Source organism: Lysobacter sp. K5869 (assembly GCF_018847975.1).
Classification (GTDB): domain Bacteria; phylum Pseudomonadota; class Gammaproteobacteria; order Xanthomonadales; family Xanthomonadaceae; genus Lysobacter.
Window position 1 is genome coordinate 2209815 of sequence record NZ_CP072597.1, and the last position, 115343, is coordinate 2325157.

Here is a 115343-nt window from a genome sequence, read left to right on the forward strand (position 1 = left end):
GGTGGATCTGAGCCGGGTGCGCAAGGTGGACGTCTTCGTTTCGCGCGGCGTCGTCGACCGTCTGGCTATATGGTTGGACGAGGATGCGACGCCGATGCTGATCGTCGGCATCGACCGGCCGGAGGCGTTCGCGTCCGAACTGCGCCGCCACGCGCCCCGCGCGCGCTACGAAACCGTAAAGGACTGGGCATGAGCGACTTCACCGCCACCGACCACCTGCACATGGCCCGCGCCCTGCGCCTGGCCGAGAAGGGCGCCTACACCACCAAGCCGAACCCGATGGTCGGTTGCGTGATCGCGCACGGCGACGAGGTCGTCGGCGAAGGCTGGCACGAACGCGCCGGCGAGCCGCACGCGGAAATCCACGCATTGCGCAGCGCCGGCGAACGCGCGCGCGGCGCCACCGCCTACGTGACGCTGGAGCCGTGCGCGCACACCGGCCGCACCGGGCCGTGCAGCGATGCGTTGATCGCAGCCGGCGTGGCGCGCGTGGTCGCGGCGATGCGCGACCCGTTCCCGCAGGTCGACGGCGCCGGTTTCGCCAAGCTGCAGGCCGCGGGCATCGCGGTCAGCAGCGGCTTGATGGAGGCGCAGGCGCGCGCGCTCAACCGCGGCTTTCTGTCGCGAGTGGAACGCGGACGGCCGTGGCTGCGGGTGAAATTGGCGGCGAGCCTGGACGGGCGCAGCGCCATGGCCAGCGGCGAGTCGAAGTGGATCAGCGGCGAAGCCTCGCGCCAGGACGTGCAATTGTGGCGCGCGCGCGCCGGCGCCATCGTCACCGGCGCCGGCACGGTGCTGGCCGACGATCCCTCGCTGACCGTGCGCCTGGGCGACGACACGCCGTTCGTGGCGCCGCTGCGCGTGGTGCTCGACCCGGGTCTGGCGACGGTCGCGCGCGGCCGCGTGCGCGAGGGCGACGCGCCCACGCTGTACCTGCACGCGCCCGACGCCAAACCGCCGCGCGGCCTCGACGCGCAGGTCGCGGCGGTGCCGGTGCGCGAGGGCCGCATCGACCTGGAAGCCGTGCTCAAGCTGCTGGCCGAGCGCGGCGTCAACGAAATCCAACTCGAAGCCGGCGCGACCTTGGCCGGCGCGTTCCTGACCCAGGGCTTGGTCGACGAAGTGCTGCTGTACGTGGCCCCGGTACTGCTCGGCGAAACCGCGCGGCCGCTGTTCGACGGCCTCGGCATCGAGGCGATGAGCCGCAAGTTCCAGCTCGATCTGATCGACGTGCGCCGGCTCGGCGACGACACGCGCGTGCTGCTGCGGCCCAGGGGCTGAGAAGCGAGCGCAGAGAAGTGAGGAGCGAGCGAAAGCGCGAGCGGCGAAGAAGGCGCACACTGCTCCTGCTTTCGCTCGCTCCTCACTCCTCTCCGCTCACTCCTGCCCCATGAGCCGCAACGAGTTCAAGGATCACTTCTCCGCCATCGCCGACAGCTACGCGACGGCGCGCCCCGAGTACCCCGACGCGTTGTTCGACGCGATCGCCGCGCACGTCCCCGCGCAAGCGCAGGTGTGGGAACCCGGCTGCGGCAGCGGGCAGGCCACGCGCGGGCTTGCCGCGCGCTGGGCGCGCGTGCACGCGAGCGACCCGAGCCCGCAACAGCTCGAACGCCACTGGGCGCATGCGGCCGCGCTGCGCGGCGAGGGCAACGTGCGCCTGAGCGTGGCGCCGGGCGAGCGCTGCGATCTCGACGACGGCAGCGTCGGTCTGGTCGCCGTGGCCCAGGCGCTGCATTGGTTCGAACGCGAGCGTTTCTTCGCCGAGTGCGAACGCGTGCTCGCGCCCGCCGGCGTGCTGGCAGCGTGGAGCTACGGCGATTTCCTGATTCCCGACGGCATGGACGCGGCGGTGTCCGCGTTCCGCGCCGACATCGACGGCTATTGGCAGCGCGAGAACGTCGAAGTGCGCGAGGGCTACGCCGGTTACGGCTGGCCGTTCGAGCCGCTGCCGGCGCCCGTGCTGTGGGTGAGCGCGCAGTGGGGATTGGCGCGATTCCTCGGCTATCTCAATTCCCTGTCGGCGAGCGAGCGCTGCAAGATCGCCACCGGCGAGGATCCGGTCTACGCCCACCGCGCCGCGCTGAGCCGCGCCTGGGGGCCGCCGGATGTCGAGCGCCAACTGCGCTGGCCGTTGGCGCTGCATTTGCGCCGCAAGCCCGGCTGAGCGGGGCCGGAGCGGGGCGTCGAGGCCTCGCGCCGTCGCTCCCGGGCCTTGCGACCCGAACGCGCCCGAACGCCGCGGCGCCACCGGCGGAACGCAGCATCCGGTCCCATCGGGCCGCCCGCGACAACCGGCCCGCGCGGCCCCGGGTGCTAAACTGCGCCCCGCCGGCTGCGGCCGGCACCACCAGTAACGTCTTCAGGGCGGGGCGAAATTCCCCACCGGCGGTAGGCGCCTTGCGCGCGAGCCCGCGAGCGCCCGGGCGGCCCGGTTTCCACAGGGAAACCCGCGCCGCGCGGGGTCAGCAGATCCGGTCCGATGCCGGAGCCGACGGTCACAGTCCGGATGAAAGAAGACGGCTGCGCGCGACCCCGTCCGCGAGGACGGGCGAGCTTGCTCCCGCGGCCCCGCGCCGCGCGTCGCGCGTCGTCCTCGAAGCCTTGAGGCGTTTTTCGCTCACCACTTGCGGGAAACGTTTCATGACCACTCTCCATCGCTCCACGCTCCATCACGGCACGCTCCATCGCGGCCGCGCATCGGCCCTCCGCCAGGAGGCGCGCTGATGTTCACCGGCATCATCGAAGGCGTCGGCCGCCTGCAGTCCGTCCAGTCCATCGGCGGCGACGTGCGCCTGCGCATCGCCACCGGCAGCCTGGATTTCTCCCAGCCCAAGCTCGGCGAAAGCATCGCGGTCAACGGCGTGTGCCTGACCGTGATCGAGTTCGGCGCGGATTGGTACGACGCCGACGCGTCCACCGAAACCCTCGCCCTGACCACGCTCGGCGCGCTGCAGGCCGGCGCCAAGGTCAACCTGGAACGCGCGATGCGGCCCAGCGACCGCCTCGGCGGGCATTTGGTCAGCGGCCACGTCGACGGCGTCGGCGCGGTCGAATCGGTGCGCGAAGACGCGCGCGCCCAGCGTTGGCGCTTCCGCGCGCCGGCGCCGCTGCTGCGCTACATCGCCAAGAAGGGCTCGATCTGCGTCGACGGCGTCAGCCTCACGGTCAACGAAGTCGACAGCGAAGGCTTCGAGGTCGCGCTGATTCCGCACACGGTCGCCAACACCGCGTTCTCCGACACCGCGGTCGGCGCGCCGGTGAACCTGGAAATCGATCTGGTCGCGCGTTACGTCGAGCGCTTGCTCGGCGAGCGTCCGGAGGCGTCCGCATGAGCTTCGCCACCGTCCCCGAACTGTTGGAAGAAATCCGCGCCGGCCGCATGGTCGTGATCGTCGACGACGAGGACCGCGAGAACGAAGGCGACTTGATCATGGCCGCCGAGCTGGTGCGTCCGGCCGACATCAACTTCATGGTCACCCACGCCCGCGGGCTGGTGTGCCTGTCGCTGATGCGCGAGCGCTGCCTGCAACTGGGCCTGGGCCCGATGGTGCGCGACAACACTTCGCCGCACCACACCAACTTCACCGTCAGCATCGAGGCGGCCGAAGGCGTCACCACCGGCATTTCCGCCTACGACCGCGCCCACACCGTGCGCACCGCGGTGCGGCCGGACGCCAAGCCGTCGGATCTGGCCCAGCCCGGCCACATCTTCCCGCTGATGTCGCAGCCCGGCGGCGTGCTCAGCCGCGCCGGCCACACCGAGGCGGCCAGCGACCTGGCGATGCTGGCGGGCCTGGAGCCGGCCGGCGTGCTGGTCGAGGTGCTCAACCCCGACGGCAGCATGGCGCGGCGCCCGGAGCTGGAGAAGTTCGCCGCCGAGCACGGGCTGAAGATCGGTTCGATCGAGGAGTTGATCCGCTACCGCCTCGCCACCGAGCACACGGTCGAACGCGTGGATTCGCGCCAGATCGAGACAGAGCACGGCCCGTTCCAGCTGCTGAGCTACCGCGACCGCCTGACCCGCGCCGTGCACTTCGCCCTGCAGCGCGGCGAACCCGACGCGCAGCAGCCGACCCTGGTGCGCGTGCACATGCAGAACCCGCTGGCCGACGCGCTGCACTGGCGCCGGCCGGACTTCGGCCCGGCGGTCGGCGACGTGCTCGCCGCGATCGCCCGCGAGGGCCGCGGCGCGCTGGTGCTGCTGTCCGACCACGCCGACCCCGACGCGCTGCTGGCGCGGGTGCGCGAGCAGCCCGGCGCGCACGAGGCGCACGCCGACGCCCACGAGGACGCCCCCGCCGCGCCGCCGCCGACCCGCGGCCACGCCCTGGCCGAATGGCGCCGCAACGGCGCCGGCGGCCAGATCCTGGCCGACCTGGGCCTGGGCAAGCTGCGCGTGCTGGGCACCCCGCGCAAGCAGATCGGCCTGGCCGGGTTCGGCCTGGAAGTGGTCGAGTACGTGGATATCGCCCGCCTCGGTTGAGGCCCGGGCGGGACGGGCGGCCGCGCGCGGCCCGTCCCCGCCCCCCAACCGGTAAACTAGCCCCCCCTTTCGTCCGTCCCAGCACAGCGACCCCCGCCATGCCCCATTACGAAGGCGACCTGCGCAGCCCGCCGGGCGCGCGCTACGCCATCATCGCCAGCCGCTGGAACCCGCGCATCACCGACACCCTGGTGGCCGGCGCGCGCAAGACTTTCGCCGACCACGGCGTCGCCGAGGACGCCATCGACGTGATCCGCGTCCCCGGCGCCTGGGAACTGCCGGTGCTCGCGCGCCGCCTCGCCGCCGGCGGCAAGCACGTCGCGGTCGTCGCGCTGGGCTGCGTCGTGCGCGGCGACACCCGCCATTACGAGCAAGTCGCCGACGGCTGTTCCGACGGCCTGATGCGCGTCTCGCTCGACTACGGCCTGCCCATCGCCAACGGCGTGCTCGCCGTGGAGCGCCACGAGGACGCGGAAAACCGCGCCGGCGGCAGCCACGGCAACAAGGGCGAAGAAGCGGCGCTGGCCGCCTTGGAAATGAGTCACCTGCTGGAGCAACTGCCATGAATCGCCGCCGTCCCGATGGCATCGACCCCGTCGCGCGTTCGCGCGCCCGCCGCCGCGCCCTGCAGGCGATCTACGCCTGGCAGATGACCGACGCCAAGGCCGACGAGATCATCGCCCAGTTCGCCCACGAACAGGCCCACGAAGTCGCCGACCTGGCCTATTTCGAAGATCTGGTGCGCGGCGTCGTCCGCCACCAGGAAGCCGATCTCGACCCCGCGCTGACTCCGTTCCTCGACCGCGAGATCGAGCAGGTCGACGCGATCGAACGCGCCGCGCTGCGCATCGCCGCCTACGAACTGCGCCACCGCCTCGACGTGCCGTACCGCGTGGTCATCAACGAGGCCATCGAGTCGGTCAAGCGCTTCGGCGCCGAGCACGGCCATACCTACGTCAACGGCGTGCTGGACCGCGCGGCCGCGCAGTGGCGGTCGGCCGAGGCGGCTGCGGCGGCCAAGAAGCGTTGAAGCGGAGTTGGCGGATAGGAGATAGGAGATAGGAGATAGGAGATAGGTGAAGCGGTGCGACGCGGTTTGCGCCGCGCGTCGAAGTCGAGCTTGGTTGGACCTCCCGCCCGCTTTTGCTTTCGCTAACTCCTAACTCCTAACCGCTAGCTCCCAGCGTTTCCCTATTCGCAGCCTCATGACCGCCGAATTCGACCTCATCGCCCACATCCGCGCGCGCGCCGCCGCGCTGGCGGACGAGCGCGGCGATGTCGCGCTCGGCATCGGCGACGACGCCGCCTTGCTGGCGCCGCCGCCGGGGCGGCAATTGGTGGTCGCTACCGACACGCTCAACCGCGGCGTGCATTTCGGCGAGGACGCGGTGGCCGCCGACATCGGCTGGAAGTCGCTGGCGGTGAATCTGTCCGACTTGGCCGCGATGGGCGCCGAGCCCGCGTGGTGCACCTTGTCGCTGTCGCTGCCCGAGGGCGAAGGCGCCGCGCGCGCGGCGTTCGTCGAGGGCTTCGCCGACGGGTTTCTGGAGTTGGCCGCGCGTCATCGCGTCGCCTTGGTCGGCGGCGACACCACGCGCGGGCCGTTGTCGGTGTGCGTGACCGTGCTCGGCTTCGTCGAGCCGGGTTGGGCGCTGCGCCGCGACGCGGCGCGCGTCGACGATGAGATTTGGGTGACCGGCACGCTCGGCGACGCCGGCGCCGCGCTCGCACTCGACGGCATCGACGGTTACCGCGAGTTCGCCGTGCGCCGCATCGACGGCGCCGACGCCGATCCCGCGGTCGCCAGCGCGCGCCTGCACGAACGCCTGCGCCGGCCGCAGCCGCGCGTGGCCGCCGGCCGCGCGCTGCGCGGATTGGCGCGCGCGGGCATCGACGTCTCCGACGGCTTGCTCGCCGACCTCGGGCATATCTGCGCGGCCTCCGGCGTCGGCGCGACGATCGACTCGGCCGCGTTGCCGGCCTCGCGCGCGCTGGCCGCCGCTTGCGCCGACGACGCCCGCCGCGCGCTGCAACTCGGCGGCGGCGACGACTACGAACTGTGCTTCACCGCGCCAGCGCGGCAGCGCGACCCCATCGCGCGTTCGCTCGCCGCGTCCGGCACGCCGGCCAAGGTGATCGGGCGGATCGACGCCGAGCCCGGCGTGCGCGTGCGTTTGGCCGACGGCTCGGCGTGGGCGCCGCCGCGGCGCGGGTATCAGCACTTCGGCTGAGGTCGGTCCGGGTCTGGATCGCGCCGGTCGGGTGCGGTCGCCGCGGTTGCCGACACGCGCTTCCTGTTTCTGCCGCGGCTAGCGGTCTTCGGTCGAGTCGAGCCGCGTTCGCAGCGGCCGTGCGGCTCGTCGCGCGAATCGTTTGGCGCGGCACCGCAGGTGATGAGCGCCGCTGAAGCCAGCACGCGCTTCCTGTTCTTGCCACGGTTCGCGATTTTCGGTCGTGTCCGGCCGCGTGGGCGGCGGTCGCGCGGCTCGTCGCGCGTATCGTTCGTCGCGCCTCCGTAAGCGGTGAGCGTCGCTGAAGTCCGCTGGCTCTTGTGCGGTTTCGGCTTCGCAGCTTCCTTTCGGATCGCCGCGGCCGGCCGATAGCCCGCGACCGCCGTGCCCCGGTCGCTATGCCGCGCCCGACTCGTTGCGCAGTCTGCCGAAACCGATTTCCGCTCGTCGCCCCTGCCATCAGTTGGGGGCGCGCGGCGAAAAAGTTCAGACCGTTTTCATCGCGCCGATGCAAGCCTGAACGCCTCTCTCCATGGACCGCCCGCATGCGCCGGATCGCGCCGACTTCTCCAGTATCGCGTCGGCGCGGCATCGCGCTGGCCGCGGCCGTCGCCACCGTCGCGCTGGCCTTGCCCGGTTGCGGCGCGGTGCGCACGATCGCGGGCATCAACACCGTGCACCTGGAGCAAGCGCGGATCGAGTCGATGCAGATCGATCTCGCCGACGGCGCGGCCAGCGTCTGTCCGCGCCAGCGCGTGCAGATGCACGCGGTGGTGGCCGCGCAACTGCCCAAGCAGCCCGCGCCGCTGCTCTACGAAACCTGGCGCGGCGCCAACGGCACGCGCCGCAACGGCATGCTCGACTTCCGCAATTTCGCGTTCTCCAGCCAGCAGGGCCGGTTCGACGAACTGGGTTGGTTCGAGCCGAATCCCGATGTGCTGGCGAGCCTCGACAGCGGCTTCGCGATCAGCGCCAGCCTCGTGCATCCGACCGCGCAGTTCGCGCGCACCGCGCATTACCCGGCCAGTTACGACTGCATCGACCGCATCGGCGCGGCCGCGGGCCCGGGCATCGATGGTCGCGACGGCGGTTACGGCGAACGCGGCCGCGACGGTTACGACGGCGCTCACGGCGGCCGCGGCGAATACGGACGCAACGGCGGCGACGGCGAACCCGGCGGCGACGGCTACGGCGGCATGCATGTGCGCGCTTACGCGACGTACGTCGCCACCGCGCGCTATCCGCGCCTGTTGGCGGTGAGGTTGGAAGGCGACGTCGAAGACTTCGTGCTCGCGCCGCCGGACCGCGCGTTCGTCGTGGTCGCGGCCGGCGGGCGCGGCGGCCAAGGCGGCGACGGAGGCAGCGGCGGCGCGGGCGGCGACGGCGGCGACGGCAACAAAGACAAGGATCGCCCGGGTTACGGCGGCGAGGGCGGGGACGGCGGCGACGGCGGTTACGGCGCGCCGGGCGGACGCGGCGGCGACGGCGGGCAGATCGAGTTGATCTACGACCGGCGCTTCCCCGAATTGGCCGGCTGGCTGCGAATGGACGCGTCCGGCGGATCGGGCGGCGACGGCGGCAGCGCGGGCGCCAGCGGCAGCGGCGGCGATGGCGGCGACGGCGGTTCGGGCTCGGGTCGCGACGGACGTTCGGGCAACTACGGCAGCAGCGGACCGACCGGCCTGCGCGGCCGCGACGGCTTCGCGCGCATGCAGGCCGGCGACGTGGCGGAGCGCTTCCGCGATTTGCCCGGAGTGCGCGCGCTGTAAGTCGTCGAGCTCATCGACTGCGGCGATGGGCGAGCGGCGCGATGGCGGAAGCGGCGGTGTCGGGCCGAACTGCGACGGATACTTGGCGATTGCGGTAGCCGCGAGCCGGGCGTCCGCGGCGGCTTCGCATCTTTGCGCGGAGCGAGGTGACGGAGCGGTGTCGCGATTTGCTTCGCGCGCGTGCGGTAGGCCGCCGCGCTGGTTGATTGCGCAGTGCGAGCGCGGCGATAGCGGTAGCGGCGGCTCGAGCGGTGGCGGGTGTTCGGCGATTACGGCCGCAGCGGCTCGCGTGGGCACGACCGCTTCGCGCGCATGCGCGCCGGAGCGATGACGCAGCGCGTTCGCGATCGATCCGGCGCGTGCGCGCCGCGACCCGCCGCGCTCATTCGTCGGGCAGCAGCTTGCCCGGATTCAAGATCCCGTCGGGATCGAACACCCGCTTGATCTGGCGCATCACCGCCAGCGTCTGCGCGCCGACCGCGTGCGGCATGAAATCGCGCTTGGCCAAGCCGATGCCGTGTTCGCCCGACAGCGTGCCGCCCAGCGCCAGCGCGAGCTCGAACACGCGGCCCATCGCGGTGTGGGCGCGCGCGCTTTGCGCGGCGTCGCCGGGGTCGTACAACAGATTGACGTGCAGGTTGCCGTTGCCGGCGTGGCCGAAGCAGACGATGGGCAGGTCGAACTCGCGCGCCAGCGCCTGCACGCCGTCGACCAGTTCGGGAATGCGCGAGACCGGCACCACCACGTCTTCGTTGATCTTGCCCGGCGCCAGCGTGCGCAGCGACGGCGACAGCGCCTTGCGCGCGGCCCAGAGTTTTTCCCGCGCCGCTTCGTCGGCGGCGTCGTCGAGCGAGAGCAAGCCCTCGCCCGCGGCGGCGCGTTTGAGCGCGTCGAGCGCGTGCGGCAGCGTGTGCGCGTCGCCGTCGGCTTCGATCATCAACAGCGCGCCGGCCTCGTGCGGCAGATCGGCGCCGCCGACGTCGCGGGCCAGACGCACGCATTGGCCGTCCATGAATTCCAGCATCGACGGCGTCACCGGCTGCGCCATCAGCCGCGCCACGGCTTGCGCGGCCGAGGACACGTCGCGGTACACCGCGCGCAGCGCGGCGCGCGCCAGAGCCGACGGGGTCAGTCGCAGGCTGGCTTCGACGATCAGCGCGAGCGTGCCTTCGCTGCCGACCAAGAGACGATGCAGGTCGTAGCCGGTCGAGCCTTTCGTGGTCGCGGTGCCGCACACGATCAGCTCGCCCGCGCCGGTGACCGCGGTCAGCGCCAGCACGTTGTCGCGGCTGGCGCCGTACTTCACCGCGCGCGGGCCGCCGGCGTTGCAGGCGAGGTTGCCGCCGACGCTGCTGTAGGCGGCGCTGGTCGGGTCCGGCGGCCAGAACAGGCCGTGCGGCTTGAGCGCGGTTTGCAGATCGCCGTTGAGCACGCCCGGTTCGACCACCGCGCAGCGGTCGCCGGGGCGGATTTCGACGATGCGGTTCATGCGCTCGAACGAGACCACCACGCCGCCGGCCACCGGCACCGAGGCGCCGGTGGTGTTGGTGCCGCGGCCGCGCGCGATCACCGGCACGCGCTCGCGCCGGCACGCGCGCACCAGCGCCTGCACCTGCTCGCGCGTACGCGGCAGCGCGACCGCGTCGGGCAGGGCGAGGCGGCGCGAGTTGTCGTAGGCGTAGGCCAAGCGCTCGCCGGGATCGGTCAGCCACGCGTCGCCGAGCAACTGCGCCAGCTCGGCTTGCAGCGCGGGCGGCAGCGGCGCGCCGGCGTTCACCGCGCGGGCTCCGTGGCCGGCGTGCGCATCAACTTGCGCAGCAGCGCGCCGACGAGGCCGAGCGACAGCGCCGGCAACACCACCCAGCGCGCTTCCGACCACAACACTTCCAGGCCGCGCGCGCTGAAGAAGCGCGCGCCGATCGGCGAGACTTCGATCGGCCGCCACGGCGCGAAGATGCGCGCGTCCGACCACGGCCAATACAGCGCCACGCCGAGGCCGCCGTCGGTGAATGCGTCGAGCAGCGGATGCGAGGCCGCGCACAGGAACAGCCACCACGCCGCGCGCCAACGCGGCGCGCGCAGCCACGGCGCGGCCAGCGCGCCGAGCGCGGCCAAGGCGGCGGCGAAGGCGAAGGAATGGCTGGCGCCGCGATGGCCGAAATCGTCGGCGTAGGCGATGCCGAGCTTGAACGCGACCACGTCCGCGTCCGGCAGCATCGCCGCGAGCGCGCCGGCGGCGAGCAGGCGCGGGGAAATGCGCTGGCGTCCCAGCGCCAGCCCCAGGGCCAGCGGGACTACGGCGTGGGTCATCACGGTCGGCATGCGGGCGGGTCCGGGGACGGCGGTGGAGTAAGGAGTCGGGTGGTTCAATCGTCGGCGCGGAACGCGTCGCGCAGCCAGCGCAAGCGCGGTTGCGCCGGATCGCCGTCGGCCTCGACTACATCGAAGCGGCAGGCGCGGTCGGCATACGCCTCATGCCGCTGCAAGAACGCCTGCGCGGCCAGCACCAGCTTGCGCCGCTTGCGCGCGTCCACCGAGACCGCGCCGCCGCCGTAGCGGTCGTCGCGGCGGTAGCGCACTTCCACGAACACCAGGGTGTCGCCGTCGAGCATCACCAGATCGAGTTCGCCGACGCGGAAGCCGGCGTTGCTGGCGAATCCGCGCAAGCCGGCTTCGGTCAAATGCGCTCGCGCCGCGGCTTCCACCGCGGCGCCGAGCGCGCGCTTGCCGGCGTCAGCGGCGCGAGGCATCCGCCAGCGGCACCGCGACGCCGCTGCTGAAGGTCGACCACGCCGGCGTGCGCAGCACGTTGCCGAAGCCGTCGATGCGCAGCACGCCGGTGGCGCCGGCCACATACGCGTCGGAGCGGCTGGCGAGGCGCTCCAGGTAGGCGCTGAGTTGCCACGCGTCGTAACCGAAGGCGAACAGGCGCGCGGCCGGGCCGCGCGCGGTCGGCAACTGCTGCGCGGTGCCCACCGCCGGCGGCAAGCCGCGGATGCCGCCGCTGATCCAGGATTCGGACGGGAAGGCGATGCCGTCGAGGACGCGGTCCTGCTCCGGCTTGCCGGTGCCCAGCAGCAGCTGCGAGGTCGCCGCGCGCGGCTTGTCGGCGAGGCCGGCCAGCGCCAGCTTCGGCACCAGGGTGCGGCCGCTGCTGCCCTTCACGGCGAGGAACACGGAATCGACGCCGCCTTCCTTGGTCACGAACGGAGTGAGGTCGGCGGTGCCTTCGCCGATGGTGTCGGTGACCACCGCGCCGCGGCCGCCCAGGCGTTCCTTGAGCGCGGCGACCGCACGGCGCTGGCTGTCGTCGTCGCCGGCGATCACCAGCACGCGCTTGGCCTTGCGTTCGACCAGATAGTCGGCGGCGGCGGTGCCTTCGTCCTCGGGCGTCAGCGAGAAGCTGACGTTGCCGCTGGGCGGAGTGGTGTTGCCGCGGTTGAGCGCGAGCACCGGCACCGGCAGCGCGCCCTTGCCGAACAGCGCGCCGACTTCGTCGCGGCCGAGCGGGCCGATCACGAAGTCGTTGCCCTCGGCGGCGGCCTTGTCGTAGGCCGACAGCGCGCCGGCGGGCGTGCCGGCGGTGTCGTAGAAATGGATGTCCGGGCGGCGCCGGGTTTCGCCGTAGTACGCGGCGAGCAGGCCGTCGCGCACCGAGGCGGCGGCGACCGCGGCCGGGCCGGTGCTGGGCAGCAGCACCGCCAGCTTCATCGGCGGGCGATAGCCGTCGGCTTCGGCCGGCGGGCGCTGGGCGGCGTGGAAGGCCCAGTCGGAGGTGCGGTCGAACGGGCGCGGCAGCGGCAGCCCGCGCTTGACCAGCGCGCGGCCGACGAAGTTGTAGAGCGGGTCGCCTTCGATCAGGCCGTTGGCTTCGCGGCTGAGGGTGGCGTCGTCGAGCTGGCCGAGCAGGCGCTCGATCTGGCGTTCGTTCTCCGCGCGCTCCTCGCCGGCCAGCGAGGCGTGGTTGCGGGCCAGATGCTGGGCCTGGGCGACGATGGGATTGGAGGCGGCGACGGTCGCGACCGGGCGGGTCTCGACGCTGGCGCAGCCGCCGAGCACGGCGGTGGCGGCCAAGGCGCAGAACATCCATGTAAAAGCGGGCCGGTTCTTGCTTCGATTCATCGGCTTGCGTGCGCCGCGGGCGGCGTTCCTGTGGGACCGGGTAGGATTCTACCCGGCCCAGGCGACGCGGACGCGAGCTTTCGCCCGGCCCGTTCAGTCAGATTCCTGCCCTTTTTCGAGTCAGCCTCGCCCTACGATGCAAACCCCCGGCACCCTGCACATCGTCGCCACCCCGATCGGCAACCTCGGCGACCTCACCCCGCGCGCGCTGGACACCCTGCGCACGGTCGCGGCGATCTGCGCCGAGGACACCCGCCACACCCGCCAGCTGCTGTCGCACTTCGGCCTGGAGCGGCCGCTGTTGGCGCTGCATCAGCACAACGAGGAGCAGCAGGCCGCGCAGCTGGTGGCGCGCTTGCAGGCCGGCGATTCGCTGGCGTTGGTCTCCGACGCGGGCACGCCCCTGGTGAGCGATCCGGGCTATCGGTTGGTCCGCGCCGCGCGCGCGGCCGGCATTAAGGTGTCTCCGGTGCCCGGCGCCTGCGCCGCCATCGCCGCGCTGAGCGTGGCCGGCGTGGCCTCCGACCGTTTCGCCTTCGAAGGCTTCCTGCCGGCCAAGACCAGCGCCCGCCGCGAACGCTTGACCAAGCTCGCGGCCGAGCCGCGCACCTTGTTGTTCTACGAATCGGCGCACCGGATCGAGGAAACCCTCGACGACATGGCCGCCGCGTTCGGCGGCGCGCGCGGCGCGGTGCTGGCGCGCGAGCTGACCAAATTGTTCGAGACCGTACTCGACGGCCCGCTGGAATCGCTGGCCGCGCAGGTCAAGGCCGATCCGAATCAGCGCAAGGGCGAGTTCGTGCTGATCGTGGAAGGCGCCGGCGAGGACGCCGACGCCAAGGTGATCGAGGGCAAGCGCTTGTACGCCAAGCTCAGCGAGCACCTGCCGCCGTCGACCGCGGCCAAGCTCGCCGCCGAGCTCAGCGGGGCGCCGCGCAAGGCGCTGTACGGCGGCGGCGAGTGAAGTAAACCGCGTCAGCGTTCGCGCAGCGCGCGCATCGCCGCTGCCAGCGGGCGCAACAACTCGGGCGCGGCCAGCGCCTGGAAGTTCCAGATGTCGTCGGACAGCAGCAGCGGCAGCCCGCGCACGCGCAAGACGGTTTCGCCGCCCTCCAGGCCCAAACTCTGTTCCAGCACGGGTATCGATTCGCGCGCGCCGCCGATCGCGGTCAGGCCGGGCCAGAAACCTTCGCGCAGATCGTTCTCGCTCCAGTCCGGCAGGTAATCGGCGAGGTCGTGCGCGTCGAGCAATCCGTGCCGGCGCAGCATGCCGCGCGGATACAAGGGGTACTGGTCTTCGGGATCGACGGGCTCGTTCATCGCGATAGCGCGGCGGCGGGTTGGCGTTCACTTTAACGCTGCGGCGGCCGCGCGCTCGTGCGACAATGCGCGCCGCAAAGTGGGCCAGACAGTCGCGTCGTCGGATCGCAAGATCCGGCGCCGAGGAAAGTCCGGGCTCCACAGGGCACGGTGCCAGGTAACGCCTGGGCGGCGCGAGCCGACGGAAAGTGCAACAGAGAGCAGACCGCCGAACGGTTCCTTCGGGAATGCGTGGTAAGGGTGAAACGGTGCGGTAAGAGCGCACCGCGAGTCCGGCAACGGACCGGCACGGCAAACCCCACCGGGAGCAAAACCAAATAGGGAGGTCATGACGCGGCCCGCGTCGCCTCCGGGTAGGTTGCTTGAGCGTAGCGGCGACGCTGCGCCTAGAGGAATGACTGTCCACGACAGAACCCGGCTTATCGGCCCGCTTTGCGCTTTTTTCGGTTCGCCAAAGAACCGCCGACGTTCGCGTTGCGGACTGCGGACACCGGTCGGTTGGCGTGCTTCGGGCTTCGGCCCGCGAGCCCCGAAGTTCGCTGCGCGAACTTCGGGGCTTGTTGTAGGTGGCTGCGGGCTCTCGTTTCTGCCGGGGGGCGCTTCCTTTACCAAGAGGGGTTCTCGCGGCCGACGCTGCCGCGATGGGCGGCTGCCGGGATGGAGCGAAAATCAAAATGGATTCCGGCGTTCGCCGGAATGACGGACTGGGGGATGCGTCGAACTCCCACCACCGTCATTCCGGCGAACGCCGGAATCCATTTTGATTTTGCCGGGCCTTAAACCCAGCGCCCATCCAGCGCAGCCGCTCGCGCGCGCACTCGCGGCCCTGTTTCGGCGAATTGCGCTCCGCAGGCGCCCGCGCGGAGTCTCACTGCCCCGCGCCGATCTGCTTCATAAACGCCTGGTTGTCCCAAAACAGCCACTCCTCGACCATCACCCCGTTTTCCCAGCGTCCGATCGTGGCCATGTCGAGCTTGAACGGCTTGTGGGTCGGCGCCAGCGTCTTGCCGTCGCCGAGCGGCATCGGCTGGGTGAAGGTGCCTTCCATCGTGCCGATCACCGCGGTGAGGTTGCCCTGCGCGACTTTCACCGGATGCACCTTGATCCGGGTGTCGGGCGCGAACACGAACTGCGGTTTGAGCTCGGCGATGTGCGCGTCCAGGCCGGTGGTGGTGTGGCCGTCGGGGTAGTGGACGAGGATGTTCGGGGCGTGGCTGCGGTGGAAGTGGTCCCACTGCTGATGGGTGTAGTGGACGAAGTCGAGTTCGTCGAAGGTCTGCAGGTTGCGGTCTTCCTGCGCCTGCTCGGCTTGCAGGCGCTTGAGCACGGTCGCGTCGGCGCGGGCGGCGGTCAGCGGGGGCGAGGACGGCGCCTGCTGGGCGCAGCCGGCGACCGCGGCGGCGAGCAGCAGGGCCAGGGGCGAGACGGCGCGGAACGGGGTCGGGGCGCGCATTGTGGATAACTCCGGGACAAGTCGTCGCCACGCTAGAGCGGGGCACGTCAATTGAATGTCGAATGCACCCTACGCCCCCGCATTGGACGCTGCGCGTCCGCGCCGATAGCCGCGGGCGATCATCCTTTGCATTCCGATGCTTAGCGGCGATTCGCGCAAATCGACGCGAAGCCGCGTGGGTGAAGAAAATGTGACGGCGCTCGCGTCAGGGTCACTTTGTGACGTTATGAGTCTCAAAACCTGAGACGAAACAACGCTTAGTGGATAAGTCTTGAATAAGACTCTCAAGTTCATCGCAAGCCATTGATGCGCCTAGCGAAATTCAGTCAGGAAAGTTGTTGACAACCCGTTGCGCCCTGCTAATGTGGGCATCCGAGGGAAAACCGGGGTTTTTGTGGTTTTCGGAGGCCAGTCGTCCCACCAGGGATGAATGAACGAGGCGACCCGTCCGGTAGAGACGGGAGCCGCACAAGGTGCGCAATGTTCCAAGGCGAAACCGCCATCACGATCGACGAGAAAGGCCGGCTGGCGGTTCCCACCGCCTACCGCGAACTCGTCGCGCGCGAATGCGACAACCGCCTGGTCATCACCTACAACCCGTTCGAGTCCGGTTCTCTCTATCTCTATCCGCTGTCGGTCTGGGAGCGCGTGCGCGAACAGGTCAACAAGCTGCCCAAGGCCAAGTCGGTCAACCGCACGATGCAGCTCAAGCTGGTCGGCGCCGCCGCGTTCGTCGAACTCGACGGCAACGGCCGCATCACCGTTCCGCCCAGCCACCGCGCCGCGGTCGGCATCGAGAAGAAGGCGGTGCTGTTGGGCATGGGCGACAAATTCGAACTTTGGAGCGAGCAGGCGCATCACGCGCAGATCCGTCAGACCATCAGCGACGACGATCTGAGCGACGAGCTGCTCGACCTGCAGCTATGACGGACGGTGGCATGGAACGCATTCACGCGCGGTCCGGCCACCTTCCCGTGATGTACCGGCAGGTGCTCGAAGGCCTGCGGGTGCACGGGAACGGAGCCTATCTGGACGGTACGTTCGGACGCGGCGGGCATGCCCGCGGCGTGCTCTCGCAATTGCAGGCCGGAGGACGCTTGCTGGTGATGGACAAGGACCCCGAAGCGATCGCCGTGGCCGAACGCGAGTTCGGCGCCGATCCGCGCGTGTCCATCTATCGCGGCAGCTTCGCCGAACTCGCGCACTGGGACGCCACCGCCGCCGGCCTCGACGGCGTGCTGCTCGACCTGGGCGTGTCCTCGCCGCAGCTGGACGTGGCCGAACGCGGTTTCAGCTTCGGCAAGGACGGCCCGCTGGACATGCGCATGGACCCCGACAGCGGCCAGAGCGCGGCGCAGTGGCTCAACAGCGCCGCCGAGAAGGACATCGCCGACGTGCTGTGGACTTACGGCGAAGAGCGCCAGAGCCGGCGCATCGCCCGCGCCATCCTGGCCCGCCGCGCCGCGCAGCCGCTGGCGCGCACCGCCGAGCTGGCCGAGCTGATCGCCCAGGCGGTGCCGCGCGGCGATCAGAAGATCCATCCGGCCACGCGCAGCTTCCAGGCGATCCGCATCTTCATCAACCGCGAACTGGCCGACCTGGAAACCGGGCTCGACGCCGCGATGGCGCGCCTGAAGCCCGGCGGCCGGCTGGCGGTGATCAGCTTCCATTCGCTGGAAGACCGCATCGTCAAGCAGTTCATCGTCCGCCACTCCAAGGCGCCGCCGACCAACCGCCGGATGCCGATCGAGATCGCGTTCACCCCGACCCTGCTCGCCCTCGGCGGCGCGCAGAAGGCCGACGACGACGAGCTCGCCGGTAACCCGCGCGCGCGCAGCGCAGTGCTGCGCGTGGCCGAGAAGCTGGAGGTGGCGGCATGATGCGGCTGCTGCTGATCCTGCTGATCGTCGCCAACGTGGTTTCGGCGCTGCTGGTGGTGTTCGCCCGTCACGAACACCGCCAGTTGTTCGTGCAGCTCAACAAGCTGCAGCGCGAGCGCGACGAGCTCAACATCGAATTCGGCCGGCTGCAGCTGGAGCAGGCGACCTGGGCGGAGAGCAACCGCATCGACCAGGTGGCGCGCGAGCGCATCGGGATGAAGTTCCCCGAGGGCGCCGAAACCGTGGTGATCAGGCCATGAGGACCGGGCCATGAGCGCGCGCAAGAACCGCAACGGCAACCACGGCCGCAGCGGCCCGCTGGAGCGCGTGCTCGGCGAGCGCGCCGGCCGCGGCGGGCTGGACCGTCTGGTCGAAAACCTCGGCGACGGCTTCGCCCGCCTGCGCGAGGAGCGCAGCCGCAACAACAAGCCGCGCGGCCGCAACCTGCAATTCAACCTGCGCAACCGGCTGATGCTGGTCGGCGGCGCGCTCGGCCTGTGCGCGGTGGCGCTGGTCGGCCGCGCGCTGGACCTGCAGGTCATCAGCAACGATTTCTATCGCCAGCAGGGCGATGCGCGCTCGCTGCGCGAAATCCCGATCCCGACCTCGCGCGGCATGATCACCGACCGCAACGGCGAGCCGCTGGCGGTGTCCACGCCGGTGGAATCGGTGTGGGCGAACCCGAAGGAACTGGCCAAGAACACCGAGCGACTGCCCGAGCTGGCCAAGGCGCTGGGCGTGGCCCAGGACGAACTCGCGCGCAAGCTGGCGCAGCGTTCGGGCAAGGAGTTCATGTACCTCAAGCGCCGGATCAACCCCGACGAGGCGCGCCGGATCCTGGCGCTGAAGGTGCCGGGCGTGTTCTCGCAGCGCGAGTTCCGCCGCTTCTACCCGCAGGGCGAAGCGATGGCGCACGTGCTGGGCTACACCAACATCGACGACCGCGGCCAGGAAGGCCTGGAGCTCGCGTTCGACCACGAACTGCGCGGCAAGCCGGGCAGCAAGCGGGTGATCCGCGACGGCGCCGGCAACATCGTCGAGAACGTCGATCTGGTGCGCAGCGCCGAGCCGGGCAAGGACATCACCCTGACCCTGGACCGCCGCATCCAGTACCTGACCTACCGCGAGCTGCGCCGCGCGCTCAACGACACCGGCGCGTCCAGCGCGTCGGCCGTGGTGCTGGACATCGAAACCGGCGAAGTGCTGGCGATGGCCAATCTGCCGACCTACAACCCGAACCTGCCGGGCGCGGGCAACCGCGACACGCACCGCAACCGCGCGGTCACCGACGTGGTCGAGCCGGGTTCGACGATGAAGCCGATCACGGTGGCCGCCGCGCTCAGCAAGGGCACGGTGACGCCGGCGACCCTGGTCAACACCACGCCGGGTTGGATGCCGAACGGGCGCTATCGCATCACCGACACCCACAACAACGGCGTGCTGACCGTCACCGGCGTCATCACCAAGAGCTCGAACGTGGGCGCGGCCAAGCTCGCGCTGCCGTTGCCTAACGATTACTACTACCAGTTCATCCACAACTTCGGTTACGGCAGCAAGCCGGGCAGCGGTTTTCCGGGCGAATCCTCGGGTCTGCTGGCGCCGCCGCAGCGTTGGAGCGGCACCACCAAGGCGACGATGTCCTACGGCTACGGCCTGTCGGCGACGCCGCTGCAGATCGCGATGGTCTATGCGGCGATGGCCAACGGCGGCCAGCTGATCGCGCCGACCTTCGTCAAGGGCCAACGCAACGAGGGCAAGCAGGTGCTCGAGCCGGTCGTGGCCGGCGAAATCATGCGCATGATGCAGACCGTGACCGAGCCGGGCGGCACCGCCAAGCAGGCGGCGATCCTGGGCTATCACGTCGCCGGCAAGACCGGCACCACGCGCAAGTTCAGCGCCACCGGCGGCTATTCCAAGAAGTACGTGTCGCTGTTCGCCGGCGTGGTGCCGGTGGAGAAGCCGCGCTTCTCGATGGTGGTGGTGGTCAGCGAACCCGATCCGACCAAGAAGGGCTACTACGGCGGTTCGGTGTCCGGCCCGGTGTTCCGCAACGTCATGGACGGCGCGCTGCGCCTGATGGACGTGGCGCCGGACGACATCGAAACCTGGCTGGCGGTGCAGGCCGCGGCCGAGGCCAAGCGGCAGAAGCAGAACGGCGGCAAGCCCGCCGGCCCGGTCGTGCCCGCGGCGACGCGCGCGGCCGCCGTCGCGCCCAAGCCCAAGCCCGCGGTCAGGCCCGACACCGCGCCGCTCGCCGCCGGCACCCCGGCCGCGGTGGCGCAAGCCTCCGCACACGGAGGCGCGCGATGACCCGCTCGATGCGGCTCGCCGATCTGTTGCCCGACGTCGCCGGTATCCCCGGCGATCTGCGCATCGATGGGTTGGTGATGGACAGCCGCGCGGTGCGTCCGGGCGACGCGTTCGTCGCCATCGCCGGCTTCGGCGCGCACGGGCTCAAGTTCGTCGATCAGGCGCGCGCGGCCGGCGCCGCGGCGATCCTGTTCGAACCGCCGGCGCCGGACGATCTGCCCGCGCCGGCCGACGCCATCGCCGTGCCCGGGCTGCGTTCGCGCCTGGGCGAGATGGGCGACGCCTTCCACGGCCGCGCCAGCGAGGCGATGAGCGTGGTCGGCGTCACCGGCACCAACGGCAAGACCTCGACCGTGCAGCTGATCGCGCAGGCCTGGCATTTGCTCGGCGTTTCCTGCGGCACCGTCGGCACGCTCGGCGCCGGCTTGTACGGCCAGGTGGTGCCGAACGGCTTCACCACGCCGCTGGTGCTGCCGCTGCACGAGTTGCTGGCCGGCATGCGCGACGCCGGCGCGACCGCGGTGGCGATGGAAGTGTCCTCGCACGCGCTCGACCAGGGCCGCGTCGCCGGCGTGCATTTCGACGTCGGCGTGTTCACCAATCTCACCCGCGACCATCTCGACTACCACGGCGACATGGCCAGCTACGGCGCGGCCAAGGCGCGGCTGTTCGCGTGGCCGGGGCTGAAGGCGGCGGCGATCAATCTCGACGACGAGTTCGGCCGCGAGCTGATCGCGCAACTGCCCAAGCGCGTGCGCGGCATCGGCTTGAGCTCGCGCGGACAGGCCGGCGCGACCCTGCGCGCGGACAAGCTGAGCTTCGACAGCCGCGGCATCGGTTTCGATCTGGTCGCCGGCGGCAAGTCGCATCCGGTGGCTTCGCGCCTGCTCGGCCGCTTCAACGTCGACAACCTGTTGGCGGTGGCCGGCGCGCTGTACGCGCTGGAGCAGGAACCGGCGACCATCGCGCGGATCCTGTCGCAGCTCGAACCCATCCACGGCCGCATGAATCGCCTCGGCGGCGACGGCCGCCTGCCGCTGGTGGTGATCGACTACGCCCACACGCCCGACGCGCTGGAACAAGCGCTGGCCTCGCTGCGCGCGCACGCGCAGGCGCGGCTGATCTGCGTGTTCGGCTGCGGCGGCGAGCGCGACCGCGGCAAGCGCCCGCAGATGGCGGCGATCGCCGAACACGGCGCCGATCTGGCCATCGTCACCGACGACAACCCGCGCGGCGAGGACGGCGACGTCATCGTCGCCGACATTTTGCAAGGCTTCCGCGATCCGCAGCGTGCGGTCGTGCTGCGCGACCGCCGCGAGGCGATCGGGCGCGCCATCGCCGAAGCCGGCCCCGACGACATCGTGCTGGTGGCCGGCAAGGGCCACGAGCCTTATCAGGAAATCCACGGCGTGCGGCATCCTTTCGACGACACCTTGATCGCGCGCGCCGCGCTGGAGGCTCGCGCATGAAGCGTTTGAGCCTCAGCGAAATCGCGCAGCTCACCGGCGGCCGTTTGCACGGCGCCGATGTCGCGATCGACGCCGTGTGCACCGACACCCGCGCGCTGCCGGCCGACGGCGCGGCGTTGTTCGTCGCGCTCAAGGGCGAGCGGTTCGACGGCCACGATCACGTCGCCGGGCTGGCCCGCACCGCGGTCGCCGCGGCATTGGTGTCGCGCGAAATCGACGCGCCCATCGCCCAGGTGATCGTCGCCGACACCCAGCAGGCGCTGGCCGATCTGGCTGCCGGCGTGCAGGCGCAGCGCGCCGGCAACGTCGTGGTCGCGATCACCGGCAGCAACGGCAAGACCAGCGTCAAGGCGCTGACCACGGCGATCCTGGAGCGCGCCGGCAAGACCTACGCGACCCCGGGCAACCGCAACAATGAGATCGGCCTGCCGCTGGCGGTGCTCGACGCGCCGGAAGACGCGCGCTACTCGATCTACGAGATGGGCGCCGGCAAGCCGGGCGACATCGCGTACCTGGTGCGCGTGGCCAAGCCCGACGTGTCGCTGGTCAACAACATCGCCCCGGCGCATCTGGAGCGCATGGGCAGCCTGCTCGGCATCGCCGACACCAAGGCGGCGATCTACGACGCGCTGGCGGCCGATGGCGCCGCGGCGATCAATGCCGACGATGCGTTCGCGCCGTATTTCGAGCAGCGCGCGGCGGGACGGCGGGTGATTCGTTTCGGCTTGGACGCCAGCGCCGAGGTCACCGCTTCGGACGTTCGCGTCGGCACGGAAGGTTCTACGTTCGCGCTGGTCACCCCACTGGGTCGCGCGGAGATCGCGCTGAAGATGGTCGGCCGCCACAACGTGCGCAACGCGCTCGCCGCCGCCTCGTTGGCGCTGGGCGCGGGCGTGTCGCTGCAGCACATCGCCGACGGCCTCAACGCCGCGCAGCCGGTCGACGGCCGTTTGATCACCCACCGCCTGCCCAACGGCGCGGTGCTGATCGACGACAGCTACAACGCCAACCCGGGTTCGACCGGCGCGGCGATCGACACGCTGGCCGAGATGGGCGGCGAGAACTGGCTAGTGCTCGGTGCGATGCGCGAGATCGGCAACGAGGAAGTCGCCATGCACGCCGAAATCGGCCGCCGCGCCAAGGCCGCCGGCCTGCGCCGGCTGTACGCGCTCGGCGAACTGCCGGCGGCCGCGGCCGCCGCGTTCGGCGAGGGCGCGCGCACCTTCGCCAGCCACGACGAACTGGCCGCGGCGCTGAGCGCGGAACTCGCCGCCGGCGTGCGGGTGTTGGTGAAAGGTTCGCACAGCAGTGCGATGGACAAGATCGTGACGGCGTTGTTGTCGGCACACCGGCCGGGGGAGGGCACGACGCATGTTGCTTGAATTGACTCGATGGCTCGAACAGCTGCAAAGCCTGTTCAACATCTTCGGATACCTGACCTTCCGCGGCATCCTCAGCGCGCTGACCTCGCTGGCGCTGTCGCTGTGGTGGGGCCCGGCGGTGATCCGCAAGCTCGGCCAGCTCAAGGGCGGCCAGCCGATCCGCAAGGACGGCCCGCAGTCGCACTTCTCCAAGGCCGGCACGCCGACCATGGGCGGCGCGCTGATCCTGTTCACGGTGATGGCCTCGGTGCTGCTTTGGGGCGATCTGCGCAATAAGTATGTGTGGATCGTCTTGCTGGTGATGCTGGCGTTCGGCGCGATCGGTTGGTACGACGACTGGATCAAGATCGTCCGCCGCGATCCCAACGGTTTGAAGTCGCGCTGGAAGTACCTGCTGCAGTCGATCTTCGGCCTCGCCGCCGGCCTGTACCTGTGGCTGTACGCCGACGTGCCGGCGGCGACGACCTTCTACGTGCCGCTGTTCAAGTCGGTGGCGTTGCCGTTGGCCGGGGTCAGCTTCGTCGCCCTGGCCTATCTGTGGATCGTCGGCTTCTCCAACGCGGTCAACCTCACCGACGGCCTCGACGGTCTGGCGATCATGCCGACCGTGCTGGTGGCTTGCGCGCTGGGCATCTTCGCTTACGCCTCCGGCCACGCCGAGTTCTCCAAGTACCTGCAGATCCCGGCGGTGCCGGGCGCCGGCGAGCTCATCATCATCTGCGCGGCCATCGCCGGCGCGGGCCTGGGCTTTTTGTGGTTCAACACCTACCCGGCGATGGTGTTCATGGGCGACATCGGCGCGCTGGCGCTGGGCGCGGTGCTCGGCACCATCGCCATCATCGTGCGCCAGGAACTGGTGCTGGTGATCATGGGCGGCATCTTCGTCATCGAAACCCTGTCGGTGATGATCCAGGTCGCCTCGTTCAAGCTGACCGGCAAGCGCGTGTTCCGCATGGCGCCGATCCATCACCACTTCGAACTCAAGGGCTGGCCGGAGCCGCGCGTGATCGTGCGCTTCTGGATCATCTCGGTGGTGTTGGTGCTGGTCGGTCTGGCCACCCTCAAGGTCCGCTGATGGAAAACACCGCGCGCCAGGCGACGAGACTCGAAGCGATCCACGGTCGTTACGACCCGTGGCTGCTCGCCGCGTCCGCGGCGCTGGCGTGCGTGGGCGTGATCATGGTCGGCTCGGCCTCGCTGGGCGTGGCCAACACCCATGCGGTGGACCCGTTCTATTTCCTCACTCGCCACCTGATGTTCCTGGCGATCGGTCTGGCCTTGGGCATCTGGCTGATGCGCACCGAGCTCAAGACCATCGAACAGCACAACCAGTGGCTGCTGCTGGTGTGCGTGGTGCTGCTGGTGGCGGTGTTCGTTCCGGGCATCGGCCGTCAGGTCAACGGCGCGCGGCGCTGGATCAATCTCGGCGTGATCGGCTTCCAGGCGGTGGAAGCGGTCAAGCTGCTCTACATCATCTGGCTGGCGAGCTACCTCAAGCGCTTCAGCGAGGACATCTCGGCCACCTGGGGCGCGATGCTCAAGCCGATCGGCGTGGCCATCGTGCTGGTCGGCCTGTTGCTGATGCAGCCGGACTTCGGTTCGTCCTCGCTGCTGCTGGCGATCACCGCCGGCATGCTGGTGCTGGGCGGCGTCAACATGCCGCGCATGTTCGGCCCGGTGTTGATCGGCCTGCCGGTGCTGGCGGTGATCGCCATCGCCGAGCCCTACCGAGTGATCCGCCTGACCTCCTTCATGAACCCGTGGAGCGACCCGTTCGGCACCGGTTACCAGCTCACCAACGCCTTGATGGCGGTCGGCCGCGGCGAGTGGACCGGCGTCGGCCTCGGCGCGTCGGTGCAGAAGCTGCAGTACCTGCCCGAAGCGCACACCGACTTCATCATGGCGGTGATCGCCGAGGAATTCGGCTTCGTCGGCGTGATCGGCGTGGTCGGCCTGTACGCCTTGCTGGCCGGCCGCGCGCTGTGGGTCGGCTTGAAGTGCGTGGAGATGCGCCGCCATTTCTCCGGCTACATCGCCTTCGGCATCGCGCTGTGGATGAGCTTGCAGAGCTTCGTCTCCATCGGCGTGAACCTGGGCCTGCTGCCGACCAAGGGCCTGACCTTGCCGATGATTTCCTACGGCGGCTCCAGCGTGCTGATGAGCTGCGCCGCGCTCGGCGTGCTGCTGCGCGTGTCCTACGAACTCGACCGCGCCCAGCGTCAGGTCGCGCGCCTGCGCGGCGAAGCCGCCGGCGGCGCGCCGGCGACCGCGAGCCCGGCGCCGGCCGCGGCCGCCGCGGGCGCTGCGCGCGGCACCAGCCGCCTGCGCGACCGGGTCGAGCCCGCGCTCGGGAGGACCGCATGAGCGAGCCGCGCAAGAACTCCAGCGAGCGGCCCGTGCTGATCCTCGCCGGCGGCACCGGCGGGCATATCTTCCCGGGGCTGGCCGTCGCCAAGGCGCTGCGCGCGAAGGGCGTGCCGGTCGCTTGGCTCGGCGCCGACGGCGGCATGGAAACCCGGTTGGTGCCGCAGCACGGCATCGACATCGACACGCTCGCGATCAGCGGCGTGCGCGGCAAGGGGCTCGCCACGCTGCTGCGCGCGCCGCTGCGCATCGCCGCCTCGGTGCGCGCGGCCGGCCGCGTGCTGCGCCAGCGCCAGCCGCGCGCGGTGGTGAGCTTCGGCGGTTACGCCGCCGGCCCCGGCGGCCTCGCCGCGCGGCTGGCCGGGCTGCCGCTGATCGTGCACGAACAAAACCGCGCGCCGGGCATGACCAACCGCGTGCTGTCGCGTCTGGCGCGGCGCGTGCTGACCGGTTTCCCCGACACGTTCGGCCCGAACGACGACGTGGTCGGCAACCCGGTGCGCGCGGAAATCGCCGCGATCGCGCCGCCGGCGCAGCGCTTCGCCGACCGCAGCGGCCCACTCAAGCTGCTGGTGCTGGGCGGCAGCCAGGGCGCGCGCGCCTTGAACCGCGCGGTGCCCGAAGCCGTCGCCGGCCTGCGCGGCCGGGTGCCGTGCGAAGTGCGCCACCAGTGCGGCGAGAAATTGCTGGCCGATGCGCAGGAGGCTTATGCGAAGGCCGGCGTCGCCGCGTCGCTGGAGCCTTTCATCGCCGACATGGCGGCCGCATACGCGTGGGCCGACCTCGTGGTCTGCCGCGCTGGCGCGCTGACCTTGGCCGAACTGTGCGCGGCCGGCGTCGGCAGCGTGCTGGTGCCGTTCCCGCAAGCCGTGGACGACCACCAGACCAAGAACGCGCGTTACCTGGTCGACCGCGGCGCGGCGCAGTTGCTGCCGCAGGCCGGCGACGACCTCGGCGCGCGCCTGTCGGCGACCATCGAAATCCTGGCCGAACGCGGCGTGCTGCTGCAGATGGCCGAAGCCGCGCGCGAGATCGCCAAGCCCGATGCGGCCGAACGCGTCGCCGATGCGGTGCTGGAGGTGGCGCGATGAGTATTCGAGCGGGGAACGGGGAACAGGGAACAGGGAATGGGCAGTCGCCCGTTCGCTGGGCCGTTCGCCGGTTCGTTCCAAACATCACTACAAGATCGACGCGTTTGCCTCCATTCCCTAATCCCTATTCCCCATTCCCGGATTCAACGCCATGAGCACCGCCCTCCGCCGCCGCCTGCAGCACACCGGCGATCTGGCCAAGGCGTTCCCGCGCGTGCACTTCGTCGGCATCGGCGGCACCGGCATGAGCGGCATCGCCGAAGTCATGTGCACGCTGGGCTATCAGGTCTCCGGTTCGGACATGGCCGACAACGCCGTGACCCGTCGCCTCGCCGCGATGGGCGCGACCGTGCACCGCGGCCACGCCGCCGCGAACGTGCTCGGCGCCGACTGCGTGGTGGTGTCCAGCGCGATCAAGCGCGACAACCCCGAACTGATGGAAGCGCGCGCCCAGCGCATTCCGGTGGTGCCGCGCGCGGAAATGCTGGCCGAGCTGATGCGCTTCCGCCGCGGCATCGCCGTGGCCGGAACCCACGGCAAGACCACGACGACCTCGCTGACCGCCAGCGTGCTGGCCGAAGGCGGCATCGACCCGACCTTCGTGATCGGCGGCAAGCTGCTCGCCGCCGGCGCCAACGCCGGCCTCGGCGGCGGCCAGTGGCTGGTGGCCGAGGCCGACGAGAGCGACGGCAGCTTCCTGCGCCTGAACCCGCAGATCGCCATCGTCACCAACATCGACGCCGATCACCTGGAGAACTACGGCGGCGACTTCGCCAAGGTCCAGGCCGCGTTCGAGGAGTTCCTGCACCGGCTGCCGTTCTACGGCCTGGCGGTGCTGTGCATCGACGACGCCAATGTCGCCAAGCTGGCCGCGGACACCCCGCGCCACGTGATGACCTACGGTTTCAGCGAAGAGGCCGACGTGCGCGCCGAGGACGTCAGCCAGCACGGCGGCGCGATGCGCTTCACCCTGTGCCTGCCCGACGCCACCCGCACCGCGGTGACCTTGGCGCTACCGGGCCGCCACAACGTGCTCAACGCGCTGGCCGCCGCGTCGGTGGCGTGGCAGCTCGGCGTGCAGCCCGAGGCGATCGCGCGCGCGCTGGAGAAGTTCGCCGGGATCGGCCGCCGCTTCAACCTGCTGGCGCAGATCAAGACCGAGAAGGGCGCGACCGTGCAGTTGGTCGACGACTACGGCCATCACCCGAAGGAACTGGAAGCGGTGTTCGCCGCCGCCCGCGGCGGTTGGCCGGACAAGCGTCTGGTGGTCGCGTTCCAGCCGCACCGCTACAGCCGCACCCGCGACCTGTTCGACGACTTCGCCGCGGTGCTGTCGTCGGTGGACGCGCTGGTGCTGACCGAGGTCTATCCGGCCGGCGAAGCGCCGATCGCCGGCGCCGACGCCAAGTCGCTGGCGCGCGCGATCCGCGCGCGCGGCCGCATCGACCCGGTCGTGGTCGGCGCCGCCGGCGATCTGGCCAGCGTGCTGCCCGACGTACTGAACGACGGCGATCTGCTGTTGCTGATGGGCGCCGGCGACATCGGCGCCGCGGCCCAGCAACTCGCCAGCAACGGTTTCCAAGGAGAGTCGAAGTGAGTGTCGTGAAGTTCGCCCCGCTGCGCGTCACCGATCCGGCCGTGTTCGGCCGCGTGGCCGTGCTCATGGGCGGCACCAGCGCCGAGCGCGAGGTGTCGCTGGATTCCGGCCGCGGCGTGCTCGACGCGCTGCGCTCGCGCGGCGTGGACGCGTTCGGCGTCGACGGCATTCCGGCGTTGATCGAACACATCCGCGTCGGCGGCGTCGACCGCGTGTTCAACATCCTGCACGGCAACAAGGGCGGCGGCGAAGACGGCGTGCTGCAGGGCGTGCTCGAAGCGCTCGGCGTTCCCTACACCGGCTCGGACGTGCTCGGTTCGGCGCTGGCGATGGACAAGATCCGCACCAAGCAGGTGTGGATCGGCTCCGGCCTGCCGACCCCGCGCTTCAAGCGCATCGCCAAGGGCGACGACGTGCACGCCGCGGCGCAGGAAATCGGCTTGCCGGTCATCATCAAGCCCTCGTGCGAAGGCTCCAGCGTCGGCGTGTCGCGGGTGCTGAAGGACGCCGACATCGACGAAGCCGTGGATCTGGCCGCGCGCTATCCCGGCGAGATGCTGATGGAGCAGATGATCGTCGGCGACGAACTCACCGTCGCGGTGCTGATCGACGGCGAGGGCTACACCGCGCTGCCGTCGATCCGGATCGTGCCCAAGGGCGAGTGGTACGACTATCATGCCAAGTACATCGCCGAGGACACGCAGTACCTGTGTCCGGGCCTGGACGGCGCCGCCGAAGACGAAATCCGCCGCCTGGCGATGCAGGCCTTCGTCGCCGCCGGCTGCAAGGGCTGGGGCCGCGTCGATTTCATGCGCGACCGCAGCGGTAAGTTCTATCTGATCGAAGTGAACACCGCGCCGGGCATGACCAGCCACTCGCTGGTGCCCAAGGCCGCGCGCCAGATCGGCATCGAGTACGACGAGCTGTGCTGGCGCGTGCTGGAAGCCACCGTGATCGCGGGAGGTGGCGCGGCGTGAACGCTCTGCTGCGGCTGGTCGGGTGGGTGCTGGCGCTGGCTCTGGTGGCGCTGCCGGTCGTGGCCGTGTTGAACGGCTGGATCGGCGCGAACCAGTGGCCGCTCAAGCGCCTGCGCGTGACCGGCGAGTTCGAGCGGGTGGACGCGACGGCGCTGCGCAAGACCTTGCTGCCGTTCGCCCAGCGCGGCTTCTTCGCGGTCGACCTGCCCAAGGCGCAGGACGCGGTGTCGAAGCTGCCGTGGGTCGAGCGCGCCGAGGTGCGCAAGCGCTGGCCGGACGTGCTGGAAGTGACGGTGATCGAGCACAAGCCGTTCGCGCGCTGGGGCCAGGACCGCTTGCTGTCGGAACAGGGCCGCCTGTTCCCGATCGGCCAGCACTTGCAGGTGCCCGACAAGCTGCCGCAGTTCGGCGGACCCGACGCCCGGGTCGCCGACGTGGTGGCGCTGTACAACGAATCGCGCGAACTGTTCGCCCCGGTCGGGCTGGAAGTGCGCGATCTGGAAGTCGATCAGCGCGGCAGTTGGACGATGGGCCTGAGCAACGGCGCGCGCATCGTCATCGGCCGCACCGAGCAGCGTTCGCGCCTGAGCCGCTTCGTGCACATGCTGCCGCAGCTCACCGCGCAGAAGGCGCAGGTGCTCGAACGCGCCGATCTTCGCTACACCAATGGTTTTTCGCTGACGTGGGCGCCGGCGCAACAGGCGCCGGCGGCCGCACCGAAGCAGCAAGGACAGTCATGAACCGCAAAGGCGACAAGTCGCTCATCGTTGGCCTCGACATCGGCACCTCCAAGGTGGTGGCGCTGGTGGGCGAGTATTCGCCTGGAAATCCGATCGAGGTGATCGGCATCGGTTCGCACGAATCGCGCGGGCTTAAGCGCGGCGTGGTCGTGGACATCGAATCCACCGTGCAGTCGATCCAGCGCGCGATCGAGGAAGCCGAGCTGATGGCCGGCTGCGAGATCCGCTCGGTCTACGCCTCGATCTCCGGCAACCACATCCAGTGCCGCAACTCACAGGGCATCGCCCCGATCCGCGACGGCGAGGTCACCTACGGCGATCTCGACCGAGTGCTGGAAGCGGCCAAGGCGGTGGCGATCCCGGCCGACCAGAAGATCCTGCACGCGATCCCGCGCGACTACGTGCTCGACGATTCGCAAGAAGGCATCCGCAACCCGGTCGGCATGACCGGCGTGCGCCTGGAGGTGCACGCGCACCTGGTGGTGTGCGCGCAATCGGCCGCGGCCAACATCAGCAAGTGCGTGCAGCGCTGCGGTTTGCAGGTGGACGACCTGATCCTGGGCGTGCTGGCTTCCAGCAACGCGGTGCTGACCAACGACGAGCGCGAGCTCGGCGTGATCCTGGTCGACATCGGCGCCGGCACCACCGACATCTCGGTGTTCGTGCAGGGCGCGATCGCCCACAGCGCGAGCCTGCCGATCGCCGGCGACAAGGTCACCGAAGACATCGCCCACATGCTGCGCACGCCGACTCCGGAGGCCGAGCAGATCAAGGTCCGCTACGCCTGCGCCTTGGCGCAGATGGCGACCGCCGAGGAATCGATCCAGGTGCCCAGCGTCGGCGACCGTCCGCCGCGGCGCATGCCGCGCCACTCGCTGGCGCAGGCGGTGCAGGCGCGCTACGAGGAAATCTTCGAAATGATCCAGGCCGAACTGCGCCGCTCGGGTTTCGAGCACCACGTGCGTGCCGGCATGGTCCTGACCGGCGGCGCCGCGAAGATGGAAGGCGTGGTCGAGCTGGCCGAGGAAATGCTGCAGATGCCGGTGCGCGTGGGCATTCCCCAGCACGTCACCGGCTTGGGCGAAGTGGTCGGCAATCCGGTCCACGCCACCGGCGTGGGCCTGCTGCTGATGGGCAGCCAGATCGAGAACCCGCGCCGCCCGGTGATTTCGACCGGGCGCGCCGGGAGTTTCCTGAGCAAGTTGAAGAATTGGTATCGCGGGGAGTTTTGATGGAGCAGGGAATGAAAAACGGGAATCAAGGGAACAGGGAATGGCGGGGTGCGCCGCGGTCGGGCGCCATCGCTCCCCCTCTCTTCTCCCGCCGGCTCGATGCCCCGGGCCGCGAGGCGACTCGCCATTCCCTGTTCCCCTGATTCCCGCTTTTTGTTCCCGCTCCACCAAGCCGCACAGACGGCGCACCACCGCAGCAAGGTTCCCCCAACCATAACTAGCTGTACATAAAACACGAGGACGAGGACATGGCACATTTCGAATTGGTTGAAAAAATGGCCCCGAACGCGGTCATCAAGGTCGTCGGCGTGGGCGGCGGCGGCGGCAACGCCGTGGCGCACATGGTCAGCGGCAACGTCGACGGCGTGGAATTCATCACCGCCAACACCGACGCGCAGGCGATCAAGAACTGCGGCGCCAAACTGCAGCTGCAGCTCGGCAGCAACGTCACCAAGGGCCTGGGCGCGGGCGCGAATCCGGAGGTCGGCCGTCAGGCCGCGCTGGAAGACCGCGAGCGCATCATGGACGCGCTGACCGGCGCGGACATGGTGTTCATCACCGCCGGCATGGGCGGCGGCACCGGCACCGGCGCCGCGCCGGTGGTGGCGCAGCTGGCCAAGGAGATGGGCATCCTGACCGTCGCCGTGGTCACCAAGCCGTTCCCGTTCGAGGGCCGCCGCCGCATGCAGGTGGCGCTCAAGGGCATCGAGGAACTGAGCCACCACTGCGATTCGTTGATCACCATCCCCAACGAGAAGCTGATCACCGTGCTCGGCCGCAACGCGACCATGATCCAGGCGTTCCGCGCCGCCAACGACGTGCTGCTCGGCGCCGTGCAGGGCATCGCCGATCTGATCGTGCGTCCGGGCCTGATCAACGTCGACTTCGCCGACGTGCGCACGGTGATGAGCGAGATGGGTCTGGCGATGATGGGCACCGGCGCCGCGCGCGGCGACGACCGCGCTCAGGCCGCGGCCGAATCGGCGATCCAGAACCCGCTGCTCGACGACGTCAATCTGGCCGGCGCCAACGGCATCCTGGTCAACATCACCGCCGGCCCGGACTTCACCATGGCCGAGTTCGACGAGGTCGGCCGCACCATCGAGAACTTCGCTTCCGAAGACGCGACCGTGGTCATCGGCACCGTGCTCGACCCGGACATGCAGGACGAGGTCAAGGTCACCGTGGTCGCCACCGGCCTCAACCGCGTCGTCGCCAAGCAGTCGGTGCGCGGCCAGGGCCACGGCTTCGAGCGCGAAGCGCAGCGCGCGCCGATCCAGTTGGTGCGCAACGCCACCACCGGTCAGCCCGAGTTCTCGGCGATGGACGACGTCGGCCACGCGCCGATGCCGAGCTTCGGCGGCAACCTGCGCGGCAGCAGCGCCCGCCAGGAGCCGACCGGCCCGGCGGTGGCGGATTTCGGCAGCGACAACAGCTACCTGGACATCCCGGCGTTCCTGCGCCGCCAGGCGGACTGACGGCCGCGTGGGCAGGGCGCGCGGCGCGAACCCGGAACGGACGGCTGTAAACCGTCCGCGCCGCGGATCGTTGCCGGTGTTCGTCGCCCGCGTCGGCTAGCGGTATCCCCAGGGCCGGACTCGTCCCCGGCCCCCAGGGCATCTTGCCCCGGCGCTCAAGCGTCGGGGCCTTTGGGCCGGTCGGCCCGGAACGCGGGCCGACCGGTCAGTTTGAAGCGCGCTGTTGACAACGGCGGGACAGTGTGTCCTTTTCGTTCAGGTTCAGGCATCCGCGTGCTAACCTTGCGCGGTTTGGTAATGGCCCCACCTAGCTGTTTCGCCCTCGCGCGCCCCGGCGGCCGCGGGCCGGCCACAAGAATTCCAACGTTTCGCGGATAGTCCCCACGCCCATGTCGCGCCAGCGCACCCTCAAGACCGTCATCCGCGCCACCGGCGTGGGTCTGCACAGCGGCGAAAAGGTCTTCCTGACCTTGCGCCCGGCGCCGGTCGATACCGGCATCGTGTTCCGCCGCACCGATCTGGATCCGGTGGTGGAGATGCCCGCGCGCGCCGATCTGGTCACCGAAACCACCCTGTGCACCGGCCTGACCTACGGCGTCGGCAAGGTCATGACGGTCGAGCATCTGCTTTCGGCGATGGCCGGGCTGGGCATCGACAATTGCTATGTCGAGCTGTCCGCGCCGGAAGTGCCGATCATGGACGGCTCGGCCGGTCCGTTCGTGTTCCTGCTGCAGTCCGCCGGCATCGCCGAGCAGGACGCGCCCAAGCGCTTCATCCGCATCAAGCACCCGGTGGAAGTGCGCGACGGCGACAAGGTCGCGCGGTTCGAGCCGTTCGACGGCTTCCGCCTGGGCTTCACCGTGGTGTTCGACCATCCGGCGATCCCGGCCTCGCAGTCGCGCGCGCAGGTCGAGTTCTCGACCGAGAACTACATCCGCGAAGTCAGCCGCGCCCGCACCTTCGGCTTCATGCGCGACCTGGAGTACATGCGCGAACGCAACCTCGGCCTGGGCGGCTCGATGGACAACGCGATCGTGCTCGACGAATTCCGCGTGCTCAACGACGACGGCCTGCGCTACGCCGACGAGTTCGTGCGCCACAAGATCCTCGACGCGGTCGGCGATCTCTACCTCGCCGGCCACGCCATCATCGGCGCTTACGAGGGCTACAAGTCCGGCCACGCGCTCAACAACAAGCTGGTGCGCGCCCTGCTGGCCGAGCGCTCGTCCTGGGAGCTGGTCAGCTTCGACGAGACCGACGCCGGCCCGGTCGCCTACAGCAGCGAAACCGCGCTGGCCTGAGCCGGCGCCGCCGCGGCAGCGCCTTGCTGCATTGCGGGACTTCGCGCCCGCCGCGCGCTTTCTTGCCGCGTTCCAAGCTGAACGCGCGTCTCTGCCGGCCCGTGATGCCGGCCCAGAAAAGTCAGGAACGTTAACCAGGTCACACTCGTGAATGCCACGTGACGGGTTAACGATTTTCTAACGGAACTTTTCCGGAATGCTTCCGTTCGTTTAACAAACCCCCGGGGTTGGGCCAGTAGGATGCCCCGACCCGGCTCTCGGCCCCTTCCGGTACGCCCCCCGCGCGAACCGTCCGAGCGTCAGCTGGCGTCGCCGCGATCCTTGGACTCATCGGGATCGCGCAGCGAGTCCAGCGCGGCCTGCAACGCTTTCTGCGTCGCGGCCGACAAGGGTTTGGCCTGTCGCACCGGTGCTGCCGCCGGCTGCGGAATCGTCGTCTTGACGACGAGTTCGGCCGCTTTCAGTCCGACGGACCGGGCTGCGTCGAGCATTTCAGGAGCGGCGAGCCGTAATTTGGCGCGCCACACCGGAGCATCGACGACGTATACGAGCCTGCCGCGTTCGAAGTTGGCCAGCCGCGCGTGCGCGGCGAGCGAAGGCGGCAGGCAGGGGCGTAACCGACGGTCCAGATCTTCGAGCCACAACGCTCGCTTGATCGGGTTGCCAGCGGTGTCCTCCATCAACGCGTCCAGAGCGATGCGTGGAGTGGAAGGGCGGCGCGAGGGCGGCCTTTTGGGCTTGGAATCAGACATCGGACTCATGACCTATCAATCCATCGTAGAGCACACGCGCGAACGGCTGGGGCATTTCTTCCAGCAGTGCGGCCACCTCGGCGCCCGCCGACCCGCGCTGGCGATCGCGCTGCTGCTGGGCACCGGCGTTTGCGTCGGCGCCGGCGCCGGCATCGCCGACAACCGCATGCTACGCGCCGAACTGTCGCAACAGCACCAACAGATCGCCGCCACCCGCCGCGACGCGCAGCGCGAGATCAACGCCCTGGCCGCGCGCATGGGCGAGCTGCAGGCCGAGGCCAACCGCCTCAACGCCCTGGGCGAGCGCCTGACCCGCATCGGCCAGCTCCAGGACGGCGAATTCGACTTCAACAAGCCGGTCGGCGTCGGCGGCGCCGGTCCGGTGCGCGATATGTCCAAGCCCGAGCTCGACAGCGGCATGGACCAGCTCAAGCAGCAGTTCAAGGCCTCCGGCGAGCAGCTGACGGTGCTGGAATCGCTGCTGTTCAACCGCCAGATCGACATGAACGCGGTGCCCTCGCGCGCCCCGATCGCCAACAGCTACATCACCTCCGGCTTCGGCGGCCGCGCCGACCCGTTCAACGGCGGCGCCGCGTTCCACAAGGGCATCGACTTCGAAGCCGACGTCGGCGACCCGGTGCTGGCCGTGGCCGACGGCGTGGTCAGCTATTCGGGCGTGCGCTCGGGCTACGGCAACGTCGTCGAGATCGACCACGGCAACGGCTACGTGACCCGCTACGCGCACAACTCGCGCCTGCTGATGAAGGTCGGCGAGCTGGTCCGCGCCGGCCAGGAAGTGGCCAAGGCCGGTTCCAGCGGCCGCTCCACCGGCGCCCACGTGCACTTCGAGGTGTGGGAGAACGGCCGGGTGGTCAATCCGGTGAAGTTCCTCAATCAGCAGTCGCCTTTGCGCGGCTGACCGGGGCGCGAACTGTGGAATTGGGCAAAGTCCCACATTCCCCCGTCGCATTTCCCCCTTGATACCGTTCAGGTCGCCCCCCACGCTAGAATGCGTGTGGCCAAAGACCAGGCTCGATCCGATCGGGGGCGCATGGCGCCCCCGATTGCGTTTCCGGACCCCGTAAAAGGGGACCGCGAGCGAGATCGGGCGGTCCTCTGGATTCCTGGGGAACTTGCCGGCGGCAACGCGTTCTTAACACGTCCCGCCCGCGCAACCCCGTTCGCTTTACACGGACCCGTCATGCTCAACAGCTTGCTTACCCGCGTTTTCGGCAGCCGCAACGATCGCCTGCTGCGCCAACTGCAACGATCCGTCGCCAAGATCAATGCGTTCGAGGCGGAACTGGAGAAACTCTCCGACGCCCAACTGCAGGCCAAGACGCCGGAGTTCCAGAAGCGCATCGCCGACGGCGAATCGCTCGACAAGCTGCTGCCGGAAGCGTTCGCGGTCTGCCGCGAAGCGTCCAAGCGCGTGCTGGGCATGCGTCATTACGACGTGCAGATGATCGGCGGCATGGTTCTGCATCTGGGCAAGATCGCCGAGATGCGCACCGGCGAAGGCAAGACCCTGGTCGGCACGCTGCCGGTGTACCTCAACGCCCTGGAAGGCAAGGGCACCCACGTGGTCACCGTCAACGACTACTTGGCCCGCCGCGACTCGGCCTGGATGGGCAAGCTCTACAACTGGCTCGGCCTGAGCGTGGGCGTGGTGTATCCGGGCATGAACCATGCCGATAAGCACGCCGCCTACGCCGCCGACATCACCTACGGCACCAACAACGAATTCGGCTTCGACTACCTGCGCGACAACATGGCGCTGTCGAAGGACGACCGTTTCCAGCGTGGCCTGCACTACGCCATCGTCGACGAAGTCGACTCGATCCTGATCGACGAAGCGCGCACCCCGCTGATCATTTCCGGCCCGGCCGACGAGTCGCCGGAGCTGTACATCAAGGTCAACCGCATCGTTCCCGCGCTGAGCCGCCAAGAGAAGGAAGACGGCGACGGCGATTACTGGGTCGACGAGAAGGGCAAGCAGGTGCACCTGTCCGAAGCCGGCCAGGAACACGCCGAAGAACTGCTGCGCAAGGCCGGCATCATCGGCGACGAAGAATCGCTGTACGCCGGCCAGAACATCTCGGTCGTGCACCATCTCAACGCGGCGCTGCGCGCGCACGCGATCTACCAGCGCGACGTCGATTACATCGTGCGCGACGGCGAAGTGGTGATCGTCGACGAATTCACCGGCCGCACCCTGCCGGGCCGCCGCTGGTCCGACGGCCTGCATCAGGCGGTGGAAGCGAAGGAAGGCGTGCCGGTCCAGCGCGAGAACCAGACGCTGGCGAGCATCACCTTCCAGAACCTGTTCCGTATGTACAAGAAGCTGGCCGGCATGACCGGTACGGCGGACACCGAGGCTTACGAGTTCCAGAGCATCTACGGCCTGGAAGTGATCGTGATCCCGACCAACCGTCCGGCCCAGCGCAAGGATCATTCCGACCAGGTCTTCCTCAACCGCAACGGCAAGTACCGCGCGGTGCTGGCCGAGATCCAGGCCGCGCACGAACGCGGCCAGCCGGTGCTGGTCGGCACCACCTCGATCGAAGTGTCGGAAATGCTGAGCCAGCAGCTCAAGTCCGCCGGCGTGCACCACGAAGTGCTCAACGCCAAGCAGCACGAGCGCGAGGCCAACATCATCGCCCAGGCCGGCCGTCCGGGCGCGATCACCATCGCGACCAACATGGCCGGCCGCGGCACCGACATCGTGCTCGGCGGTTCGCTGGAAGCCGAGCTCCACGATCTGGCCGCGCAGAACAACGACGAGCCGGTCGACGAGGTCACCCACAAGCGCCTGAAGGGCGAGTGGCAGCAGCGCCACGACGCGGTCAAGGCGTCCGGCGGCCTGCACATCATCGGCACCGAGCGCCACGAATCGCGCCGCATCGACAACCAGCTGCGCGGCCGCGCCGGCCGTCAGGGCGACCCGGGTTCCTCGCGCTTCTATCTGTCGCTCGAAGACAATCTGATGCGCATCTTCGCCGCCGACTGGGTGCAGAAGGTGATGGCGCGCATGGGCCTGAAGGAAGACGACATCATCGAAAGCCCGCTGGTGACCAAGCAGATCGCCAACGCGCAGCGCAAGGTGGAAGCGCACAACTTCGACATCCGCAAGAACCTGCTCGACTTCGACGACGTCAACAACGATCAGCGCAAGGTGATCTACGGCCAGCGCGACGAGTTGCTGGAAGCCGAGAGCGTGCAGGAGAACGTCGACGGCATCCGCGGCGACGTGGTCGCCGAGATGGTGCAGCGCCACGTGCCGGCCGATTCGGTCGACGACCAATGGGATCTGCCGGGCCTGCAGGCCACGCTGGCCTCGGAATTCGGCGTGCAGGTGCCGCTGGTGGACACCGCGGCCAAGGCCGAGGAGCTCGACGCCGAGGCGGTCGCGCGTCAGGTGCACGAGGCGGTGGACGGGCATTTCTCCGCGCGCGAGCAGCAGCTCGGCGCGGAAACCATGCGCATGCTGGAAAAGCACATCATGCTCAACGTGCTCGACCAGAACTGGAAGGAGCATCTGGCGCGCATGGATTACCTGCGCCAGGGCATCCACCTGCGCGGCTACGCGCAGAAGCAGCCTAAGCAGGAATACAAGAAGGAAGCCTTCGAGCTGTTCTCGGAGATGCTGGACAAGGTCAAGCGCGAGGTGGTGACGATCCTGGCGCGCGTGCGCATCCAGAGCGAAGAGGAAATCGCCGCGCTGGAGCAGCAGGAACGCGCCCAGGCCGAGGCCCAGCTGGGCCAGATGCAGTTCCAGCACGCCAGCGCCGGCGGTTACGGCGCCGACGAGGAAGCCGAGCAGGCGCAACTGGCGGACGACGCGTTCGCCAATGTCGGCCGCAACGATCCTTGCCCCTGCGGCAGCGGCAAGAAGTACAAGCATTGCCATGGGCAGTTGGGCTGAGCAACCCGGCGGCCGCAGCGCGGGCGAGGGGCGTCGCGACGCCGCCGCGCCCGCCGCCGCGGCGGCCGAGGCGTCCGCCGACGCGGAGGTGCCGCGACCACGTTCGCGCGTGGTCGAGGTGGTCGCCGGCGTCATCCGCGACGCCCGCGGCCGGGTCCTGCTGACCCGCCGCACCGAGGGCCGCGATCTGGCCGGCCTCTGGGAATTCCCGGGCGGCAAGCGCGAGCCGGGCGAGACGCCCGAGGCGGCGTTGAGCCGCGAGCTGCACGAAGAGCTCGGCATCGACAGCGAGATCGGCGCCGAGCTGATCCGGGTGCCGCAGATCTATCCCGATAAGCGTCTGGTGCTGGACGTGCGCGAGGTGCGCGCGTGGCGCGGCAGCGCGCGCGGGCGCGAGGGGCAGGCGCTGGTCTGGGTGCCGCCGCACAAGCTCGCCAGCTACGCGATGCCGCCGGCCGACCGGCCGGTGGTGGCGGCGCTGGAGCAGCCCGACCGCTATCTGGTGACACCGGAACCCGGCGACGACGACGAAATCTGGTTGGCGGGGCTCGCGGCCGCGTTGGCCGCGGGCATCAAGCGCGTGCAGCTGCGCGCGCCGGCCCTGAGCGCGGCCGATCCCGCGCGTTGGCAGCGTCTCGCCGCGGCGGCGGCCAAGCGCTGCCGCGCGGCCAAGGCCGAACTGCTGATCAATGCCGACCTCGCCCTGGCGCGCGAGCTGGGCGTGGGCGCGCACCTGCGCGCGGCGCAGCTGCGTGGGCTGAGCGAGCGCCCGCTGCCGGCGGAGCTGCCGCTGGCGGCATCCTGCCACGACGCCAGCGAGCTGCAGGCGGCGCAGGCCGTCGGCTGCGACTTCGCCGTGGTTGGTTCGATCAAGCCGACCCCGAGCCACCCTAGCGCGCTGGGCATCGGCTGGGAGGCGTTCGCGGCGCTGCGCGAATCGGTGTCGCTGCCGATCTACGCCATCGGCGGGCTCGGCGCGGAAGATCTGGTCGATGCGCGCCGGCACGGGGCGCAGGGCGTGGCGGCGATCCGGAGTTTGTGGCCGGCGTGAGGGGGTAGGGCGGCGGGGTTCGGGCCGCGAGGATTCGGAAGGCGTCGGGCCCGAGGGCTCTCCCGTGGCGGTTGGGGAGAGGTGTCGGGCCCGATGCTTTTGGGATGCGTGCCGCGGATCGCGAAGGTCGCTAAGGATTCCGAGTCTGCCGGTGTGCCCCTGTAGGAGCGGCGTGAGCCGCGACCGCGCCATCGCGACTGCCGCGAAAGTTGGAAATCGTAGTGAAGCCGCCGACGAAGCGACTTAAGCCGTTGCGCGTTGGATAGCGACGCGAGCCGAGGCGGGTTGCGTCGTGGTTGCGATGGCGCGGTCGCGGCTTGCGCCGCTCCTACAGTCGGAAACGAAACCGCGCGGCGGTGGCGTGCTTGGCGCTCGCGGACAGCGATGGAGCGATACGCGGGCCGAACCCGCGCGGCCTCAGTTCGCCGCCTCGGCCATCGCGCGATACCGCCGATCCAGCGCTTCCACCTGCGCCTGCAGCGCTTCCAGCGGCCCGTCGTTGACCACGATGTCGTCGGCCACCGCCAGACGCGCCTCGCGCGTGGCTTGCGCGGCGATCATGCGCGCGGCCAGTTCGGCGTCGATGCGGTCGCGCTGCATCACCCGCGCTTGCTGCACGGCGGCGGGCACGTCGACCACCAGCACGCGGTCGAGCCAGGGGTAGGCGTCGCGGCCGCCTTCGGCCAGCAGCGGGATCGCGGCGATGGCGTAGTCGCCCGGCGCCTGCGCGCACTGCGCTTGCAGCATCGCCCGCACCCGCGGGTGGACGATGGCTTCCAGCCGCTTGCGCGCGGCCTCGTCGTTGAACACCAGACGCCGCATCGCGGCGCGGTCCAGGCCGCCCTCGGCGTCGAGCACCTGCGGGCCGAACGTCGCGGCGACTTCGGCCAATCCTGCGCTGCCGGCCGCGACTGCGGCGCGGGCGGCCAGATCGGCGTCGGCGACGACGACGCCCAGCGCTTCGAAGCGCCGGGTGACCTCGCTCTTGCCCGAGGCCACGCCGCCGGTGACGCCGACGCAGAAGCGGGCCATCGGATCAGCCCAGTCCGGAGAAGGACAGGTAGACCTGCAGCAGGCTTTCGCCCCAGAAGAACACGATCCAGCCGGCGATGGCGAGATACGGTCCGAACGGAATCGGGATGCCCATGTCGCGGCCCTTGACCGCCAGCCAGATCGAACCGATCACCGCGCCGACCAAAGAGGACATCAGGATGACCGGCAGCACGCCCTTGAGCCCGACCCAGGCGCCGATCGCGGCGAGCAGCTTGAAGTCGCCGCCGCCCATGCCGTCGCGCGGGTCTTTGACCCGTTTGACCACGACTTGGTACTGCTTGTAGATCCAGTTGACCAGCCACAGGCTGCCGAAGCCGGCGATCGCGCCGAGCACAGCCGGTTTGACCGGGAAATACAGGTTGTCGCTGGCGGCGATGATGCCGAGCCACATCAGCGGCAAGGTCAGGCTGTCGGGCAGGTACTGCGTGCGCAGGTCGATGCCCGACAGGATGATCAGGAAGCTGGTGAGCACCATCGCGCCGAAGCCCTGCCAGCCGAAACCGAAGCGGGCCACGCAGGCCAGCATCAGCAGCATGGTCAGCGCCTCGACCGCCGGGTACTGCATCGAGATCGGGGTCTTGCAGTAGCGGCAGCGCCCGCGCAGCGCGAGATAGCTGAACAGCGGAATGTTCTCGAACCACGCCAGCTGATGCTTGCAATGCGGGCAGTGCGAACGTTCGACCACGATGCCCGGCGGCGGCGGGTCGTACACCTCGGGCAGTTCCAGGACTTCGCGCGCGTCCTTCTTCCACTGCCAGTCCAATCGCTTGGGCAGGCGCAGGATGACGACGTTGTAGAAACTGCCGAGCAGCAGCCCGAAACCGGCCGCGAGCGGATACCCGAGGCCGGGGTTCTGATCTAGGAATGCCATGCGGTGAGGATATCGCCGATCAGATCGTCGCTGCCAGCTTGAAGATCGGCAGATACATCGCCACCACCATGCCGCCGACGATGACGCCGAGGATGATCATGATCAGCGGTTCCAGCAGGCTCGACAGCGCGTCGACCGCGTTGTTGACCTCCTGCTCGTAGAACTCGGCGACCTTGACCAGCATGGTGTCGAGCGCGCCGGCTTCTTCGCCGATCGCGGTCATCTGCACCACCATGTGCGGGAACAGGTTGACCTGCTTCATCGCCATGTTGACCTGATAACCCACCGAGACGTCGTCGCGGATGCGGTAGACCGCCTTCTCGTAGACCACGTTGCCGGTGGCGCCGGCGACGGTGTCGAGCGCTTCCACCAGCGGCACGCCGGCGCGGAAGGTCACCGCCAGGGTGCGGGCGAAGCGGGCAATCGCGGCGTTGTGCAGGATCTGGCCGACGACCGGGATCTTGAGCATCGCGCGGTCGAGGAAGTGGGCGAAGCCCGGCGAGCGGTTCTTGGCCATGATGAAGGCCACCGCCGCGCCGATGGTCAGCAGCAAGATCGCCCACCACCACTGGATCATGAAGTCGCTCATGCCGATCACCATCAAGGTGAAGGCCGGCAAGTCGGCGCCGAAGCTCTTGAAGGTCTGCTGGAACTGCGGCACCACGAAGATCAGCAGGATCGCGCTGACCAGGATCGCCACCGCGACCACGGTGGCCGGGTAGAACAAGGCCTTCTTGATCTTGCCCTTGAGGGTTTCGATGTTTTCTTTGTAGGTCGCGACCGTGTCGAGCACGGTTTCCAGCACACCGGCCGATTCGCCGGCCTTGACCAGATTGCGGTAGAGCTCGTCGAACTGCACCGGGTGCTTGCTCATCGCCTCGTACAGCGACAGACCGCTTTCCAGGTCCGCGCGGATCGCGTTGAGCAGCTTCTTCATGCGCGGGTTCTTGTGGCCCTCGCCGATGATCTCCAGCGAGGTCACGATCGGCACGCCCGACTTCATCATCGTGGCGATCTGGCGGCTGAAGATGGCGATGTCGCCCGGGGTGATGCGCTGGCCGGAAGCGCCGAACAGCGGCTTGCCCTTGGGCTTGACCACGTTGGGCGTGATGCCCTGGCGGCGCAGTTCGGCGCGCAGCAGGTTGGCGTTCTTGGCCGCCTGCTCGCCCTTCATCGTGATGCCGCGCTTGTCGGTGCCCTGCCAGACGAACATTTCCAGGGGATTTTCGCGGCGAACCGGGGGGGCGGTCTTGGTGGCGGCGCGAGTGGCGGATCGGGTCGCGGACATGGCTTAGTCCTTGGTTACGCGGTTGATTTCGGCCAGGCTGGTGACGCCGTTGAGCACCTTGACCAGCGCCGAGCGGCGCAGGTCGCGCACGCCCGACTTCGTGGCGGCGGCGGCGATCTGCATCGCATTGCCGCCTTCGAGCACGATCGCCTGGATTTCTTCGGTCATCGGCATGACCTGGTAGATGCCGGTACGGCCCTTATACCCCTCGGTGCAGTCGGGGCAGCCGACCGGTTCGTAGAGGGTGATGCCGGCGGCGACTTCTTCGTGGGTGAAACCTTCGGCCAGCAGCGCGTGTTCGGGCAGATGAACCTCGCGCTTGCAGTCGTGCAGGCGCCGCGCCAGACGCTGGGCGATCACCAAGGTCACCGAGGAGGTGATGTTGTACGGCGCCACGCCCATGTTCATCAGGCGCGCGATGGTCTGCGGAGCGTCGTTGGTGTGCAGCGTGGACAGCACCATGTGGCCGGTCTGCGCGGCCTTGATGGCGATTTCGGCGGTCTCGAGGTCGCGGATTTCGCCGACCATGATCACGTCCGGATCTTGGCGCAGGAAGCTGCGCAGCGCGGCGGCGAAGGTCATGCCGCGTTTGACGTTCATCTGCACCTGGTTGATGCCTGGCACGCGGATTTCGACCGGGTCCTCGACCGTGGAGATGTTGCGCTGGTCGTCGTTGAGGATGTTGAGCGCGGTGTACAGCGACACCGTCTTGCCCGAGCCGGTCGGGCCGGTGACCAGCACCATGCCGTAGGGCTTGACCACCGCGTTGACGAACAGATCGCGCTGATCGTCCTCGTAGCCGAGCTTCTCGATGCCCAGCCGCGCGGCCGAGCCGTCGAGGATACGCAGCACGATCTTCTCGCCGAACAGGGTCGGCAAGGTGCTCATGCGGAAGTCGATCTGCTTGCTCTTGGACAGGTTGAGCTTGATGCGGCCGTCCTGCGGCACGCGCTTCTCGGCGATGTCCAGCTGCGCCATGACCTTCAGGCGCGCGGCGATGCGCGAGTGCAGCTTGTTCGGCACCTTGGCGACCTGCTTGAGCAGGCCGTCGATGCGCAGGCGCACCCGGTATTCGGTTTCGTAGGGCTCGAAGTGGATGTCCGAGGCGCCGCGGCGGATCGCGTCGACCAGCACCTTGTTGACGAACTTCACCACCGGGGTGTCGTCGCCCTTGGCGTCGATGCCCGAGTCGCCGCCGGCGCCCAGGCCCTCGTCGTCCTTGCCGACTTCCAGGGTGTCCAGGCCCTCGCCGTCGCCGACCGTGTCGCCGAGGGCGTCGTTGGTGTCCATCCAGCGGTCGAGGGTCGACTTGATCAGGTCCTCGTCGACCAGGATCGCCTCGATCACGAGGTTGGTCTGGAACTTGATCTCGTCCAGCGCGCGGCTGTTGGTCGGGTCGGCCAGACCGATGAAAAGCTTGTTGCCGCGCTTAAACAACGGCAGGGCGTTGTGCTTGCGGACCAGCTCCTCGCTGATCAGGCGCGAGGCCGACTGGCCCGGGTCCATCGCGCTGGCGTCGAACAGCGGCACGCCGAACTCGATCGAGTTGGCGGCGGCCAGCTGGGCCGAGGTCGCCAGCCGATTCTCAGCAAGGTATGAGGCCAGCGGCTTGCGCTCGGCGCTGGCCGCGGCCATGGCTTCGCGGGCTTTGACCTCGTCCAGGGCGCCGTCCATGACCAAACGCCGGGCGATGCCGGTGATTCCCACCAGATTGGCAGTAGCGGTGGACATCTCAGCCCTCAGTTTTCCCCACCCTGACTTTACCGCAATCTCAGGTCGTAGCGAGCGGAACGGCGTCGCTATTCTGCGGTCGGCCGGTGTCAGGTCCAACCGGGACAAGGTATCCTCCGCCACGGGGAGGTGGCATGTCTATTTCTATTGTTTTGCCGGCCAAAAACGAGTCGGAGGGGTTGCGCCGTACCTTGCCGGCGCTGCGCGCGGCGTTGCCGGACGCGGAGATCATCGTGGTGAACGACGGCTCGACCGACGACACCGCCCAGGTCGCCTCCAGCCTCGGCGCCAAGGTCCTGAGCTCGCCCTATTCGATGGGCAACGGCGCGGCGATCAAGCGCGGCGCCCGCGCCGCCCGCGGCGAGGTGATCGTGTTCATGGACGCCGACGGTCAGCACGACCCGGCCCAGATAGCGCGTTTGCTGGAGCCGATGGAGCGCGGTTACGACATGGTCGTCGGCGCGCGGAGCGCCAGTGGGCAAGCCAGCGTCGGGCGCGGAGCGGCCAATGCCCTCTACAACCGCTTGGCCAGCTGGATGACTGGGCACAAAGTCCTCGATCTTACGTCTGGATTTCGTGCGGTGCGAGCGGCCAAGTTCCGCGAGTTCCTTTATCTATTGCCGAACGGCTTCAGTTATCCGACCACCAGTACGATGGCTTTCTTCCGCAGCGCCTATCCGGTGACCTATGTCCCGGTCGAGGTCGCTCGAAGAGTGGGTACTCAGAGCCATATCCGTCCGCTTCGGGACGGGGTCCGGTTTTTGCTGATCATCTTCAAGATCGCGACCCTTTATTCGCCGCTGAAGTTGTTCGTGCCGACTTCGATGCTGTTCCTTTTGTTGGGTTTGGGGCATTACGCGTGGACCTTCTATGCCCACGGCAGGTTCACCAATATGAGCGCGCTGATGCTGAGCGCGGCGGTCATCGTCTTCCTGATCGGCCTGATATCGGAGCAGATCACCGCGCTTACTTATAAGCACAGCGACTGACGCCATGGCGCGCGGGGTCGTATTCGTCGTCGGTACTCGAGCGCAGCTGATCAAGGTCGCTCCTGTGATCGTGGCCTGCGAAAGCAGGGCGGCCCGAGTCCGTCTGCTCATGACGGGGCAGCACAAGGAGACGATGCAGGATTTGATCCAGGAGTTCGGCATCCGTACGGTTCCCGAGGATGCGGTGGAACTCCAGGAGCGCGCGACAGTCATGTCGCTGCTGCGCTGGCTGCCTGCCGCTTGGCTAGGGGTGAAACGCAAACTGAGCGGCTATTCGGCCGAGGGCGGCGATTGGATCGTGGTCGTGCACGGGGATACTTTGTCGACGCTGATCGGAGCCGCTGCGGCGCGAGTCACGGGTTTGCCTTGCGCGCATGTGGAGAGCGGACTCACTTCGGGGAAGCTTCTGGATCCGTTTCCCGAAGAAATTTCCCGTCGTCTGGTGTTCCGATTCGCGGATTTGGCGCTATGCCCCGATGAGGCATCGTTGGAGTTCATGCGGCGCAGGCATGGGGCGCGCGCCGTTGGTACGGGTGGGAATACCATTGTCGATGCCGTGAAGATCGTGAGTCCTCGGGTCGGACCGGACCTAGAGCGCAAGTACCTGGTCGCTTCGCTGCATCGGTTTCAGAATATTTATCAACAAGCCCGATTGAGCGAGCTTGTCGATTTGCTGGTGCGCCTCTCGGACTGCTACGAGGTGCATTTCGTTTTGCACCCGGCGACCCGCAAGCGCTTGGAGGACTCCGCTCTGCGCGCGAAACTGGAGGCCGCGCCCGGCATTCGCCTCTCGCCGAGGCTGGGATACGGCGCATTCTTGCGATTGGTCGCGGGCGCTTCCTGCGTGCTGACCGATGGCGGTTCGAATCAAGAAGAGTTGGCGGTTCTGGGAGTGCCGACCTTGATCATGCGCGCGCATACCGAGCGCTCCGATGGTCTCGGGCAGAACGCTTGCATGGAGGGCGCGGCGCCCGGCGGTGTCTTCGAGTTCATTCGCTCCGGGGCGTATCAGCAGCTAAGGCAGGCGCCCGCCGTCGACCAGGGGCGAAGTCCTTCGGCTGTTATCGCCGAGCAGCTTTTGGCATAGGCTGCGATAGGGCAGGTCGAAGCGGCGCGTGCCGCGCGCGTCGACATCCGAATAGGGAACCTATCTGAACTCAACCGTCGCCATGAAGAACGGCTTTCTGCGCAGTTTGTTGATCGTCCTGTTCTGGTTGGGATTGGGGCTGTGCGTCTATGCGTTGGCCAAGTACTGGCACGAGGCGCGTCAATTGCTCGCGGGAATCGGCTGGGGCGGCGGAGCGGTTTCCGCGGTGCTGCTGGGCGGTGCGTGGTGGTTGGCGGTCGAAAGCTGGCGCCTAAGCGTCCGCGCATACTCCGATCGCTTCATCGGTAGGGGCGAAGCGGCGCGACACTTGGCGCTGCTTTTGCTGGGGAAATACATCCCCGGTGGAATTTGGGGGTTTGCCGCGCGATTGGCCGACTCGTCTTCTGGACGTGCCGTGCCTGGCATGGTCGCTGCGGGGCTGTTCGAGCAGTGGGCGGGGTTCGCATCCGTCTGCATAGTCTCCGGCGCACTCTGGGGCGCGGCGAAATTCGGTTGGCCGATTTTGATCTGTTCCCTCGCCGCGCCTTTGCTTGTTTTGCTGGGCTGGCGATGCGGTCGTTTTGTTCTGTCCGCCTTGGCGGACAGGATGCCCGCGCGATGGAAAGCCCCGATCGGATATGTCTTGGTCGAGCCTGCATCGGGCCTGGCGCGGGCGAGCGGTTTCGTCGCGCTGCAGCAAGTCGTGCAAATGACGGCGATCGCATGCCTGGCATCGGCCGCCTACGAATTGCCGCTGTCCGCGGCGGCGGGTTTGGCCGCCTGTTACGGGCTCGGAATCGCAGTCGGCCTGGTTGCCGTCTTCGCTCCAGGCGGAATGCTCGTGCGCGAAGCGACCTTCGTGGCGTTGAGCTCACCGTGGGTCGGCTATTCGGATGCGATCGCTTTCGCCGCGGTGATGCGGCTGGTGTTCACTTGCTTCGATCTGCTGGCTGGAGGTCTGGCCGCGGGTTTAGGAGGCGTGTCGAAAATACGAGCCAAGGCGTAATGAGCGAGGCGACGCGTCGCTAGGCCGCTGTCAGATTATCAGCGGCCAGCCGGATCCGGCATGCCGGCGATTTGAGCGCGGAGCGAGGCGACCTCTTCCTGCCCGATCGTCTCGTATCCCTTCAGCCGTTTGGCGACCTGATCGAGCGCCCTCGTCGCTTCTTCCTTTCGGCCGTTGTGGATATAGATGCGGGCCAACAGCCCTCCCACAGCGGGGTCGGCTCCCGGATTCCATGCCTTTTCGGCTTGCGTCTGCGCTTGTTCCCATTGCTCGGCGCGGATATGCGCGGTCGCCGCCATCGTCCGCAACATCCATTTCGCCTTGGACGTTTCGGCCTGAGAGGGGGCGCTGTCCAGCACGCGCTCGGCTGCCTGGGCGATGCGGCTCTCGGTCAGCAGGCCGCCGCATCGCTTGGTTTCGATCACATCCAAAAGCTGGCGGAACGACAATGCGTCGGACAGTTGAATGGGCGGCTGAAAGTTGGAAACGCCCCGGTCGAGTTCGTTGGCTTTGGCTCCTCCGGCGGACCAGCAGTCGATGATCTCGGTGCTGACATACCCCTGGAGACGATGACTCTGTTCGGGAAGCCTTGTTACCCGCTGCGTAAGAATGCGCGCTTGATCGAGCTTTCCGGTGTTCAGCAATTGCCCGGCCTTCATGATGTTGGCGCGCGCGGAATCGGGTCGATTGACCAAGGCTTGGTCGATCATTCCCTCCTCGGTCCTCCACACCCGCACTTGGCTCCAGGTGACGAAAGCAAAGGCCAGTGCAGCCACGGCGGGTGCGAGTGCGACCAGTTTCTTCATACGCGGAGCGCGCGCGAAGCCGTCGGCGGGGAGCAATTCGGCGATGCCGACGACCGCCAACAGCAATCCGATGCTCGGGAGGTAATTGCGATGCTCGAAGTACAGCTCGAGCGGCAGAATGCCGGACTCGACCGAGTGCGCGACCAGGAAGAAGAACCAGCCCGCAAACAGGGTCGGAGCGCGGCGGCGCAGCAGCGCCGCAGCCACGCTCATGCCGATGAGAGCCAGTAGGGCGAATAGCGTGGAAGCGGGAGAAAGCAGTCCGTGCGAGGTTTGGAAGTCGTCTACGAACAGCCCCATTTGTCCGCCGCGTGGCCATAAGATCAGGCCGATGTATTCCATCAGCGCACGCGGCTGACTGAGCAGGCGTTCGGTCAGGGTGAAGCCGCGGGCCTCGTAGCCGTTGAAGAACTGATCCGGGTATCTCAGCGCCAGGGCGATGGCAGCCAGGGCCGGGACCGCGAGAAACAGCGCATAAAACCCTTTGACGATGGAGGGGCGAGGACTGCGGAAGTAGGCGATCTCGATCACCAGGCACAGGGCCGGTACCACGATGCCGTTTTCCTTGCTGAACGCTGCGAGCGCCAGCAGGAGAGGGAAGCCGACAAACAGCCGAATCGCCGCGGGACGCGATTGACCTGCTTCGAGTTTGGCCCGTCCGGAGAGGTAAGCCCAGACCGCGGCGAGGGCGAACAGCGTACTGAGCTGAGCCATGCGCTGCACGGCGTAGAGAACCGTGCTGACGTTGATGGGGTGCAGCAGCCAGAGGCACGCCACGATCGCGCCTATGGTGTTGGCGTGAGAGCGCAGGCGCTCATCGAGCGCGAGAATTCGGCGCACCACCTGCCAAGCGAGCGCGCCGCAAACCAGATGGATCAACAGGTTGCCGAATTTGAACGGGAACGGATGCATGCCGCCGGTCGCCGCGCTAAGCCAAAAGCTGGCCATGGAAACGGGGCGACCCAAGGGACCGGATTGGTTGCCGAAGATGATTTCCGCCGCGCTCGCTTGGCCGTCGATCCAGCGCTTCAGTGGATCGAGGTTGTACGCATCGTCGAAAATGAAGGGGCCCTTCAAACCCGACCAATAAAGCACGAGCGTGGCGAGTGCCGCGATGTAGAAGAGGATGCGCGTTTGGCTGGCGGACATGGGCGACCGTAAGTTCATTGCAGCGGAATTCGAGTTGCTTGCCAAAAAAAGAACCCCGGCGAGCCGGGGTTCTTATAGCATCCATATGCGGGTGTCGGGATCACTTCCTGCATTCGGCGGGAAGTTGCGACTTCGGCACGCCGTTGAGCTCCTTGCACTCCCACTCCACTCGGCCGCTTCCTTCGCCGGGAGTGAGTTCGATCTTCGCGGCTTTTCCGCCCGTGTTGCGGGTGGTCAGCGTCAGCACGCCCTTGTCGCCAACATCGATGGAGGCGCAGTACTTGCTCGCAACGAATTTGTATCCGGTGCTGCTGGGCGTGATGAGGGCCAGTTGGCCGATGTCCTGCGCCGATTCGCTGACCGCGATCTTGGCGCCGGCGGCGGCATACAGGCACTCCGCGTTTTTGGTTCGGATCGAGTAGTCCTGATAGGCCGGCAGCGCGATGGCTATCAGCAAGCCGAGGATCGCGATCACGATCATCAGTTCGATCAGGGTGAAGCCTGATTGATGTTTCATAGGGATACCCCCGGAAGCGCCAGTGCGATGAACCTTGGAACGGTCGGATCGTCAGGGGGGTGATCCGTTACTGCAAAAAAAGGCGTGGTGGGGCTTCTCCGCCGCCCTTTAGCAGAAACCCCGGCGAACCGGGGTTTCTGGTGTAGCTCACGCTGTCGGGCAGCGTATTAGCCGCGGCACTCGGCCGGCAGCTGCGACTTCTTGGAACCGTTGGTTTCCTTGCAGGTCCAGTCGATGCGACCGGCGCTGAAAGCCGGGGTCAGATCGAACTTCGCCATCTTGTCGGCGCCAGTGGCCTGGGCTTCGGTCTGGATCACGCCGTTGGCGGCGATCTTGACGTCCTTGCAGTAGTCGCTGGCCTTGAACTCATAGCCGGTGATCGACTGGGAGGTGATGGCGGCGAGCGAGCCACGGTCCTGAGCGGTTTCGGACACGGCCAGCTTGGCGGCGGCGGCGACGTTCAGGCACTCGGCGTTCTTGGTGCGGACGGTGTAGTCCTGGTAGGCCGGCAGAGCGATGGCGATCAGGATGCCGAGGATCGCGATGACGATCATCAGTTCGATCAGGGTAAAGCCTTGCTGCTTCTTCATGGTGTATCCCCTAGGAGTGTTGGTTGCTTCACGTGCCAGCGAGCGTCGGCTTTCGATCCATCGAAGGTGCCTGGCGAGCTGTCCGTGCACGTAAGGACTACGCACAACCCGTGCCAAGTAGTGGCGCATATGGCACTGGCCAGGAAACTGCTAGGGCAGTCACGCATCGAGGCTGGGTAAGGGTGAGTGAGGTGACGTTTTGGGTCAGTCCGGGGGAGGTTCTGGTGACCAAAAACGTCAGATTGGAAGATGCCCCCTCGAAAATGTGATGTTCACCGAAAATTCTCCGGGGGCAGCTTTTGCGACGAGCCTCGCGAAGGCGCTTGTCGGGAATTGGCGGCTGAATGGGGTGGGAGAGTGGCGCCTGCGAGAGCTGGCCTGGGAAGGGCCGTTGTGCGTCGGTGTGGACGCAAACGCTTGGCCTGGAAATAGGGGGGCGGCGGCGTCGGTGTTCACCGAGCGGCCTGGTCCGATCCGGTCGTGAAGGCGTTGCAGGCCCTTGAATGCCGTATCGGGGCGATGCCGCCACTGCCGGGCGGACCGCTCTATCGAATAATGAGAGGCCGGATGCGTCCTGCGTGCCCAGTGCGGCACGTCATGCGGTCTTGCGAGAGAACGGCGAACTGCGTGCGTTGCGTGTCGCTGCGTTCCTCATGTCGCTATCGGTGCCGCTCAGCCGCGTCGTGGCGGCTCGAACAGGTTTGCGGTGAATCTTTGTTCTCGTGCCGTATCGAGTCCCAGGTTTCCATTGCTCGATCGACTCTTTCGCCGGAAACACAAAGCGCCGGCTCTCGCGAGCCGGCGCTTTGTGTTTCCGGCGCCGATACCTGGGGCATCGGCACCGATCGATAGAGAACGACTTGAGCGAGTCGCCGAGAATTAGCCCCTGCACTCGGCCGGCAGCTGCGACTTCTTGGCGCCGCCGGTGTCGGTGCACTTCCAATCGATGCGGCCTGCGCTGAAGGTCGGCTCGAGCTTGAACTTGGCCTCCGTGGTAGCGCCGGTCTTCTGAGCCTCGGTGGTGATGACGCCATCCTTGATGATCGCGACATTCTTGCAGTACTTGCTGGGCGCGAACTGATAGCCGGTGACGGACTGGGTGGTGATGGCGGCCAGCGAGCCACGGTCCTGAGCCGTTTCGGACACGGCCAGCTTGGCGGCCGCCGCGATGTTCAAGCACTCGGCGTTCTTGGTGCGGACGGTGTAGTCCTGATACGCCGGCAACGCGATGGCGATCAGGATGCCGAGAATCGCGATGACGATCATCAGTTCGATCAGGGTGAAGCCTTGCTGCTTGTTCATGGTGTTTCCCCTAAGTGGTGTCGGAGGTTGCGGGTGCCGGCAGCGCAATGACCGCGGGAATTCGGCGGCCATGCGAAGCGCTGGTCCAACACGGGCTACGCAGGCCTCGTGCCAATTCGAAGGGGCATGGAGTAAGTGAGCAAAGAGTGCTGCTGTGGATGCGCATTCGATGCGTCTGTTGCCGGTGCAAGGAGTTGCCGCGACTTCTGCGAGAACGTCGACGTGCACTAGAATGAATTCATGGCACTAAATGTGCGGTTACAAATCCGTATTCAAGACACGGATTCTCTGTCGGCTGGGTAGCGCGATTCGCGCTGCGACGATCTCGATCCTCCTCCTCGCGCAGTGGTTGCCGGCGATCCGCGATGTGGTCGAAACGGATATCCGTAAGCGCGAGCGCTCGAAGCGGGTACGACCGTGCGGCGTCTGCCCACCGCTGTCGATCAGGCAGTGAGAGCGTCGAGTCGATCCGCGGACGGTATCGACCGCCGGGGCGCAACGCCGGCAACGACTCGTTACTGCGGACCGGGGCCGGCGATGTCGGCACGCTTGCCCCAGCGCCAAGTCCACCGCCACGGCAAACAAAAACGCCGGCCCTCGCGGACCGGCGTTTCTTCGTACTAATAAGACCGCCAGCGCCGCGCGCATCGCGCGGCCGGCCGCCGCCTCAATCGATCCCGAGCTTCTTGAGCTTGTACCGCAACGCCCGGAACGTAATCCCCAGCGCCGCCGCGGTGCGGGTCTTGTTGTAGCGGTTTTCCTGCAGCGCCTGCTGGATCGCGGCGCGTTCGATCTCTTCGATATACGAAGGCAGGGCGCTGGTGGCGGTGTCGCGCGGGCTGATCGTGCGCGGGTCGACGGCGCCGGGTGGGGCCGGCGGTTGGCCCGGGGCTGCCGCCGCGGGCGCGACGCCGGCCGGGGCGGTCTGGGTGGCCAGACGCGGCAGGCGCAGGTCGCTGGCGCTCAGGGTCTCGCCTTCGGCCAGGGCCAGCGCGCGTTCGAGGATGTTCTCGAGTTCGCGCACGTTGCCGGGGAAGGTGTAGGCGCGCAGCGCGTCCAGGGCGTCGTCGCCCAGGCGCGGCACGACCCGGCCCTGAGTGCCGGCGAGGCGGTGCAGGATCTTGGCGGCGAGGCCGGGCAGGTCGTCCAGGCGTTCGCGCAGCGGCGGCACGCGCAGTTCGATGACGTTGATGCGGTAGTACAAGTCCTGGCGGAAGCGGCCTTCGGCGACCAGCGCGGCCAGATCCTTGTGCGTGGCCGAGAGGATGCGCACGTCGACCGTGACTTCGGCCTGGGCGCCGACCGGGCGGATCGACTTCTCCTGGATCGCGCGCAGCAGCTTGACCTGCATCGCCAGCGGCAGCTCGGCCACTTCGTCGAGGAACAAGGTGCCGCCGTCGGCGGCCTGGAACAGGCCGGGCTTGTCGGCGTGGGCGCCGGTGAAGCTGCCTTTCTTATGGCCGAAGAACTCGCTCTCCATCAGCTCGGCCGGGATCGCGCCGCAGTTGACCGGCACGAACGGCCCGTCGGCGCGGCCGCCCTCGGAGTGGATGGTGCGGGCGACCAGTTCCTTGCCCACGCCGGATTCGCCGGCGATGTAGACCGGCGCCTGGCTGCGCGCGACCTTGCCGATGGTCTGGCGCAGCTTGATCATCGCCGGCGATTCGCCGTACAGGCGCGAGCCGACCGCCTCGCTGGCGTTGCGGCGGGTCTCGTGCAGCTCCAGCGCGTGGCGGACCAGATCGCGCAGCACCGACAAGTCCACGGGCTTGGCGACGAAGTCGAACGCGCCGGCCTTGAGCGCCTCGACCGCGGCTTCGACGTTGCCGAAGGCGGTGATCATCGCCACCGGGGTGTTCGGATACTTCAAGCTGATTTCAGCGACCAGATCCATGCCCGAGCCATCGGGCAGGCGCATGTCGGTCAGGCACAAATCGTAACGATTGCGCAGCAGCTGACTGCGAGCCTCATTGAGGCCCGACGCGGTATCGCAACGCAGGCCCATGCGGCCCAACGTCATGACGAGCAACTCGCGGATATCGCGTTCGTCGTCGACTACCAATGCACTACGGGTTTCAGCCATTGCGCCCTCCACCGCCCACGATAACTTAACGAACCTGTCGCGGCCAAGACGCCAGTGGCACGTTTTCTGCTTGCCGTGCGCACAGTCACATTGCCGGTCAGGCCGGCGAAAGCGCGCTCGCGCCGGCCAGACGGATGCGGAAGCAACCGCCGCCGCCGGGCACGGCGACGTAATCGAGCGAGGCCTGATTGGCGCGGCACAGCTCGCGCGCGATGTACAGGCCCAGGCCGGTGCCGTGCGCGGAGGTGGTGAAGAACGGCCGGAACAGGCGTTCGGCGACCGATTCGGGAATGCCCGGGCCGCGGTCGAGCACGTCGATCGCCGGCAAGCCGACTTCGTCGAAGTACACGTGCACGGTCACCCGCGCCGGCTCGCCGGGCTGGCGGCCGTAGGTCAGCGCGTTGTGCACCAGCACGGTCAGCGCCTGATGCAGCTGGCGCGGATCGACCAGCGCCGGCGCCTGCGCGTGCGCGCCGGTGGCGCGCAAGGTGTCTAGTTCGATCGGGTGGCTGGCGCGGTATTCGTCGACGAACTGGCGCACGAAGCCCATCAGCTCGACGTGCTCGGGCTTGGCCGGCTCGCGCCGGGCCATGCCGAGCACGTTCTCGACGATGCCGTTCATGCGCGTGCCCTGCTGGCGGATGATCTCCAGCAGGCGGCGGTCGGAGACGGCGATGTCGCGCGACTCCTCCAGCAGCTGCACGGCGTAGTTGATCGCCGCCAGCGGGTTGCGGATCTCGTGGGCGAGGCTGGCGGAGAAGCGGCCCAGCGCAGCCAGGGTGATGGATTCGGCGCGGCGCGAGACCAGCGAGGTGTCGTCGAGGAAGATCAGGGTCTGGTCGCTGCCGGCGAGCAGGCGGGTGAAGCGCGGCACCACTTCCGGCAGATCCGGCGCCAGCCGCAGCGGGCTTTCGTCCGGGCGGCCCTCGACCCGCCAGCGGCCGAGCCGGCGCGACAGCTCGGGCGAGGCGATCGCCAGCACGCGGTGGCCGTGGTGGCCGCCGGTGTGCTCGCCGCTGTCGCCGAGCAGCAGCATCGCCGCCTCGTTGGCCAGCCGCAGCCGGCCTTCGCCGTCGACCAGCAGCACGCCGGTGCGCATGCGGCGGATGATGAGTTCGTTGATCTCGGCGTAGTTGGCCGCCTCGGCGCCGCGGCGTTCGGCCAGTTCCTGGCTCTCGCGCATCTGCCGGCCGAGGGTGTTGGTCAGCAGCGCGATCGACAGGTAGCCCAGGGCGAACATCACCGGCTCGGCGACGGTGCGGCCGAGCGCCTCGTTGCCCAGTTCGGTCCACAGCCATTCGCCGATCAGGCCCAGGCAGGCCACGATCGCCGCGCCGATGCCGAAGCGCGTGGGCAGCAGCAGCGCGGCTGCGCCGACGTTGAACATCAGCATCAAGGCGATGCCGGTGCCGGCGCCGGGCAGGGCATGGATGGAGAGCAGGCCGAAGAACAGGTCGCAGGCGATGCCGGCGAAGACGTGGCCGCGCAGGTCGCCGCGGCGGCCGAACACGAACAGCAGGCCGGCGATGAACAGGTAGGACAGCGACAGCGAGCGCGCGAACAGGTCGTGGCGCGGCGGGCCGATCAGGTTGTCGACCGGGCCGAACAGGAACAGCACCAGCAGGGCCGCTTCCAGCAGCCGGTACAGGGTGAAGAAATACAGTTCGCGGCGCAGCGCGGAGTCGGCATCGGCCGGAGTGACGGGGGCGAGACCTGACGGCAAGCGGGTTTCCCTGCGCGGGCGGAGTATCGATCAGTATAGGGCGGCTGGCCGGCGCGAGCGGATCGCCCCGCTGTGCCAGGGTGTGACAGCAAGGGTGCCGGCGGGCATGGGTCTTGCGCAGGGCGCGTGCCGACCTTGCCGCATTTGGCCGCAGGCCCGCGGCGGGGTCCGTCCGGGCGCCCGCGGGCGCGGGGGCCGGCCCGGCCGCGGGGCTCCGCCGGTCGGCCCGCCGGCCGCAAGGTTTTGCTCGCCCCGCCGCGATCGGCGACAATGCGGCCCCCTCGCGCCCGCACCGGCCTCCGGCCGCGCGTCCGCGCGGGACGTCTTTCACTCCCCTCGGTGACGCATGAATTTCCACGAATATCAGGCAAAGCAGCTGTTTGCCGACTACGGCATCGCAGTGCCGGCCGGGCGCGTTGCGCGCACTCCCGAAGAGGCCGTCGCGGCCGCCAAGGCCATTCCGGGCGACCTGTGGGTGGTCAAGGCCCAGATCCACGCGGGCGGCCGCGGCAAGGCCGGCGGCGTCAAGCTGGCGAAGAACTTCGACGAAGTGAAGCAGTACGCCCAGGCCATGCTGGGCACCAAGATGGAGACCTACCAGTCGGCCGGCGTCGCCCTGCCGATCGACACGGTGCTGATCTCCGAAGGCACCGACATCGCCAAGGAACTGTACTTGTCGGTGCTGGTCGACCGCTCGACCAAGTCGGTCACCTTCATCGCCTCCGCCGAAGGCGGCGTGGAAATCGAAAAGGTCGCCGAGGAAACCCCGGAAGCGATCAAGACCATCCACGTCAACTACGTGCAGGGCCTGCAGGCCTACCAGTGCCGCGAGCTCGCCTTCGACCTGGGCCTCAACGCCAAGCAGGCCGGCCAGCTGACCAAGATCATGCTGGGCCTGTACAAGCTGTTCAACGAGAAGGACCTGGCGCTGGTCGAACTGAACCCGCTGGCGATCCTCACCAACGGCGACCTCGCCGTGCTCGACGGCAAGGTCAACAGCGACGACAACGCGACCTTCCGCCACAAGGATCTCGCCGACATGCGCGATATCCGCCAGGAAGACGAGACCGAGGTCAAGGCCAGCCAGCACGACCTCAACTACGTCACCATGGACGGCAACATCGGCTGCATGGTCAACGGCGCCGGTCTGGCCATGGCGACGATGGACGTCATCCAGCTGGAAGGCGGCTCGCCGGCCAACTTCCTCGACGTTGGCGGCGGCGCCACCAAGGAGCGCGTGACCGAGGCGTTCAAGCTCATCCTGAGCTCGGACAAGGTCAAGGCCATCTTCGTCAACATCTTCGGCGGCATCGTCCGCTGCGACATGATCGCCGAGGGCATCATCGCCGCGGTCAAGGAAGTCGACGTCAAGGTTCCCGTCATCGTCCGCCTCGAAGGCACGAACGTGGAAGCCGGCAAGGAACTGCTGAAGAATTCGGGTCTGGCCATTACCCCGGCCGACAACATCAACGATGGCGCGAAGAAGGCGGTTGCCGCCGTCGCTGGCAAGTAAGGGGCCGATGACATGTCCGTTTTGATCAACAAGAACACCAAGGTGATCGTGCAGGGCTTCACCGGCTCGCAGGGCACCTTCCACGCCGAGCAGATGCTCGAGTACGGCACCAAGGTCGTCGGCGGCGTGACCCCGGGCAAGGGCGGCACTCAGCACCTGGGCCTGCCGGTCTTCAACACCGTGCGCGACGCCGTCGAAGAGACCGGCGCCGACGCCTCGGTCATCTACGTGCCGCCGCCGTTCGCGGCCGACGCGATCCTGGAAGCGGCCGACGCCGGCATCAAGGTCATCGTGTGCATCACCGAAGGCATCCCGGTGCTGGACATGTTGCGGGTCAAGAACACCCTCAACGGCTACGACGACGTGGTCCTGGTCGGTCCGAACTGCCCCGGCGTGATCACCCCGGGCGAGTGCAAGATCGGCATCATGCCGGGCCACATCCACAAGCCGGGCAAGATCGGCATCGTCTCGCGCTCGGGCACGCTGACCTATGAAGCGGTCAAGCAGACCACCGACGTGGGCCTGGGCCAGTCGACCTGCATCGGCATCGGCGGCGACCCGATCAACGGCACCAACTTCATCGACGCGCTGAAGTGGTTCCAGGACGACCCGCAGACCGAAGGCATCATCATGGTCGGCGAAATCGGCGGTTCGGCCGAGGAAGAAGCGGCCGAGTTCATCGCCCAGTACGTGACCAAGCCGGTGGTCGGCTTCATCGCCGGCGCCTCGGCGCCGAAGGGCAAGCGCATGGGCCACGCCGGCGCGATCGCCTCGGGCGGTTCGGGCACGGCCGAAGGCAAGTTCGCGGCGATGGAAAAGGCCGGCGTCACCACGGTCAAGTCGCCGGGCGACTTGGGCGCGGCGATCGCTAAGCGTTTGGCCAAGTAAGCGGCACCGGGCCGTAGGTTTGGGCCCGAAGTTACGAAAAAGCCGCCTTCGGGCGGCTTTTTCGTTGTGTGTCACAGAGGTGCTACAGTGGCGTCCGGCCCACCCTGCGGAGACGCCGTGTCGACCACCACCATCCGCCTCAGCGACGAACTCAAATCGCGCATCGCCGACGCCGCCGAACGTGCCGGCACCACGCCGCACGGCTTCATCCTCGGCGCGCTCGAGGAAAAAGTCGGCGAGGCCGAGCGCCGCGCGCAATTCCTGGACGAGGCGCAGGCGCGCTGGCGCAGCTTCGTCGCCGACGGGCAGGTCTTGGCGTGGGGCGAGATGCGCGACTACCTCGGCCGCCGCGCGCGCGGCGAAGCCGCGCAAGCGCCGGCGAAGAAGCCCTTCGGGCGCGAGCCGTGACCCGAATCGTCCTGGCGCCGGCCGTGGCCGAGGACTTCGCCCGCATTCTCGATCATCTCGACCGCCACGATGCGGCAGGGCGCGAGCAGCGCATCGACGGCATCCTGCACGCGGTGGACGTGCTGGCCGATAATCCGCTGATCGGCCGGCCGGCCGAAGCGCAGCTGCGCGAGTTGGTCGTCGGCCGCGACGCCAGCGGTTATGTGGCGCTGTACCGCTACCTCAGCGAGTTCGATACTGTCCTGATCCTGGCGATCCGGGCCCAGCGCGAAGCAGGTTATGCGCCGCCCTGAGCGTAGCGAGTTTCCGATCCGGCGCGGACCACGCGGTTCGCGCCGGCTTTCCATTTTCCCCTTGTGAACGTCGAGTCCCGCATGTCCGCTCCGCTGCGCATCGCCCTTGCCCAGTTCGATTTCCCCGTGGGCGCCGTAACCCAAAACGCCGAGCGCATGTGCGCGCTGATCGCGCAAGCGCGCGACGAATACGGCGCCGACGTGGTGCTGTTCCCGGAACTGGCGATCAGCGGCTACCCGCCCGAAGACTTGCTGCTGCGCCCGGGCTTCCTCGCCGATTGCGAGGCCGCGCTGGAACGCGTGGCGGCGGCCGCGCACGGCATCGTCGCCGTGGTCGGTTGGCCGCAGGCGGCCGGGGCGGTCGTCTACAACGCCGCCAGCGTGTTGCGCGGCGGGCGGGTCGAGGCGACTTACCGCAAGCGCGAGCTGCCCAATTACGCGGTGTTCGACGAGCGCCGTTACTTCGATGTCGATCCCGACGGCGAAGCGGTGGTGTTCGAGGTCAAGGGCGTGCAGGTCGGCGTGGTGATCTGCGAAGACCTGTGGTTCGCCGAGCCGCTGGCGGCGACGGCGCAGGCCGGCGCGAGTCTCGTGCTGGTACCCAACGCCTCGCCGTTCGAGCGCGACAAGCACGCGCAGCGCGACGCGCTGCTGGACTTGCGCGCGCGCGAGACCGGCGTGGCGCTGGCCTATCTCAACGTGGTCGGCGGCCAGGACGCGCTGGTGTTCGACGGCGCCTCGGTGTTGGCCGACGGCGACGGTCAGGTGCACGCGGCTGCGGCGGCGTTCGAGGATCACTGGTTGGTCGCCGATTACGACGACGCGAGCCGCCGCTTCGCGCCGGTGTCGTGGCCGGTCGAACACGAGGAAAGCCGCGACGCGCTGGCGTGGCGGGCGGTGGTGCGCGGCACCCGCGACTACTGCCGCAAGAACGGTTTCGACAAGGTCTGGCTGGGCCTGTCGGGCGGCATCGATTCCTCGGTGGTCATGGCCATCGCGGTCGATGCGCTGGGGCCGGAGAACGTCGTCGCGGTGCGCATGCCTTCTCGCTACACCGCCGACCTGTCCAACGACTTGGCCGCCGAGCAGTGCGCGAGCCAGGGCGTGCGTCTGCTGGCGCTGCCGATCGAAAAGCCGTTCCAGGGCTTTCTCGACACCTTGGCCGAGGCGTTCGACGGCAAGCCGGTCGACGTGACCGAAGAGAATTTGCAATCGCGCACCCGCGGCGCGCTGATGATGGCGATGAGCAACAAGTTCGGCGGCCTGCTGCTGACCACCGGCAACAAGAGCGAGTACGCGGTCGGCTACGCCACCATCTACGGCGACATGTGCGGCGGCTACGCGCCGATCAAGGATCTGTACAAGACCGAGGTGTTCGCGCTGGCGCGCTGGCGCAACGCGGTGGCCGGTTCGCCGGTGATTCCGTGGGCGGTGATCGACCGCCCGCCGTCGGCGGAACTGCGCGAGAACCAGAAGGACCAGGATTCGTTGCCGCCGTACGACGTGCTCGACGCGATCTTGCTGCGCTACGTCGATCAGGAGCAGTCGCGCGACGAAATCGTGCGCGCCGGCTTCGATCCGGCCACGGTCGACCGCGTGCTCAAGCTGGTGCGGATCAGCGAGTGGAAGCGGCATCAGGCCGCGCCGGGGCCGAAGGTCTCGCGGCGCGCGTTCGGGCGCGAGCGGCGCTATCCGATCACCAACCGTTATTCCGGCTGAGGCCGATGCCGGGGCTCGGCCTGTAGGAGCGGCGTAAGCCGCGACCGCGACATCGCCGCTACGGCGCAACCCAGAGCGAGCGGCATCGTCGCAGCCGCGCCGGGCGTTCGCGTGCAGGAGCGGCGTAAGCCGCGATCCAACCGAAGCGATAAATCCCACGCCACACCCCGAAGCCCGGCCGCCGCTACGCCGCGCACGCTCCCGGTTGCGCCGCTCCTACAAGCGGGCTTCGGCTGCTCTGTCGCAAGCGATATACGCTGCCGGGCGTTGCGAAGCCCGGTCGCCGCCGCACCGCGCACGTTCCCGGTTGCGCCGTAGTTGCGGTGTCGCGGTCGCGGCTCGCGCCGCTCCTACAGGTAGCTTCGGACGCGTCGCGGCGAAAGCGGGGTGGCTTTCTTGGGCAGCGTTGCGGCCACGACGCAGCCGGCGAGTTCGGACGCACCGCCGCAAACGAAAAACGCCGCCCTGGGGCGGCGTTTTTCGTGCGGCGAGGGCAGGGAGCTTACTGCCCCTTGCCCGCCTGTTCGGCGCGCTTGGCTTCGAGCTTGTCGCGGTTGTCCACCGCCGACTTCTCGCCCGCGAACGGGTTGAGCTTGCGCAGGTTGCTCGGGTAGTCCGGCCATTCGCCGGTCAGCGCCGGGTGGTTCGGGTCGTTCTGCTGCAGCACGCGCTTGGCGTCGGCGGCCAGGTTCTGGTTGTCCAGGCCTTCGTAGGAACGCAACAGCACGGCGATGGCGTCGTACTGGTAGCGGCTCTGCGGGTAGGTTTCCAACAGGAACTTGGCGCGGTCGGCCGCGGCGACGTAGGCGGTGCGGCGCAGGTAGTACAGCGACACGTCGAGCTCGTGGCGGGCGAAGGTGTCGCGCAGCACGATCATGCGCTTGCGCGCGTCCTCGGCGTAGCGGCTGTTCGGGTAGCGCTCGACCACGATCTGGAAGTCGTTGTAGGCCTGCATCGGCGTGGCCAGATCGCGGCGGCTCACGTCCAGGCGCCAGACCTTCTGCAGGAACACCGTGTCGCGGCTGGAGTTGACCAGACCGCGCAGGTAATACAGATAGGCGATGTTGCGGTGGGTCGGGTAGGTGCGGATGAAGCGGTCGATGCTGCTGACCGCGTCGTCGTGCTTGCCGGACTTGTACTGGGCGTAAGCCGTTTCGATCAGCGCCTGCTCGGTGTACGGGCCGTACGGGTACTGGGCGACGAGGCGGCGGAAGCTGACCTCGGCCGAGGCCCAGTTGCCGTTGGTCATCGACTTGTGGGCTTTCTGATAGATCGCCTCGACCGGCTGGCCTTCGTCGCTGTCCTTGTTCTTCTTGAACATCTTGCCGACCCGCGTGCAGCCGGTGCCGGCTACGGCCACGATCAGCAGCAGGGACACCAGGCGCAGGACGGCGCGGGACGGGGTGGAACGATCGGTCATGGCAGGCATCGACAGGCGCCGGAGGCACGAAGAGCCGATAATAGCAGTCCGCGGGTCCGAGCCCTTAACCGGACCCGTCTTCCCTCATCAGTGCCGACGCCGCAATGACCGACTCCCGCCAGACCCTGACCGCGACCGTCCCCGACGCCGCCGCCGGCCGCCGTTTCGACGCCGTCCTGGCCGAACTGTTCCCCGATTACTCGCGCTCGCGGCTGGCCGCCTGGATCAAATCCGGCGACGCCCGCCTGAACGGCCGCGAGGCGCGCCCGCGCGACCCGGTCCAGGGCGGCGAATCCGTCGAATTGAACGTGGTCCTGGATACCCAGACCCACGCCGTGGCCGAGGACATCGCCCTGGACGTGCTGTACGAGGACGCCGAGGTGATCGTGCTCGACAAGCCCGCCGGGCTGGTCGTCCACCCCGGCGCCGGCAACCCGGCCGGCACCCTGGTCAACGCCCTGCTGCACCGCGACCCGTCGCTGGCCGCGCTGCCGCGCGCCGGCATCGTCCATCGCCTGGACAAGGACACCTCCGGGGTCATGGTGGTGGCGCGGACCCTGCCGGCGCACACCTCGCTGGTCGATCAGCTGTCCGCGCGCGAAGTCCACCGCCAGTACCTGGCCGTGGTGGTCGGCGCGCTGGTCTCCGGCGGCACCGCCAACGCCGCGATCGACCGCCACCCGCGCGACCGCCTGCGCATGGCCGTGCGCGAGGACGGCCGCGACGCGGTCACCCACTACCGCCTGCGCGAGCGCTTCCGCGCCCACACCTTGCTGGAATGCCGCCTGGAAACCGGGCGCACCCACCAGATCCGCGTGCACATGCAGCACCTCAAGCACCCCATCGTCGGCGACCCGCTGTACGGCGGCCCGCTCAAGCTGCCCAAGGGCGCGAGCGATTCGCTGGTGGAGACCCTGCGCGGCTTCAAGCGTCAGGCGCTGCACGCCGAGACGTTGGAATTCGTCCATCCGGTCAGCGGCGAACCGGTGCGCTGCACCGCGCCGGTGCCGGCCGACATGCTGCAGCTGATCGCCGAACTGCGCGAGGATTCGCGCGCCGCGGCCGAGGCCGGGCGATGAGCGAGGGCGCTGCGGCCCCCTGGATCGAAGCCGACTGGCCGGCGCCGCCGGGCGTGCGCGGCTTCACCACGGTGCGTCGCGGCCTGGGCGTGTCGCAGGCGCCGTTCGACTCGCTCAACCTGGGCACGCTCTACGGCGAGCAGCGCGACGAACCGGCCGCGGTGCTGCGCAACCGCGAACTGCTCGCGCAGGCCGCCGCGCTGCCGTCGCCGCCGCGTTGGCTGCATCAGGTGCACGGCGTCGGCGTGGTCCGCTTCGACGGCGACGCGCCGGCCGGCGAACCGGAGGGCGACGCCGCGGTGACTTCCACCCCGGGCACGGTGCTGGCGATCCTCACCGCCGACTGCCTGCCGGTGCTGTTCGCGGCCGAAGACGGCGGCGAAATCGGCGGCGCCCACGCCGGCTGGCGCGGGCTCGCCGACGGCATGCTCGAAGCCACGGTCGCGGCGATGCGCAGCGAACCCGCGCGCCTGCGCGCCTGGCTCGGCCCGGCCGCGGGGCCGCAGCGCTACGAAATCGGCGCCGAGGTGCGCGAGGCCTTCCTTGCCGTCGACGCCGCCGCCGAAACCGCGTTCGTCGCGACCAAGCCCGGCCATTGGCGGGTCGATCTCTACGCTCTGGCGCGGCAGCGTCTGGCGCGCGCCGGAGTGCGCGCCGATCATATCCACGGCGGCGGGCTGTGCACGATTTCGGAGCCCGACCGTTTCTATTCCCACCGCCGCGACCGCCGCACCGGACGCATGGCGACTCTCATCTGGATGCAACGATGACGCACTCGGTCCAACGGACGGCCCTGTTCCTTTCGCTCTGCCTCGCCGCGGCTTGCGGCGCCGTTTCCTTCGACGCGCGCGCCGGCGACGGCTGCGGCGAACGCAGCTACGACCTGCTGCTCGCCGCCTATCCCGGCGCGCAGAGCGAAACCGGCGACGACGGCGAATTCCTGCGCACCGCCGGCTCGCCGCAGCGCTGGATCAAGCTCGACGACGTGGCCTGCAAGGTCTGGCCGGCGTCGCCGGACAAGACCTTGTTGGCGGTGCGCCTGCGCCACGATCAGGCCAGCGGCGAGGTCGATGTCGCCGATCTGGAAGTGCTGGTCGCCGATTCGGCCAAGCCGCGCATCCTGCAGCGCTACCGCGAGAACGACGCGCTGACCTCCGACGCGGTGCGGATTTCCTCGGTGACTCTGGACACCGCGCGCTATCGCCTGGACGACAAGACCACCGCGTTCGGCGTGCGCGTGACCTACAGCGGTTCCTCGCGGGTCAATCCTTACGAAAGCACGGTGCTGGCGCTCTACGTCGGCGACGGCGCGAAGCTGCGGCCGGTGCTGAGCAATCTGGAGGTCGCGCTCGACCGCGGCGAATGGGACGGCAATTGCGCGGGCGAGTTCGAGACCGTGCAGCGCACCGTCGCCATCGACGCCAAGCGCGATCATGGATTTGCCGGCCTGCTGGTCAACTCGGTGTCGCAGGCGCGCCGCAATTCGTCGCGCAACGACGACTGCGAAGACATCTCCGCGCCCAAGCGAAAGAGCAGCGACCGTCTGCCCTTCGACGGCCAGCGCTACGTCGTGCCGTCCGCGCTGCGTGCGCTGTAAATGAGCGCGAGCGCAGTGAAAAGTTCGCGCGACGCCGAGCGCCTGGGCGCCCGCGAAGGCTTGTACCCGCGCGCGCTCGGCGTGCGCTTCGTGTTCCTGCCGCGCACGCTGCGGCAGGTGCACGGCCGCGCCGGCCGTCAGCGTTATGTCGGCGAAGGGCAGGTCGAGCGCGGCCATGGGCTGATCGCCGGCTTGATGGCGCGGGTGGCGCGGTTGCCCAAGGCGCACAACGGGCCGATCGAAGTCGAGATCGACGCCGGCCCGCGCGGCGAAACCTGGACCCGCCGCTTCGGCAAATCGACGATGCGTTCGCGCCTGATCGAGCGCGACGGGCTGGTGCTGGAGCGGTTGTGGCCGATGCGTTTCGCCTTCGTCCTGGATCTGGACGGCGAGATCGCCGACGCCGCGGCCTCGGGCACGTTGCCGTTGGACAACGGCGCCTCGGTGACCGTGTCCTCGCCGGTGATGCCGCTCGCGACGCCAATGCACGGGCCGGACGATCCGGGCCTGTCGTGGCGTTTGGTGCGGGTGCGCCTGCTCGGCGTGCCGCTGCCGGCGAGTTGGTTCTCGGGGATGCGCGCGCGCGAGTTCGAGCGCGACGGGCGGTATCACTTCGAGGTCGGCGCGCAGTTGCCGGTGGTGGGGTTGTTGGTGCGGTATCGCGGGTGGTTGGAAGTGGCGGAGTAGGTCGGCGTTTCGCGGTTTTGCTGTTCCGTCTCCGCCGTTGTCGCGTTTCGACGTTTGAGCCGTCGCGCTTCCTTCGTTCACCCTCCTGACACGGTCGTTCGCGATCTCCTCATCGTCATTCGCCGCCCGCGCGCTCATTCGTCGTCCCACGCCGTCATTCGTTGCCCCAACACCGTCATTCCGGCGAAAGCCGGAATCCATTTTGCCGTTGCTTCCATTGGCCGCTTCGCGCGAGCGTAGGAGCAAGATCAAAATGGATTCCGGCTTTCGCCGGAATGACGGCGTTGAGGGGCCGCGATGTCGGCTAGGGGGCGATTGCGTGGCCTGGGGTGGTGGTGGCGAATTTCGCAGCTTCGGTTGGCGGCGGCGGAGCATCGTCGTCGCGGTCGGCATGAGCCGATAACGCATCCGCCGCCCGGCCGGCCCCGAAATCGCCCCAACGCCGCCGATTGGCGGCACACTCGCGCTTGCGAACGGATCGCCGACTCGCCCGGCATGGAAGCGTCCCTCCCGCGTTTCGAGTACCGTCCATGAGCTTTGAACATCCAGTGTGGGAAGCGCCGCGTCGCGCAGTTTGGGGCGCGCCGCGTCCTGCCGTTTGGGGAACGCCGCGTCTTGGTTTCTCGGCGGCGGGTGCCGTCGTGGTTGGGTTGGCGGACGGGGGACGCGGACGGTGAACACCGAATTGAAGAAACTGCAGCGCTCGTGGTTCGTCCCCGGCGACCTCAACGGCTTCTTCGGCCTCGTCGTCGACAACCTCTCGATCCTCGGCTTCATCGCCGCCGCGCTGATCGGCATCTTCGGTTTCCCGGCCGAAGTCATCTACACCCGCATGTTTCCCGGCACCGCGTTCGGCGTGCTGGTCGGCAATCTGATCTACACCTGGATGGCGCGCCGCCTGGCCGCGCGCAGCGGCCGCGACGATGTCACCGCGATGCCGCTCGGCCTGGACGCGCCGACCAGCATCGGCATGGCCTTGCTGGTGCTCGGCCCGGCCTTCGTCGGCTTCAAGCAAGGCGGCATGGACGAAATGGCCGCCGCCGACGCCACCTGGAAGCTCGGCATGGCCGCGCTGATCGTGATGGGCGCGCTGAAGTTCGCGCTGTCGTTCATCGGCGACGCGGTCAGCCGCCTGATTCCGCGCGCCGGCCTGCTTGGCTCGATCGCCGGCACCGCGCTGGTGCTGATGGGCTTCTTGCCGCTGATCGAAACCTTGCGTTCGCCGCTGGTCGGGTTCATGACGCTCGGGTTGTTGCTGTACGTGCTGGTCGCGAAGGGCAAGTTGCCGGTGAAGTTGCCGGGCGTGTTCGTCGCGTTCGTGTTTGGGACGGTGTTGTTCTACGGCTTCGGGGCGGTTGGGTTGGGAGCTCCGGGCTTCGGTTGGCCAGAGCCGCAGCCTCTGCGCCCCGTGTTGCCGCTGCCCACGCTCGGCTTCATCGAAGGCCTGCCGTACACGCTGCCGTACCTGCAGCTGCTGCTGCCGTTCGGCTTGCTGATGGTGGTCGGCGGCATCAACGTCAGCGAAAGCGCGCGCGCGGCCGGCGACGATTACCGCACCCGCGACATCCTGCTGGCCGAGGCGTTCTCGACCTTGGTCGCCGGCTTCGTCGGCGGCGTCGCCCAGACCACGCCCTACATCGGCCAGCCCGCGTACAAGCACATGGGCGCGCGCAGCGGCTACACCTTGTTGACCGGCTTGTTCATCGGCCTGGGCGGCATGCTCGGCCTCGTCTCGGGCTTGGTGCAGTGGCTGCCGCTGGCGGTGCTGGCGCCGATCATCGTCTACGTCGCGCTCGACATCACCACACAGGCGTTCCAGGCCACCCCGGCCAAGCACGCCACCGCGATGGTGTTCGGCTTCCTGCCGCCGGTGGCGTACATGCTCTCGATCAAGACCGGCAATCCGAGCTGGATCGACCCGGCCCGCCACGCCGAACTGACCGGCCTGCTCGACGGCCACGGCCTGCCCGAACTGGCGGTGATCGTGACCCTGGGCAACGGCTTCATCATGACCTCGATGATCTGGACCTCGGCGGTGGCCTCGATGGTCGACGGCCGCCTGCGCCGCGCCGCGGCCTTCCTGCTCGGCGGCGCGGGGCTGGCGCTGTTCGGCATCATCCATTCGGTCGACCCGCGCGGCGGCGTGTACCTGCCGTGGGCGCTGGAAGGGCTGCAGAAGACCATAGCCTGGCAGTTCATCGGCGCCTATATCGGGCTGGCGGTCTTGCTGATCCTGCTGTCGCTGCAGCGCGATCCGGTCGAACCGCCGGCGCCGGCTTGAGAGCCCGCGCCCGCGGCCCCAGATCGATAAGCCCACCCACCGGCCCACGCCATGTCCCTGCAGAACGAACTCAACGCCGTGCCCGGCGTGACCGCGCAACCCGAAGCCGCGACCCGCGACTTCGTGTTCAACCACACCATGCTGCGGATCAAGGATCCGCAGGCCTCGCTGGATTTCTACACCCGCGTGCTCGGCTTCACCTTGGTGCGCAAGCGCGATTTCGCGGAGGCGCAATTCAGCCTGTACTTCCTGGTGCTGGTGAACGACCCGGCGCAGATTCCGGCCGAGGAGCCGGCGCGCGGCGAATGGCTGCTGAGCCAGCGCGGCGTGCTCGAACTCACCCACAACCACGGCACCGAGAACGACGCGGATTTCGCCTACCACCACGGCAACAGCGACCCGCGCGGCTTCGGCCACATCTGCGTGTCGGTGCCGGACGTGGAAGCGGCCTGCGCGCGCTTCGAGCAGCTCGGCGTGGCGTTCCAGAAGCGGCTGACCGACGGGCGGATGAAGGACATCGCCTTCATCAAGGACCCGGATGGCTATTGGGTCGAAATCCTGCAGCCGACGTCGCGGGTGTAAGCCATCCAGACGCGACGGCCCGCCACCGTCGCGCCGCTATTCCCCGATCCCCCGGGCCGCATCCGCGACCCGGGGGATCGTCTTTTTGGAGCCCGCGAACGCATCCGCCGCGCCACCGCCGAACTCGCCGCGAAAACCCCGCCCCCCATTCCCCATTCCCGCTTCTCTATCCCCGCTTCCCTATTCCCCGCTTCCCACTCCCGCGTCTCCTCCAACCTTGAAACCCCCGCCAAAGCCCGCATTAACAGGTCATTCGCGGCCCGCGCGCGACACTCGCGTCCCAGCCGCCACCTATCTTTCGGAGAACCCTCCATGCGGATGGACAAGCTGACCTCGCGCTTCCAGCAGGCTTTGCAGGACGCGCAATCGCTGGCGGTCGGACGCGACCACAGCGTGATCGAACCCGCGCACCTGCTGACCGCCTTGCTCGACCAGAGCGGCGGCAGCACGCGCCCCTTGCTGGCCCAGTCCGGCGTCAACGTGCCGCTGCTGCGCGAACGCCTGGGCGAGGCGCTGGAAAAGCTGCCCAAGGTCAGCGGGCAGGCCGGCAATGTGTCGATCGGCAACGATCTGGCGCGCCTGCTCAACGTCACCGACAAACTGGCGCAGCAGCGCAACGACGCCTTCATCGCCAGCGAACTGTTCCTGCTCGCCGCGCTCGACGACGGCGGCGACGCCGGCCGCACGCTCAAGGCCGCGGGCGCGACCAAGGCCAAGCTCGAGACGGCCATCGACAAACTGCGCGGAGGCGAGAGCGTGCAATCGGAAAACGCCGAAGACCAGCGGCAAGCGCTGGAAAAATACTGCATCGACCTGACCGCGCGCGCCGAGAACGGCAAGCTCGATCCGGTGGTCGGCCGCGACGAAGAGATCCGCCGCACCATCCAGGTGCTGCAGCGCCGGACCAAGAACAACCCGGTGCTGATCGGCGAACCCGGCGTGGGCAAGACCGCGATCGTCGAAGGCTTGGCCCAGCGCATCGTCAACAACGAGGTGCCCGAAGGCCTGCGCGGCAAGCGCGTGCTCTCGCTCGACATGGGCGCGCTGATCGCCGGCGCCAAGTTCCGCGGCGAGTTCGAGGAGCGCTTGAAGGCCGTGCTGAACGATCTGTCGAAGAACGAAGGTCAGGTGATCTTGTTCATCGACGAACTGCACACCATGGTCGGCGCCGGCAAGGCCGAGGGCGCGATGGACGCGGGCAACATGCTCAAGCCGGCGCTCGCGCGCGGCGAGCTGCACTGCATCGGCGCGACCACGCTCGACGAATACCGCAAGTACGTGGAGAAGGACGCCGCGCTGGAGCGCCGCTTCCAGAAAGTGTTCGTCGGCGAGCCGACGGTCGAGGACACCATCGCGATCCTGCGCGGGCTCAAGGAGCGCTACGCCGTGCACCACGGCGTGGAGATCACTGACCCGGCCATCGTCGCCGCGGCCACGCTCTCGCACCGCTACATCGCCGACCGCCAATTGCCCGACAAGGCCATCGATCTGATGGACGAGGCGGCGTCGCGCATCCGCATGGAGATCGATTCCAAGCCGGAAGAGCTCGACCGCAAGGAGCGCCGGCTGATCCAGCTCAAGATCCAGCGCGAGGCGCTGAAGAAGGAGAAGGACGCCGAATCCAAGCAGCGCCTGGCCGATCTTGAAGCCGAGATCGCCGTCCTGGAGCGCGAGTTCAACGACCTGGAAGAGGTGTGGAAGGCCGAGAAGGCGACCTTGCAGGGCGCGACCAAGATCAAGGAGCAGATCGAGCAGGCCAAGCTCGATCTGGAAGCCGCGCAGCGCACGCAAGACTTCGGCCGCATGAGCGAAATCCAGTACGGCAAGCTGCCGGAGCTGGAAAAGCAGCTCAAGGCCGCGCAGGAAGCCGAAACCCAGGGCTTCAAGCTGCTGCAGGACAAGGTCACCGCCGAGGAGATCGCCGAGGTCGTCGCGCGTTGGACCGGCATCCCGGTGGCGAAGATGCTCGAAGGCGAGCGCGACAAGCTGCTGAAGATGGAGCAGGTGCTGCACGCGCGCGTGGTCGGCCAGGACGAGGCGGTGCGCGTGGTGTCCGACGCGGTGCGGCGTTCGCGCGCGGGCCTGTCCGATCCCAACCGTCCCAGCGGCTCGTTCCTGTTCCTCGGCCCGACCGGCGTGGGCAAGACCGAGCTGTGCAAGGCGCTGGCCGAGTTCCTGTTCGATTCGTCCGACGCGATGGTGCGCATCGACATGAGCGAGTTCATGGAGAAGCACGCGGTCAGCCGTCTGGTCGGCGCGCCTCCGGGCTATGTCGGCTATGAAGAGGGCGGTTATCTCACCGAGGCGGTGCGTCGCCGTCCTTACAGCGTGATCCTGCTCGACGAAGTCGAGAAGGCGCACCCGGACGTGTTCAACATCCTGCTGCAGGTGCTCGACGACGGCCGCCTCACCGACGGCCAGGGCCGCACCGTGGACTTCCGCAACACGGTGATCGTGATGACCTCGAACCTGGGTTCGCAGTTGATCCAGGAGTTCAGCCACGACGCCTCGCCGGACGCCTACACGCAGATGAAGACCGCGGTGATGGGCGTGGTGCAGACCCACTTCCGCCCGGAGTTCATCAACCGGCTCGACGACATCGTGGTGTTCCACCCGCTGGAGAAGAGCCAGATCCGCGAGATCGCCAAGATCCAGCTGCACGGTTTGGAGAAGCGTCTGCTCGAGCGCGGCCTGAAGCTGTCGCTGAGCGATTCGGCGCTGACCTTGATCGGCAACGTCGGCTTCGACCCGGTGTACGGCGCGCGGCCGCTCAAGCGCGCGGTGCAGCAGCAGATCGAGAATCCGCTGGCGCAGAAGATCCTCGGCGGCGAGTTCGTCAACGGCGATACGATCCAGGTCGAGGCCGAGGGTGGGCATTTGGTGTTCCGCAAGGTGTAAGCCGCGGCGGATTCCAGGCAAGCGAAAACGGCCCGCGATGCGGGCCGTTTTTGTGTGCGGGGGTAGGGTGGGGCGCGGTGGTTGCGGTGTCGCGGTCGCGAAAGGCTTCGGATCGCCCCTGGGCTACCTGTAGGAGCGGCGCAAGCCGCGACCGCGAACCACAAACCCCGGCGTCACTCTCCGCCAGCCACCGCCACCGCCACCTCCGGCGCCTTACGCGGCACGATCCCGAGCGCCTGTTCGATCTCGCCCGGATCGAACCGCAGCCCGCCCTTGAACACCGCATCGACCTTGCGGATGTCGCGCATGTCTTTGGTCGGATCGCCGTCGATCAAGACCAGGTCGGCGTACTTGCCCGGCGCGATGTAGCCGCGGTCCTTGTCCACGCCGAGCACCTGCGCCGGCGTCAGCGTCGCCAGCCGCAGCACTTCGGCGTTGGGGATGCCGGCGCGCGCGTAGGTTTCCAGTTCGGCGTGCAGCATGTAGCCGGACATCGCGTCGGTGCCCGGCAGGAGGGTGATGCCGGCGTCGTGCAACGACTTGAGCAGTTTGAGCATGCTCGGGAACGCCTGTCGGTAGGCCGCTTCCTGTCCGTGCGGCGGCTTCAGCGCGCCCCAGCTGAGGTTGCGCCGCGCCTGCGGCGGCAGCCGCTCGGCCACGCCGCGCAGGCCGGGCGGCGTCTTGTCGGCGGGGTCGCCGCCGAACAGATCCTCGGCCAGCGCCATGGTCGGATCGAGCACGGTGCGGTGACGCTTGAGGTAATCGATGAACTCGCGCACCTTCGGCGCCTCGGGCGGGTACTCGTGCGCGTGCTCGGCGACCGCGGTCAGCCGCTGCATGCTTTGGGTGTCCTTCACTTGCGGGTACATGAAGTTGAGTTCGACGTAGAGCAGGTGCTGCAACTCGTCGGCGCCGTCGTCGATGAACTGCCGCGCCGACATCGACGCCGGCACGTGGCCGCTGTAGCGCAGGCCGCGGGCGTGGGCGCGGTCGGCGATGACCGGCACCAGTTCGGGTTTGAGCGAGGAGTAGCTCTTGATCTGCATGTAGCCGCGGTCGGCGTAGAAATCCACCGCCTTGACCGCTTCGTCCGGCGTGGACACCAGCATCTTGGTTGGGCCGGCGTAGGGGCCGGGGCCGTCGATGAAGCCGGCCATCAGCACGCGCGGGCCGATCTCGCTGCCGGCGTCGAAGCGTTTGACGCGCTCCAGGAAGGTGTCGAAGTTGTTGGCGATGTCGCGCGCGCTGGTGACGCCGGCGGCGATGTCGAGCGCGCCGTCCTCGGTGGCGCTGTAGTGCTTGTGCACGTCCCACAGGCCGGGCATGAGGAAGCGGCCGCGCGCGTCGAGGGTTTGCGCGGTCGCCGGCGCGCGCATCTGCGCGTCGGGCGCGACGCGCACGATGCGTTCGTTCTCGATCAGCACGCTGGTGCCGGCGCTGACGCTGAGGTCGCGCGGATCGAACAGGCGCGCGTTGCGGATCAGCAGCGGGCCTCGCGGCGCGTGGGTGAGGCGCTTGGCGAAGTCGGCGCCCCATTGCGCGGCGGCGGTTTCCTGCAGCTCGGTCAGTTTCGGCGCGGCGTCCTCGAATTCGCGGTCGACGACGGAGAACCAGCCGGAGGCGAAGATCGTCGCCGCGGTTTCGCCGTCCTCGCGCAGCCAGACCATGCGCGGGGTGAAGTCCAGGCCTTCGATGCGGTACAGCCGCAGCGCGACCGGGCCGCGCTTGCCGGCGATCGGATACTCGCCGACCGCGGCGATGCTGGCCTCGCCGGCAGGCAGCAAGGCGAGCTTGTGTTGAGGCGCCTTGAGCAAGGCGCGCGCGAGCGCGCCGGTGGCCTCCGGCGCGGCCTGCAGCGGCAGGAAGAACGCGGGCGCGGCGAGCTCGCGTTCGCCGCGTTCGGCCGGGTTCTTCCACTGCGCCTTGGCGCCGTCGACGCGGTAGCTCTCCTCGAAGGGATTGAGCAGGTAGTCGTTGCCGCTGCCGCTGTATTCGCGCAGGGTGCCGTCGTCGTTGGCGCGCCAGCGGGTGGTGCTGCGGTCGCCGCGGCCGCGGTCGGTGTAGTGGTAATCGACTTGCACCGAGCCGTCGGCGGCGGTGGCGACTTTCTGTTCGCCGGCCGCACGGCCTTGCATGAACACGGCGTAGTCGCGGGTGCCGGGCGCGGCCTGGGCGGCGAGCGCGGCGGAGAGAGCGAGGGACAGCGACAGCAAGGCGATCGGGCGCATCGAAGGGCTCCGGGGTGGCGTGCTGACAGCGAGGGACGCGGTGGCGCTGGCGAGGTATAGCCGATCCTGGCGGCGCGGGAATGTGCCGCTAGTGGGAACTGTCATGCCGTCGATCCGCGAATCGCGCGGCGCGGATGCGAAAAGGCCCGGGACGATGCCCGGGCCTTCGCGCGCAGCGGGTTCAAACCGCGAAACGCATCACCATTTGTAGCCGACCTTCAAATACGCGAACGCGCCGTTGAAGCCGAACGGCGACGCGGTGTTGTACGGCAGGTAGTTGCGCGTGCCGCGCACCAGCTTGGATTCGTCGGGATACTCGTTGAGCACGTTGTCGCCGCCGACGGTGAAGTCCCACTGGTTCAGGCGATAGGTCGCGGCCAGATCCAGCGTCCACTTCGCGCTGAAGGTCTGGTCCTGGCGCGGATCGGTCGCATGCAGCTCGGTGAACTGGCCGTAGCGGGTGGCGGTGGCGTTGAAGTTCCAGTTGCCGGTCTTCCAGTCGCCGCTGAGGAAGAACTTGTCGCGCGGCGCGCCCTTGGTGATGCGGCCGATCTCGGTGCGGCCGATGCGCACCGCGGCCGGGTCGATCGCCGCCAGCCGCGGCGGGTTCGGCGCGATGTTCTCGATCTCGGTCTTGGAGTAGTTGTAGCCGGCGGTGGTGCTGAGCTTGCCGCTGCCGACGTCCCAGGCGTAGGTGGCGATCACGTCCACGCCCTGGGTCTTGGTATCGACCGCGTTGGTGAAGTAGCGGCCGCCGCCGATGCCCGGATAGCCGTTGGCCTGCAGGTAGTTGCGCACCGCGGTGCTGGTCAGGTTCTCCGACAGCAGAATGCGGTCGTCGACCTTGATGTGGTACGCGTCGACGGTGATGTACAAACCGTCGGCGGGCTGCAGCACCAGGCCGAGGCTGTAGTTGGTCGATTCCTCGGCCTTCAGCGGCTCCGAGCCCAGCGCCACCGCGGCCGGGTTGTCGACGCGGAAGGTGCCGATCTCATAAGGCACGCCGCTGATGAAGTTGGTGGCGATGGACTGGAAGTACTGCTGCTGCAGCGACGGCGCGCGGAAGCCGGTGGAGGCGGTGGCGCGCAGCGCGACCTTGTCGGTGAAGGCGTAGCGCGCCGACAGCTTGCCCGAGGTGGTGTCGCCGAAATCGCTGTAGCTCTCGTAGCGCGCGGCGAGGCCGGCGGAGAACTTCTCGGTCAGGTCGCCTTCCACGTCGAGGTAGAGCGAGTAGCTGTGGCGGTCGAACTCGCCGGCGTCGCTGGCGCGGAAGCCGGAGAACACCTGCGCGCCGGGAATGATCTGGCCGTTCGACGCGGGCACGCCGCCGTTGGCGTAGGACAGCGGCTCGCCGGCGCGCTGGCTGAATTCCTCGCCGCGCCACTCCGCGCCCCAGGCGAAAGTGATCGGGTACTTCCAGCCGAAATCCACCGGGCGGGTGAAGTCGAGATTCAACACGTGCTGGGTGACTTCCAGCGCGCCGGCGTAGAACTTGCGCGGCGAGCTCGGGCCGAGGCTGCGGTTGAGGGTGTTCTCGATGTCGAAGGTCAGGCCGTTGTGGCCGTAGTTGTAGCTCAGGTCGATCTGGGTGCCGCCGGCGGTTTCGCCGCGCAGGCCGAACACCGCGGCACGGTCCTTGCTGACGTTGTGGATCTGCGGCAGGAAACCGTTCGGATAGATCGACGGGATGTTGCGCGGGTCGGCGGCGAAGCGGAAATAGCCGTTGGACAGCACGTCGCGTTCGCTGTAGCTGCCGAAGGAATAGAAGGTCAGGTAATCGGCCGGCTTGTACTGGCCGTTGTAGGAGAACGCGCCCTGGTCGATTTCCGGATCGCCGTAGCGCTGTTCGACCACGCCCTGGTAAGGACGCGCGCGGTTGGTCTGGTCCTGATGCCCGCCTTGCGCGGCCAGCCGCAGCCAGCCGCGTTCGCCTTCCAGGCCGAGATCGCCGGAGAGCTGGTATTGCTCGCCATCGCCGGCGCTGTACTGGCCGTAGCGCGCGGCCACCGAGCCGCCTTTGCCGGCGCCCTTGAGCACGATGTTGACCACGCCGGCGATGGCGTCGGAGCCGTACTGCGCCGAGGCGCCGTCGCGCAGCACTTCCACGCGTTCGATCGCGGCGATGGGAATGGCGTTGAGATCGACCGGCGAAGAGCCGCGGCCCTGGCTGCCGTTGAGGTTGATCAGCGCGGTGGTGTGGCGGCGCTTGCCGTTGACCAGCACCAGCACCTGATCGGGAGCGAGGCCGCGCAGCTGCGCGGGGCGGACCGCGTCGGTGCCGTCGGTGATCGCCGGGCGCGGGAAGTTGAGCGAAGGCAGGGCGCGCGCCAGCGCGGTGGCGAGTTCGACCGTGCCGGTGGCTTCCAGGGTTTCGGGCGTGATGATGTCGATCGGCGCGGTGGATTCGGCGACGGTGCGGTCGCTGACGCGGGTGCCGGTGACGATGACTTGATCGAGGGTCTTGGCGTCGGCTTGCGGCGCGGGCTGCTGGGCCAGCGCGGCGGGCGCGGCCAGGGCGATCAGCAGACCGAGGGCGAGGGGATGGCGGGTGCGGAGGCGGTGCGTGCGGCTGGCGTGCATGAAGACTCCTGCAAGGGGACTGACAGCGATGTCATTCGGGTTTAACACGGTCATAACAACCGGGTCAATGAAGCGGCCAGAAACCGGCTAACGCAAGTAATCAAAAGGTGGTAGCCGCCTCGTTTTCGGCCCTGGGGCGGGAGGCGGGAGAGCGGCGAGGGGGAGGGCGGGCGAAAAAATCCGCCGGACCCGCGACGCTGCACGGGCCGGCGGCCGGAAAATGGGGGTATCGCCCGCAAAGGGCCGACAGGCAGACGGCCCGGACGCGAGCATGGCGGGGCGTGACGCCGGGCTGGAATCAGACGAGTCTGAAATCGCATCGCAGGGCGCGCGATCCGTGCGCTGCGTCGGCTCATCAGGCTCCCGGCCGCGCCGCGCGCTGGCGTCGGCGCGGCCAGCGGCTGCTAAGATGCCCGCGCTCAAGGTGATCGCCGGCACAGTCCGGCGATTGAAACGGGAATCCGGTCGCGCCGCTGGCCAGTTCGTCCAGAACGGTCCGCGCGCTCAAGCCGGAGCTGCCCCCGCAACGGTAGGCGAGTAGACGCACCGCAACGGCCACTGTGCTCAGGCATGGGAAGGCGCGGTACGGGAACCCCGGACAAGGACGCTCCACCGGTTCCGCTCGCAAGCCCGGAGACCGGCCCGGAGCGCGAACCGACCGGCGGTGGGCCTGGTTGCGGACGATCGCGCCCGCGCGCATTGCTCCGAGCCGTTTCTCCGCCGGTCCCGACCCTTGTCGGCCGCGCGGGTGAGGCGCGGCCCGGAGACCCGTACGCAATGCCGCACTTCGCTTCCCTCCCGCTTTCCCCGCGCCCGCTCGTTTCGCGCTCGCTCGCGTCGGCCTTGTCCGTCGCCTTGCTCGGCGCCGCCGCCGGCGCGCAGGCCGCGCCCGCGGTCGATCTCGATCAAGTGGTGGTGACCGCCACCCGCACCGCGCAGACCCAGGACGCGACCCTGGCCGCGATCACCGTGATCGACCGCGCCGACATCGAACGCCTGCAGCCGGCGTCGCTGCCGGACTTGCTGCGCGGCACCCCGGGCGCGTCGTTGGCCAACAACGGCGGGCCGGGCAAGAGCACCTCGCTGTTCCTGCGCGGCACCGAGTCCGACCACACCCTGGTGCTGGTGGACGGCATCAAGCTCGGCTCGGCCACCAGCGGCGGCGCGTCGCTGCAGGACATTCCGGTCGACCAGATCGAACGCGTGGAGATCGTGCGCGGCCCGTTCTCCAGCCTCTACGGTTCCGAAGCCATCGGCGGCGTGATCCAGATCTTCACCCGCCGCCCGCAAGGCCCGTTCGTGCCGAGCTTCAGCGTCGGCATCGGCAGCCACCAGACGCATCGCGCCTCCGCGGGCGTCGCCGGCAAGGGCGAGCGCGGCTGGTACTCGATCAACGCCGCGCACGAAGACACCGACGGCATCAACGCCTGCCGCGGCAAGCCCAATCCGCGCGGCGCCGGCTGCTTCACCCACTCGCCCGATCGCGACGGTTATCGCAACACCTCGCTGACGATGCAGGGCGGCTACCGCTTCAACGAGCAGTGGGACGGCGAGGCGCGCGCGTTCCGCGCCGAGGGCTACAACGAGTACGACGGCAGCCAGAACAATCAGGCCGACATCGTCCAGCAAGTGATCGGCGCCAAGCTGCGCTATCGCCCGAGCGAGCGCCTCGCGCTGAGCCTCAACGCCGGCGAAAGCCGGGATCAGAGCGAACAGTACAAGGACGGCAAATACTCCAGCACCTTCGACACGCGCCGCCAGCTCGGTTCCTTGCAGGGCGACCTCGGCCTCGGCGGCGGCTTGCTGACCCTGGGCTTCGACTGGCAGCGCGACGAAGTGGACAGCAGCACCGCGTACCAGCGCGATTCGCGCGTGCTGCGCGGCGCGTTCGGTCAGTACCAGCGCGAGTTCGGCGCGCACGCGCTGCAAGCCAGCGTGCGCCGCGACGACGACAGCCAGTTCGGCGGCAAGACCACCGGCAGCGTGTTGTGGGGCTGGAATCTCAGCGACGCGCTGCGCCTGACCGCGAGCTACGGCACCGCGTTCAAGGCGCCGACTTTCAACGAGCTGTATTACCCGGGCTACGGCAATCCCGACGTGGGACCGGAGACCTCGCGCAGCTTCGAGCTGGGCTTGCGCGGCACCTTCGGCGAAGGCGGCCGGCAGGTGTGGTCGCTCAACGCGTACCAGACCCGGATCGACGATCTGATCGCCTACGACGCCTCCATCGGCCTGCCCAACAACGTCGACCGCGCGCGCATCCGCGGCCTGGAAGCGACGCTGGACACGCGCCTGCTCGGCTGGGACCTGCGCGCCAGCGCGACCTGGCTGGATCCGCGCAACGACAGCCGCGGCGCTTATCGCGACAACATCCTGCCGCGGCGCGCGCGCCAGAGCGCGCGCATCGACCTGGACCGCCGCTTCGCGCTCGGCGGCGACGACGCGCTGTCGTTCGGCGCCAGCGTCTACGCCGCCAACGACCGCTACGACGATCTGGCCAACGCCCGCCGCCTCGGCGGTTACGCGCTGACCGATCTGCGCATCGGTTATGCGCTGAATACGGATTGGAATTTGCAGTTGTCGGCCAACAACGTGTTCGACCGGCGTTACGAAACCGCGGCCTTCTACAATCAGCCCGGCCGCACCTATCTGTTGAGCCTGCGTTACCGTCCCAATCGCTGACCCGCCCGCGCCGGCCGCGCGAGCGCGCGGCCGGCCCCGAACGAGAGACCGACGATGAAGCCCACGACCCACCCGCATTCCCAGGCCCCGGTCGAACTCAAGCCGCTGATCGAGGGACCCGCGCAGCTGGCGATCCTCGCGGCGCTGTCGATCCTGATGGCGATCACCCGCTTTCACACCATCGGCGCGGCGCTGCATCTGCAAGACGCGTCGATGGCGGTGTTCTTCCTCGGCGGCTTGTATCTGCAGCGGCATCGCTTGTTCGCGGGCTTGCTCGCGGCGGCGGTGGCGATCGACTACATCGCCATCACCGGGCGCGGCCTGAACTTCTTCGACCACTACTGCGTGACGCCGTCGTACGCGTTCTTGCTGCTGGCCTACGCGGTGCTGTGGTACCTGGGCCGGGCCTGGGCGCCGTCGATGTCGGCCAAGCCGCGCGCGCTGGCCGGCGCGCTGGCGGTCGGGTTGGTCGCGGCGGCGGCCTCGTTCCTGATTTCCAACGGCGCGTTCTATTGGTTCGGCGGCCGCTACGCCGATCCGAACTTCGCCGAATACCTCGACCGCGTGTGGCGCTGGGGCCCGCTGTTCGTCGGCACCACGATGGCCTACATCGGCACGGCGCTGCTGGCGCACGCGCTGATCGCGCGCTTGGTCCGCCCGCGCGGCGCGGCGTCGCATTCGCACGGCTGATCCGAACCGTTACCAGGAGTCCGTCATGACCTTATTGCTTCCGCCGAGCGAGGCCGCGCTGCCGCTGCGCTCGCGCAACGTCCAGATCGCCGTCGCCCTGGCCTTGGCCGCGTTGATGGTGTGCACGCGCGGCCAGCACTTCGCCACCGTCGACGCGCTGCCGAGCGCCTCGTGGGCGGTGTTCTTCCTGGTCGGCGCGCTGCTGCGGCCGGCATGGCTGTTTCCGGCGTTCTTCGTGCTGTCCTCGCTGCTGGATCTGGCCAGCCTCGCGCTCGGCCGGGTCACCGATTGGTGCTTGTCGCCGGCGTACTGGGCGCTGGCCATCGCCTACGCCGCGCTGTGGTGGGGCGGGCGCTTCTATGCGCGCATGCACCGCGACCGCATCGGCACCGTGCCGACGCTGGCGCTGACGCTGCTGGCGACCTCGGTGGTGGCGTATCTGATTTCCAAGGGCGGCTTCTACTTCCTGTCCGGCCGCTATCCCGACGCGAGCTGGGCCGGCTTCCTCGACCGCATCCCACAGTACTACCCGCGCACGCTCGGCACCCTGGCCGGCTACGTCGGCGCGGGCTTCGCGGTCTACGCGGCGTTGCGCGCATTCGAGTCGCGCCAGCGCGCGGGCGCGCCGGCATGAGCGAGGACGCGACCGACCGCGCCGGCTACGCCGCGCTCAGCGAGGAAAAGCACCGCGAGCGCATGCAGCGCAAGAAAGAGCTGATCGACCGCAAGATCGCCCGCGCCACCATCGAGCGCGGCGTGCTGGTGGTCAACACCGGCAACGGCAAGGGCAAGAGCTCCTCGGGCTTCGGCATGCTCGCCCGTTCGCTCGGCCACGGCTTCCAGTGCGGCGTGGTGCAGTTCATCAAGGGCAGTTTCTCCACCGGCGAGGAAGCGTTCTTCCGCCGCTTCGAGGAACTCGACTACCACGTGATGGGCGAGGGCTTCACCTGGGAAACCCAGGACAAGCAGCGCGACATCGCCGCCGCGCAGGCGGCGTGGGCGGTGGCCGCGCGCATGCTCGGCGACGAGGCCTACGACTTCGTGCTGCTGGACGAACTCAACATCGCCCTGGCGCACCGCTACATCGCGGTCGAGGACGTGATCGCCGCGGTCGCCGCGCGGCCGCCGCGCCAGCACGTGGTCATCACCGGACGCGGCGCGCCGGATGCGCTGGTCGAGGTCGCCGACACGGTCACCGATATGCGCGTGGTCAAGCATGCGTTCAAGGCGGGGATCAAGGCGCAGAAGGGGATCGAGCTTTGATGCAGGGAGCGGGAAACGCGGAACAGGGGAGGGCGGATGCGCGCGCAGTCGGCGCTTCCGGTAAGCCCGATTCTTCGCTTTCCGTCGCCCGTTGCCCGGCGCTGCTGGTTTCCGCGCCGGCCTCGAATCAAGGCAAAACCAGCGTCACCGCGGCGTTGGCGCGTTGGCATTCGCGCCAAGGGCGGCGGGTGCGGGTGTTCAAGACCGGGCCGGATTTTCTCGACCCGATGGTGCTCGAACGCGCCAGCGGCGCTACGGCCCAGCAGTTGGATCTGTGGATGTGCGACGAGGACGACGTGCGCGCGCGCTTGCACGCGGCCGCGTCCGAGGCCGATCTGATTTTGATCGAAGGCGTGATGGGCTTGTTCGACGGCTCGCCGTCGAGCGCCGATCTGGCCCAGCGCATCGGCGTGCCGGTGCTGGCGGTGATCGACGGTTCGGCGATGGCGCAGACCTTCGGCGCGCTCGCCACCGGTCTGGCGCGCTATCGCGACGGGTTGCGGGTGTACGGCGTGGCGGCCAACCGGATCGGCAGCGCGTACCACGCGCAGTTGCTGCGCGAGAGTCTGCCGGCGGATCTGCGCTGGCTCGGCGCGTTGCCGCGCGATCCGGCGCTGGCGCTGCCGGAGCGGCATCTGGGCTTGGTCGTTGCGGCCGAGTTGAGCGACATCGACCAGCGCCTGGACGCGTTGGCCGATGCCTGGGCCGCGCATGCCGACGCCGAACTGCCGCCGCCGGTCGAATTCGTCGCCGCGCAATCGCCGGCGGTGCCGCCTGCGCTACGCGGATCGCGCATCGCGGTGGCGCGCGATGCGGCGTTCTGTTTCCTGTATCCGGCCAACCTCGACGTGCTGCGCGCGGCCGGCGCCGAGCTGTCGTTCTTCTCGCCGGTCGCCGGCGACGCGTTGCCCGATTGCGATGCGGTCTGGTTGCCGGGCGGCTATCCCGAACTGCATCTCGACGCCTTGGCCGCGAACGCCGCTCTGCGCGATGGCCTGCGTGCGCATGTCGACGCCGGCAAACCGTTGCTGGCCGAATGCGGCGGCTTGCTGTACTGCCTGGACGAGTTGGCCGACCGCGACGGCCGCGCCGCGCCGATGGCCGGCCTGCTGCGTGGACGCGCGAAAATCGGCGCGCGGTTGGCCGCGCTCGGCCTGCAATCGGTGGCCTTGCCCGAAGGCGAGTTGCGCGGACACACCTTCCACTACGCCCAAGCCGAGATCGCCGACGGCGCCATCGCGATGTCGGTCAACCCCAACGGCGGCCCGAGCCGCGAAGCGCTGTACCGCCGCGGCCGCATGAGCGCGAGCTTCGTGCATTTCTATTTTCCGTCGAACCCGGACGCGGCCGTGCGGCTGTTCCTGGCATGAGCGCGCAAGCGCTGGCGTGGACGATGCTCGGCGGCGTGTTGCTCGACGCCGCGCTGGGCGAGCCGCGCAGCGTGCGTCATCCTTTGGTCGCGTTCGGCCGCTGGGCGCGCGCCTTGGAAACCGCGCTGCACGCCGACCGCCGCGCGCGCGGACTGGCCGCGTGGGCCTTGGCGGTGCTGCCGCTGAGTGCGGCCGCGGGCGGACTGCATTTCGCGCTGTGGCGGTGGTCGCCGTGGGCGGGCGGCGCGTTCGCGGCGCTGGCGCTGTACTTCGCCATCGGCCTGCGCAGCTTGCGCGAACATGCCGCGCCCGTCGCCGACGCCTTGCAGGCCGATAAGCTGGAAGACGCGCGCGCCGCAGTCGGCCGCATCGTCAGCCGCGACACGCACGCGCTCGACCGCGAGCGCGTCGCCGCGGCGGCGACCGAATCGGTGCTGGAGAACGGCAGCGACGCGGTGTTCGCCGCCTTGTTCTGGTTCGCCGCGCTCGGCCCGGCCGGCGCGGTGTTGTACCGGCTCAGCAATACGCTCGATGCGATGTGGGGCTACCGCACCGAACGCTACGAGCGTTTCGGCTGGGCCGCCGCGCGCATCGACGACGCGCTCAACTGGATTCCCGCGCGGCTGACCGCGCTGACCTACGCCGCGCTCGGCGACGCCCCGCGCGCGCTGCGCTGCTGGCGCGCGCAAGCGCCGACCTGGGACAGCCCCAACGCCGGGCCGGTGATGGCCGCGGGCGCCGGCGCGCTCGGCGTGCGCTTGGGCGGCGCCGCGCCGTATCACGGCGTGTGGGAGGCGCGGCCGTTGCTGGGCGAAGGCGCCGCGCCCGACGCCGGATCGATCCGCCGCGCGCTGGCTTTGGTCGAGCGCGGCACTTGGGTGTGGCTGATCGTCGCGGCCGTGGCCGCGGCGCTGGGGTGGTGGCATGCGCAAACCTGATCTCTCGCGAACGAAACCGAGCGCGGCCTCGGACGGAGGCGCGCATGCTTGAGCACGGCGGCCGTTTGCTGCGCGCGGCGCGGCGTTACGGCATTCCCGCGTCGGATTGGCTCGACCTGTCCACCGGCATCAATCCGGAGACTTGGCCGGTGCCGGACATCCCCGCGCGCGCATGGCACCGCTTGCCCGAGGACGACGACGGCTTGGCCGAAATCGCCGCCGATTACTACGCCGCGCCGCGCGTCTTGCCGGTCGCCGGTTCGCAGGCCGCGATCCAGGCGCTGCCCGAGTTGCGCTCGCGCTCGCGCGTGGGCGTGCTCGCGCCCGGCTACGCGGAGCACGCGCACGCGTGGCGCCGCGCGGGGCACGCGGTCGAAACGCTAAGCGCGGACGAACTGCTGGCGCAACGCGCGCGTTTCGACGTCGTCGTGCTCATCCATCCCAACAACCCGGGCGGCGACCGCTTCGAGCGCGAGGCTTTGCTGGCCTTGCACGAAGAACTGCAGGCGCGCGGCGGCTGGCTGCTGATCGACGAAGCCTTCATGGACGCCACGCCCGAACGCAGCCTGTGCGGCGAAACCGGGCGCGAGGGCTTGATCGTGCTGCGTTCGGCCGGCAAGTTCTTCGGCCTTGCCGGCGCGCGCGCCGGCTTCGTCTGCGCCGCGCCCGACCTGCTGGCGGCGTTGCGCGACCGGCTCGGCCCGTGGACCTTGACCGGCCCCGCGCGCCACGTCCTGCGCCACGCGCTGGCCGACCGCGATTGGCAGCGACGCATGCGCGCACAGTTGCTGGCGCAGGGCGAACGTCTGGCCGCGCTGCTGAGCGTGCACGGCCTCGCACCCACCGGCGGCAGCGCGTTCTTCCAGTGGCGCCGCGATCCGCGCGCCGCGCAGTGGCACGAAGCGTTGGCGCGGCGCGCAATCCTTACCCGTTTGTTCGACGAGCCGGCCAGCTTGCGTTTCGGTTTGCCCGGCGATGAAGACGAATGGCGGCGCCTGGACCTCGCGCTGGCCGGGATCGCGCTCAATGAAAGCTCGGAGACGCAGCGGTGAGTGCGCGCGTCCTCATGGTGCAAGGCTGCACCTCCGACGCCGGCAAGAGCGCCCTGGTCGCCGCGCTGTGCCGCTGGCTGCATCGCCGCGGCGTCGCGGTGGCGCCGTTCAAGCCGCAGAACATGGCGCTGAACTCGGCGGTGACCGCCGATGGCGGCGAGATCGGCCGCGCCCAGGCGGTGCAGGCGCAGGCCGCCGGGCTGGCGCCGCACACCGACTTCAACCCGATCCTGCTCAAGCCCAACAGCGACACCGGCGCGCAGGTGATCGTGCACGGCCGCGCCGTCGCCCATCTCGACGCGCGCGCCTATCACGACTACAAGCGCACCGCGATGCAGGCCGTGCTGGCCTCGCACGCGCGCCTGTGCGAGCGCTACGCCGCGGTGGTGGTGGAGGGCGCCGGCAGTCCGGCCGAGATCAATCTGCGCGACCGCGACATCGCCAACATGGGCTACGCCGAAGCGGTCGATTGCCCGGTGATCCTGATCGCCGACATCGACCGCGGCGGCGTGTTCGCGCATCTGGTCGGCACCTTGGCGCTGTTGTCGGACAGCGAACGCGCGCGCGTCGCCGGTTTCGTCGTCAACCGGTTCCGCGGCGACATCGGCTTGCTGCAATCCGGACTCGATTGGCTGGAACGCGAAACCGGCAAGCCGGTGCTCGGCGTGCTGCCGTACCTGCACGGCCTGCATCTGGAAGCCGAGGATGCGCTGCCGCGCGAGGGCGGCGCCAAGGCCGGCGCGCGCCTGCGCGTGGCGGTGCCGGCGCTGCCGCGGATCAGCAACCACACCGATTTCGACGCGCTGCGCGCGCATCCGCAGGTCGAGTGCCGCTTCGTGGGTCCCGGCGAAGCGCCGCCGCCGTGCGATCTGATCGTGCTGCCGGGGTCCAAGTCCACCCGCGCCGATCTGGCCTGGCTGCGGCGCAACGGTTGGGCCGAGGCCGTCGCCCGGCATCTGCGTTACGGCGGCCGGGTGATCGGCATTTGCGGCGGCATGCAGATGCTCGGGCGCGCGGTGCACGATCCGCACGCCATCGAAGGCGACGCCGGTTCCAGCGAAGGCTTGGGCTGGCTCGATCTCGACACCACCCTGCAGCCGCACAAATTGTTGCGCAACGCGCGCGGCCGCCTGGGCTTCGCCGACGCGGCGGTGGAGGGTTACGAAATCCATTGCGGCGTCAGCACCGGCGCGGCGTTGGAACGGCCGGCATTGCTCCTGCAAGGCGAGCGTCCGGACGGCGAACGCGGCGACGGCGCGCTGTCGGCCGACGGCCAAGTGCTCGGCACCTATCTGCACGGCCTGTTCGATCATCCGCAAGCGCTGGCCGCTCTGCTGCGCTGGGCCGGTCTGGACGACGCCGAGCCGCTGGATCTGCGCGCGCTGCGCGAACAGTCCATCGACCGTCTCGCCGACGCGGTCGAGCAACACTTGGACAACGACGCCCTGGCCGCGCTGTTCGGCCTACCGCAAACGCACCTGCCGCAAGCAGGAGAGGAAAGCGCATGCGCACCTTGATTCTCGGCGGCGCGCGCTCGGGCAAGAGCGCGCTGGCCGAACGCTTGGCCGACGCGCATTCCGACGTCGTCTATGTCGCCACCGCGCAGCCGCTCGACGGCGAAATGGATGCGCGCATCGCCCATCACCGCGCGCGCCGCCCGGCGCGCTGGGGCTGTGTGGAAGAGCCCGTCGCCCTGGCCGCGGTCTTGCGCGCGCACGACGCGCCGGATCGCTGTTTGTTGGTGGATTGCCTGACCTTGTGGCTCAGCAATCTGTTGAGCGATCCGGACCAAGCGGCGTTCGAACGCGAGCGCGCCGCCTTGTTGTCGGCCTTGCCTGAACTGCGCGGCTCGGTGCTGTTGGTCAGCAACGAAGTCGGCCTCGGCATCGTGCCGATGGGCGAACTCACTCGCCGTTTCGTCGACGAAGCCGGGCGCCTGCATCAGGCGCTGGGCGAGGTCTGCGAGCGGGTGGCGTTCGTGGCGGCGGGCCTGCCGCTGTGGTTGAAAGGCTCCCCGCCGTAAGGGGCACCGATGTGGAGATCGAACACGTGAACGACGAAAGCCAATGGTGGTTGCGCGGCTGCCCGCGCGCCGACGAAACCGTCGCCGCGCAGGCGCGCGCGCGTCAGGCGCAGCTGACCAAGCCGCCGGGCTCGCTCGGCCGGCTCGAAGACGCGGCGGTGCGGCTGGCGGCCTTGCAAGGCAGCGCGCAGCCGTCGCTGCGGCGGGTGTGGATCAGCGTGTTCGCCGCCGATCACGGCGTCGCCGCCGAGGGCGTGTCGGCGTTTCCGCAGGCGGTCACCGGCGAGATGGTGCGCAACTTCGCCGGCGGCGGCGCGGCCATCGCCGTGCTCGCGCGCAGCCTGGATGCGAGCCTGAACGTGGTCAACCTCGGCACGGTCAACGATCCCGGCCCGATCGCCGGCGTGCATCGCGCGGTCATCGCCGCGTCCACGGCCAATTTCTGCGAAACCGCGGCGATGAGCGAGGCGCAGTTGCACGCCGCGCTGGCCGCCGGCGCCGCCAGCGTGCGCGCCGCGCGCGATGCCGGCGCGCAGTTGTTCATCGGCGGCGAGATGGGCATCGCCAACACCACCGCGGCCGCCGCGCTGGCCTGCGCGCTGTTGCGGCGCGCGCCGGCCGATCTGGCGGGCGCCGGCACCGGCCTCGACGCGGCCGGCATCGCCCACAAAATCGCCGTGGTCGAGCGCGCGCTGGCGCTGCACGCGTCGGCCGACAGCGATTGGGAGCGGTTGCGCCGGCTCGGCGGTTTCGAGATCGCGGCCTTGGCCGGCGCCTACATCGCCAGCGCGCAAAGCGGCATCGCGGTGTTGGTCGACGGCTTCATCTGCACGGTGGCGGCGCTCGCGGCGCAGCGGCTCAATCCCGGCTGCGGCGAATGGCTGCTGTACGCGCACCGCTCGCACGAGCGCGGCCACGCCGCCGTGCTCGAAGCCCTCGACGCGCAGCCGCTGCTGGATCTGGGCCTGCGCCTGGGCGAGGCCAGCGGCGCCGCGGTCGCGGTGCCGCTGCTGCGGCTGGCCTGCGATCTGCACAACGGCATGGCGACGTTCGCCCAGGCCGGGGTGTCGGGCGCGAACGGTACCGGTGCGGATGGTGGCGGCGCGTGAGCGCACGCGCGTTCGCTTTCGCCGGCACCGACCTGTGGGCTATTCCCTTGGCGCGGTCCGCGCGGGCATCATCGCGGTTCGCCACCGACCGCGTACAAGGACCGACGCCGCGATGAGTTCGATTTCCCCGCATCCTGGCCCCGTGCATCTGGATCTGCTGCGCCACGGCGACACCGGGCACCGCAGCTATCGCGGCCAGCTCGACGACAGCCTGCTGGAACTGGGCTGGCGGCAGATGCGCGACGCGGTGCTGGGGCGCGAATGGGACGCCATCGTCAGCTCGCCGTTGCAGCGTTGCGCCGCGTTCGCGCAGGAACTGGCGCACGCGCGCGGCCTGCCGTGGGCGCTGGAGCCGCGCTTGCGCGAATACCATTTCGGCGACTGGCAAGGCCGTCCGGTCGACGTCATCGCCGCGCAAGAAGGCGAGGCGCTGGCGCGGTTCTGGGCCGACCCGGTCGCGCATCCGCCGCCGGGCGCCGAACGCTTCGACGAATTCGCCGCGCGCCTGACCGCGGCGATGAACGAGATCGCCCACCGCCACGCCGGCCGCCGGGTGCTGGTGGTGACCCACGGCGGCGCGATCCGCCTGCTGCGCTGCATCGCCGCCGGCCGCCGCTACACCGACCTGCTCAACATCGACGTCGCCCACGCCTCGCTGCACAGCCTGAGCTGGCCGCCGAAGGCCGCGCGCGAAGGCGCGCACGCGCGCGCGCAGGCCGATCCGGTCGACGGTTGATGCGCGCCGCGCTGGCCGCGATCGGTTTCCTCACCCGGATTCCGGTGCCGGCGCGGGTGTTCGCCGACGCCGACGCGCAGCGTCGCGCGCTGGTGTGGTATCCGCTCGCGGGCGCCTTGATCGGCGCGTTGCTGTGCGCGTTGGCGTGGGCGCTGCAGACGCGTGCGCCGATGATGTCGGCGGCGCTGTTGTTGGTCGCGTGGACCGCGCTGACCGGCGCGTTGCATCTGGACGGCTTGGCCGACATGGCCGACGCCTGGGTCGGCGGCATGCGCGCGGATGCGCGGCAAAGCCGCGAGCGCACCTTGGAGATCATGAAAGATCCGCGCAGCGGCCCGTTGGCCGTGGTCGCGGTGATGCTGGTGTTGCTGTCGAAGTTCGCCGCGTTGGCGAGCTTGCCCGCGCCGGCCTGGGCCGCGCTGCTGCTGGCGCCATTGCTGGCGCGCGCGGCGCTGACTTTGGCCTTCCTCACCACGCCCTATGTGCGCGGCGGCGGTCTCGGCCAAGCCTTGGTCGCGGCGCCGCGCGCGGCCTGCATCGCTGCGTTGGCGGTCAGCGCCGCGGCCTGCGCATTGGCCGGATGGCGCGGCGGACTGGCGTTGGCGGTGGCGGCGCTGGTGTTCGCGCTGTGGCGGCGGGCGTGTCTGCGCCGGCTGCAGGGGATGACCGGCGACACCTGCGGCGCCTTGACCGAACTGACCGAAGCGGCGGTGCTGGCGGCGTTGGCGCTGTCGTACTGACCCGCGGCGACCGGCGAAAGCGCAAGATAGGAACCGCCGCGCGCCGCTCCGGCTGCGATCCTGGCGGCCAATCCAACGCACGCGAGGAGCAAGACCATGCCCCCCGTCAAGCTATCGCCCGCCGTGGCGACCGCCGGCGAAGCGTCCGGTTTCGATGCCGCCGCCGCCGAGCCGTCGGCGGTCGAATCGCCCGCGATCGAGGCCCGCGCCGACGACGCGCCCGCCCGCGCGGCGCCCGTCGTCGATTCGCTCGCGGCCGCGATCTCCGCCGCCGACGCGCCCATCGTCGCTCCCGCGCCCGATTCGGGCCGCACCGTCGCCGCGCCCGCGCGCGGCGCGCTCAAGCCCGGCACCCGCGACGCCCACCTGCGCCGGATCCAGCGCGCGGTGGCGTTGATCGAGCAGGCCATCGCCCGCGGCGAAGAGCCGCCGGAACTGAGCCGGCTGGCCGAGGCGGCGGCGTTCTCGCCGTTCCATTTCCACCGCGTGTATCGCGCGATGACCGGCGAAACCACCGGCCAGACCGTGGCGCGGCTGCGCTTGCTGCAAGGCTTGCGCTTGCTCGCCGACGACGGACGCAGCGTCACCGACGCCGCGCTCGCGGTCGGCTACCAGACCCCGCAAGCGTTCACCCGCGCGTTGCGCCAAGGCGTCGGCGGCACCCCGAGCGAATTGCGCGCCGAGCCCGAGCGGCTGTGGCGCGAGATCGACCGCCTCGCGCAACCGCCCGAACCGCAGGACGGTTTCGCCGCGCCGCTGCGGGTGGAAGTGGTCAGCGTCGAACCGTTCCAGGTCGCGGCCTTGCGCGTGACCGGCGCGTATCCCGAGCAGAACCAAGGCTATGGGCGGTTGTTCGGCTGGGCGGCGCAGAACGGCCTGCTCGATTCGCTGCGCGGCCTGTACGGCGTGCCGCTGCACGATCGTCGCGATGTGCCGCCGCACGCCTGCGCCTTCGACTGCATGCTGGCGCTCGGCGCGCCCTTCGCCGACGACGCGGGCGAGGGCATCCGCCTGCAAGTGTTGGGCGGCGGACGCTACGCGCGCGTCCGCCTGATCGGCGCCTTCGACGGCCTCGAAGCGCTGACCGACGCCCTGCTCGCGCGCTGGCTGCCCGACAGCGGCGAATCGCTGCGCGATGCGCCGCTGTTCCACGAGTACCTGGACGACCCGGACGAGACGCCGGAAGCGGTGCTGCGCACCGATGTGTATTTGCCGCTGGCGTGAGCCGCGGCGCCTGTTTTGAGCGGAGCGGCGCAGGTCGCGGCCGCGTCGCCGCGACGGCCGGCGCAACCGGACCAAAACCGTGAGAACGGCCCGCGCGGGACGAGCCGCGCGGGTATCTGTGATATTGCGGTCGCGGCTCACGCCGCTCCTACAGGAAGCCGACGCGGCCGCGATTGCCCCTTGTAGGAGCGGCGCAAGCCGCGACCGCGCCAATGCGAACGCCGGCGCAACTACACGAAGGTTGTGAGAGTCGCCCGCGCGGGATCAGCGGCGCGGGCTTATGCGGCGTCGCAGTCGCGGCTCGCGCCGCTCCTACAGGAAGCCGACGCGGCCGCGATTGCCCCTTGTAGGAGCGGCGCAAGCCGCGACCGCGCCAATACGAACGCCGGCGCAATCAACACAAAATCGTGAGGGTCGCCCGCGCGGGATCAGCGGCGCGGGCTTATGCGGCGTCGCAGTCGCGGCTCGCGCCGCTCCTACAGGAAGCCGACGCGGTGGCGATTGCCCCCTGTAGGAGCGGCGCAAGCCGCGACCGCGCCAATGCGAACGCCGGCGCAATCAACACAAAATCGTGAGGGTCGCCCGCGCGGGATCAACGACGCGGGCTTGTTTGGTGTCGCAGTCGCGGCTCGCGCAGCGCCTACAGGGAGCGAACCGATCAGGCGCCGGCGGCTTCCAGGCGCGCTTCGAGCTCCGCCACCTTCGCCTCCAACGCCGCGATGCGCTCGGTCAGCGCCGATTGCGCCGCCGGGCTCGCCAGCGCCGGATCGGCGCCGGAGGAGGACGCGGTCCACTCGGGTTCGCCGCACAGCAGGTGGCCGTAACGGTCTTCGCGCTGCCCGGATTGGCGGCCGAGCAGCTTCACCAGCGGCGGTTGATGCTGGGCCAGGCGCTCCAGCGCGTACTGCACGTCGCCGGCCGACTCGAACTTGGCCATGCGCTCGCTGCGGGTCAGCAGTTCGTTGGCGGTCTGCGGGCCGCGCAGCATCAGCAGGGCCAGCAGCACGGTCTGCGGGCGGGTCGCGTCGAGCGCGGTGCCGGCGCGGTGGCCGTAGCGCTCGGCGCGCGGGGAATGGTGCGACTTGACCCAGCCGCGCGGTTCCAACTGGCGCAGCGCGTGCGCCACGTCGCCCTGTTCCAGATTGGTCACCGGGTCGCGCGAGGTCTTCTGATTGCAGGCCACCACGATCGCGTTGAGGGTCAGCGGGTACACGTCGGGCGTGGTCGCTTCCTTCTCGATCAGCACCGCGACCACGCGCGCTTCGATCGGGGTCAGTTGCGGCTCGGCGCCGGCGGCGGCTGCGCTGGAATCGGTGGCGGACGGATCGATATCGCTCATGGCTGCGGTCGGCGAACGGCGTGGGAGGGAGGGCGGGCGCCGGGGCGGAACCCCGGCGCCGGCCGTCACGGATATCGCGGTCCGCGGCGGCCGGCGGACATCATGCGCGGACCGGCGCGCTCACACCAGCGCCGTCGACGGCGGCAGGTGGCGTTCGCCGCGGTACACCGGCGCGGCCATGACCATCTCCGCCAGGCTGTGCGCCAACTCGCGCTCGGCCATCACCGCGCCGTCGGCGCCGTGCTCGATCAGGTGCTTGACCTCGTTGTCGCTGTGCGCGCGCGCGACGATGCTCAGGCCCGGATTGATCTCGCGCAGCTTGGCGATGATCTCGCCGGCCTCCAGCGCCTGCGGGATCGCCAGCATCGCCGTGGTCGCGCGCTCGGGCACCGCTTCGCGCAGCACCCGCTCGTGGACCGCGTTGCCCAGGATCGCCGGCAAACCGGCCGCGCGCGCCTTGGCGATCAGGCTTTCCTCGCCGTCGATGACCACCATCGGCACCTTGTGCTCGCCGAGCAGGCGGGCCAGCTCGCTGCCGACGCGGCCGTAGCCGATCAGGATCACGTGGTTGTCGATGTCGGCCGGCACCGGCGGCGCGTCTTCGCCGCGGGCTTCCTGCGCCGCGGCGGCTTCGCGCGCGTTCTTGCGGTCCAGCCACGCGAACAGCAGCGGGTTGACCACGATCGACAGCAGCGCGCCGGCCAGGATCAGGTCGTGGCCTTCCTTCGGCAGGATCTCCAGGTCCATGCCGAGGCCGGCGAGGATGAAGGAGAACTCGCCGATCTGGGCGAGGCTGGCGGAGATCATCAGCGCGGTCGAGTTCGGCTTGCCGAACGCGCGCACCAGGGCGTAGGCCGCGACCGACTTGCCGATCACGATGATCGCGAAAACCGCCAGCACTTCCAGCGGTTCCTTGAGCAGGATCTGCGGGTCGAACAGCATGCCGACGGAGACGAAGAACAGCACCGCGAACGCCTCGCGCAGCGGCAGGGTCTCGTTGGCGGCCTGATGGCTGAACTCGGATTCGTTGAGCATCATGCCGGCGAAGAACGCGCCCAGCGCGAACGACACGCCGAACAGTTCGGCCGAACCGAACGCCACGCCCAGCGCGATGGCCAGCACGCACAGGGTGAACAATTCGCGCGAGCCGGTGCCGGCGACGCGTTCGAGGATCCACGGGATCACCCGGCGGCCGACGATCAGCATGAAGGCGATGAAGGCGCCGACCTTGGCCAGGGTGACGAACAACTGGCTCCAGATCTGGCTGGCGTCGCCGGCTTCGCCCTTGAGCAGGCCGGCCAGCGCGGGCAGCAGCACCAGCGCCAGCACCATCGCCAGATCCTCGACGATCAGCCAGCCGACCGCGATGCGACCTTTCGCCGTTTCCACCAAGCGCCGTTCTTCCAGCGCGCGCAACAGCACCACGGTACTGGCCACCGACAGCGCCAGACCGAACACCAGGCCGGCGCCGTGCGACCAGCCCAGGTAATACGCCATGCCCCAGCCCAAGGCCGTGGCGACCGCGATCTGCAATATCGCGCCCGGTAATGCGATGGCTTTGACTTCGAGCAGGTCGCCCAGCGAGAAGTGCAGGCCGACGCCGAACATCAGCAAGATGACGCCGATTTCCGCGAGCTGCGGCGCGAGCGTTTGGTCGCCGACGAAGCCGGGCGTGAAAGGTCCGGCGATGACGCCGGCGATGAGGTAGCCCACCAGCGGCGACAGCCGCAGGCGTTGAGCGATCATTCCGAAAATGAAGGCCAGGACGAAGCCGGCTACCAGGATCGCGATCAGGGACGTGTGGTGCATCGGCTCTCCTGTGGTCTGGTCCTTGGAAGAATGTGTGCTGAACCGTTCAGATGCAAGTCTTTCTCGTTCGGTTCATGCTCGCAAACGATTGTTTCTGCGAGTTTTTTCGCCGCGACGTCGACGCTTTCGCGCGCGCCGGACGCACCCGTCCCGGCCCGCGCGGCAAGGCCTGCAGCCGAGAGGGGACAGCGGGTTTTATGCCAGCGCGCCGGTCGCTCCGGCGTGATGCGCGGGGATGAACCGGGATTCATCCGCGCGCCATCGGGACGGCGGCGTTCGCTGGATTTGCGCGGGATCGCGGCGGGAGGGCCGGGATTGCGGAGGCGGGAAGGTCTGCGTCCGCGGATCGGCCGGGGGCTAGGACCGCGGGATCGGCGGGTGGTTCCCGGTGGCGCGTCGTGGATATCGCGCGATTGGGATCGGTGGCGCGGGCGATGGGTGTATCGCGGTCGCGGCTCACGCCGCTCCTACAAGGTCTGCGGCGGGTTTCGTATCCGGCTGTAGGAGCGGCGCGCGCCGCGACCGCGAAACTGAAAATGCGACGAAACCTGCGTGCTGCCCGCGCAAACGAAAAAGCCGCGCTCGAACGAACGCGGCTGAGGGTAGTGCCCAGACGACTTTATCGTTAGCCGCCGGAACGGTGCGGCTTACGAGTGTCGTCTTGGACCCAAAACAAACCGAAGTCCTTGCGCCGGACCTTCGCCATCCGGCCGTCAGCGTGGTGGAACACCAAGCCTTCGATCTCGTGCGCCTGCAGATACGCGCGCAAGCCCTCGAACGAACGATCCGCCAGCGCCACCGTTTCGCGGCCGTGGCGCCAAAGTTCGTGTCGTTCCAGTCCGTACGGATTTTTCGCCAGCGCGGGGCCGACCAATTCGTAGGTCGCCGCCTCTTGCAACGGCTCTTCCGCCTGCGCCAGCGCTTCGACGTGCCAGCGGTCCTCGGGCTTGTCCTGAGATACCGGAACCCAGCCCGGCCAGTGATAAGTCACCGGATCGGGCTCGGCTTCGCAAGGCTCGAAGCCCTCGGGCGGAGTCTTGAACAAACCTTCGTGCAGCGGCCCCAGGTCGCGGCCGCGGTCGCGGTCGATCTCGCGCTGGGCGGGTTTGTCGAGCTTGCGGTCGTAACGCTTCCACAGGCGGCCGTCGCGCCACAGGCAGGCCGAACCGTCGAACTTCACGGTTGCCGTGCCCTCGCCGCGCGCCACCCATTCCGAGCCGGGACGGACCTGCGCGACCGCCGTGCCCTGGGCGTAGTTCACGAGGAACACGGTAGGGACTTTTTTCATACGACACCTCATCTGGTTGATTGACGATTTTCGAGTCCCGTCCATCACCAGTTCGCCGCGGCCGAAGCCGGGCGAGCGCGCAGAATATAGCAGCCGGTTCGTGGGTAAAGCGCGGCCCGACGAACGGCGCGTTCGATTCGGATGTGCGACGCGCAGCGTTGGGCAAGGACTGAGCGAGGAGACGCCCAGGAAAGAGAAAAGAGGAACGAGCCGCCCTCGACTCGTTCCTCGTTCCTCATCTCTCGTTCCTCAAAGGCCGCGGCGCCTGCACTAAATCGACGCCCTCACCACTTGTACCCGACCTTCGCATACGCGAACGCGCCGTTGAACCCGAACGGCGCGTAGCTGCTGTACGGCAACTGCCCGCTCTCGCTGTTGGCGTAGATCGCTTCGTCCGGGTACTCGTTGAGCACGTTGTCGCCGCCGACGGTGAATTCCCAGCCGTCCACCGCGTAAGTCGCGGCCAGATCCAGCGTCCACTTCGCCGAGAAGGTTTGATCGCGGATGCCGCTGGGGTCGTCGTTGAAGGTGTGGAATTCGCCGTAACGCGTGGCGGTGGCGTCGAAGCGCCAGCCGTCGCGCTTCCAGCTGCCGCCGACGAAGAACTTGTCGCGCGGCGCGCCCTGGGTGATGCGGCCTTGTTCGACCCGGCCGATGCGTTGCAGGTTGAGGCCGCCGGCGGTCAGCTCCGGCGGGTTCGGCGCGATCCGCTCCAGCGTGGTCTTGTTGCGGTTGTAGCCGGCGGTGAGGTCGAGCGCGCCGCCCGCCAGTTCGAATGTGTAGCTGCCGACGATGTCGAGGCCGCGGGTGCGGGTGTCGACCGCGTTGGTGAAATAACGGCCGCCGTTGATGCCCGGATAGCCGCGCGCGGCGAGGAAGTTCGCCACCGCCGGGCCGCGCAGGTTTTCCGAGAGGATGATGCGGTCGTCGATGTCGATCTGGTACGCGTCGACGGTGACGTACAAGCCTTCGACCGGCTGCAGCACCAAGCCCAGGCCGATGTTGGTCGATTCCTCGGCCTTCAGCGGTTCGGCGCCGAGCGCGACCGCGGCCGGATCGTCCACGGCGAAGGTGCGGACCTGGAACGGATTGGGATCGCCGAGCACAATCACCGTCTGCGTGGATTGATAGAACTGCTGCTGCAGCGACGGCGCGCGGAAGCCGGTCGAGACCGTGCCGCGCAGCGCCACCTTGTCGTTGAAGGCGTAGCGCGCCGACAGCTTGCCCGACGTGGTTTCGCCGAAATCGCTGTAGCTCTCGTAACGTGCGGCCGCGCCGAGCGAGAGCTGGTCGGTCACGTCGGTTTCCAAGTCGGCGTAGAACGAATAGCTGTGGCGGTCGCGATGGCTGGCGTCGGACGGCGTGAAGCCCGGGAACACCTGCGCGCCCGGCGCGCCGGGTTCGGGGCCGGCGATGTAGGACGCCGGTTCGCCCGCGCTCTGGTTGAACTTCTCGCCGCGCCATTCCGCGCCGAAGGCCACCGTCAGCGGGTACTTCAGCCAACCCACGTCGAAGGCCTTGTTGAAATCGGCGTTGAGCACGTTCTGGGTGGTTTCCAGCGAGCCGATGTAGAAGCTGCGCGGCGAGGAGACACCGAGGGTGCGGTTGAGGCTGTGGCGCACGTCGAAGTCGAGCTGGTTCTGGCCGTAGTTGTAGCTCAGGTCGAGGTTCCAGCCGCCGGCGGTCTTGCCGCGCAGGCCGGCGACGAAGGCGCGGTCCTTGCTGACGTTGTCGATCTGCGGCAGGAAGCCGTCGGGGTAGACCGAGAGAATATTGTTGGGGTTGCCCGGCGCGCGGTAATAGCCGTTGGAAATCGCGCGGCGGCGGCTGGCGGTGCCGAAGGAATAGAACTCCACGCCCTCGGCCGCCTGATACTGCGCGTTGTAGGCGAACGCGGCCTGATCGATTTCCGGGTCGCCGTAGCGGTGCACGACGCGGCCCTTCGGATTGCTGGTCGGCGTGACCGGGCCGAGGTAGGGGCGGGCGCGGTTGGTGTTGTCGCTGTGGCCGCCCTGCGCGGCCAGATGCACGCTGCCGTCCTCGCCGAGCTTGAAGCCGGCGTCGCCGGAGAGCTGGTACTGCTCGCCGTCGCCGGCGCTGTACTGGCCGTAGCGCGCGGCGACCGAGCCGCCTTCGCCCGCGCCCTTGAGCACGATGTTGACCACGCCGGCGATGGCGTCGGAGCCGTACTGCGCCGAGGCGCCGTCGCGCAGCACTTCCACCCGCTCGATCGCGGCGATGGGGATCGCGTTGAGATCGACCGGCGAGGAACCGCGGCCGATGCTGTCGTTGAGGTTGATCAGCGCGGTGGTATGGCGGCGCTTGCCGTTGACCAGCACCAGCACTTGGTCGGGGGCGAGGCCGCGCAACTGCGCCGGGCGCACCGCGTCGGTGGCGTCGGTGATCGCCGGGCGCGGGAAGTTCAGCGAGGGCAGGGCGCGGGCCAGCGCGGTCGCCAGTTCGACGGTGCCGGTGGCCTCCAGCGTCTGCGGGGTGATGATGTCGATGGGCGCGGTGGACTCGGCCACGGTGCGGTCGGAGACGCGCGTGCCGGTGACGATCAGGGTGTCGAGGTTGGTCGGATTGGCGCGTTCGGCCTCGGCCGGCGCGTCGGCGGCGAGCGCGGCGGAGGCGGCCTCGGCCGCCGGGGCGGAGATGGCGGCGAGGGCGAGTAAAACGGCGTTGCTGAGCAAGGACAGACGGCGGTGCATGGAGACTCCGGGCGGTGCGAACGGGGAACGTCGGGCCGAGCGAACCCGTGCGGCCGGCCCGCTGGGGCGCTTTGCCGCGAAAGGCGATCTCGTTGACGCGTGGGGGCGGTCTGAGGCCGGTGTCCGGATTATTCGATGCCGGCCCGGCGCGCGGCCGAACCGATCCTCATGAGCAAATGCCGATCAGTCATGCGACCATATCGGCATGATTTCTTTCCGTGATTTCGCCATGCGGCGCGGCGAACGCCTGCTGCTGTCCAACGTAGACCTGACCCTGCACACCGGCTGGCGGGTCGGCGTGATCGGCCGCAACGGCACCGGCAAGTCCTCGCTGTTCGCGGCGATCCAGGGCGAAGTCGAGGCCGACCGCGGCGACATCGACGTGCCCAACCGGGTGCGCATCGCCAGCGTGGCCCAGGAAACTCCGGCCTTGTCGGACCCGGCGCTGGACTTCGTCCTGTCCGGCGACGCCAACGTCTACAAGGTCATCGTCGCCGAACGCGAGGCGGTCGAGCGCGAGGACTGGGAGGCGGTCGCCGAGGCCCATCATCAGCTCGAAGAGCTCGGCGGCTACGACGCCACCGCGCGCGCCGGCAAGCTGCTGCATGGCCTGGGCTTCAGCGCCGACACCCACGAACGCGCGGTCAAGGAATTCTCCGGCGGCTGGCGCGTGCGCCTGAATCTGGCGCGCGCCCTGATGACGCCGTCGGACCTGCTGCTGCTCGACGAGCCGACCAACCACTTGGACCTCGACGCGGTGCTGTGGCTGGAGCAATGGCTGCTCAAGTACCCGGGCACCTTGCTGCTGATCTCGCACGACCGCGAGTTCCTCGACGAAGTCACCACCCACACCCTGCATCTGCACGACGGCAAGGCCAAGCTCTACACCGGCGACTACACCGCCTTCGAGCGCCAGCGCGCCGAGCACCTGCGCCTGCAGCAGATCACCCACGAAAAGCAGATGGCCGAGCGCGCCCATCTGCAGAGCTTCATCGACCGCTTCAGCGCCAGCGCGGCCAAGGCCAAGCAGGCGCAGTCGCGGGTCAAGCGCTTGGCCAAGATGGTCGGCACCGAAGCGGTGCGGGTCGAACGCGCGATGCGGATCGAGTTCCCGGCGCCGGCCAAGTTGCCGCACGCGTTGTTGCGCGTGGTGCATGCCGATTGCGGTTACGGCGAGCACGTGGTGCTGGACGATGTCAGCTTCATCCTCGAAGCCGGCGACCGCATCGCCTTGCTCGGCCCCAACGGCGCCGGCAAATCGACCCTGGTCAAATCGCTGGTCGGTGAGCTGGAGCTGCTGAGCGGCGAACGCGGCGGCCACCCGGATCTGCGCATCGGCTACTTCGCCCAGCACACGGTCGAGTCGCTGCATGCCGGCGTGAGCCCGATCGACCATCTGGCCGAAATCGCTCCGGGCGTGCCGACCCAGCAATTGCGCGATTTTCTCGGCAAGTGGAATTTCCCCGGCGACCGCGCGTTCGAATCGGTCGACGGCTTCTCCGGCGGCGAACGCGCGCGTCTGGCCCTGGCGATGATCGCCTGGCGCAAGCCGAACGTGCTGCTGCTCGACGAACCGACCAACCACTTGGACCTGGACGTGCGCGAGGCGTTGGCCGAAGCGCTGTCGGACTTCCCCGGCGCGATCGTGCTGGTCTCGCACGACCGTCACCTGATCGGTCTGGTCTGCGAAACCTTCGTGCGCGTGGCCGACGGCGTCGCCCAGGCGTTCGACGGCGACCTCGACGCTTACGCGGTGTGGCTGCGCACCCGCGACAACAGCAACGACGGCAAGGGCGCGGCGGCGGTCAAGGTCGCCGCGGCGGCCAACACGGCGGCCGCGGCCAAGCCGGCGCCGGCGGGCAAGGGCGGACGCAAGATCAATCCGGTCAAGCTGGCCGAGGCCGAGAAGCGGGTCGCCGAGCTGGAATCCAAGCTGCACACGCTGGACATGGACCTGGCCGATCCGACCCGCTACGCCGGCGGCGGCGACAACGCCGCCGAACTGGCCAAGCAGCGCGAGCAAGTCGCGGGCGAGCTGGAAAAGGCCGAGGCCGCCTGGATGGCGCTGTACGACGGCGCCTGACGCCCGCGCGCGGCGCCGTTCGGCGCCGCTCGCTTTCCCTGCGACGCACCATCCGCCGACCCGCGCGGGATCGCCGCGGGTCGGTCGATGCGTGGCCTAGTGGGCCGCGCATCGTTCGGATAGATTGCCCGGCGGAGACGCTCCGGCCGCGACAAGGTTGTCGCGGCCAGGACGGCGGTTCGCGCTGCGGTCGCCGTCCGGGACGACGGTCTTCTCGGTGAAGAGGACAAGGACATGCAAGCAGGGAAGAATCTCGCGGCGGCGTTGGCCGTGGCGGTCGCCGGCGTGGCGATGGCGGCCGCGGTGTCGGATCGGATCGCGGACGCGGCGCCTTACGCGTCTTGGCAAGCGCAATCCGCGGCCGCCCCGGCGGCGACCGAGGTCGGCGGCGCGCCGGCAACGCCGGCCGACGCGCCGGTCCCGTTTTCGTTGACGCTGCACGGCGAAATCGCCGGCCTCGCCGCCGGCGCCACGGCGACCGCGACGGTCTTCGTCGGCGGACGCAGCTATCCGGCGACGGTGCAGGGCGATGCCTACAGCGCGACCGTCGAAGCTTTGAACGGCGACGAGATCGTGGTGGTGGAAGTCGCCTCGACCCGCGCGCGTTACCGTTCTTTCGTCGGTAGCGCGGCGCGGCTGGCGGCCGCGGCCGGCGGCGACGCCGATGTGAGCTTGAGCGAACGCGCGTCGCTGCGGGTGTCGCCGTTCAGCAGCGCGCTGGCGTTCCTGGTGCGCACCGCTTTGGGCGGACGCGATGCGGCGTCCGACGCCGAATTCGAGAACGCGACCCGTTCGGTCGTCGGCTACAACCTCGCCAACAACGCTTTCATGCTCGACGGGTGGACCCGAGGCACGTTCGCGCTACCGCAGGGCTATCAGGACGGGCAGCAGATACTCGAAGCGCCTGCGGCGGTCTACAACCAGCAGGTAGGCCAGATCAACGTCGCGCCGGCGATGGCGTACCTGTACGACAACGCCGACAACGCGCCGCTGACCGAGCTGGCGCAGTTGCCCGAAACCTTGGCCATGCTCGGTCCGATACCGGTCAACGAGGATTCGGTCGCGGTTTCCGACCTGCAACTGCTGTATCGGCAGAGCGACGGCGCGAGCTACGCCTTGTTCGAGGAAGAGCCGCTTGCCGAGCATCCGCGCTACAACGCGGCGCTGACGGCGCAGGGCGAGGTGGCGCTGGCGCCGATCGGCAATGCCGGAGCGCGCAACGCGCTGCGCGCGCTGCCGTTCGCGCCGACCGTGCAGTCGCCGATCCAGCGCAGCGTGCGCGGGCATACCTTGCGGCGGGTGGCCGTGGGCGATGTCTACAGCCTGTGGATGTCGCGCACTGTCTGGTTCGACAGTCATCACTCCGCCGCCGGCGACTGGGAACAGGAGTACCCCAGTTACTCGCTGTGGTCGGCGTTCGACCTCAATGCGGTATCGGCGGCGAACAACTGGGCGCCGCTGCTGGACGGAACGATCGAAGCGGCGTTGTACTTCTTGCCCGCGCCATGCAGCAGTCCGCGGCGCGCGGCGGCGTACTTGCCCGCGTTCGGCAAGTGCGAGCATCGCGCGTACTGGTTTATCCGGCCCCACGGCGGGTTGGTCTACAACCCGGCTACGTACAACGACTACATGCAGTCCGTCCAGGGCAGCGGCTCAGCCGACTTCAGTCATGAAATCGTTGGCGGCAGGCTGCGGATCATGCCGACGCCGGCGGCCGGCGAGCCTTACGTCAGCACCACGTTCTGGCGTTACGAAGAGGGCGAGCCGCTGCGGCGTCCGGTGCTGTACCTGTCCAGCAGCAGCGGGGGGTACATGGTCGGCGCGAGTATGGCGCTGGCGCCGCAGCCCGGCTTCGCGCCCGGCGAAATGATGGGTTCCTGGCGCGGTCCGACCTCGCAGGGACGCTTCGCCCAATATCCCGCGCCGTACTCGACCTTCGAGATCCGGCGGTTGGCCAATGGGTATCAGCGCGACGTCAGCATCTACTTCACCGGCAGCGAGACCTTTACTCAGGGCGAATGGTGGAGCGGTAGCCTGGGCGTGGCCGACTATCAGTATCTGATGCGCTATCCAGGCGCGACGACGACGCGGCCCGCCAGTCACTGCCGCGAAGCGTTCTTCGGCGGCGCCAGCGAGTGCGCGCCGAGCCGGGTGCGCCACTTCCGCCCGTTGCAACGGGTCGGCTCGCGCCTGTACGGGCTGGTCGATTTCTACTCGAACACGGCGCTGAAGCCGCAGGGTTATACCGGGACCTACGACACCCGCTACATGGACTCGCGCGCGGACTACATCGAGTGCGTCGCCGGCGCGTGCTTGCCGCCGACGCCTTGATCGTTGGTAGCCGCTGAGGCCCGGCCCCGCTCGCGCAGGGGGCCGGGCCGCGCCCGGGGCGGCGTTTGTCGCCGCCTAGACATCGCCTCGCTTATCGTCCCGCCCTGTTTTCGCACCAGGGGGCCGCATGAGCCGCGAACTGATCTATCTGCTGCTGATCTTCGGCCTGCTGGTCGTCCCGCGCGCGCTGCAGCGCTACAAGATTCCCGCGCCGCTGACCTGTCTGCTGTTCGGCATCGTGGCGATGCTGGCCTGGGGCGACAAGTCGCACGACACCGTGGTGGCGATGCTGGCCACGCTCGGCATTTCCTCGCTGTTCCTGTTCGCCGGGCTGGAAGTGGAGCTCAGCGCGCTGCGCAAGGGGCTGTGGCCGTTGGTCGCGCATTTGCTGATCCGCACCGCGACTTTGGTCGGCGTCGGCTGGCTGGCATGGCGCTACGCCGGCATGGGTTGGCAGGCCGCGGGTTTGCTGGCGCTGGCGCTGCTGACGCCGTCCACCGGCTTCATCCTCGACAGTCTGGCGCGGCTGGGCTTGGACGAGGAAGAACGTTTCTGGGTCACCAGCAAGGCCATCGCCGGCGAATTGCTGGCGCTGGTGGCGCTGTTCGTGGTCTTGCAAGCCAGCGACCCGGTGCGCATGGCGCTGTCCTCGGGCGCGTTGATCGCGATGCTGGTCGGTTTGCCGCTGGTGTTCGTCGCGCTCGGGCGCTGGGTCGCGCCGCATGCGCCGGGCTCGGAGTTTTCGCTGTTGGTGATGGTCGGCATGATCGCCGCGTTCGCCACCGCCAAGCTCGGCGTGTATTACCTGGTCGGCGCGTTCGTCGCCGGTTTGATCGCGCGCTTGTTGCGCGAACGCATGCCGCGTCTGGCCTCGGACGAGAACCTGCACGCGGTGCGGCTGTTCGCTTCGTTCTTCGTTCCGTTCTATTTCTTCAACGCCGGCACCAAGGTGCCCAGCGGCGCGCTGAGCTTCGAGGCGCTGGGCCTGGGGCTGTTGCTGACGGCGGTGGTGCTGCCGCTGCGGATCGGGGTGATCTGGCTGCAGCGGCGCGCGCTGTTCGGCGAGAGGCACGGCTCCAGCCTGCGCGTGTCGGTGGCGCTGGCGCCGACGCTGATCTTCACCCTGGTCCTGGCCGGCATCCTGCGCGACCGCTTCGCCTTGCCGGATGCGTGGTTCGGCGCGCTGCTGCTGTACGCGACGCTGACCACGGCGCTGCCGTCGCTGGTGTTCCGCGCGCCGTTCGATGTCGATCCGGCCGAGGACCACGGCCCGCGCCACCCCGACGACGCCGGCGACCGCCGCCGCCGCGAGGCCGCGGCCGGGACCGCGCGGCCCGAGCCGGAGCCCACCGCGGTGCCGGCGGCCGCGGCGCGGCCGGTTGCGGCGCGGCCCGATCCGCACCCGCCGGGCGGCTGAGACGGCCCGGGGTTGCCGATTTCGAGCCGATTTCGAGCCGATCCGGCGCGATTCCGGCCCCGAATCGGCCTCCGCTGCGCGCCGCGCGCTTGCATCGGCGCGTCCGAGCCCCAAACTAGCCAGCCTGAGCCGGCTTCCCCACGTTTCCCGCCATGCCCATCTACGCCTTCCAGTGCAATGCCTGCGGCCACCACTTCGACCGCCTGCAGAAGCTCTCCGATCCCGATCCGACCGTTTGCCCCGAGTGCGGGGCCGATCAGGTCGGCCGCCAGCTGACCGCGCCGCAGTTCCGTCTGGCCGGCGGCGGCTGGTACGAAACCGACTTCAAGAAGGACGGCGACAAGAAGCGCAATCTCGCCGGCGAGGGCAGCACCGGCGGGACCGCGGCGAGCAAGCCGGCCGAGAAGAAGGCCGATGCGGCGCCCGCGGCGCCGGCTCCGGCCGCCAAGCCGGCGGCCAGCGGCGGCTGAGGTTCCGGCCCCGTCCGCGATCTGCCGAGAGGGCGCCGAGAGGCGCCCTTTCTCGTGAGGGCCGGGGTTCCGGCTCGGATCGCGACGATCCGGGCGAGCCCGACGCCCGTCCCGCGCGCCCGCCGCGACGCCCGCGCCCGCCGCTGAAGGCCGCGCGATAAAACGACTAGAATGTTCGGCCCCGGCCCCCGGCCGGTGAGGCGATTCCGGCCCGGCTCCCGCCGCGGTCCGCGCGAGCCGCCTGCGGCAAAACCCCCACGATCCAACGATCGGCCCGGCCGATCGACCAATCCGGAGCTTCCATGCGTACCCACTTCTGCGGCCTCGTCGATGAGGCGCTGATCGGCCAGACCGTCACCTTGTGCGGCTGGGTCAACACCAACCGTGTCCAGAGCCACGTGGTGTTCACCGATCTGCGGGATCACGAGGGCGTGGTCCAGATCGTGGTCGATTCGGACATGGGCGATCTGTTCAAGACCGCCGGCGATCTGAGCGCGGAAAGCTGCGTGCGCGTCACCGGCACCGTGCGCGCGCGCGGCGCCGCCAACGACAAGATCCGCAGCGGCAAGGTCGAAGTGCTGGCCGCGCGGATCGAAGTGCTCAACAAGGCCGAGCCGCTGCCGTTCCACGCTCACGAGAACGCCGGCGAAGAAACCCGCCTGACCTATCGTTACCTCGACCTGCGCCGCCCGGAAATGCAGAAGATGATGCGCACCCGCATCCGTCTGGTGCAGTCGCTGCGCCGCTGGCTCGACGCGCGCGGCTTCCAGGACATCGAAACCCCGATCCTGACCAAGGCCACGCCGGAAGGCGCGCGCGACTTCCTGGTCCCGGCGCGCATGCATCCGGGCGAGTTCTACGCGCTGCCGCAGTCGCCGCAGCTGTTCAAGCAGATCCTGATGGTGGCCGGCTTCGACCGCTACTACCAGATCGCGCGCTGCTTCCGCGACGAAGCGCTGCGCGCCGACCGCCAGCTCGAGTTCACCCAGCTCGACATGGAATTCGCCTGGGTGTCCGAGCGCGACGTGCAGGACACCGTCGAGGGCATGATCCGCGAAGTGTTCAAGGAAACCATCGACGTCGAACTCGACGCGACCTTCCCGCGCATGACCTACGCCGAAGCCATGCGCCGCTACGGTTCGGACAAGCCGGACCTGCGCATCGAACTGGAATTCGCCGACATCGCCGAGCTGGTCAAGACCTGCGAATTCAAGGTCTTCGCCGATTGGGCCAACCACGCCGACGGCCGCGTGATCGCGCTGCGCGCGCCGGGCGCCGCGGGCTGGTCGCGCAAGCAGATCGACGAGGCCGGCGCGCACGCGGCCAAGCACGGCGCCAAGGGTTTGGCGTGGATGAAGATCGAGGACGCCGGCAAGGGCCGCGAGGGCATCAACTCGCCGATCGCCAAGTTCTTCGACGACGCCACCCTGGCCCAGATCGTCGCGGCCGCCGGCGCGCAGACCGGCGACATGATTTTCTTCGGCGCCGCCGACTACAAGACCGCCAGCGACTTCATGGGCGCGCTGCGCCTGAAGCTGGGCCGCGATCTGAACTTGATCGGCGAAGGCTGGAAGCCGCTGTGGGTCACCGATTTCCCGATGTTCGAGTGGGACGAAGAGGCGCAGCGCTACGTGGCGCTGCATCACCCCTTCACCGCGCCGGCCGTGGACGACATCGCCGACCTGCGCGCCAACGCCAAGACCGCGGTGTCGCGCGGCTACGACATGGTGCTCAACGGCAACGAGATCGGCGGCGGTTCGATCCGCATCCACCGTCCGCAGATGCAGTCGGCGGTGTTCGATCTGCTCGGCATCGGCGCGGAGGAGGCCGAGGCCAAGTTCGGCTTCCTGCTCGACGCGCTCAAGTACGGCGCGCCGCCGCACGGCGGCATCGCCTTCGGCATCGACCGCATCGCCGCGCTGATGGCCGGCACCGAGTCGATCCGCGACGTGATCGCCTTCCCCAAGACCACCACCGCGCAATGCCTGATGACCGGCGCGCCGTCGCCGATCCCGGACGCGCAGCTGGCCGAAGTGCATGTGATGGTGCGGCCGAAAGATCCGGCCTGAGCCATCGCGGCGGCCCGATGCGAATCGGGCCGCCGTCGCTTCGTGGAAGGGGTTTCGGCTCCGATGCTTCGCGCTCAGGCCTGTCGGCTTGCGGCTGAAGCATCGCAGCCGGGGCCCCTTCCGCATTTAGACTCTGCGACACCCACGAATCGAACGATGCCGCACATGGACGCCCCTTCCGCGAACTTCGCCATCCGCCGCGCCACGCCGGCCGACACCGCCGCCTTGGCCGAGATCTCCGCGCGCTGCTTCGTCGTCACCTTCGGCGATTCGTACCCGCCGATCGACCTCAGCGGCTTTCTCGCCGACACCTATTCGCACCAAGCCATCGGCGCGCTGCTGGCCGACCCGGCTTGCGCCGCGTGGTTGCTGGAGCGCGACGGCGTCGCGATCGGCCACGCGCTCGCCGGCGCCTGCGGGCTGCCGCACGCGGACGTCGCGCCCGGCGACGGCGAGCTCAAGCGCCTGTACCTGCTGCCCGAGGCGCAGAACGGCGGTTGGGGCAGCCGCTTGTTCGAGACCGCGCTGGTGTGGCTGGAACGCGAAGGCCCGCGCACGCTGTGGATCGGCGTGTGGTCGGAGAACTACGGCGCGCAGCGGTTCTACGGGCGCTACGGATTCGAGAAGGTCGGGCATTACGAATTCGTCGTCGGCGACACGCGCGATCACGAGTTCATCCTGCGCCGCGCAGCGGCCAGTTGATCCGCAACCCGCATGGCCTGCGTGTAGGAGCGGCGTGAGCCGCGACCGCGAAATCGCATAACCCGGCGGCAGCTGTTTTCGAGCGGGTGGCCTCCCGACGCCGGAATGGTCGCGTCGGCGTTCGTATTGATGCGGTCGCGGCTCGCGCCGCTCCTACAGGTCGCCCATGTAGGGGCGGCGCGAGCCGCGACCGCGAAACCGCATAGGCCGGGGCGGCTTTTTTCGAGCGGGCGGCCTTCCGACGCCAGGATGGTTGCGTCAGCGTTCGTATTGACGCGGTCGCGGCTTGCGCCGCTCCTACAGGTCGCCCATGTAGGAGCGGCGCGAGCCGCGACCGCGAAACCGCATAGACCGGCGCGGCTGTTTTCGAGCGGGTGGCTTCCCGACGCCAGAACGATTGCGTCGGCGTTCGTATTGGCGTGGTCGCGGCTCACGCCGCTCCTACACAGGTCGCCCAAGTAGGAGTGGCGCGAAGCGCGACCGAGGGTGGGGCGGGGCGGTTCAGCGCAACGCGATCAGCGCCCGGTGCGGCGATGGCGGCCCGTGCGAGGCGGCGGCCGGCGCGGGCGTCTGCGCCGGCGGCGCGCAGCGGCAATCGATGCGGTGCGGCAGCACCCACAGCGCCGGCGACCACTGCATCAACTGCGGATAGCTGCGCTCCAGGCGCGCCCCGACTCGGTCGAAGAACAGATGCACGGGGTGGATCAGGCCGATGTGGCTGGGCTGCTCGCACGACACCGGCGCCGTGGAGAACAGCGCCACCGCGGCCAGCAGCGCCGAGGCGAGCACGTTGACGATGGGCAGGGCGGTCGTCGGGGAGCGCGGGGCCATGGAGGTGCCGTCGGCTGCGGGTGGCGCGCATCCTGCGGTGCGCCGGCCGTGCAATATTTGCACGCCATCACGATTCGGATGCTTGGTTGTTTCACACTTGTTGTTCGATGACATCCATCTCATTTTCTAGACGCAGATCGCAACGTCAGGACTTGACGGATTTGCCGGAACGCCCGGGCGCGTGACTCGGATCGTGGCCGGTCTCGCCATACGGCGGGTATGGGGTAGCGAACTGTGAAACCGGTTCGGCTTGGCTGACCGTTTGTAACCGCGGCGGGGGGAGCGGCCGGTTCGGAGGGGCTGAGCCGGTTGGACGGCCGGAACGATGCGCCTTTCGGCGCGCGCCGTCGCGGCGACCGGATGTCGCGGGCGGGAGATTCCGCGCTTCCCCGACGCCGAAGACCGCGCGACTCGCCGGCCGGCCTGCTCCGGCGCCACCGCGCGTACCCGGCCGAAGTCGCCATGACCGCCGCCCCCGCCGCGCCGCTTGGCGTCGCGCCGCCGCGGCCCGATAGTGGCCGCAGGCTTCCCATCCGCACCGCTTATGGCCCGCACGCCCCACCTGCGCAGGATCGTGATGTTGCACGGCATCTGGATGCCCGGCGTGTCGATGGCCTGGCTCGGCGCGCGACTGGCCGCGGCCGGCTTCCAGCCCGAAACCTTCGCCTACGCCGGCGCCGCCGCCGGCCCCGAGGCGGTGCTGCCCAAGCTGGTCGAGAGCCTGCGCCGCGAGCCCGCGCACGTGCTGGCGCACAGCCTCGGCGGCCTGATCACCCTGCGCGCGCTGCGCGAGCACCCCGAATTGCCGGTGCGGCGCGTGGTCTGCCTGGGCTCGCCGCTGCTCGGCAGTTCCGCCGCCGACGGTCTCTCGCGCCATGCCTGGAGCGCGCCGGTGCTCGGCCGCGCCGCCGCGCTGCTGCTGGAAGGCTGCCCGCCGTGGCAGGGCGCGGCCCAGGTCGGGCTGATCGCCGGCCGCAGCCCGCACGGGCTGGGCCGCTACTTCGGCCGCTTCGACGGCGACAGCGACGGCACCGTCGCGGTCGCCGAAACCCGGCTGCCGGGACTGGCCGCGCACTCGGTCATCGACGCCAGCCACAGCGGCCTGCTGTTTTCCGCCCAGGCCGCGCGCATGACCGAGGCCTTCTTCCGTCGCGGCAAGTTCGGCGACTGATCGCCCGAATGCGATCCCGGTTCGCCGCCGGCGGACCGCCGCCGGGCGGATGGCGGTTTTCGAGTCGCGCACCAGAACCGATCAGGTAAAATCGCCGGCTTGTTCAGACATAAGCCGGTAACGCCATGGGTAGAGGTCCGTCGATCGAAGCACGCAAGAACGCCGAAGACGCGCGTCGCGGCAAGATCTTCACCAAGATCATCCGCGAGATCAGCGTCGCCGCGCGCCGCGGCGGCGGCGATCCCAACGGCAACCCGGGCCTGCGCACGGCGGTCGATAAGGCGCTGTCGGCGAACATGTCCAAGGACGTGATCGAACGCGCGATCAAGAAGGCCACCGGCGCGCTGGAAGGCGTCGAGTACGAGGAAGTGCGCTACGAGGGCTACGCCCCCGGCGGCGTGGCGGTGATCGTGGACTGCCTGACCGACAACAAGGTCCGTACCGTCGCCGACGTGCGCCACGCCTTCAGCAAGTTCGGCGGCAACCTCGGCACCGACGGCTCGGTGTCCTTCATGTTCGCCAAGCGCGGCGTGCTGTGGTTCGAGGGCGGTGCCGACGAAGAGAAGATCACCGAGGTCGCCATCGACGCCGGCGCCGACGACGTCGTGGTCTACCCCGACGACGGCTCGATCGACGTGCTGACCGCGCCCGACGCGTTCGCCGCGGTCAAGGCCGCGATGGAAGCCGCGGGCCTCGCGCCCGGCCAGGCCGAAGTGACCTTCCGCGCCGACAACACCAGCGCGGTGGAAGGCGAGACCGCGCAGCAGGTGGTCAAGCTGCTCAACTGGCTGGAAGACATGGACGACGTGCAGAACGTCTACACCAACGCCGACCTCGGCGAGGACGCGTATGCGTAGTCGCGGCCGCCGGGACCGCGGCCGCGCCCCGCGCGCGTCCGGCCCGGCCACCGCGCTGCGCCAGCGCTAGCCGATGGCGACCTCCGCAACCCGCAGCCCGGCCGCCGGGCCCGTGCGCATCCTGGGCATCGACCCCGGCTCGCAGCGCACCGGCCTGGGCGTGATCGACATGGCCAGCGACGGCCGCTGCACCTTCGTCGCCGCGCGCGCGCTCAAGCTGCTCGACGCCGAGGATTTCCCCTCGCGCCTGGGCCTGCTGTGCGAAGGCCTGGAAGCGGCGCTGGACGAGTTCGGGCCGATGCAGGTGGCGATCGAGACGGTGTTCATGGACAAGTCCGCGACCTCGGCGCTCAAGCTCGGCCATGCCCGCGGCGCGGCGCTGGCGACCGTGGTGCGCCGGCGCATTCCGATCAGCGAATACGCGCCGCGGCTGATCAAGCAATCGCTGGTCGGGCGCGGCGCGGCCGACAAGCAGCAGGTCCAGCACATGGTGCGGCTGTTGCTGAACCTGCCCGAAGTGAAGCTGCAGGCCGACGCCGCCGACGCGCTTGCGGTCGCGCTGACGCATGCCCATATGAGCGCTACGGCCCAGCGCACCGGCATCGCCACCCACCAGCTGCGCAGGCGCGGCGCCTGAGATGGCCGCCGTCCGGGTCGTCGCCGCGCCGTCCGCGGCGCGCGGGGTAGGGACCCGCGCGCGCGTCCGCGTTGTCCTGGGTAGCCGTCCGCGCTTTCCTTCGATTTCCGTCTTCTTTTTGCGACGCGCCGGTCACGGCGGGTCGCGCCGTCCTTTTGGAGTCACCCTGTGATCGGTCGCCTCAAAGGCATCCTGGTGCATAAGCAGCCGCCGTGGCTGGTGGTCGACGTGCACGGCGTGGGCTACGAGCTCGAAGCGCCGATGAGCACGTTCTACGACCTGCCCGACATCGGCCGCGAGGTCGCGTTGTTCACCCATTACGCGCAGAAGGAAGACAGCGTCTCGCTGTACGGCTTCCTGCGCGAGAGCGAGCGCCGGCTGTTCCGCGACGTGCAGAAGGTCAGCGGCATCGGCGCCAAGATCGCGCTGGCGGTGCTGTCGGGCGTGTCGGTGGACGAATTCGCGCGGCAGGTGCAGGCCGGCGACGTCACCGCGCTGACCCGCATCCCCGGCATCGGCAAGAAGACCGCCGAGCGTATGGTGGTCGAACTGCGCGACCGCGCCGCCGATCTGGCCGGCGCCGGCGCCACCCTGCCCAGCGGCGGCATTCCCGCCGACCCGCAGAGCGAGGCCGTGGTGGCCTTGCAGCAACTGGGTTACAAGCCGGCCGAAGCCGCGCGCATGGCGCGCGAGGCCGCCGCGGCCGGCGACGATGCCGCCGCCATCATCCGCAAAGCGCTAAAGTCCGCGCTGCGTTGAGCCCACGGCGGGACACCGCCCGGAATCCGACGACAATGTCTTCTACTGTTCCTGCCAGCGACAAGCACGCTCACGGCCACAAGGCCGCGAGCGGCCACGACTCAGGCCATCACGGCCCCAAACAAGGGCTTCCGGGGCTGATCGTCGGCGCGATCGGCGTGGTCTTCGGCGACATCGGCACCAGCCCGCTGTATACGCTGAAGGAAGCGTTCTCCCCGCACTTCCACCTGGTCAGCAACCACGACACCGTGCTCGGCATCCTGTCGCTGGTGTTCTGGGCGCTGATGATCGTGGTGACGCTCAAGTACGTCACCATCATCATGCGCGCCGACAACGACGGCGAAGGCGGGATCATGGCGCTGATGACCCTGGCCCAGCGCACCCTGGCCAAGGGCGGGCGCTCGGCCTATGTCGTCGGCATTCTCGGCATCTTCGGCGCCTCGCTGTTCTTCGGCGACAGCGTCATCACCCCGGCGATTTCGGTGCTCGGCGCGGTCGAGGGCCTGGAAGTCGCCGCGCCCGGCCTGCACCGCTTCATCGTGCCGATCACCGTGTTGATCCTGGTGATGGTGTTCCTGGCCCAGCGCTTCGGCACCGAGAAAGTCGGCAAGGTGTTCGGCCCGATCACCATGATCTGGTTCGTCTCGCTCGCCGCCATCGGCGTCTACAACATCATTCAGGGCCCGGAAGTGCTCAAGGCGCTCAACCCGATGTGGGGCGCGCGTTTCTTCATGGAACACGGCACCAAGTCGGTGCTGATCCTCGGCGTGGTGGTGCTGGCGGTGACCGGCGGCGAAGCGCTGTACGCCGACATGGGCCACTTCGGCGCCAAGCCGATCCGCTACGCGTGGTACCTCATGGTGCTGCCGAGCCTGATGCTGAACTACCTCGGCCAGGGCGCGTTCGTGCTCAACCATCCGCGCGCGGTGGTCAACCCGTTCTTCGAATCGGTGCCGCCGTGGGCGCTGTACCCGATGATCGTGCTGGCGACGATGGCGGCGGTGATCGCCTCGCAGGCGGTCATCACCGGCGCGTATTCGGTGTCGCGTCAGGCGATGCAGCTGGGCTACATCCCGCGCATGCAGATCAAGCACACCTCCAGCAGCACCATCGGCCAGATCTACGTGCCGTACATCAACTGGATCCTGGCGATCGCGGTCATCACCGTGGTCCTGGCCTTCCGCAGCTCGACCGCGCTGGCCACCGCCTACGGCATCTCGGTGTCGGGGACGATGCTGATCGACACCTTGCTGCTGGCCCTGGTCGCGCGCGCGCTGTGGCCGCGCTGGCGCAAGTGGGTGCTGCCGCTGTGCGTGCTGTTCTTCGTGGTCGACGTCGGCTTCGTCATCGCCAACGGCGCCAAGTTCTTCGACGGCGCCTGGTTCCCGCTGGCGCTGGGCCTGATCGTGTTCACCCTGCTGCGCACCTGGCGCCGCGGTCGCGAACTGCTGCACGAGGAAGTGCGCAAGGAAGGCATCTCGCTCGACAGCTTCCTGCCCGGCCTGATGCTGGCGCCGCCGGTGCGGGTGCCGGGCACGGCGATCTTCATGACCGCCGACAAGGGCGTGGTGCCGCACGCGTTGCTGCACAACCTCAAGCACAACAAGGTGCTGCACGAACGCAATGTGTTCCTGACCGTGGAAACCCTCGGCGTGCCGTACGCGCCGAAGGAGAAGCGGCTCAAGATCGAGGCCATCGGCAACGATTTCTATCGGGTGGTGATCCGCTTCGGCTTCATGGAAGTGCCCGACGTGCCGCTGGCGCTGATGCGCTCGTGCGATGCCGGCGGCATCTACTTCGATCCGATGGACACGACCTACTTCGCCAGCCGCGAGACCGTGGTCGCCAGCCGCCACCGCGGCATGCCGATCTGGCGCGACCGCTTGTTCGCCTTCATGCATCGCAACGCGGCGCCGGCGACCGGGTTCTTCCGCATTCCCGGCAATCGCCTGGTCGAGCTGGGCGCGCAGGTCGAGATCTGATCGCGGCGGCGCGGTTGCGGCCGCGCTGCGCGGTTTCGCCGCGCGGAGTCGTATCCGCGACGGCAATCGGCCGGAGAAAGCGCTAGAGTGCGCGCTTCGCCGGCCGGCGCTCAGGGGACGGTCGGCCCTTAATCCGTTCAGGAACCGCCATGTCCGCCAGCAGCCCGTCCCCCGCCCATGCCGACGGTTCGGCGGGCCATGCCAAGACCGGTCTCGCCGGATTGGTGGTCGGCGCCATCGGCGTGGTGTTCGGCGACATCGGCACCAGCCCGCTGTACACGCTGAAGGAAGCGTTCTCGCCGCATTACGGCCTCAGCCCCGACCAGCACACCGTGCTCGGCATCCTGTCGCTGGTGTTCTGGTCGCTGATGATCGTGGTCACCTTGAAGTACGTGGCGGTGATCATGCGCGCCGACAACGACGGTGAGGGCGGCATCATGGCGCTCACCGCGCTGACCCAGCGCACGGTCAAGCACAATCCGCGCGCGGTCTACGTCATCGGCATCCTCGGCATCTTCGGCGCCTCGCTGTTCTTCGGCGACGGCGTGATCACCCCGGCGATCTCGGTGCTGTCGGCGGTGGAAGGCCTGGAAGTGGCGGCGCCGCACCTGGACCGCTTCGTCGTGCCGATCACCGTGGCGGTGCTGGTCGTGCTGTTCCTGGCCCAGCGCTTCGGCACCGAGGTGGTGGGCAAGGCGTTCGGCCCGGTGATGATCCTGTGGTTCCTTTCGCTCGGCGCGATCGGCGTCTACAACATCGTCGATGCGCCGCAGGTGATCCGCGCGCTCAATCCGATCTGGGGCCTGCGCTTCTTCATGGAGCACAACTGGCACGCGGTGTTCGTGCTCGGCGCGGTGGTGCTGGCGGTGACCGGCGGCGAGGCGCTGTACGCCGACATGGGCCACTTCGGCAAATGGCCGATCCGTCTGGCCTGGACCTACGTCGCGCTGCCGGCGCTGACCTTGAACTACCTCGGCCAGGGCGCGCTGATGCTGGGCAAGCCGTCCGCGGTCGGCAATCCGTTCTTCGAGGCGGTGCCGGCCTGGGCGCTGCTGCCGATGGTCGGCCTGGCCACCGCGGCGACGGTGATCGCCTCGCAGGCGGTGATCACCGGCGCGTTCTCGGTCGCGCGGCAGGCCATGCAGTTGGGCTACATCCCGCGCATGGCGATCAAGCACACCTCTCGCGAAACCATCGGCCAGATCTACATCCCGGCAGTGAACTGGATGCTGCTGGCATTGGTGGTGGTGTCGGTGGTCGGCTTCGGCAGTTCGACCGCGCTGGCCACCGCCTACGGCGTTTCGGTCACCGGCACCATGCTGATCACCAGCGTGCTGATGATCATCTACCTGCGCGCCAACTCGCGCATCCCCGCGCCGCTGTTCTGGCTGCTGGCGGCGATGTTCGTGTTGGTCGATCTGGCGTTCTTCTACGCCAACATCATCAAGTTCATGGACGGCGCCTGGTTCCCGCTGCTGCTGGGCGTGGTGCTGTTCACCATGATGCGCACCTGGCGCCGCGGCCGCGAACTGCTGCACGAGGAAGTGCGCAAGGAAGGCATCTCGCTCGACAGCTTCCTGCCCGGCCTGATGCTGGCGCCGCCGGTGCGCGTGCCCGGCACCGCGATCTTCATGACCGCCGACAAGGGCGTGGTGCCGCACGCGCTGCTGCACAACCTCAAGCACAACAAGGTGCTGCACGAGCGCAACGTGTTCCTGACCGTGGAAACGCTGGGAATGCCGCACGCGCCGAAGGAGAAGCGGCTCAAGATCGAGGCCATCGGCAACGACTTCTACCGCGTGCTGATCCGCTTCGGCTTCATGGAAGTGCCCGACGTGCCGCTGGCGCTGATGCGTTCCTGCGATGCCGGCGGCATCTACTTCGATCCGATGACCACGACGTACTTCGCCAGCCGCGAGACCGTGGTCGCCAGCCGCCACCGCGGCATGCCGATCTGGCGCGACCGCTTGTTCGCCTTCATGCACCGCAACGCGGCGCCAGCGACCGGGTTCTTCCGGATTCCCGGCAATCGCTTGGTCGAGTTGGGCGCGCAGGTCGAGATCTGACGCGGGCGGCCGCGGCCGCGCGCTAACCGCGGCCGCCGTCGCCGGCAAGCCCTCGCGCCGGAATGCTGCGGTGCGCGCCGCGCGCCGGGAAGAATCGTTCCATCCGCGCCGGATTGCGGCCGCGCGCGGCGCCCGCCTAGCCTCGTCGCCACTTCCCACGACGAGGATTCCGCGATGACCGAAGTCTCCCCGCAGGCCCGCGCCTTCGTGATCCAGCAACGCGACGCCGAGTTGCTGCGCGGCGACGGCAGCGAGTTGTGGCTGCTGGCCGACGCCAGCGATTGCTGCGGTGTTCTGGGCTGCAACCGCCTGCGCCTGCAACCCGGCGCGGCCGGCGCCCGGCCGCACATCCACCATCGCTCCAGCGAGGCGTTCTACGTGCTTGAGGGAACCTTGGAGATGCTCATCGACGGCGAGACCGTGCGGGTGGAGCAGGGCGGGCTGGCGGTGATTCCGGCCGGCGTCGTGCATTCCTTCCGCGCCACCGAGGGCGAGGTCGCCGACGTGTTCGTGACCCTGGCGCCGGGTACCGATCGGTTCGACTATTTCCGCGCGCTGCCGAAGATCCTGCGCGGCGAGATTGGCGCGGAGGAACTGGCGCAGATGCACGAGCGCTACGACGTGCATTTCGTCTGAGTCGCGGGCCGTCCGGGCCGCTCGCGGCGGGCGCCGGGCCGCGCGGGATTCGCCCGTCGCGAGAGGGCGCATCGCGAAGCCGCGGCGCATGGGGCAGGGCCGCCGCGCCGGCGCCGGCCGCGCGACTTGTCCACAGGCGCGGCGGGCCAGCGGCCCACCGCAGCGCGAACCGCGCCGGCGCTCGCGGATTCGAGCCGGTACGCGCCCATTCGCACCGATCCGCGCCTTTCGTGCGAATCCGCCCGGCGCCGCCGCGCCCCGGTACGTTCCGCCACTGCGCCCGCGCCCCGTCCCATGCGAACATATCCGCATGAACGACCAGCGCATCATCGCCTCCGGCGCCACCCGCGAAGACGACGCCATCGAGGCCTCGATCCGCCCCAAGCGCCTGGACGAATACCTCGGCCAGCAACCGGTGCGCGAGCAGCTCAAGATCTACATCGAGGCCGCCAAGGGCCGCGGCGAGGCGCTCGATCACGTGCTGATCTTCGGCCCGCCGGGCCTGGGCAAGACCACGCTGAGCCACGTCATCGCCAACGAGCTCGGGGTCAACCTGCGCCAGACCTCCGGCCCGGTGATCGAAAAGGCCGGCGATCTGGCCGCGCTGCTGACCAACCTGCAGCCGCACGACGTGCTGTTCGTCGACGAAATCCACCGCCTCTCGCCGCTGGTCGAGGAAGTGCTGTACCCGGCGATGGAGGACTACCAGATCGACATCATGATCGGCGAGGGCCCGGCCGCGCGCTCGATCAAGATCGACCTGCCGCCGTTCACCCTGATCGGCGCGACCACCCGCGCCGGCCTGCTGACCGCGCCGCTGCGCGACCGTTTCGGCATCGTCCAGCGGCTGGAGTTCTACAACGCCGAGGAGCTGACCAAGATCGTGCGCCGCTCCGCGCAGATCCTCGGCATCGCCTGCGAGGCCGAGGGCGCGGCCGAGATCGCCAAGCGCTCGCGCGGCACCCCGCGCATCGCCAACCGCCTGCTGCGGCGCGTGCGCGACTACGCCCAGGTGCGCGCCAGCGGCCACATCGACCGCGCCGTCGCCGATGCGGCGATG

Annotated in this window: 94 protein-coding genes, 1 other RNA gene, 3 pseudogenes and 2 riboswitches (2 of these 100 cut by a window edge); of the genes and pseudogenes, 71 read left to right on the forward strand and 27 right to left on the reverse strand. The window is 69.0% G+C overall.

What is annotated here, in order from left to right; all coding sequences use genetic code 11:
- From J5226_RS09520 to J5226_RS09530, 3 genes are all read left to right on the forward strand, one after another.
- Positions 1-193: the 3' end of a hypothetical protein gene (locus J5226_RS09520; RefSeq protein ID WP_215839679.1), read on the forward strand. Its footprint begins 290 nt before the window's first position; only the last 193 of its 483 coding nucleotides appear in the window; the start codon falls outside the window, past its left edge; it ends in the stop codon at positions 191-193.
- Complete coding sequence (gene ribD / locus J5226_RS09525; RefSeq protein ID WP_215839680.1) at positions 190-1281, forward strand: bifunctional diaminohydroxyphosphoribosylaminopyrimidine deaminase/5-amino-6-(5-phosphoribosylamino)uracil reductase RibD; 1092 nt, start codon at positions 190-192, stop codon at positions 1279-1281. The genes J5226_RS09520 and ribD overlap by 4 nt, the downstream gene beginning before the upstream one ends.
- A 109-nt stretch (positions 1282-1390) precedes the next feature.
- On the forward strand, positions 1391-2167 hold the full coding sequence (locus tag J5226_RS09530) for a class I SAM-dependent methyltransferase (RefSeq protein ID WP_215839681.1): 777 nt from the start codon (positions 1391-1393) through the stop codon (positions 2165-2167).
- 187 nt (positions 2168-2354) lie between these two features.
- A riboswitch (FMN riboswitch) is annotated at positions 2355-2525 on the forward strand.
- Here the strand turns inward: J5226_RS09530 and J5226_RS09535 are convergent.
- Positions 2499-2645 carry a hypothetical protein gene (locus J5226_RS09535; RefSeq protein ID WP_215839682.1) on the reverse strand — a complete coding sequence of 49 codons (147 nt, stop codon included), beginning with the start codon at positions 2643-2645 and terminating at the stop codon, positions 2499-2501. (Overlaps the previous riboswitch by 27 nt.)
- A gap of 81 nt (positions 2646-2726) precedes the next feature.
- Here J5226_RS09535 and J5226_RS09540 point away from each other — a divergent pair, with 81 nt between their 5' ends.
- From J5226_RS09540 to J5226_RS09565, 6 genes are all read left to right on the forward strand, one after another.
- A complete protein-coding gene (locus J5226_RS09540; protein ID WP_215839683.1) occupies positions 2727-3335 on the forward strand; it encodes a riboflavin synthase in 609 nt (202 codons plus the stop codon).
- Positions 3332-4486 carry a 3,4-dihydroxy-2-butanone-4-phosphate synthase gene (ribB, locus tag J5226_RS09545; protein ID WP_215839684.1) on the forward strand — a complete coding sequence of 385 codons (1155 nt, stop codon included), beginning with the start codon at positions 3332-3334 and terminating at the stop codon, positions 4484-4486. Before J5226_RS09540 ends, ribB begins: the two co-directional genes overlap by 4 nt.
- Before the next feature lie 98 nt (positions 4487-4584).
- Positions 4585-5052: a 6,7-dimethyl-8-ribityllumazine synthase gene (gene ribH / locus J5226_RS09550; protein WP_215839685.1), complete on the forward strand. Its 468-nt coding sequence runs from the start codon at positions 4585-4587 to the stop codon at positions 5050-5052.
- On the forward strand, positions 5049-5516 hold the full coding sequence (gene nusB, locus J5226_RS09555; RefSeq protein ID WP_215839686.1) for a transcription antitermination factor NusB: 468 nt from the start codon (positions 5049-5051) through the stop codon (positions 5514-5516). Before ribH ends, nusB begins: the two co-directional genes overlap by 4 nt.
- Before the next feature lie 175 nt (positions 5517-5691).
- A complete protein-coding gene (gene thiL, locus J5226_RS09560; RefSeq protein ID WP_215839687.1) occupies positions 5692-6717 on the forward strand; it encodes a thiamine-phosphate kinase in 1026 nt (341 codons plus the stop codon).
- Positions 6718-7262: 545 nt separating this feature from the next.
- Entirely contained in the window at positions 7263-8486 is a 1224-nt protein-coding gene (locus J5226_RS09565; protein WP_215839688.1) for a hypothetical protein, read from the forward strand.
- A gap of 382 nt (positions 8487-8868) precedes the next feature.
- Here J5226_RS09565 and J5226_RS09570 read toward each other — a convergent pair whose 3' ends face one another.
- The 4 genes from J5226_RS09570 to J5226_RS09585 are packed head-to-tail and all read right to left on the reverse strand — an operon-like array spanning position 8869 to position 12560.
- Entirely contained in the window at positions 8869-10263 is a 1395-nt protein-coding gene (locus J5226_RS09570; RefSeq protein ID WP_255323041.1) for an FAD-linked oxidase C-terminal domain-containing protein, read from the reverse strand.
- Entirely contained in the window at positions 10260-10808 is a 549-nt protein-coding gene (locus J5226_RS09575; protein WP_215839689.1) for a metal-dependent hydrolase, read from the reverse strand. The genes J5226_RS09570 and J5226_RS09575 overlap by 4 nt, the downstream gene beginning before the upstream one ends.
- Before the next feature lie 44 nt (positions 10809-10852).
- Positions 10853-11236 (reverse strand): YraN family protein, encoded by a 384-nt coding sequence (locus J5226_RS09580; RefSeq protein ID WP_215839690.1) that lies wholly within the window; start codon positions 11234-11236, stop codon positions 10853-10855.
- A complete protein-coding gene (locus J5226_RS09585) occupies positions 11220-12560 on the reverse strand; it encodes a penicillin-binding protein activator (RefSeq protein ID WP_255323042.1) in 1341 nt (446 codons plus the stop codon). Before J5226_RS09585 ends, J5226_RS09580 begins: the two co-directional genes overlap by 17 nt.
- A 184-nt stretch (positions 12561-12744) precedes the next feature.
- On the opposite strand from J5226_RS09585, the gene rsmI reads away from it, so the two are divergent.
- Complete coding sequence (gene rsmI / locus J5226_RS09590; RefSeq protein WP_215839692.1) at positions 12745-13572, forward strand: 16S rRNA (cytidine(1402)-2'-O)-methyltransferase; 828 nt, start codon at positions 12745-12747, stop codon at positions 13570-13572.
- An 11-nt stretch (positions 13573-13583) separates the two neighbouring features.
- Here the strand turns inward: rsmI and J5226_RS09595 are convergent, their stop codons facing one another.
- On the reverse strand, positions 13584-13928 hold the full coding sequence (locus J5226_RS09595) for a hypothetical protein (RefSeq protein ID WP_215839693.1): 345 nt from the start codon (positions 13926-13928) through the stop codon (positions 13584-13586).
- A gap of 76 nt (positions 13929-14004) precedes the next feature.
- Here J5226_RS09595 and rnpB point away from each other — a divergent pair.
- Positions 14005-14366, forward strand: an RNA gene (rnpB, locus tag J5226_RS09600) — RNase P RNA component class A.
- Between the two features lie 430 nt (positions 14367-14796).
- Here the strand turns inward: rnpB and J5226_RS09605 are convergent.
- Entirely contained in the window at positions 14797-15381 is a 585-nt protein-coding gene (locus tag J5226_RS09605) for an ester cyclase (protein ID WP_215839694.1), read from the reverse strand.
- A gap of 480 nt (positions 15382-15861) precedes the next feature.
- Between J5226_RS09605 and mraZ the strand changes: the two genes are divergently transcribed.
- The 15 genes and pseudogenes from mraZ (at position 15862) to lpxC (ending at position 33202) form a co-directional block, all read left to right on the forward strand.
- Entirely contained in the window at positions 15862-16308 is a 447-nt protein-coding gene (gene mraZ, locus J5226_RS09610; protein WP_215839695.1) for a division/cell wall cluster transcriptional repressor MraZ, read from the forward strand.
- A gap of 11 nt (positions 16309-16319) precedes the next feature.
- Positions 16320-17261: a 16S rRNA (cytosine(1402)-N(4))-methyltransferase RsmH gene (rsmH, locus tag J5226_RS09615; protein WP_255323043.1), complete on the forward strand. Its 942-nt coding sequence runs from the start codon at positions 16320-16322 to the stop codon at positions 17259-17261.
- Complete coding sequence (gene ftsL / locus J5226_RS09620) at positions 17258-17521, forward strand: cell division protein FtsL (protein WP_207526004.1); 264 nt, start codon at positions 17258-17260, stop codon at positions 17519-17521. Before rsmH ends, ftsL begins: the two co-directional genes overlap by 4 nt.
- 211 nt (positions 17522-17732) lie before the next feature.
- Positions 17733-19593 (forward strand): annotated as a pseudogene (locus J5226_RS09625) (penicillin-binding protein 2); the annotation flags it as partial.
- A complete protein-coding gene (locus tag J5226_RS09630) occupies positions 19580-21040 on the forward strand; it encodes a UDP-N-acetylmuramoyl-L-alanyl-D-glutamate--2,6-diaminopimelate ligase (RefSeq protein ID WP_215840372.1) in 1461 nt (486 codons plus the stop codon). The pseudogene J5226_RS09625 and the gene J5226_RS09630, both read left to right, overlap by 14 nt.
- Positions 21037-22422: a UDP-N-acetylmuramoyl-tripeptide--D-alanyl-D-alanine ligase gene (gene murF, locus J5226_RS09635; RefSeq protein WP_215839697.1), complete on the forward strand. Its 1386-nt coding sequence runs from the start codon at positions 21037-21039 to the stop codon at positions 22420-22422. Before J5226_RS09630 ends, murF begins: the two co-directional genes overlap by 4 nt.
- Positions 22412-23497: a phospho-N-acetylmuramoyl-pentapeptide-transferase gene (mraY, locus tag J5226_RS09640; RefSeq protein WP_215839698.1), complete on the forward strand. Its 1086-nt coding sequence runs from the start codon at positions 22412-22414 to the stop codon at positions 23495-23497. The genes murF and mraY overlap by 11 nt, the downstream gene beginning before the upstream one ends.
- Entirely contained in the window at positions 23497-24786 is a 1290-nt protein-coding gene (gene ftsW, locus J5226_RS09645) for a putative lipid II flippase FtsW (protein ID WP_215839699.1), read from the forward strand. Before mraY ends, ftsW begins: the two co-directional genes overlap by 1 nt.
- Positions 24783-25877 (forward strand): undecaprenyldiphospho-muramoylpentapeptide beta-N-acetylglucosaminyltransferase, encoded by a 1095-nt coding sequence (gene murG / locus J5226_RS09650; RefSeq protein ID WP_215839700.1) that lies wholly within the window; start codon positions 24783-24785, stop codon positions 25875-25877. Before ftsW ends, murG begins: the two co-directional genes overlap by 4 nt.
- Before the next feature lie 151 nt (positions 25878-26028).
- Positions 26029-27474, forward strand: coding sequence for a UDP-N-acetylmuramate--L-alanine ligase (gene murC / locus J5226_RS09655; protein ID WP_215839701.1), 1446 nt, complete (start codon positions 26029-26031; stop codon positions 27472-27474).
- Positions 27471-28451, forward strand: coding sequence for a D-alanine--D-alanine ligase (locus tag J5226_RS09660; protein ID WP_255323044.1), 981 nt, complete (start codon positions 27471-27473; stop codon positions 28449-28451). The genes murC and J5226_RS09660 overlap by 4 nt, the downstream gene beginning before the upstream one ends.
- A pseudogene (locus tag J5226_RS09665) lies at positions 28448-29131 on the forward strand (cell division protein FtsQ/DivIB); the annotation flags it as partial. The gene J5226_RS09660 and the pseudogene J5226_RS09665, both read left to right, overlap by 4 nt.
- Before the next feature lie 56 nt (positions 29132-29187).
- Positions 29188-30423 (forward strand): cell division protein FtsA, encoded by a 1236-nt coding sequence (gene ftsA / locus J5226_RS09670; protein WP_215839703.1) that lies wholly within the window; start codon positions 29188-29190, stop codon positions 30421-30423.
- Between the two features lie 248 nt (positions 30424-30671).
- Positions 30672-31901: a cell division protein FtsZ gene (gene ftsZ, locus J5226_RS09675; RefSeq protein ID WP_215839704.1), complete on the forward strand. Its 1230-nt coding sequence runs from the start codon at positions 30672-30674 to the stop codon at positions 31899-31901.
- Between the two features lie 389 nt (positions 31902-32290).
- Positions 32291-33202, forward strand: a complete 912-nt coding sequence (gene lpxC, locus J5226_RS09680) for a UDP-3-O-acyl-N-acetylglucosamine deacetylase (protein ID WP_215839705.1) — start codon at positions 32291-32293, stop codon at positions 33200-33202.
- A 299-nt stretch (positions 33203-33501) separates the two neighbouring features.
- On the opposite strand, the gene J5226_RS09685 is transcribed toward lpxC, so the two are convergent.
- Positions 33502-33963 (reverse strand): DUF721 domain-containing protein, encoded by a 462-nt coding sequence (locus J5226_RS09685; RefSeq protein WP_215839706.1) that lies wholly within the window; start codon positions 33961-33963, stop codon positions 33502-33504.
- Here J5226_RS09685 and J5226_RS09690 point away from each other — a divergent pair.
- The 3 genes from J5226_RS09690 (at position 33962) to J5226_RS09700 (ending at position 38930) form a co-directional block, all read left to right on the forward strand.
- Complete coding sequence (locus tag J5226_RS09690) at positions 33962-34873, forward strand: M23 family metallopeptidase (protein ID WP_215839707.1); 912 nt, start codon at positions 33962-33964, stop codon at positions 34871-34873. The genes J5226_RS09685 and J5226_RS09690 overlap by 2 nt on opposite strands.
- Positions 34874-35155: 282 nt before the next feature.
- The gene (gene secA / locus J5226_RS09695) at positions 35156-37879 is read left to right on the forward strand and encodes a preprotein translocase subunit SecA (RefSeq protein WP_215839708.1); all 2724 of its coding nucleotides are present in this window, start codon (positions 35156-35158) and stop codon (positions 37877-37879) included.
- A complete protein-coding gene (locus tag J5226_RS09700; RefSeq protein WP_215839709.1) occupies positions 37863-38930 on the forward strand; it encodes a Nudix family hydrolase in 1068 nt (355 codons plus the stop codon). The genes secA and J5226_RS09700 overlap by 17 nt, the downstream gene beginning before the upstream one ends.
- A 417-nt stretch (positions 38931-39347) precedes the next feature.
- On the opposite strand, the gene coaE is transcribed toward J5226_RS09700, so the two are convergent.
- Genes coaE through pilB form a run of 4 tightly spaced genes read right to left on the reverse strand, consistent with a single transcriptional unit; the run spans position 39348 to position 43873 of the window.
- Positions 39348-39962 carry a dephospho-CoA kinase gene (gene coaE / locus J5226_RS09705; RefSeq protein WP_215839710.1) on the reverse strand — a complete coding sequence of 205 codons (615 nt, stop codon included), beginning with the start codon at positions 39960-39962 and terminating at the stop codon, positions 39348-39350.
- A 4-nt stretch (positions 39963-39966) separates the two neighbouring features.
- Entirely contained in the window at positions 39967-40854 is an 888-nt protein-coding gene (locus J5226_RS09710) for an A24 family peptidase (protein ID WP_215839711.1), read from the reverse strand.
- Between the two features lie 19 nt (positions 40855-40873).
- Positions 40874-42142 carry a type II secretion system F family protein gene (locus J5226_RS09715; RefSeq protein WP_215839712.1) on the reverse strand — a complete coding sequence of 423 codons (1269 nt, stop codon included), beginning with the start codon at positions 42140-42142 and terminating at the stop codon, positions 40874-40876.
- Between the two features lie 3 nt (positions 42143-42145).
- The gene (gene pilB / locus J5226_RS09720; protein ID WP_215839713.1) at positions 42146-43873 is read right to left on the reverse strand and encodes a type IV-A pilus assembly ATPase PilB; all 1728 of its coding nucleotides are present in this window, start codon (positions 43871-43873) and stop codon (positions 42146-42148) included.
- Between the two features lie 134 nt (positions 43874-44007).
- On the opposite strand from pilB, the gene J5226_RS09725 reads away from it, so the two are divergent.
- From J5226_RS09725 to J5226_RS09735, 3 genes are all read left to right on the forward strand, one after another.
- Positions 44008-44862, forward strand: a complete 855-nt coding sequence (locus J5226_RS09725; protein ID WP_215839714.1) for a glycosyltransferase family 2 protein — start codon at positions 44008-44010, stop codon at positions 44860-44862.
- 4 nt (positions 44863-44866) lie between these two features.
- Positions 44867-45949, forward strand: coding sequence for a UDP-N-acetylglucosamine 2-epimerase (locus J5226_RS09730; protein ID WP_215839715.1), 1083 nt, complete (start codon positions 44867-44869; stop codon positions 45947-45949).
- 82 nt (positions 45950-46031) lie between these two features.
- Positions 46032-46955 carry a hypothetical protein gene (locus tag J5226_RS09735; protein ID WP_215839716.1) on the forward strand — a complete coding sequence of 308 codons (924 nt, stop codon included), beginning with the start codon at positions 46032-46034 and terminating at the stop codon, positions 46953-46955.
- Positions 46956-46993: 38 nt separating this feature from the next.
- Here the strand turns inward: J5226_RS09735 and J5226_RS09740 are convergent, their stop codons facing one another.
- The 6 genes from J5226_RS09740 to J5226_RS09765 form a co-directional block, all read right to left on the reverse strand.
- Positions 46994-48910, reverse strand: a complete 1917-nt coding sequence (locus J5226_RS09740; protein WP_215839717.1) for a tetratricopeptide repeat protein — start codon at positions 48908-48910, stop codon at positions 46994-46996.
- Positions 48911-49010: 100 nt separating this feature from the next.
- Complete coding sequence (locus J5226_RS09745) at positions 49011-49427, reverse strand: pilin (RefSeq protein WP_215839718.1); 417 nt, start codon at positions 49425-49427, stop codon at positions 49011-49013.
- Positions 49428-49594: 167 nt separating this feature from the next.
- Complete coding sequence (locus tag J5226_RS09750; RefSeq protein ID WP_215839719.1) at positions 49595-50017, reverse strand: prepilin-type N-terminal cleavage/methylation domain-containing protein; 423 nt, start codon at positions 50015-50017, stop codon at positions 49595-49597.
- An 879-nt stretch (positions 50018-50896) separates the two neighbouring features.
- On the reverse strand, positions 50897-51319 hold the full coding sequence (locus J5226_RS09755; RefSeq protein ID WP_215839720.1) for a prepilin-type N-terminal cleavage/methylation domain-containing protein: 423 nt from the start codon (positions 51317-51319) through the stop codon (positions 50897-50899).
- A gap of 667 nt (positions 51320-51986) precedes the next feature.
- Positions 51987-53402 (reverse strand): sigma-54 dependent transcriptional regulator, encoded by a 1416-nt coding sequence (locus J5226_RS09760; RefSeq protein ID WP_215839721.1) that lies wholly within the window; start codon positions 53400-53402, stop codon positions 51987-51989.
- 97 nt (positions 53403-53499) lie between these two features.
- On the reverse strand, positions 53500-55125 hold the full coding sequence (locus J5226_RS09765) for an ATP-binding protein (protein WP_215839722.1): 1626 nt from the start codon (positions 55123-55125) through the stop codon (positions 53500-53502).
- Between the two features lie 346 nt (positions 55126-55471).
- On the opposite strand from J5226_RS09765, the gene sucC reads away from it, so the two are divergent.
- From sucC to J5226_RS09790, 5 genes are all read left to right on the forward strand, one after another.
- Entirely contained in the window at positions 55472-56638 is a 1167-nt protein-coding gene (gene sucC, locus J5226_RS09770) for an ADP-forming succinate--CoA ligase subunit beta (RefSeq protein ID WP_074862717.1), read from the forward strand.
- 12 nt (positions 56639-56650) lie between these two features.
- Positions 56651-57526 (forward strand): succinate--CoA ligase subunit alpha, encoded by an 876-nt coding sequence (gene sucD, locus J5226_RS09775; RefSeq protein ID WP_215839723.1) that lies wholly within the window; start codon positions 56651-56653, stop codon positions 57524-57526.
- A gap of 117 nt (positions 57527-57643) precedes the next feature.
- Complete coding sequence (locus J5226_RS09780) at positions 57644-57934, forward strand: CopG family transcriptional regulator (protein WP_215839724.1); 291 nt, start codon at positions 57644-57646, stop codon at positions 57932-57934.
- Positions 57931-58227, forward strand: a complete 297-nt coding sequence (locus tag J5226_RS09785; protein ID WP_215839725.1) for a type II toxin-antitoxin system RelE/ParE family toxin — start codon at positions 57931-57933, stop codon at positions 58225-58227. Before J5226_RS09780 ends, J5226_RS09785 begins: the two co-directional genes overlap by 4 nt.
- A gap of 81 nt (positions 58228-58308) precedes the next feature.
- Positions 58309-59946, forward strand: coding sequence for an NAD+ synthase (locus tag J5226_RS09790; protein ID WP_215839726.1), 1638 nt, complete (start codon positions 58309-58311; stop codon positions 59944-59946).
- 502 nt (positions 59947-60448) lie between these two features.
- Here J5226_RS09790 and J5226_RS09795 read toward each other — a convergent pair.
- Complete coding sequence (locus J5226_RS09795; RefSeq protein ID WP_215839727.1) at positions 60449-61366, reverse strand: outer membrane protein assembly factor BamD; 918 nt, start codon at positions 61364-61366, stop codon at positions 60449-60451.
- A 104-nt stretch (positions 61367-61470) separates the two neighbouring features.
- Here J5226_RS09795 and rluD point away from each other — a divergent pair, with 104 nt between their 5' ends.
- The 7 genes from rluD to clpB all read left to right on the forward strand — a co-directional run bounded on the left by rluD (position 61471) and on the right by clpB (position 70490).
- Positions 61471-62445 carry a 23S rRNA pseudouridine(1911/1915/1917) synthase RluD gene (gene rluD / locus J5226_RS09800; RefSeq protein ID WP_215839728.1) on the forward strand — a complete coding sequence of 325 codons (975 nt, stop codon included), beginning with the start codon at positions 61471-61473 and terminating at the stop codon, positions 62443-62445.
- Positions 62442-63215 (forward strand): peptidoglycan editing factor PgeF, encoded by a 774-nt coding sequence (gene pgeF / locus J5226_RS09805; protein ID WP_215839729.1) that lies wholly within the window; start codon positions 62442-62444, stop codon positions 63213-63215. Before rluD ends, pgeF begins: the two co-directional genes overlap by 4 nt.
- On the forward strand, positions 63212-64042 hold the full coding sequence (locus J5226_RS09810) for a hypothetical protein (protein ID WP_215839730.1): 831 nt from the start codon (positions 63212-63214) through the stop codon (positions 64040-64042). The genes pgeF and J5226_RS09810 overlap by 4 nt, the downstream gene beginning before the upstream one ends.
- 15 nt (positions 64043-64057) lie before the next feature.
- Positions 64058-64729 carry a DUF4166 domain-containing protein gene (locus J5226_RS09815; RefSeq protein ID WP_215839731.1) on the forward strand — a complete coding sequence of 224 codons (672 nt, stop codon included), beginning with the start codon at positions 64058-64060 and terminating at the stop codon, positions 64727-64729.
- 673 nt (positions 64730-65402) lie between these two features.
- Positions 65403-67010: a hypothetical protein gene (locus J5226_RS09820; protein ID WP_215839732.1), complete on the forward strand. Its 1608-nt coding sequence runs from the start codon at positions 65403-65405 to the stop codon at positions 67008-67010.
- Positions 67011-67061: 51 nt separating this feature from the next.
- The gene (gloA, locus tag J5226_RS09825; protein WP_215839733.1) at positions 67062-67592 is read left to right on the forward strand and encodes a lactoylglutathione lyase; all 531 of its coding nucleotides are present in this window, start codon (positions 67062-67064) and stop codon (positions 67590-67592) included.
- A gap of 312 nt (positions 67593-67904) precedes the next feature.
- The gene (gene clpB / locus J5226_RS09830; RefSeq protein WP_215839734.1) at positions 67905-70490 is read left to right on the forward strand and encodes an ATP-dependent chaperone ClpB; all 2586 of its coding nucleotides are present in this window, start codon (positions 67905-67907) and stop codon (positions 70488-70490) included.
- Between the two features lie 173 nt (positions 70491-70663).
- Here the strand turns inward: clpB and J5226_RS09835 are convergent, their stop codons facing one another.
- Both J5226_RS09835 and J5226_RS09840 read right to left on the reverse strand, forming a co-directional pair.
- Entirely contained in the window at positions 70664-72718 is a 2055-nt protein-coding gene (locus J5226_RS09835) for an amidohydrolase family protein (protein WP_215839735.1), read from the reverse strand.
- A gap of 198 nt (positions 72719-72916) precedes the next feature.
- Positions 72917-75298, reverse strand: a complete 2382-nt coding sequence (locus tag J5226_RS09840; protein ID WP_215839736.1) for a TonB-dependent receptor — start codon at positions 75296-75298, stop codon at positions 72917-72919.
- Between the two features lie 405 nt (positions 75299-75703).
- Positions 75704-75959: riboswitch (cobalamin riboswitch) on the forward strand.
- A gap of 116 nt (positions 75960-76075) precedes the next feature.
- Here J5226_RS09840 and btuB point away from each other — a divergent pair.
- The 13 genes from btuB (at position 76076) to J5226_RS09905 (ending at position 89125) form a co-directional block, all read left to right on the forward strand.
- On the forward strand, positions 76076-77980 hold the full coding sequence (gene btuB, locus J5226_RS09845; RefSeq protein ID WP_215839737.1) for a TonB-dependent vitamin B12 receptor: 1905 nt from the start codon (positions 76076-76078) through the stop codon (positions 77978-77980).
- A 54-nt stretch (positions 77981-78034) separates the two neighbouring features.
- Complete coding sequence (locus J5226_RS09850; protein WP_255323045.1) at positions 78035-78670, forward strand: hypothetical protein; 636 nt, start codon at positions 78035-78037, stop codon at positions 78668-78670.
- 115 nt (positions 78671-78785) lie between these two features.
- Positions 78786-79304, forward strand: a complete 519-nt coding sequence (locus tag J5226_RS09855) for a hypothetical protein (protein ID WP_215840376.1) — start codon at positions 78786-78788, stop codon at positions 79302-79304.
- Complete coding sequence (cobO, locus tag J5226_RS09860; RefSeq protein WP_215839738.1) at positions 79301-79933, forward strand: cob(I)yrinic acid a,c-diamide adenosyltransferase; 633 nt, start codon at positions 79301-79303, stop codon at positions 79931-79933. The genes J5226_RS09855 and cobO overlap by 4 nt, the downstream gene beginning before the upstream one ends.
- Before the next feature lie 101 nt (positions 79934-80034).
- Positions 80035-81303, forward strand: a complete 1269-nt coding sequence (locus tag J5226_RS09865; RefSeq protein WP_345778204.1) for a cobyrinate a,c-diamide synthase — start codon at positions 80035-80037, stop codon at positions 81301-81303.
- Positions 81300-82241: an adenosylcobinamide-phosphate synthase CbiB gene (gene cbiB / locus J5226_RS09870; protein ID WP_255323046.1), complete on the forward strand. Its 942-nt coding sequence runs from the start codon at positions 81300-81302 to the stop codon at positions 82239-82241. The genes J5226_RS09865 and cbiB overlap by 4 nt, the downstream gene beginning before the upstream one ends.
- Positions 82242-82285: 44 nt before the next feature.
- The gene (cobD, locus tag J5226_RS09875) at positions 82286-83293 is read left to right on the forward strand and encodes a threonine-phosphate decarboxylase CobD (protein WP_215839740.1); all 1008 of its coding nucleotides are present in this window, start codon (positions 82286-82288) and stop codon (positions 83291-83293) included.
- The gene (locus J5226_RS09880) at positions 83290-84810 is read left to right on the forward strand and encodes a cobyric acid synthase (protein WP_215839741.1); all 1521 of its coding nucleotides are present in this window, start codon (positions 83290-83292) and stop codon (positions 84808-84810) included. Before cobD ends, J5226_RS09880 begins: the two co-directional genes overlap by 4 nt.
- Complete coding sequence (cobU, locus tag J5226_RS09885; protein ID WP_215839742.1) at positions 84798-85316, forward strand: bifunctional adenosylcobinamide kinase/adenosylcobinamide-phosphate guanylyltransferase; 519 nt, start codon at positions 84798-84800, stop codon at positions 85314-85316. The genes J5226_RS09880 and cobU overlap by 13 nt, the downstream gene beginning before the upstream one ends.
- Positions 85317-85342: 26 nt before the next feature.
- Positions 85343-86425, forward strand: a complete 1083-nt coding sequence (gene cobT / locus J5226_RS09890; protein WP_255323047.1) for a nicotinate-nucleotide--dimethylbenzimidazole phosphoribosyltransferase — start codon at positions 85343-85345, stop codon at positions 86423-86425.
- Between the two features lie 112 nt (positions 86426-86537).
- Positions 86538-87161 carry a histidine phosphatase family protein gene (locus J5226_RS09895; protein ID WP_215839743.1) on the forward strand — a complete coding sequence of 208 codons (624 nt, stop codon included), beginning with the start codon at positions 86538-86540 and terminating at the stop codon, positions 87159-87161.
- Positions 87158-87901 (forward strand): adenosylcobinamide-GDP ribazoletransferase, encoded by a 744-nt coding sequence (locus J5226_RS09900; protein ID WP_215839744.1) that lies wholly within the window; start codon positions 87158-87160, stop codon positions 87899-87901. Before J5226_RS09895 ends, J5226_RS09900 begins: the two co-directional genes overlap by 4 nt.
- Before the next feature lie 96 nt (positions 87902-87997).
- Positions 87998-89125 (forward strand): AraC family transcriptional regulator, encoded by a 1128-nt coding sequence (locus J5226_RS09905; RefSeq protein WP_215839745.1) that lies wholly within the window; start codon positions 87998-88000, stop codon positions 89123-89125.
- Between the two features lie 658 nt (positions 89126-89783).
- Here J5226_RS09905 and J5226_RS09910 read toward each other — a convergent pair.
- From J5226_RS09910 to J5226_RS09925, 4 genes are all read right to left on the reverse strand, one after another.
- Positions 89784-90464: a YceH family protein gene (locus J5226_RS09910; RefSeq protein ID WP_215839746.1), complete on the reverse strand. Its 681-nt coding sequence runs from the start codon at positions 90462-90464 to the stop codon at positions 89784-89786.
- Between the two features lie 120 nt (positions 90465-90584).
- Positions 90585-92273, reverse strand: a complete 1689-nt coding sequence (gene ybaL, locus J5226_RS09915; protein WP_215839747.1) for a YbaL family putative K(+) efflux transporter — start codon at positions 92271-92273, stop codon at positions 90585-90587.
- Between the two features lie 625 nt (positions 92274-92898).
- Positions 92899-93561 carry a DUF5565 family protein gene (locus tag J5226_RS09920; protein WP_215839748.1) on the reverse strand — a complete coding sequence of 221 codons (663 nt, stop codon included), beginning with the start codon at positions 93559-93561 and terminating at the stop codon, positions 92899-92901.
- A gap of 284 nt (positions 93562-93845) precedes the next feature.
- On the reverse strand, positions 93846-96272 hold the full coding sequence (locus J5226_RS09925; RefSeq protein ID WP_215839749.1) for a TonB-dependent receptor: 2427 nt from the start codon (positions 96270-96272) through the stop codon (positions 93846-93848).
- A 205-nt stretch (positions 96273-96477) separates the two neighbouring features.
- On the opposite strand from J5226_RS09925, the gene J5226_RS09930 reads away from it, so the two are divergent.
- The 6 genes from J5226_RS09930 (at position 96478) to J5226_RS09955 (ending at position 105344) form a co-directional block, all read left to right on the forward strand.
- Positions 96478-98355, forward strand: a complete 1878-nt coding sequence (locus tag J5226_RS09930; RefSeq protein WP_215839750.1) for an ATP-binding cassette domain-containing protein — start codon at positions 96478-96480, stop codon at positions 98353-98355.
- Positions 98356-98589: 234 nt separating this feature from the next.
- The gene (locus tag J5226_RS09935; RefSeq protein WP_215839751.1) at positions 98590-100686 is read left to right on the forward strand and encodes a hypothetical protein; all 2097 of its coding nucleotides are present in this window, start codon (positions 98590-98592) and stop codon (positions 100684-100686) included.
- 127 nt (positions 100687-100813) lie between these two features.
- Entirely contained in the window at positions 100814-102103 is a 1290-nt protein-coding gene (locus J5226_RS09940; protein ID WP_215839752.1) for a cation:proton antiporter, read from the forward strand.
- Positions 102104-102255: 152 nt separating this feature from the next.
- Positions 102256-102573 (forward strand): zinc ribbon domain-containing protein, encoded by a 318-nt coding sequence (locus J5226_RS09945; RefSeq protein WP_215839753.1) that lies wholly within the window; start codon positions 102256-102258, stop codon positions 102571-102573.
- Between the two features lie 302 nt (positions 102574-102875).
- Entirely contained in the window at positions 102876-104642 is a 1767-nt protein-coding gene (aspS, locus tag J5226_RS09950; protein WP_215839754.1) for an aspartate--tRNA ligase, read from the forward strand.
- Between the two features lie 165 nt (positions 104643-104807).
- The gene (locus tag J5226_RS09955; protein WP_215839755.1) at positions 104808-105344 is read left to right on the forward strand and encodes a GNAT family N-acetyltransferase; all 537 of its coding nucleotides are present in this window, start codon (positions 104808-104810) and stop codon (positions 105342-105344) included.
- Here the strand turns inward: J5226_RS09955 and J5226_RS09960 are convergent.
- Positions 105308-105778 (reverse strand): hypothetical protein, encoded by a 471-nt coding sequence (locus J5226_RS09960; protein WP_215839756.1) that lies wholly within the window; start codon positions 105776-105778, stop codon positions 105308-105310. The two genes, J5226_RS09955 and J5226_RS09960, sit on opposite strands and share 37 nt — an antisense overlap.
- Positions 105779-105845: 67 nt before the next feature.
- Positions 105846-106175, reverse strand: a complete 330-nt coding sequence (locus tag J5226_RS09965) for a hypothetical protein (RefSeq protein WP_215839757.1) — start codon at positions 106173-106175, stop codon at positions 105846-105848.
- A 544-nt stretch (positions 106176-106719) separates the two neighbouring features.
- Between J5226_RS09965 and J5226_RS09970 the strand changes: the two genes are divergently transcribed.
- From J5226_RS09970 to ruvB, 8 genes and pseudogenes are all read left to right on the forward strand, one after another.
- Positions 106720-107346, forward strand: a complete 627-nt coding sequence (locus J5226_RS09970; RefSeq protein ID WP_215839758.1) for an alpha/beta hydrolase — start codon at positions 106720-106722, stop codon at positions 107344-107346.
- Positions 107347-107471: 125 nt separating this feature from the next.
- Positions 107472-108203 carry a YebC/PmpR family DNA-binding transcriptional regulator gene (locus J5226_RS09975; RefSeq protein WP_215839759.1) on the forward strand — a complete coding sequence of 244 codons (732 nt, stop codon included), beginning with the start codon at positions 107472-107474 and terminating at the stop codon, positions 108201-108203.
- Positions 108204-108276: 73 nt separating this feature from the next.
- Positions 108277-108840 (forward strand): crossover junction endodeoxyribonuclease RuvC, encoded by a 564-nt coding sequence (gene ruvC / locus J5226_RS09980; protein ID WP_215839760.1) that lies wholly within the window; start codon positions 108277-108279, stop codon positions 108838-108840.
- A gap of 168 nt (positions 108841-109008) precedes the next feature.
- Positions 109009-109599, forward strand: a complete 591-nt coding sequence (gene ruvA / locus J5226_RS09985; protein ID WP_215839761.1) for a Holliday junction branch migration protein RuvA — start codon at positions 109009-109011, stop codon at positions 109597-109599.
- A gap of 137 nt (positions 109600-109736) precedes the next feature.
- Positions 109737-111581 (forward strand): annotated as a pseudogene (locus J5226_RS09990) (potassium transporter Kup); the annotation flags it as partial.
- 149 nt (positions 111582-111730) lie between these two features.
- Positions 111731-113647 (forward strand): potassium transporter Kup, encoded by a 1917-nt coding sequence (locus J5226_RS09995; protein ID WP_215839763.1) that lies wholly within the window; start codon positions 111731-111733, stop codon positions 113645-113647.
- A gap of 174 nt (positions 113648-113821) precedes the next feature.
- Positions 113822-114283: a cupin domain-containing protein gene (locus J5226_RS10000; protein WP_215839764.1), complete on the forward strand. Its 462-nt coding sequence runs from the start codon at positions 113822-113824 to the stop codon at positions 114281-114283.
- Positions 114284-114593: 310 nt separating this feature from the next.
- A protein-coding gene (gene ruvB, locus J5226_RS10005) for a Holliday junction branch migration DNA helicase RuvB (RefSeq protein WP_215839765.1) crosses the window boundary here: on the forward strand, positions 114594-115343 show its 5' portion. The gene runs 291 nt beyond the window's last position; only the first 750 of its 1041 coding nucleotides appear in the window; it begins with the start codon at positions 114594-114596; the stop codon falls past the right edge of the window.

Excerpts from the sequence above, each read along its gene's own strand:
- ribD (WP_215839680.1), top strand. The coding sequence starts at position 190 with ATGAGCGACTTCACCGCCACCGACCACCTGCACATGGCCCGCGCCCTG.
- J5226_RS09530 (WP_215839681.1), top strand. The coding sequence starts at position 1,391 with ATGAGCCGCAACGAGTTCAAGGATCACTTCTCCGCCATCGCCGACAGC.
- J5226_RS09535 (WP_215839682.1), bottom strand. The coding sequence starts at position 2,645 with ATGAAACGTTTCCCGCAAGTGGTGAGCGAAAAACGCCTCAAGGCTTCG.
- J5226_RS09540 (WP_215839683.1), top strand. The coding sequence starts at position 2,727 with ATGTTCACCGGCATCATCGAAGGCGTCGGCCGCCTGCAGTCCGTCCAG.
- ribB (WP_215839684.1), top strand. The coding sequence starts at position 3,332 with ATGAGCTTCGCCACCGTCCCCGAACTGTTGGAAGAAATCCGCGCCGGC.
- ribH (WP_215839685.1), top strand. The coding sequence starts at position 4,585 with ATGCCCCATTACGAAGGCGACCTGCGCAGCCCGCCGGGCGCGCGCTAC.
- nusB (WP_215839686.1), top strand. The coding sequence starts at position 5,049 with ATGAATCGCCGCCGTCCCGATGGCATCGACCCCGTCGCGCGTTCGCGC.
- thiL (WP_215839687.1), top strand. The coding sequence starts at position 5,692 with ATGACCGCCGAATTCGACCTCATCGCCCACATCCGCGCGCGCGCCGCC.
- J5226_RS09565 (WP_215839688.1), top strand. The coding sequence starts at position 7,263 with ATGCGCCGGATCGCGCCGACTTCTCCAGTATCGCGTCGGCGCGGCATC.
- J5226_RS09575 (WP_215839689.1), bottom strand. The coding sequence starts at position 10,808 with ATGCCGACCGTGATGACCCACGCCGTAGTCCCGCTGGCCCTGGGGCTG.
- J5226_RS09580 (WP_215839690.1), bottom strand. The coding sequence starts at position 11,236 with ATGCCTCGCGCCGCTGACGCCGGCAAGCGCGCGCTCGGCGCCGCGGTG.
- rsmI (WP_215839692.1), top strand. The coding sequence starts at position 12,745 with ATGCAAACCCCCGGCACCCTGCACATCGTCGCCACCCCGATCGGCAAC.
- J5226_RS09595 (WP_215839693.1), bottom strand. The coding sequence starts at position 13,928 with ATGAACGAGCCCGTCGATCCCGAAGACCAGTACCCCTTGTATCCGCGC.
- J5226_RS09605 (WP_215839694.1), bottom strand. The coding sequence starts at position 15,381 with ATGCGCGCCCCGACCCCGTTCCGCGCCGTCTCGCCCCTGGCCCTGCTG.
- mraZ (WP_215839695.1), top strand. The coding sequence starts at position 15,862 with ATGTTCCAAGGCGAAACCGCCATCACGATCGACGAGAAAGGCCGGCTG.
- rsmH (WP_255323043.1), top strand. The coding sequence starts at position 16,320 with ATGGAACGCATTCACGCGCGGTCCGGCCACCTTCCCGTGATGTACCGG.
- ftsL (WP_207526004.1), top strand. The coding sequence starts at position 17,258 with ATGATGCGGCTGCTGCTGATCCTGCTGATCGTCGCCAACGTGGTTTCG.
- J5226_RS09630 (WP_215840372.1), top strand. The coding sequence starts at position 19,580 with ATGCGGCTCGCCGATCTGTTGCCCGACGTCGCCGGTATCCCCGGCGAT.
- murF (WP_215839697.1), top strand. The coding sequence starts at position 21,037 with ATGAAGCGTTTGAGCCTCAGCGAAATCGCGCAGCTCACCGGCGGCCGT.
- mraY (WP_215839698.1), top strand. The coding sequence starts at position 22,412 with ATGTTGCTTGAATTGACTCGATGGCTCGAACAGCTGCAAAGCCTGTTC.
- ftsW (WP_215839699.1), top strand. The coding sequence starts at position 23,497 with ATGGAAAACACCGCGCGCCAGGCGACGAGACTCGAAGCGATCCACGGT.
- murG (WP_215839700.1), top strand. The coding sequence starts at position 24,783 with ATGAGCGAGCCGCGCAAGAACTCCAGCGAGCGGCCCGTGCTGATCCTC.
- murC (WP_215839701.1), top strand. The coding sequence starts at position 26,029 with ATGAGCACCGCCCTCCGCCGCCGCCTGCAGCACACCGGCGATCTGGCC.
- ftsA (WP_215839703.1), top strand. The coding sequence starts at position 29,188 with ATGAACCGCAAAGGCGACAAGTCGCTCATCGTTGGCCTCGACATCGGC.
- ftsZ (WP_215839704.1), top strand. The coding sequence starts at position 30,672 with ATGGCACATTTCGAATTGGTTGAAAAAATGGCCCCGAACGCGGTCATC.
- lpxC (WP_215839705.1), top strand. The coding sequence starts at position 32,291 with ATGTCGCGCCAGCGCACCCTCAAGACCGTCATCCGCGCCACCGGCGTG.
- J5226_RS09690 (WP_215839707.1), top strand. The coding sequence starts at position 33,962 with ATGACCTATCAATCCATCGTAGAGCACACGCGCGAACGGCTGGGGCAT.
- J5226_RS09685 (WP_215839706.1), bottom strand. The coding sequence starts at position 33,963 with ATGAGTCCGATGTCTGATTCCAAGCCCAAAAGGCCGCCCTCGCGCCGC.
- secA (WP_215839708.1), top strand. The coding sequence starts at position 35,156 with ATGCTCAACAGCTTGCTTACCCGCGTTTTCGGCAGCCGCAACGATCGC.
- J5226_RS09700 (WP_215839709.1), top strand. The coding sequence starts at position 37,863 with ATGGGCAGTTGGGCTGAGCAACCCGGCGGCCGCAGCGCGGGCGAGGGG.
- coaE (WP_215839710.1), bottom strand. The coding sequence starts at position 39,962 with ATGGCCCGCTTCTGCGTCGGCGTCACCGGCGGCGTGGCCTCGGGCAAG.
- J5226_RS09710 (WP_215839711.1), bottom strand. The coding sequence starts at position 40,854 with ATGGCATTCCTAGATCAGAACCCCGGCCTCGGGTATCCGCTCGCGGCC.
- J5226_RS09715 (WP_215839712.1), bottom strand. The coding sequence starts at position 42,142 with ATGTCCGCGACCCGATCCGCCACTCGCGCCGCCACCAAGACCGCCCCC.
- pilB (WP_215839713.1), bottom strand. The coding sequence starts at position 43,873 with ATGTCCACCGCTACTGCCAATCTGGTGGGAATCACCGGCATCGCCCGG.
- J5226_RS09725 (WP_215839714.1), top strand. The coding sequence starts at position 44,008 with ATGTCTATTTCTATTGTTTTGCCGGCCAAAAACGAGTCGGAGGGGTTG.
- J5226_RS09730 (WP_215839715.1), top strand. The coding sequence starts at position 44,867 with ATGGCGCGCGGGGTCGTATTCGTCGTCGGTACTCGAGCGCAGCTGATC.
- J5226_RS09735 (WP_215839716.1), top strand. The coding sequence starts at position 46,032 with ATGAAGAACGGCTTTCTGCGCAGTTTGTTGATCGTCCTGTTCTGGTTG.
- J5226_RS09740 (WP_215839717.1), bottom strand. The coding sequence starts at position 48,910 with ATGTCCGCCAGCCAAACGCGCATCCTCTTCTACATCGCGGCACTCGCC.
- J5226_RS09745 (WP_215839718.1), bottom strand. The coding sequence starts at position 49,427 with ATGAAACATCAATCAGGCTTCACCCTGATCGAACTGATGATCGTGATC.
- J5226_RS09750 (WP_215839719.1), bottom strand. The coding sequence starts at position 50,017 with ATGAAGAAGCAGCAAGGCTTTACCCTGATCGAACTGATGATCGTCATC.
- J5226_RS09755 (WP_215839720.1), bottom strand. The coding sequence starts at position 51,319 with ATGAACAAGCAGCAAGGCTTCACCCTGATCGAACTGATGATCGTCATC.
- J5226_RS09760 (WP_215839721.1), bottom strand. The coding sequence starts at position 53,402 with ATGGCTGAAACCCGTAGTGCATTGGTAGTCGACGACGAACGCGATATC.
- sucC (WP_074862717.1), top strand. The coding sequence starts at position 55,472 with ATGAATTTCCACGAATATCAGGCAAAGCAGCTGTTTGCCGACTACGGC.
- sucD (WP_215839723.1), top strand. The coding sequence starts at position 56,651 with ATGTCCGTTTTGATCAACAAGAACACCAAGGTGATCGTGCAGGGCTTC.
- J5226_RS09790 (WP_215839726.1), top strand. The coding sequence starts at position 58,309 with ATGTCCGCTCCGCTGCGCATCGCCCTTGCCCAGTTCGATTTCCCCGTG.
- J5226_RS09795 (WP_215839727.1), bottom strand. The coding sequence starts at position 61,366 with ATGACCGATCGTTCCACCCCGTCCCGCGCCGTCCTGCGCCTGGTGTCC.
- rluD (WP_215839728.1), top strand. The coding sequence starts at position 61,471 with ATGACCGACTCCCGCCAGACCCTGACCGCGACCGTCCCCGACGCCGCC.
- pgeF (WP_215839729.1), top strand. The coding sequence starts at position 62,442 with ATGAGCGAGGGCGCTGCGGCCCCCTGGATCGAAGCCGACTGGCCGGCG.
- J5226_RS09810 (WP_215839730.1), top strand. The coding sequence starts at position 63,212 with ATGACGCACTCGGTCCAACGGACGGCCCTGTTCCTTTCGCTCTGCCTC.
- gloA (WP_215839733.1), top strand. The coding sequence starts at position 67,062 with ATGTCCCTGCAGAACGAACTCAACGCCGTGCCCGGCGTGACCGCGCAA.
- clpB (WP_215839734.1), top strand. The coding sequence starts at position 67,905 with ATGCGGATGGACAAGCTGACCTCGCGCTTCCAGCAGGCTTTGCAGGAC.
- J5226_RS09835 (WP_215839735.1), bottom strand. The coding sequence starts at position 72,718 with ATGCGCCCGATCGCCTTGCTGTCGCTGTCCCTCGCTCTCTCCGCCGCG.
- J5226_RS09840 (WP_215839736.1), bottom strand. The coding sequence starts at position 75,298 with ATGCACGCCAGCCGCACGCACCGCCTCCGCACCCGCCATCCCCTCGCC.
- btuB (WP_215839737.1), top strand. The coding sequence starts at position 76,076 with ATGCCGCACTTCGCTTCCCTCCCGCTTTCCCCGCGCCCGCTCGTTTCG.
- J5226_RS09850 (WP_255323045.1), top strand. The coding sequence starts at position 78,035 with ATGAAGCCCACGACCCACCCGCATTCCCAGGCCCCGGTCGAACTCAAG.
- J5226_RS09855 (WP_215840376.1), top strand. The coding sequence starts at position 78,786 with ATGGTGTGCACGCGCGGCCAGCACTTCGCCACCGTCGACGCGCTGCCG.
- cobO (WP_215839738.1), top strand. The coding sequence starts at position 79,301 with ATGAGCGAGGACGCGACCGACCGCGCCGGCTACGCCGCGCTCAGCGAG.
- cbiB (WP_255323046.1), top strand. The coding sequence starts at position 81,300 with ATGAGCGCGCAAGCGCTGGCGTGGACGATGCTCGGCGGCGTGTTGCTC.
- cobD (WP_215839740.1), top strand. The coding sequence starts at position 82,286 with ATGCTTGAGCACGGCGGCCGTTTGCTGCGCGCGGCGCGGCGTTACGGC.
- cobU (WP_215839742.1), top strand. The coding sequence starts at position 84,798 with ATGCGCACCTTGATTCTCGGCGGCGCGCGCTCGGGCAAGAGCGCGCTG.
- J5226_RS09895 (WP_215839743.1), top strand. The coding sequence starts at position 86,538 with ATGAGTTCGATTTCCCCGCATCCTGGCCCCGTGCATCTGGATCTGCTG.
- J5226_RS09905 (WP_215839745.1), top strand. The coding sequence starts at position 87,998 with ATGCCCCCCGTCAAGCTATCGCCCGCCGTGGCGACCGCCGGCGAAGCG.
- J5226_RS09910 (WP_215839746.1), bottom strand. The coding sequence starts at position 90,464 with ATGAGCGATATCGATCCGTCCGCCACCGATTCCAGCGCAGCCGCCGCC.
- ybaL (WP_215839747.1), bottom strand. The coding sequence starts at position 92,273 with ATGCACCACACGTCCCTGATCGCGATCCTGGTAGCCGGCTTCGTCCTG.
- J5226_RS09920 (WP_215839748.1), bottom strand. The coding sequence starts at position 93,561 with ATGAAAAAAGTCCCTACCGTGTTCCTCGTGAACTACGCCCAGGGCACG.
- J5226_RS09925 (WP_215839749.1), bottom strand. The coding sequence starts at position 96,272 with ATGCACCGCCGTCTGTCCTTGCTCAGCAACGCCGTTTTACTCGCCCTC.
- J5226_RS09930 (WP_215839750.1), top strand. The coding sequence starts at position 96,478 with ATGATTTCTTTCCGTGATTTCGCCATGCGGCGCGGCGAACGCCTGCTG.
- J5226_RS09935 (WP_215839751.1), top strand. The coding sequence starts at position 98,590 with ATGCAAGCAGGGAAGAATCTCGCGGCGGCGTTGGCCGTGGCGGTCGCC.
- J5226_RS09940 (WP_215839752.1), top strand. The coding sequence starts at position 100,814 with ATGAGCCGCGAACTGATCTATCTGCTGCTGATCTTCGGCCTGCTGGTC.
- J5226_RS09945 (WP_215839753.1), top strand. The coding sequence starts at position 102,256 with ATGCCCATCTACGCCTTCCAGTGCAATGCCTGCGGCCACCACTTCGAC.
- aspS (WP_215839754.1), top strand. The coding sequence starts at position 102,876 with ATGCGTACCCACTTCTGCGGCCTCGTCGATGAGGCGCTGATCGGCCAG.
- J5226_RS09955 (WP_215839755.1), top strand. The coding sequence starts at position 104,808 with ATGGACGCCCCTTCCGCGAACTTCGCCATCCGCCGCGCCACGCCGGCC.
- J5226_RS09965 (WP_215839757.1), bottom strand. The coding sequence starts at position 106,175 with ATGGCCCCGCGCTCCCCGACGACCGCCCTGCCCATCGTCAACGTGCTC.
- J5226_RS09970 (WP_215839758.1), top strand. The coding sequence starts at position 106,720 with ATGGCCCGCACGCCCCACCTGCGCAGGATCGTGATGTTGCACGGCATC.
- J5226_RS09975 (WP_215839759.1), top strand. The coding sequence starts at position 107,472 with ATGGGTAGAGGTCCGTCGATCGAAGCACGCAAGAACGCCGAAGACGCG.
- ruvC (WP_215839760.1), top strand. The coding sequence starts at position 108,277 with ATGGCGACCTCCGCAACCCGCAGCCCGGCCGCCGGGCCCGTGCGCATC.
- J5226_RS09995 (WP_215839763.1), top strand. The coding sequence starts at position 111,731 with ATGTCCGCCAGCAGCCCGTCCCCCGCCCATGCCGACGGTTCGGCGGGC.
- J5226_RS10000 (WP_215839764.1), top strand. The coding sequence starts at position 113,822 with ATGACCGAAGTCTCCCCGCAGGCCCGCGCCTTCGTGATCCAGCAACGC.